General features: G+C 63.6%; 97 protein-coding genes and 1 pseudogene (1 of these 98 running past the window's edge). 52 read left to right on the top strand and 46 right to left on the bottom strand.

What is annotated here, in order from left to right; all coding sequences use genetic code 11:
• From ACP7BZ_RS15720 to ACP7BZ_RS15735, 4 genes are all read left to right on the top strand, one after another.
• The coding region (locus ACP7BZ_RS15720) for a hypothetical protein (protein WP_426114786.1) at positions 1-207 on the top strand (207 nt) is incomplete at its 5' end.
• Between the two features lie 95 nt (positions 208-302).
• Entirely contained in the window at positions 303-692 is a 390-nt protein-coding gene (locus ACP7BZ_RS15725) for a hypothetical protein (protein ID WP_426114787.1), read from the top strand.
• A 2-nt stretch (positions 693-694) separates the two neighbouring features.
• A complete protein-coding gene (locus tag ACP7BZ_RS15730; RefSeq protein WP_426114789.1) occupies positions 695-1186 on the top strand; it encodes a hypothetical protein in 492 nt (163 codons plus the stop codon).
• A 2116-nt stretch (positions 1187-3302) separates the two neighbouring features.
• A complete protein-coding gene (locus ACP7BZ_RS15735) occupies positions 3303-4631 on the top strand; it encodes a tyrosine-type recombinase/integrase (protein ID WP_426114791.1) in 1329 nt (442 codons plus the stop codon).
• A gap of 57 nt (positions 4632-4688) precedes the next feature.
• Here ACP7BZ_RS15735 and ACP7BZ_RS15740 read toward each other — a convergent pair whose 3' ends face one another.
• The 5 genes and pseudogenes from ACP7BZ_RS15740 to ACP7BZ_RS15760 form a co-directional block, all read right to left on the bottom strand.
• Positions 4689-5087 (bottom strand): VOC family protein, encoded by a 399-nt coding sequence (locus tag ACP7BZ_RS15740; RefSeq protein ID WP_426114793.1) that lies wholly within the window; start codon positions 5085-5087, stop codon positions 4689-4691.
• A 92-nt stretch (positions 5088-5179) separates the two neighbouring features.
• Positions 5180-5755 carry a DNA-primase RepB domain-containing protein gene (locus tag ACP7BZ_RS15745; RefSeq protein ID WP_426115277.1) on the bottom strand — a complete coding sequence of 192 codons (576 nt, stop codon included), beginning with the start codon at positions 5753-5755 and terminating at the stop codon, positions 5180-5182.
• Between the two features lie 5 nt (positions 5756-5760).
• Positions 5761-6258 (bottom strand): IncQ-type mobilization protein MobB, encoded by a 498-nt coding sequence (locus tag ACP7BZ_RS15750; protein ID WP_426115279.1) that lies wholly within the window; start codon positions 6256-6258, stop codon positions 5761-5763.
• A 328-nt stretch (positions 6259-6586) separates the two neighbouring features.
• Positions 6587-7000 (bottom strand): annotated as a pseudogene (locus tag ACP7BZ_RS15755) (relaxase/mobilization nuclease domain-containing protein); the annotation flags it as partial.
• Positions 6990-7382, bottom strand: a complete 393-nt coding sequence (locus tag ACP7BZ_RS15760) for a plasmid mobilization protein (protein ID WP_426114795.1) — start codon at positions 7380-7382, stop codon at positions 6990-6992. The pseudogene ACP7BZ_RS15755 and the gene ACP7BZ_RS15760, both read right to left, overlap by 11 nt.
• 797 nt (positions 7383-8179) lie before the next feature.
• Here ACP7BZ_RS15760 and ACP7BZ_RS15765 point away from each other — a divergent pair.
• From ACP7BZ_RS15765 to ACP7BZ_RS15825, 13 genes are all read left to right on the top strand, one after another.
• Positions 8180-11506 carry a hypothetical protein gene (locus tag ACP7BZ_RS15765; protein ID WP_426114797.1) on the top strand — a complete coding sequence of 1109 codons (3327 nt, stop codon included), beginning with the start codon at positions 8180-8182 and terminating at the stop codon, positions 11504-11506.
• Positions 11496-11960 carry a response regulator gene (locus ACP7BZ_RS15770; RefSeq protein WP_426114799.1) on the top strand — a complete coding sequence of 155 codons (465 nt, stop codon included), beginning with the start codon at positions 11496-11498 and terminating at the stop codon, positions 11958-11960. Before ACP7BZ_RS15765 ends, ACP7BZ_RS15770 begins: the two co-directional genes overlap by 11 nt.
• On the top strand, positions 11951-13132 hold the full coding sequence (locus ACP7BZ_RS15775) for a hypothetical protein (RefSeq protein ID WP_426114801.1): 1182 nt from the start codon (positions 11951-11953) through the stop codon (positions 13130-13132). The genes ACP7BZ_RS15770 and ACP7BZ_RS15775 overlap by 10 nt, the downstream gene beginning before the upstream one ends.
• Positions 13133-13460: 328 nt before the next feature.
• Positions 13461-13607, top strand: a complete 147-nt coding sequence (locus ACP7BZ_RS15780) for an Arm DNA-binding domain-containing protein (RefSeq protein WP_426114803.1) — start codon at positions 13461-13463, stop codon at positions 13605-13607.
• Between the two features lie 264 nt (positions 13608-13871).
• A complete protein-coding gene (locus ACP7BZ_RS15785; protein ID WP_426114805.1) occupies positions 13872-14186 on the top strand; it encodes a hypothetical protein in 315 nt (104 codons plus the stop codon).
• A gap of 333 nt (positions 14187-14519) precedes the next feature.
• The gene (locus ACP7BZ_RS15790; protein WP_426114807.1) at positions 14520-14900 is read left to right on the top strand and encodes a DUF2946 domain-containing protein; all 381 of its coding nucleotides are present in this window, start codon (positions 14520-14522) and stop codon (positions 14898-14900) included.
• A gap of 282 nt (positions 14901-15182) precedes the next feature.
• Positions 15183-17480 carry a TonB-dependent receptor gene (locus ACP7BZ_RS15795; protein ID WP_426114809.1) on the top strand — a complete coding sequence of 766 codons (2298 nt, stop codon included), beginning with the start codon at positions 15183-15185 and terminating at the stop codon, positions 17478-17480.
• 11 nt (positions 17481-17491) lie between these two features.
• Positions 17492-18880 carry a PepSY-associated TM helix domain-containing protein gene (locus tag ACP7BZ_RS15800; protein ID WP_426114811.1) on the top strand — a complete coding sequence of 463 codons (1389 nt, stop codon included), beginning with the start codon at positions 17492-17494 and terminating at the stop codon, positions 18878-18880.
• Positions 18877-19485, top strand: coding sequence for an SCO family protein (locus ACP7BZ_RS15805; protein ID WP_426114813.1), 609 nt, complete (start codon positions 18877-18879; stop codon positions 19483-19485). The genes ACP7BZ_RS15800 and ACP7BZ_RS15805 overlap by 4 nt, the downstream gene beginning before the upstream one ends.
• A gap of 39 nt (positions 19486-19524) precedes the next feature.
• A complete protein-coding gene (locus ACP7BZ_RS15810; protein ID WP_426114815.1) occupies positions 19525-19998 on the top strand; it encodes a copper chaperone PCu(A)C in 474 nt (157 codons plus the stop codon).
• A gap of 74 nt (positions 19999-20072) precedes the next feature.
• Positions 20073-22196 carry a TonB-dependent siderophore receptor gene (locus ACP7BZ_RS15815; protein ID WP_426114816.1) on the top strand — a complete coding sequence of 708 codons (2124 nt, stop codon included), beginning with the start codon at positions 20073-20075 and terminating at the stop codon, positions 22194-22196.
• 118 nt (positions 22197-22314) lie between these two features.
• On the top strand, positions 22315-23712 hold the full coding sequence (locus ACP7BZ_RS15820; protein WP_426114818.1) for a PepSY-associated TM helix domain-containing protein: 1398 nt from the start codon (positions 22315-22317) through the stop codon (positions 23710-23712).
• A 200-nt stretch (positions 23713-23912) separates the two neighbouring features.
• Entirely contained in the window at positions 23913-25973 is a 2061-nt protein-coding gene (locus tag ACP7BZ_RS15825) for a TonB-dependent receptor (protein WP_426114820.1), read from the top strand.
• Here the strand turns inward: ACP7BZ_RS15825 and nhaA are convergent.
• Both nhaA and ACP7BZ_RS15835 read right to left on the bottom strand, forming a co-directional pair.
• Positions 25944-27143, bottom strand: coding sequence for a Na+/H+ antiporter NhaA (gene nhaA, locus ACP7BZ_RS15830; protein WP_426114822.1), 1200 nt, complete (start codon positions 27141-27143; stop codon positions 25944-25946). The two genes, ACP7BZ_RS15825 and nhaA, sit on opposite strands and share 30 nt — an antisense overlap.
• Before the next feature lie 179 nt (positions 27144-27322).
• Positions 27323-27892: a PEP-CTERM sorting domain-containing protein gene (locus ACP7BZ_RS15835; RefSeq protein WP_426114824.1), complete on the bottom strand. Its 570-nt coding sequence runs from the start codon at positions 27890-27892 to the stop codon at positions 27323-27325.
• 289 nt (positions 27893-28181) lie between these two features.
• Between ACP7BZ_RS15835 and ACP7BZ_RS15840 the strand changes: the two genes are divergently transcribed.
• Complete coding sequence (locus ACP7BZ_RS15840) at positions 28182-28718, top strand: SRPBCC family protein (protein WP_426114826.1); 537 nt, start codon at positions 28182-28184, stop codon at positions 28716-28718.
• A gap of 66 nt (positions 28719-28784) precedes the next feature.
• On the opposite strand, the gene ACP7BZ_RS15845 is transcribed toward ACP7BZ_RS15840, so the two are convergent.
• The 3 genes from ACP7BZ_RS15845 to ACP7BZ_RS15855 form a co-directional block, all read right to left on the bottom strand.
• Positions 28785-30902, bottom strand: a complete 2118-nt coding sequence (locus ACP7BZ_RS15845; protein WP_426114828.1) for an EAL domain-containing protein — start codon at positions 30900-30902, stop codon at positions 28785-28787.
• 197 nt (positions 30903-31099) lie between these two features.
• Positions 31100-31507 carry a c-type cytochrome gene (locus ACP7BZ_RS15850; RefSeq protein ID WP_426114830.1) on the bottom strand — a complete coding sequence of 136 codons (408 nt, stop codon included), beginning with the start codon at positions 31505-31507 and terminating at the stop codon, positions 31100-31102.
• The gene (locus ACP7BZ_RS15855) at positions 31504-33132 is read right to left on the bottom strand and encodes a flavin monoamine oxidase family protein (protein WP_426114832.1); all 1629 of its coding nucleotides are present in this window, start codon (positions 33130-33132) and stop codon (positions 31504-31506) included. The genes ACP7BZ_RS15850 and ACP7BZ_RS15855 overlap by 4 nt, the downstream gene beginning before the upstream one ends.
• Positions 33133-33569: 437 nt before the next feature.
• Between ACP7BZ_RS15855 and ACP7BZ_RS15860 the strand changes: the two genes are divergently transcribed.
• From ACP7BZ_RS15860 to ACP7BZ_RS15870, 3 genes are all read left to right on the top strand, one after another.
• On the top strand, positions 33570-34097 hold the full coding sequence (locus tag ACP7BZ_RS15860; RefSeq protein WP_426114834.1) for a RidA family protein: 528 nt from the start codon (positions 33570-33572) through the stop codon (positions 34095-34097).
• A 154-nt stretch (positions 34098-34251) separates the two neighbouring features.
• Positions 34252-36834 carry a TonB-dependent receptor plug domain-containing protein gene (locus ACP7BZ_RS15865; protein ID WP_426114836.1) on the top strand — a complete coding sequence of 861 codons (2583 nt, stop codon included), beginning with the start codon at positions 34252-34254 and terminating at the stop codon, positions 36832-36834.
• A 343-nt stretch (positions 36835-37177) separates the two neighbouring features.
• Positions 37178-39568 carry a TonB-dependent receptor plug domain-containing protein gene (locus ACP7BZ_RS15870; protein WP_426114838.1) on the top strand — a complete coding sequence of 797 codons (2391 nt, stop codon included), beginning with the start codon at positions 37178-37180 and terminating at the stop codon, positions 39566-39568.
• A gap of 78 nt (positions 39569-39646) precedes the next feature.
• Here ACP7BZ_RS15870 and ACP7BZ_RS15875 read toward each other — a convergent pair whose 3' ends face one another.
• The gene (locus ACP7BZ_RS15875) at positions 39647-40522 is read right to left on the bottom strand and encodes an EAL domain-containing protein (protein ID WP_426114840.1); all 876 of its coding nucleotides are present in this window, start codon (positions 40520-40522) and stop codon (positions 39647-39649) included.
• A gap of 143 nt (positions 40523-40665) precedes the next feature.
• Positions 40666-41115 carry a VOC family protein gene (locus tag ACP7BZ_RS15880; RefSeq protein WP_426114842.1) on the bottom strand — a complete coding sequence of 150 codons (450 nt, stop codon included), beginning with the start codon at positions 41113-41115 and terminating at the stop codon, positions 40666-40668.
• 148 nt (positions 41116-41263) lie between these two features.
• On the opposite strand from ACP7BZ_RS15880, the gene ACP7BZ_RS15885 reads away from it, so the two are divergent.
• From ACP7BZ_RS15885 to ACP7BZ_RS15910, 6 genes are all read left to right on the top strand, one after another.
• Complete coding sequence (locus tag ACP7BZ_RS15885) at positions 41264-42184, top strand: LysR family transcriptional regulator (RefSeq protein ID WP_426114844.1); 921 nt, start codon at positions 41264-41266, stop codon at positions 42182-42184.
• A gap of 246 nt (positions 42185-42430) precedes the next feature.
• Positions 42431-43576 (top strand): hypothetical protein, encoded by a 1146-nt coding sequence (locus tag ACP7BZ_RS15890; RefSeq protein WP_426114846.1) that lies wholly within the window; start codon positions 42431-42433, stop codon positions 43574-43576.
• 17 nt (positions 43577-43593) lie between these two features.
• The gene (locus tag ACP7BZ_RS15895) at positions 43594-44469 is read left to right on the top strand and encodes a GNAT family N-acetyltransferase (RefSeq protein ID WP_426114848.1); all 876 of its coding nucleotides are present in this window, start codon (positions 43594-43596) and stop codon (positions 44467-44469) included.
• Positions 44469-45650, top strand: a complete 1182-nt coding sequence (gene lplT, locus ACP7BZ_RS15900; RefSeq protein WP_426114850.1) for a lysophospholipid transporter LplT — start codon at positions 44469-44471, stop codon at positions 45648-45650. Before ACP7BZ_RS15895 ends, lplT begins: the two co-directional genes overlap by 1 nt.
• Positions 45651-45667: 17 nt before the next feature.
• Positions 45668-46648 (top strand): methyltransferase, encoded by a 981-nt coding sequence (locus tag ACP7BZ_RS15905; RefSeq protein ID WP_426114852.1) that lies wholly within the window; start codon positions 45668-45670, stop codon positions 46646-46648.
• On the top strand, positions 46645-47403 hold the full coding sequence (locus ACP7BZ_RS15910) for a lysophospholipid acyltransferase family protein (RefSeq protein WP_426114854.1): 759 nt from the start codon (positions 46645-46647) through the stop codon (positions 47401-47403). The genes ACP7BZ_RS15905 and ACP7BZ_RS15910 overlap by 4 nt, the downstream gene beginning before the upstream one ends.
• Here the strand turns inward: ACP7BZ_RS15910 and ACP7BZ_RS15915 are convergent.
• The 5 genes from ACP7BZ_RS15915 to ACP7BZ_RS15935 all read right to left on the bottom strand — a co-directional run bounded on the left by ACP7BZ_RS15915 (position 47393) and on the right by ACP7BZ_RS15935 (position 52713).
• A complete protein-coding gene (locus ACP7BZ_RS15915) occupies positions 47393-49666 on the bottom strand; it encodes a TonB-dependent receptor (protein WP_426114856.1) in 2274 nt (757 codons plus the stop codon). The genes ACP7BZ_RS15910 and ACP7BZ_RS15915 overlap by 11 nt on opposite strands.
• Positions 49667-49818: 152 nt before the next feature.
• Complete coding sequence (locus tag ACP7BZ_RS15920) at positions 49819-50592, bottom strand: adenylosuccinate synthetase (RefSeq protein ID WP_426114858.1); 774 nt, start codon at positions 50590-50592, stop codon at positions 49819-49821.
• Positions 50593-50712: 120 nt separating this feature from the next.
• Complete coding sequence (locus ACP7BZ_RS15925) at positions 50713-51189, bottom strand: adenylosuccinate synthetase (protein WP_426114859.1); 477 nt, start codon at positions 51187-51189, stop codon at positions 50713-50715.
• Positions 51190-51198: 9 nt separating this feature from the next.
• Complete coding sequence (locus ACP7BZ_RS15930) at positions 51199-52167, bottom strand: VWA domain-containing protein (protein ID WP_426114861.1); 969 nt, start codon at positions 52165-52167, stop codon at positions 51199-51201.
• Between the two features lie 36 nt (positions 52168-52203).
• Positions 52204-52713, bottom strand: coding sequence for a hypothetical protein (locus tag ACP7BZ_RS15935; RefSeq protein ID WP_426114863.1), 510 nt, complete (start codon positions 52711-52713; stop codon positions 52204-52206).
• Positions 52714-52961: 248 nt separating this feature from the next.
• Between ACP7BZ_RS15935 and ACP7BZ_RS15940 the strand changes: the two genes are divergently transcribed.
• On the top strand, positions 52962-53177 hold the full coding sequence (locus tag ACP7BZ_RS15940; RefSeq protein WP_426114865.1) for a hypothetical protein: 216 nt from the start codon (positions 52962-52964) through the stop codon (positions 53175-53177).
• A 95-nt stretch (positions 53178-53272) separates the two neighbouring features.
• Here the strand turns inward: ACP7BZ_RS15940 and ACP7BZ_RS15945 are convergent, their stop codons facing one another.
• Complete coding sequence (locus ACP7BZ_RS15945) at positions 53273-54316, bottom strand: SPFH domain-containing protein (protein WP_426114866.1); 1044 nt, start codon at positions 54314-54316, stop codon at positions 53273-53275.
• Between the two features lie 199 nt (positions 54317-54515).
• Between ACP7BZ_RS15945 and ACP7BZ_RS15950 the strand changes: the two genes are divergently transcribed.
• The 4 genes from ACP7BZ_RS15950 (at position 54516) to ACP7BZ_RS15965 (ending at position 59765) form a co-directional block, all read left to right on the top strand.
• Positions 54516-55664, top strand: a complete 1149-nt coding sequence (locus tag ACP7BZ_RS15950) for a branched-chain amino acid ABC transporter substrate-binding protein (protein ID WP_426114868.1) — start codon at positions 54516-54518, stop codon at positions 55662-55664.
• A gap of 56 nt (positions 55665-55720) precedes the next feature.
• The gene (locus ACP7BZ_RS15955) at positions 55721-57001 is read left to right on the top strand and encodes a glycerate kinase type-2 family protein (protein ID WP_426114870.1); all 1281 of its coding nucleotides are present in this window, start codon (positions 55721-55723) and stop codon (positions 56999-57001) included.
• Positions 57002-57084: 83 nt separating this feature from the next.
• Positions 57085-58092, top strand: coding sequence for a hypothetical protein (locus tag ACP7BZ_RS15960; protein ID WP_426114872.1), 1008 nt, complete (start codon positions 57085-57087; stop codon positions 58090-58092).
• 164 nt (positions 58093-58256) lie between these two features.
• Positions 58257-59765 (top strand): tetratricopeptide repeat protein, encoded by a 1509-nt coding sequence (locus ACP7BZ_RS15965; RefSeq protein ID WP_426114874.1) that lies wholly within the window; start codon positions 58257-58259, stop codon positions 59763-59765.
• Between the two features lie 21 nt (positions 59766-59786).
• Here the strand turns inward: ACP7BZ_RS15965 and ACP7BZ_RS15970 are convergent, their stop codons facing one another.
• The 6 genes from ACP7BZ_RS15970 to ACP7BZ_RS15995 all read right to left on the bottom strand — a co-directional run bounded on the left by ACP7BZ_RS15970 (position 59787) and on the right by ACP7BZ_RS15995 (position 67764).
• Positions 59787-60638: a PilZ domain-containing protein gene (locus ACP7BZ_RS15970; RefSeq protein ID WP_426114875.1), complete on the bottom strand. Its 852-nt coding sequence runs from the start codon at positions 60636-60638 to the stop codon at positions 59787-59789.
• A gap of 211 nt (positions 60639-60849) precedes the next feature.
• A complete protein-coding gene (locus ACP7BZ_RS15975; RefSeq protein ID WP_426115281.1) occupies positions 60850-62133 on the bottom strand; it encodes a DUF445 domain-containing protein in 1284 nt (427 codons plus the stop codon).
• 4 nt (positions 62134-62137) lie between these two features.
• The gene (locus ACP7BZ_RS15980; RefSeq protein WP_426114877.1) at positions 62138-62458 is read right to left on the bottom strand and encodes a hypothetical protein; all 321 of its coding nucleotides are present in this window, start codon (positions 62456-62458) and stop codon (positions 62138-62140) included.
• 77 nt (positions 62459-62535) lie between these two features.
• Entirely contained in the window at positions 62536-63756 is a 1221-nt protein-coding gene (locus tag ACP7BZ_RS15985) for a CaiB/BaiF CoA transferase family protein (protein ID WP_426114879.1), read from the bottom strand.
• Positions 63750-65717 carry an AAA family ATPase gene (locus tag ACP7BZ_RS15990; RefSeq protein ID WP_426114881.1) on the bottom strand — a complete coding sequence of 656 codons (1968 nt, stop codon included), beginning with the start codon at positions 65715-65717 and terminating at the stop codon, positions 63750-63752. Before ACP7BZ_RS15990 ends, ACP7BZ_RS15985 begins: the two co-directional genes overlap by 7 nt.
• A gap of 460 nt (positions 65718-66177) precedes the next feature.
• Positions 66178-67764: a sensor histidine kinase gene (locus tag ACP7BZ_RS15995; protein WP_426114883.1), complete on the bottom strand. Its 1587-nt coding sequence runs from the start codon at positions 67762-67764 to the stop codon at positions 66178-66180.
• Between the two features lie 189 nt (positions 67765-67953).
• Between ACP7BZ_RS15995 and ACP7BZ_RS16000 the strand changes: the two genes are divergently transcribed.
• Together ACP7BZ_RS16000 and ACP7BZ_RS16005 are read left to right on the top strand one after the other, a co-directional pair.
• The gene (locus ACP7BZ_RS16000) at positions 67954-68313 is read left to right on the top strand and encodes a hypothetical protein (protein ID WP_426114885.1); all 360 of its coding nucleotides are present in this window, start codon (positions 67954-67956) and stop codon (positions 68311-68313) included.
• Positions 68310-69158: an HDOD domain-containing protein gene (locus ACP7BZ_RS16005; RefSeq protein WP_426114887.1), complete on the top strand. Its 849-nt coding sequence runs from the start codon at positions 68310-68312 to the stop codon at positions 69156-69158. The genes ACP7BZ_RS16000 and ACP7BZ_RS16005 overlap by 4 nt, the downstream gene beginning before the upstream one ends.
• A gap of 87 nt (positions 69159-69245) precedes the next feature.
• On the opposite strand, the gene ACP7BZ_RS16010 is transcribed toward ACP7BZ_RS16005, so the two are convergent.
• Positions 69246-69587: a hypothetical protein gene (locus ACP7BZ_RS16010; protein ID WP_426114889.1), complete on the bottom strand. Its 342-nt coding sequence runs from the start codon at positions 69585-69587 to the stop codon at positions 69246-69248.
• A 646-nt stretch (positions 69588-70233) separates the two neighbouring features.
• Between ACP7BZ_RS16010 and miaB the strand changes: the two genes are divergently transcribed.
• The 4 genes from miaB to ACP7BZ_RS16030 all read left to right on the top strand — a co-directional run bounded on the left by miaB (position 70234) and on the right by ACP7BZ_RS16030 (position 73774).
• Entirely contained in the window at positions 70234-71610 is a 1377-nt protein-coding gene (gene miaB, locus ACP7BZ_RS16015) for a tRNA (N6-isopentenyl adenosine(37)-C2)-methylthiotransferase MiaB (RefSeq protein ID WP_426114891.1), read from the top strand.
• Positions 71607-72668: a PhoH family protein gene (locus ACP7BZ_RS16020; protein WP_426114893.1), complete on the top strand. Its 1062-nt coding sequence runs from the start codon at positions 71607-71609 to the stop codon at positions 72666-72668. Before miaB ends, ACP7BZ_RS16020 begins: the two co-directional genes overlap by 4 nt.
• Positions 72652-73125, top strand: a complete 474-nt coding sequence (gene ybeY, locus ACP7BZ_RS16025) for an rRNA maturation RNase YbeY (protein ID WP_426114894.1) — start codon at positions 72652-72654, stop codon at positions 73123-73125. The genes ACP7BZ_RS16020 and ybeY overlap by 17 nt, the downstream gene beginning before the upstream one ends.
• Positions 73126-73273: 148 nt before the next feature.
• Positions 73274-73774: a hypothetical protein gene (locus tag ACP7BZ_RS16030; RefSeq protein ID WP_426114896.1), complete on the top strand. Its 501-nt coding sequence runs from the start codon at positions 73274-73276 to the stop codon at positions 73772-73774.
• Positions 73775-73826: 52 nt separating this feature from the next.
• Here ACP7BZ_RS16030 and ACP7BZ_RS16035 read toward each other — a convergent pair whose 3' ends face one another.
• On the bottom strand, positions 73827-76043 hold the full coding sequence (locus ACP7BZ_RS16035) for a molybdopterin cofactor-binding domain-containing protein (RefSeq protein ID WP_426114898.1): 2217 nt from the start codon (positions 76041-76043) through the stop codon (positions 73827-73829).
• Positions 76040-76534, bottom strand: a complete 495-nt coding sequence (locus tag ACP7BZ_RS16040; RefSeq protein WP_426114900.1) for a (2Fe-2S)-binding protein — start codon at positions 76532-76534, stop codon at positions 76040-76042. The genes ACP7BZ_RS16035 and ACP7BZ_RS16040 overlap by 4 nt, the downstream gene beginning before the upstream one ends.
• Positions 76535-76688: 154 nt before the next feature.
• Between ACP7BZ_RS16040 and ACP7BZ_RS16045 the strand changes: the two genes are divergently transcribed.
• The 7 genes from ACP7BZ_RS16045 to ACP7BZ_RS16075 all read left to right on the top strand — a co-directional run bounded on the left by ACP7BZ_RS16045 (position 76689) and on the right by ACP7BZ_RS16075 (position 84620).
• Positions 76689-77567, top strand: a complete 879-nt coding sequence (locus tag ACP7BZ_RS16045; RefSeq protein ID WP_426114902.1) for an HlyC/CorC family transporter — start codon at positions 76689-76691, stop codon at positions 77565-77567.
• Positions 77567-79141 (top strand): apolipoprotein N-acyltransferase, encoded by a 1575-nt coding sequence (gene lnt / locus ACP7BZ_RS16050; RefSeq protein ID WP_426114903.1) that lies wholly within the window; start codon positions 77567-77569, stop codon positions 79139-79141. Before ACP7BZ_RS16045 ends, lnt begins: the two co-directional genes overlap by 1 nt.
• Before the next feature lie 157 nt (positions 79142-79298).
• Positions 79299-80240, top strand: coding sequence for a glycine--tRNA ligase subunit alpha (gene glyQ, locus ACP7BZ_RS16055; protein ID WP_426114905.1), 942 nt, complete (start codon positions 79299-79301; stop codon positions 80238-80240).
• A gap of 14 nt (positions 80241-80254) precedes the next feature.
• A complete protein-coding gene (gene glyS, locus ACP7BZ_RS16060) occupies positions 80255-82342 on the top strand; it encodes a glycine--tRNA ligase subunit beta (RefSeq protein ID WP_426114907.1) in 2088 nt (695 codons plus the stop codon).
• 23 nt (positions 82343-82365) lie between these two features.
• Positions 82366-82917 carry a D-glycero-beta-D-manno-heptose 1,7-bisphosphate 7-phosphatase gene (gene gmhB, locus ACP7BZ_RS16065; RefSeq protein WP_426114909.1) on the top strand — a complete coding sequence of 184 codons (552 nt, stop codon included), beginning with the start codon at positions 82366-82368 and terminating at the stop codon, positions 82915-82917.
• A gap of 21 nt (positions 82918-82938) precedes the next feature.
• Positions 82939-83679 carry a lysophospholipid acyltransferase family protein gene (locus tag ACP7BZ_RS16070; protein ID WP_426114911.1) on the top strand — a complete coding sequence of 247 codons (741 nt, stop codon included), beginning with the start codon at positions 82939-82941 and terminating at the stop codon, positions 83677-83679.
• Between the two features lie 14 nt (positions 83680-83693).
• Positions 83694-84620 carry a M48 family metallopeptidase gene (locus ACP7BZ_RS16075; RefSeq protein ID WP_426115283.1) on the top strand — a complete coding sequence of 309 codons (927 nt, stop codon included), beginning with the start codon at positions 83694-83696 and terminating at the stop codon, positions 84618-84620.
• A 114-nt stretch (positions 84621-84734) separates the two neighbouring features.
• On the opposite strand, the gene ACP7BZ_RS16080 is transcribed toward ACP7BZ_RS16075, so the two are convergent.
• The 7 genes from ACP7BZ_RS16080 to rfbC all read right to left on the bottom strand — a co-directional run bounded on the left by ACP7BZ_RS16080 (position 84735) and on the right by rfbC (position 91660).
• Complete coding sequence (locus ACP7BZ_RS16080; RefSeq protein ID WP_426114913.1) at positions 84735-85283, bottom strand: YcxB family protein; 549 nt, start codon at positions 85281-85283, stop codon at positions 84735-84737.
• Between the two features lie 53 nt (positions 85284-85336).
• Positions 85337-86647, bottom strand: coding sequence for a lipid IV(A) 3-deoxy-D-manno-octulosonic acid transferase (waaA, locus tag ACP7BZ_RS16085; protein ID WP_426114915.1), 1311 nt, complete (start codon positions 86645-86647; stop codon positions 85337-85339).
• Positions 86644-87630, bottom strand: a complete 987-nt coding sequence (gene waaC, locus ACP7BZ_RS16090; protein WP_426115285.1) for a lipopolysaccharide heptosyltransferase I — start codon at positions 87628-87630, stop codon at positions 86644-86646. The genes waaA and waaC overlap by 4 nt, the downstream gene beginning before the upstream one ends.
• Positions 87631-87647: 17 nt before the next feature.
• Positions 87648-89027 (bottom strand): phosphomannomutase/phosphoglucomutase, encoded by a 1380-nt coding sequence (locus ACP7BZ_RS16095; protein ID WP_426114917.1) that lies wholly within the window; start codon positions 89025-89027, stop codon positions 87648-87650.
• A gap of 359 nt (positions 89028-89386) precedes the next feature.
• Entirely contained in the window at positions 89387-89698 is a 312-nt protein-coding gene (locus ACP7BZ_RS16100; protein ID WP_426114919.1) for an H-NS family nucleoid-associated regulatory protein, read from the bottom strand.
• An 82-nt stretch (positions 89699-89780) separates the two neighbouring features.
• Positions 89781-90875 (bottom strand): MraY family glycosyltransferase, encoded by a 1095-nt coding sequence (locus ACP7BZ_RS16105; RefSeq protein ID WP_426114921.1) that lies wholly within the window; start codon positions 90873-90875, stop codon positions 89781-89783.
• A gap of 239 nt (positions 90876-91114) precedes the next feature.
• A complete protein-coding gene (rfbC, locus tag ACP7BZ_RS16110) occupies positions 91115-91660 on the bottom strand; it encodes a dTDP-4-dehydrorhamnose 3,5-epimerase (protein WP_426115287.1) in 546 nt (181 codons plus the stop codon).
• Between the two features lie 86 nt (positions 91661-91746).
• On the opposite strand from rfbC, the gene ACP7BZ_RS16115 reads away from it, so the two are divergent.
• A complete protein-coding gene (locus ACP7BZ_RS16115; protein WP_426114923.1) occupies positions 91747-92598 on the top strand; it encodes a symmetrical bis(5'-nucleosyl)-tetraphosphatase in 852 nt (283 codons plus the stop codon).
• Positions 92599-92613: 15 nt separating this feature from the next.
• On the opposite strand, the gene ACP7BZ_RS16120 is transcribed toward ACP7BZ_RS16115, so the two are convergent.
• Genes ACP7BZ_RS16120 through ACP7BZ_RS16145 form a run of 6 tightly spaced genes read right to left on the bottom strand, consistent with a single transcriptional unit; the run spans position 92614 to position 97221 of the window.
• Complete coding sequence (locus tag ACP7BZ_RS16120) at positions 92614-93360, bottom strand: lysophospholipid acyltransferase family protein (protein WP_426114925.1); 747 nt, start codon at positions 93358-93360, stop codon at positions 92614-92616.
• 52 nt (positions 93361-93412) lie between these two features.
• Positions 93413-94696, bottom strand: a complete 1284-nt coding sequence (locus ACP7BZ_RS16125) for a dihydroorotase (protein ID WP_426114927.1) — start codon at positions 94694-94696, stop codon at positions 93413-93415.
• Between the two features lie 43 nt (positions 94697-94739).
• Positions 94740-95705 (bottom strand): aspartate carbamoyltransferase catalytic subunit, encoded by a 966-nt coding sequence (locus ACP7BZ_RS16130; RefSeq protein ID WP_426114929.1) that lies wholly within the window; start codon positions 95703-95705, stop codon positions 94740-94742.
• A complete protein-coding gene (gene pyrR, locus ACP7BZ_RS16135; protein ID WP_426114931.1) occupies positions 95698-96216 on the bottom strand; it encodes a bifunctional pyr operon transcriptional regulator/uracil phosphoribosyltransferase PyrR in 519 nt (172 codons plus the stop codon). Before pyrR ends, ACP7BZ_RS16130 begins: the two co-directional genes overlap by 8 nt.
• Positions 96191-96595 carry a Holliday junction resolvase RuvX gene (gene ruvX, locus ACP7BZ_RS16140; RefSeq protein ID WP_426114933.1) on the bottom strand — a complete coding sequence of 135 codons (405 nt, stop codon included), beginning with the start codon at positions 96593-96595 and terminating at the stop codon, positions 96191-96193. The genes pyrR and ruvX overlap by 26 nt, the downstream gene beginning before the upstream one ends.
• A complete protein-coding gene (locus tag ACP7BZ_RS16145; protein ID WP_426115289.1) occupies positions 96595-97221 on the bottom strand; it encodes a YqgE/AlgH family protein in 627 nt (208 codons plus the stop codon). Before ACP7BZ_RS16145 ends, ruvX begins: the two co-directional genes overlap by 1 nt.
• A gap of 210 nt (positions 97222-97431) precedes the next feature.
• On the opposite strand from ACP7BZ_RS16145, the gene ACP7BZ_RS16150 reads away from it, so the two are divergent.
• On the top strand, positions 97432-98883 hold the full coding sequence (locus tag ACP7BZ_RS16150; protein ID WP_426114935.1) for a cryptochrome/photolyase family protein: 1452 nt from the start codon (positions 97432-97434) through the stop codon (positions 98881-98883).
• 49 nt (positions 98884-98932) lie between these two features.
• On the opposite strand, the gene ACP7BZ_RS16155 is transcribed toward ACP7BZ_RS16150, so the two are convergent.
• From ACP7BZ_RS16155 to ACP7BZ_RS16180, 6 genes are all read right to left on the bottom strand, one after another.
• Positions 98933-104665, bottom strand: a complete 5733-nt coding sequence (locus ACP7BZ_RS16155; RefSeq protein ID WP_426114937.1) for an Hpt domain-containing protein — start codon at positions 104663-104665, stop codon at positions 98933-98935.
• A gap of 37 nt (positions 104666-104702) precedes the next feature.
• Complete coding sequence (locus tag ACP7BZ_RS16160) at positions 104703-107015, bottom strand: methyl-accepting chemotaxis protein (protein WP_426114939.1); 2313 nt, start codon at positions 107013-107015, stop codon at positions 104703-104705.
• A gap of 123 nt (positions 107016-107138) precedes the next feature.
• Positions 107139-107675 (bottom strand): chemotaxis protein CheW, encoded by a 537-nt coding sequence (locus ACP7BZ_RS16165; RefSeq protein ID WP_426114941.1) that lies wholly within the window; start codon positions 107673-107675, stop codon positions 107139-107141.
• Position 107676: 1 nt separating this feature from the next.
• On the bottom strand, positions 107677-108048 hold the full coding sequence (locus tag ACP7BZ_RS16170; protein ID WP_426114943.1) for a response regulator transcription factor: 372 nt from the start codon (positions 108046-108048) through the stop codon (positions 107677-107679).
• Positions 108049-108073: 25 nt separating this feature from the next.
• The gene (locus ACP7BZ_RS16175) at positions 108074-108469 is read right to left on the bottom strand and encodes a response regulator (RefSeq protein WP_426114945.1); all 396 of its coding nucleotides are present in this window, start codon (positions 108467-108469) and stop codon (positions 108074-108076) included.
• A gap of 134 nt (positions 108470-108603) precedes the next feature.
• Positions 108604-108756, bottom strand: coding sequence for a rubredoxin (locus ACP7BZ_RS16180; protein WP_426115291.1), 153 nt, complete (start codon positions 108754-108756; stop codon positions 108604-108606).
• Between the two features lie 107 nt (positions 108757-108863).
• Here ACP7BZ_RS16180 and thiD point away from each other — a divergent pair, with 107 nt between their 5' ends.
• The 5 genes from thiD to ACP7BZ_RS16205 all read left to right on the top strand — a co-directional run.
• The gene (thiD, locus tag ACP7BZ_RS16185; protein ID WP_426114947.1) at positions 108864-109694 is read left to right on the top strand and encodes a bifunctional hydroxymethylpyrimidine kinase/phosphomethylpyrimidine kinase; all 831 of its coding nucleotides are present in this window, start codon (positions 108864-108866) and stop codon (positions 109692-109694) included.
• A gap of 62 nt (positions 109695-109756) precedes the next feature.
• Complete coding sequence (gene hemL, locus ACP7BZ_RS16190; RefSeq protein WP_426114949.1) at positions 109757-111100, top strand: glutamate-1-semialdehyde 2,1-aminomutase; 1344 nt, start codon at positions 109757-109759, stop codon at positions 111098-111100.
• Positions 111101-111259: 159 nt separating this feature from the next.
• The gene (locus ACP7BZ_RS16195) at positions 111260-112537 is read left to right on the top strand and encodes an NRAMP family divalent metal transporter (RefSeq protein WP_426114951.1); all 1278 of its coding nucleotides are present in this window, start codon (positions 111260-111262) and stop codon (positions 112535-112537) included.
• A 140-nt stretch (positions 112538-112677) separates the two neighbouring features.
• Positions 112678-112980, top strand: coding sequence for a hypothetical protein (locus tag ACP7BZ_RS16200; RefSeq protein ID WP_426114953.1), 303 nt, complete (start codon positions 112678-112680; stop codon positions 112978-112980).
• 125 nt (positions 112981-113105) lie between these two features.
• Positions 113106-115343, top strand: partial view of a hypothetical protein gene (locus tag ACP7BZ_RS16205; protein ID WP_426114955.1) — the 5' portion only. 45 nt of this gene lie beyond the right edge of the window; only the first 2238 of its 2283 coding nucleotides appear in the window; it begins with the start codon at positions 113106-113108; the stop codon falls past the right edge of the window.

The raw sequence follows: 115343 nt of genomic DNA on the forward strand, positions 1-115343 counted from the left end.
TACCTGAGTGCTGATTGCGTCAATGCCTTAGCGTCAACGCTGATGCACGAGCTGGACTTGCGTACCGATCTCGAACTGCCGATTCGAAACGCACTGATCCACACAGCGGCCGCGATCGCTCAGCACGGCCATGATTGCACGGTGGTCGAAGCGGTGACTGGCCAGCTGTTCCATCGAATCGGAAGCACAGGCGACACGCTCGACTGATGCTGACTAACCCCGCAGGGCGTGAGCGATCGCAGCCCCGTGCCCCGCCTGATGCCTCGCAGGGCCAGTGCCGATGGGGTAGGCCCTGAAATTCCTTGGGGCCTGACATCTCCAAGACCGCATGTGTCATCAAATTTTTATGTATCGAAGGATTTGCTTTGAAAAATAACGCACAGAAGCCGCCAGACGGGTTGTCTCCAGCAGCAAAGACCTGGTGGACGAAGCTCACGAACGAATACGGCATCGACGATCAGGCTGGCCTGTTGATCCTTGAAACCGCAATGCGCGCCATGGACCGCATGTCAATGGCGGCCGGCCTGGTCGACCAGCACGGCGCCGTCACGGTGGACAAGTTCGGCCAGCTGAAAGCCAATCCCGCCTGCGCTGTCGAGCGTGACAGCCGCGCCGCAATGATGGCCGCGCTCAAGAGCCTGAATCTCGATCTTGAGCCGCTGGGCAAGCCTGGCCGCCAGCCAGGGCGGTAACGATGCCGACGAATCGCAAGCGCACCACGCGCGGCCGTCGCGGCCCGCCGATCGCTGCTGACGATTGGGCCTTCCTGACCGACCAGCAGCCGGCGAACCCTTTCACCGAGTTCCTGCCCGACTCCCGCTGGCGCGCGCTCTGGGATGAGTACGGCGAGCGCATCACCAGCGAATGGGTCGACCAGCGCCCCGGTACCCGGCCTGTGCACTGGTGGAAGTTCTCGGCGCCGCGCCGCGCCGGCCCGTCCGGCTACGAGGGGCGGGAAGGATGGCTCTGGCTTGATCCCCGATTGCAGATAGGTGGTGAGCCCGTCGACGCTACCGACGGCGCCAGCGCGCGCAACAAGGCATTGCCGGACTGGGACGATGAGGCCCCGGCTTACCTGGCCAGCCCGCCCGTGTTCGAAAGCGAGCTGGCATACCTGGCGCGCCACGGCCTGCTGCTGCCGGGCGAGAGCAAGGCGGCGGGTCCAAGGAAGGCGGCAAGACGATGACGCGCAAGCGGTGGTGCTGGCGGCCAGTTTGAGGGTGCAAATTTTGAAGTAAGCCCTGCTGTTGATGGCAAAGGTGGTGGCCACCTGCCGGTGCGTAGAGGGTGGTGCTGGTGCCGCGGTTGCTGCTGCCCAGGGCCCCTAATTTCCTTGAAAGCGTTCGCGCTCAGGACCGACTGTGTTCCTTCGATGAATCGCTAACCCACAAAACGCCAGCGAAATTGTGCGCTGGCCTCCTCAAAATTGAGGCGGTTGAATCGTTGTGCGCGCACGCGCATGCGTGTACGCGCGCGAGGATGGCCAGGCCGTTATCTGTAATCCGATTACAGATGCGCCCAAAAGTGGACCGATCTCGCGGGTAAAGGAGGCGCCACGAGAACCCCGCAATGGGGGTCTCGCAGACTGTGGCGATACCGTCGGAACACCAGTTTGGCGGCCGGCCCAGACCGTCAGTTTGGGCCGGCCAGCACGCCGGGGAGTTGCGTCCAAATCTGCGCACATCTCACGGTGAAAGGAGGTGCCGTGAGATACGGCCATAACTGGTTCGATCTCGCGATGCACTGAAGATTCGCGAGAAGGGGCTGCGTACTGCGCAGCCCCTTTCCTTTGCGAGGGGCTTAAAGTCACACGCATATTTGCGAGGCGTTTAAAGCTACTGGCGGATTTGTGACTCGCTCTGAGCTAGTCGCAGCGCACCGGGCTTGTGCGTTACCAAAGTTCACTCGCCAATGCATTGAACATTCAAGGTATCTCGCGGCGAAAGGAGATGCCGCGAGAACCCCGAATTGGGGGTCTCGGCAATTTGTGGTGCCCGTCACTCCGATTTGAAATCCGACCAAGATCGGCTCCCCCGCTACTGCTACGTGCGCTACTGCTGCTACTTCTGGCCCGAATCAGTGCAACTGTAGCCAAAGTAGCAGTAGCAGACATGCCGATTCAAATTCTGACGCATGCAGAACTGGGCCGATCTGACTGCGCAATTTTGCGCCGTGAAAGATGCGCGCAGCTTTGCTCATACCTCCTCACCTATCCGCCGCTGGCGGCCGGCGCCGGTATCATCGGAACTTTCGAAGATAGCCTGAAAAGTCAGTACATCTCCTGGATGCCGCCAGCCACGACCGCCAGGTAATCTGGCCACGGCGGCTGGCGCAGCCATGCTGTTCTACGCGATCAGCTGAAAAATCAGCGCATCTTCGGCCCGTCCACAGATTGTGGCCGGCGCCGCCATCTCACAAATTTTGGTTCAGAGCTGAATATTTAGCCCAGCTGGCCAGCCCTATCCGATCTCGAATCGACATGGGCTGAACACTTAGCCCACGTCGCCGGTGCCGTCCACCGTTGGTGGTTGGAGGTTTTACGGGCAAGTCGTAAAAGTACTGGGACGATAAACCGCTGACCGGATAATTGCCGGTCAATGGCCGAGGCCATGACATCACACCGCCTAAATTTTTAGGTGACGCTCCTGAGAGTTTAGGAGCGCTGCTGCCGAGGTCTTCCCCCAGAGAGGGAACATGCTGAAAACTCAGCAGGTCGACGCCCCGAATATTTGGGCCGTCGTTCCAGACCGTCACTTTGGCGGCGCTCGAGACCCCCGGTTTGGGACAGCCTCAGTTGTGGAGGTCTTCCACACGCTGTGGAGTACCCCATCATCGTTTAAACGAAGATAGGGTCGTCCACCGCTGGTAGAGGTGTCGCCAGCTTTGGGCACATCCCGGGTGCGGGCCGTCGGCGCCGAAACCGACACGGCGTAGGCTTTGGGGTGTCATTGCCAAGAACGACCCCCCCCAGTGGTGGAAGTTGTTTTGTCTTTCGGTGCATGCTGACCTAAAAATAAAGGCGAGCTTGGCAAGCAAACTCTCTTGGGGGCATTTTTTGGGGCATATCTTCAATTCAAAAAACTGAGGATGAGCACGGCTGCGGCTTTCAAGACACAATTACAGTCCACCTATCAACCAAGAATTCATCTTCCAAGGTACCAGGAAGTCCAAGAAGCCGCAGTTCTCCCTCTGGAGACTGCGGTTTTTTTGCCTTTGGTCGTCCCGGGACGTCCCGCACCGTCCGAACTTTATGGAGCCACGTAGGGTCCAAACGGTTTTACGGAAAAGGAGGTGGCTCCATCATGCCCAGGAACGTCCAACCCCTCACCGATCTCAGGATCAAGACCGCCAAGCCGCGCGACAAAATCTACAAGCTCGCCGACGGCGGTGGCCTCTACCTCGAAGTGACCCCGCTTGGCCGGAAGTACTGGCGGATGAGCTACACGCAGACCAACCACAAGAAAACCCGCCTCTCCTTCGGTGCTTATCCCGTTGTCAGCCTGGCAGACGCGCGGGAAAAGCGGTTGAACGCCAGGAAGATGATCGCCAACGGTGTTGACCCTGCCGCGGCACGGCGCGCCGCCAAGCACAAGCGCAACGTGACCAACGCGAATACCTTCGAAGTCATCGCGCGCGAGTGGCACGCGCACATGAGATCCAGCTGGAAGGAAAGCACGTCGAAGAACGTCCTGCAACGGCTGGATAACGATATTTTCCCGGCCATTGGCAACTACCCTATCTCCGAGATCAAAGCGCCCGAGATGCTGACCGCCCTGCGCAGGATCGAACGGCGCGGTGCCCCGGAGATGGCGCGCCGGTGCGGCCAGTTCTGTGGCCAGGTCTTCCGGTATGCCATTGCAACCGGACGCGCTGAATACGATCCCATGCCCCACCTGCGCGGTGCGCTGAAACCCAGGAACAAGGGCCACCATCCGGCTATCACCCCGGACGAACTGCCCGAGTTTTTACAGGCGCTGAACAAGCATGAATTCACCATGTTCATGCAGACGCGGATCATGCTGCGCCTGATGATGATGGTATTCGTGCGCACCAGTGAGCTGACAGAGACGCCGTGGTCGGAGATCGATTTCGAGAACGAAGTCTGGATCATCAAGTGGCATCGCATGAAGATGGGCAAGAAGAAGATCAATCCGCGCAAGGTCGATCACCATGTGCACCTGCCGCGCCAGGGATGGGTGTTGCTGCGCGAACTGCACACGCTCACCGGTCGCGGCGAATATCTGTTCCCGAACCGGAATGACAGGCGCCGTCCGACCAGCAATTTCGGGATCCTTGCGGCGCTCAAGCGCATGGGGTATGCGGGCAGAATGACGGGGCACGGCTTCCGGTCGCTGGCGATGGGCGTGCTGAAGGAGCGGCTGGGATATCGCCATGAGGTGGTGGACCGGCAGCTGGCACACCTGTCGGGCGACACCTACGGCGAGGCGTATGACCGGGCGATGTTCCTGCAGGAGCGGAAAGTCATGATGCAGGAATATGCGGACTACCTGGACGTCGTGGCGGGCAGCCCGGTCGTCGTGGCCAGCCCGGTTGTCGCAGCCTTCCCGGTTGTCGCAAAAGAGCCGGCGCCACCGGCCAGCCCAGAGGTGATTAGTCTGGACTGGATTTAATGGGTCTAAACAGTTGACCGGCGGCTTCCTGCAAAACTGTCGGTCACCGGAACGCTCTCAGGCTTCCGGCGCCGTCCACACCAGATTCCACAGGTGGCCATCGATATCCTCGAAGCCCTGGTCGTACATGAAGCCATGATCTTCGGGGGGATGCGGCGTGCGGCCACCAGCGGCAACGGCCTTGGCGATGAGGCTGTCCACCTCTTCCCGGCTTTCGCAGCTCAGGCAAATGACGAGTTCATTCGCCTGCTTCGCATCCGCGAGGGGCTTGTCAATCAGCGACTGGAAAAAGGATTCGGTCGTCAGCATGGCCTGGATGGTGCCCTCGACGATATGCATGAACGCCGCGTTTTCTCCGCTGAAACGGTCGTCGAAAGTAAAACCGAGCGCGGAAAAGAAGGCCTTGGATTTGTCCAGATCCTTTACGGGCAGGTTGAGGATGATCTGCTTCTTCATGGCGTCTCCTTGCGGTAGGTGGATGGGCGTCTCTGACCGCGGCTGTCAGCGCGGGTAAGCTACTAAACCGCAAACGATGCGATTTGTCCAGACTACCGCGAACGTCCCCGGCCACCTGGTCGCGCCTTGGCGGCATCAACGAGCCGCTGTTGTTTAGGCAGGGCATCGGGCGTATTTCGTTGAAACGCGGCAAGCTGTTGCACTGCCACCAGCGCAACCTGTCCAGTGGCGTTATGCAGTAACGAAAACGGATGCCGGCCTGCAGTGTCAACGTCGGCTTGCTGGTTGGTGAAGCCTGCGAGGCGGCCATGCGACCCGCCGTCGCCAAATCCGCTTGTCAGGCGCGCCAGAAGCGCGTCTCGCAACGATGGCGGCAAGGGGTGATCGGACAGCTTCACCCAGGCTTCAAATCGTCCTGGGCGCGTTTCGACAGTGGCCGCTGGCGCCAGGCCTGCACTGCGCAACTTGTCGACACCGTCAGCATCGAGCGATGCAATCAGGCGCAGTTCCGGGCCGCCAAGCGGGCGGACAAGGATGTCGCCGCCGCGCGCGTTCAGCCGTTTCAACCACTGCACGCCAGCCATCAATTCGGCGGCACTCCATTCCCGCTTCGTTTGCTGGCCCGTCTTCGCATGGGTGATGACGACTTCGTAGCGTTCCGCGCCCATCGCCGCTATTTGCCTCTGGACGGCTTCGCGGGTGCGATCTCGGGGCGCAGCAGATCCGCCACCGCCTTGGCGTCCAGGTGGTTCTGTACCGTGGGCGGCGCCAGCCAGAGCCAGAATGCGCTCACGAGCAGCGCTGTCATCAACCCTGTCGTTACCGCTAACGTGTACTGGCGCCCTTCCGCTTGTCGGGCCGCTGCGTCCAGGTTCTGCGCCACGTGCTGCGCCTCTGACGAAGCCTTGCTCCAGGCGCTCGATGCAGTTTCCATCTGCGTCTTTAGCTGGTCGCCCTGCTCCCGGCCTTGCTGCGCGATCGCCGCCATCGTCTCGCGTGTTTCGTCCGTCAGCGCCGCCATCGCCTGCGCCAGTGGTTCCAGCATCGATGCCAACTGGTCCGCGCTGGCTATTTTCGCCGTCCGTAAGGTTTCTATCCCCTGCCCCAACTCGGTCAAGCGCGCTGTGTTCGAGGCAGCGGCCAACCGCTTCATAGTCTCGGTCTTTGACATAGCTCACTCCATGTTTGGCTAATCCGGCCGGGCTGTATCGCTTGCCCAGGTCACTTCCCTTCATCATCACGCCGTCGAGGCGGTAGGACAGACCAGACATCTTCGTGCCGTCAAGCTGCGTCACCGGCACCAGGTCCACGCCCGCCGCCGCCAATCGCTCGGCGTACAGCGTGAAGGTGTCGCAGTCACTTGCCGCCGCATCGCAAAGCTGCTGCAGTTGCTGGCGGGTCGATGGCTTTCCAGTGCGAAGCCCTTCTTCGATCTCGCCTTTTGTCGCGGCGCGGCGCTCGGTTTTCGTCGAGCTTTCAATCTGGCGTAATCCGAGGTCGCGTTCAAGTGCGCGCATTAAAAATTCCTGGCGGCGGTAGTCGTGGCTGTCGCTGGTGACTTTGCCGTCGAACTGGATGCGGTTGACGACCATGTGAATGTGTTCGTGTTCGGTGTCGGTGTGGCGGGACATGACGTACTGGTTTTGGTTCAGGCCCATACCGTTTATATAGTATTGGCCAATTTTTACCCATTGAGCGTCGGTCAGGTGTTCGCCTGGGGATGCTGCCAGTGACACGTGCAATACGGCTTTGCCGAGGTTGGGGCGCAGCTTGCGGATTTCGCCGAATTCGGCTGCGAGCTCGCGCGGTCCGCGGCCGTCCATATTGGTGTCGATGATGCGGCCCTGTTCTTTTTTAAGGTCGTATTCGAGGGCGCCGCGGAAGCCTTTTCCTTTGATGGCTTTAGCGATCATTGTCGTGTCCTTCGATGCCAAGGAGTGCGAGACGCAGGCGGCGGGTTTCGCTTGCCACGCGTTTTAATAGGCCTTCGTCGACCGTTACGCGCTCACCTTCATTGGCCAGGCGCGCGAGCTGATTCAGGTTGGCCGAGAGGCGGGCCAGTTCGGCGTATTGCTCGCGGTTGATGGGGGCGACCGGCGGTGGCGGCAAGTTGCGCGTCAGGGCGGCTTCGCGCAGCCATTGGGCGGGGGGCATGTGCATCATTGCTGCCTTCGTTCGCAGAGCGGCGTATTCGGTGGCGGAGACGCGGACGCCGATGGTTTCGTTACGGCGTAACGCGGGGTCGCCTTTGGGGCGGCCGCCGGTCGATCTGCGTTTTAGCTTGTCGGTAGGCATGCGCTGGCTGCAGGCTGTGCTGGGTTGGTGACGAGCGGAGCGAGATGGCCCCGCAGGGCAAGCCGTTTGAGCGAAGCGAAAACATGGCTCGCTCCGAATCGGCGACTATCTGTTTACCAATTTATGCACCTTGCACTAGTTCACGCTGCGCAGCATCAAGCGTCTGATTCGATTGCGACTAAGCACAGGACCAGCAACTGCAGAGCCTGGCAAATGGCCTGAATCCGCTGACACCCAGCGACGTCCCAGCTCATCAAAAGTTAGTCTTGGGACGCACTCGAATTACCCACACTGGAACAAATTTCGTTTATCGTGCTGGATACATGTGAACTTAGCTGAACAGTATCGCGTAGCTAGACCCGTAAGTAGAAGATGTCAGTTATCTCGAGCTACATTGGGATAGAAAAGAGCGAATCTGAGGCCTGACAAACTTCTTAAAAAACACACCTAAAGTTTGGGGTTGTCGCCTCCGAAGATGGACGCCGCGTATGGCCAAGAAAAACGAAAAAGTCTGCTAAAAAACTTGTCAATAGCGACTCACAGCAGCATATAATAATATCAACCTAGCTTTCACATCTTAAAGCTAGCTAACAAAAGGATTTAAGTATCGTCTGAGTATACGTCGTGGCAGGCGAATCCGGTTATTAACCAAAGAAGGCGAGTTAAAAAATAAGATCGGGCGCACGTAAAATTAGCTAGCACATCTAATCATTTGTTGAGAAATAAAGAAATGTACGCCAGGAATAGAATAGAACTAAATTTCAGAGACCGCATTTAACTACACTATCGGAACTATTTTGCGAAAAAAACGCCCTGTAAGCCCATATCTTCTCTTGACTAATCCAGTAAGTGCAAATTTCTTACCCGATGAAAAATATATGATGACTGTGTTTTCGTTTATTGGAAACGCTCGAGACGAAAATTATGAAAATGAATTATTAAAATTGCTTGAAAGAAAGCGATTTAGCAACGTATTCAATGCTGACGCCACTGCGCTAGAGCAATTTGGACAGAAGAAATATTTTCGAACGAGAGCTTCTACTGAGAGAATTTGGATATTATATACTTCAATTATAAATCAATACCGTACTATATTAAATGAATTTGTGGGTTTGCGCGACGTCGTTGAAAAGGCATTGTTGATTGGTGACTATCCGCGCGCAGAAGCTTCGTTGCGACTTGTGAAGGAAAAATTTGGGGAAAGCCTTTGGTACATAAGGAACCTAATCTTGGTTTTGTCATATCAGGGTCGGAGCGAAGAGCTTCACAGTTTATGCGGCGAATGGAAAGATCGGTCACCAGACAAGCTGTTTCGTTACATCATCAACTGTTTCCAGCTAATAAGTGATTCGGATAATGCTTCGCTTCGTCTGAAAAACTTGGTCCAAACTTATGTTGACGAATTTAGTGAAGGAAATCAGACGGGCGCTGCTAGTTTATTAAGTCTCGTTTTTATACCCAGCCCACTTAAGGGTGACGCTGCATATCTTGAATCCCTGGAAATTATACAGATTTTTCCAATCGTCGATCAATATATAATTTTACTACAATGGCTGCAATATGCGATTGTGGACACGTTGGTTAACGGGCAGGCAGTTTTTTCTACGTTAAATGAAGTAGTCGGGAAAATGCTCAAGAGTGTAAATGATCCAATCCTGCGAAACATGTATTCATCCCTTAATGGGAATGCTTCAGGAAAAATTTCTGAACAAGGACTTTCGCTTCTAAAATCATACACCGACGGTGCTTATAATGACGTAATCGAAAATTTTAACAGTTGGATAAACGATCTTGAAAATCCAGTTGCGTACTTGAATTTAGTGGCAAAAGCCCACGCATACTCAAATAAAAGCATAGACACTTCTGCAAAAAGTGTGCTGCAAAGAATGATTTCGGATTTGACGGTGACGTATAAACTTGCGCCTGGACGAAAGCAATCTGAAGACTCTGTAATTTCGACAATAATCAAGCATCGTGGATCAATATACTTTCCACATTTGCAGATGTGTCTTTATGCAGCAGCCCCACTCCATTTCGACGCTGGCGAACTTAATAGAGCCGGAAAATTTGCTCTTATCTGCAGCGCAGAAACAACACCTCTTGTATATTCTCTTAGCCGTTGTGACCACGAAGGCGGAGGACGGCGATACAGCGATGCGAACGACATCTCTCCAACTTATCGAAAATTAAAGCACGAGATAACAATAGCTCTTGATCGCGGAGTGTTTAGCGATAATTTAGCTTCAAAACTTGCGACGTTAGCGCAAACGGCGAGGTTAAAGAAAGATTTTCTAGAGTTGCACTCCGAGTATTGTCTTGCGTTTAACCGTATCTCTGATCTTTTATCGACCGGCGCCTCTGCTTTATCGGCTGATCCTAACTCCTATATTTGCTTCCCAATGGAGTACATGTTAAATGAAATAGAGAATAGCCGTATTGCATCGGTTGAGGCAGTTATAGTCGCCTACTATTACGTGAGGAATATCTCGACCAAACGGGAGTATGTGCTCAATGAGGCGTTTGAGGAATATATACTTTCGCAAAACGTCACGAGACCCAGTGAAATTTTAATACGGATTTCCGAGCCAAACGCGTTGCAAGCATTTTTCTTCAGAGAGATATGCTCGCCAGAGATTATGGACTTTTTAAGTTGTTTTGACAATAGCAACGAATTACGTGCGGAGAGAGTTCGTCTTCTAGATCTACTTTTAGAGCGAAATCTGGTCTCTTCAGGTGAGCGAATGCGCGAGGTGGAAAAGATTGTCGGACAGGTAATTATCGATGCCGGAACGAGCGAATTTAACAGAGCGAAAATATTCGTGGATGAATTGTCTATTTGGAAGCATAACGCCGATGAACTTGGCGCAATTTTCTCAATATATCAACAGGCCAAAGACGAGGGCGACGATCGAATCACTCTTTTAAATGATATTAGCAATTCGGACGCATTAACTACTTACGTTTCTGGCGGAAAAAATTCCTTGGTAACTAAAGTTTTTAATATTCTGCAAAATGGTTTTCTTTATGACGAAATGCACGGCTTCGATAAGAACTTGAGTACGGAAATCAGGCATGGTTTCTTCTCGAACTTAATGCGTGCGCGCTTGCAAGAGAGAAATTTGATAACGGAAATCGATGAGTCTGGAGAGTACAAATCGAATGAATTTTGGGAAAACGCTAATTCCTTCATTCCAAGCCGGCTATGGGAGCTCATAGATGGCCATCTACGTCTATTTTCGGCCTCCTTTAATGCTTTAGTAGCCGAGGCAGAGGAATGGATGAAAATAGGGGACGGTCAGGATAGCGGCGGAATGTTTGTCTATCACCTATCTTTAACTGATTTCCTCATTATAAAGCAGTCGATGGAACGGTCGTCAGATATGTTAACAGTCGCATCGCTAATTCTGAGCATGTTATGGACCCAGACAGAATTAGGGCTCATAAAGATACGAGAGCGTATCAACGTGGATTTCCGCGACCGTATTGACGGCCTATTTGACGCGCTTGCTCAATCAGTCATCGAAACTAAGGGGACGATAGCAGCCGTCGGCTTGATGAATTCTATTGCGCATGCGCGAGATGAAATCAAAGAAGATATTACTACAGTTGCAGAGTGGTTTCAACGTGACAAGAGCCCGGGTATGGAAGGGCGATTGTTGAACTACGTTGTGGAAATTGCTATAAGTTCGTTCGAAGAAGTCAAAGCATCAGGGATCGCGATTGAAAAGAACATTTCCGAAGATCTACGGCAATTAAAGATATCGAGTAAAGCGGTTCGCTCTTTTATCATTGCAATCACGAATTTATTAGATAACTGCTACAGGCGAAGCGGTCTGGGTCAGCTTACAAGGGTTCAGATTGACGCGGTATTGTTGAAAAACGGGGCTCAGATAACGATTAAGAATGACGTTAGCACGGACCAGGCAAGCGTCCTGACAGTCGACGTGATCACTGAGATAGATAAAAAGATACGGTCGCCGGAATCGTTAGATTTCATGCGAACTGAAGGGGGGTCTGGGATTAGCAAAGCTTACAATGAGATTGCTTCGCTGAGTGAACACTCAGATCTCCGGCTCGATTTTTCGGAAAACTGTTTTCTGGCGATAATTACTTATGAAATCTAAAATTTTGTTTGTGGAAGATAACCCGCATAAGCGAACAAGGGTTACTGAGTATATTCGTACCATTTCAAGCGAATGTGTTATAACGGAGGCGTATTCTTTTTCATCTGGCTGTCAGGCAATAGAGCGGGATGTCTATGATTTTATTCTACTGGATATAAGCTTGCCGACATACGATCGTGTTGGAAATGAATCTGGCGGGAAGTTTCGCCCCTTTGCTGGAAAAGAAATTGCGAGGAAGCTTACTCGCGCTGGCGGAAAATCCAAAATCGTATTTATCACGCAATATAATTCTTTTAGCGATAAAGGCACATCACACTCGTTGGACGGTTTGGTTTCGGTATTAATGCAGGATTCCCCATCGAATTTTGCCGGGCTTGTTTTTTATGATAGTTCTCGGTCGTCCTGGAAGACTGAGATTTCAAGAATTTTTCGTGACCTAGGCTTATGCGCATAATACTTGTAGATGACAGCGAAGGAAGGCGTAAGAGTTTAGCTAATTTCCTGGTTGAAAATAGGATTGTGAGTGAGGAAGAGATAGCGCATGCGGATTGTATAGATGCGGCAAAGAAGTTAATGCGTTTCCAGTATTTTGATGTGCTTATCTTAGACGTAGTTCTTCCTAAACGTCGTTCGGAGTCTGCAGACCCGAAAAATGGGCTAGATATGTTAGGACAGCTATCACGCTCTACCACGTACCAAAAGCCAGAGAAAATAATCGGCATTACTGCTCATGTTAACGATATCGGAAGATTTAGGATCGAGTTCGATAAGTACTGCGTCGCTGTAGTGGAAGCGAATGACGTTACCGTAGGCTGGAAAACTGCGGTGATGAATTCTATTATGTATACATCGGCGTCAAAAGCATCTAGAGCAGTTGCTAGTAACAATATCGAAGTTTTAACGATTCATGGGATTTGTACGTTTGGGGATTGGCAGATTCGTTTAGAGCAACTGACCCGTGAAAGAATAGGCAAGATTTATTTTCATTCGTATCGGTATGGTTACTTCCCTGTACTTGACTTCCTTATTCCTCAGGTTCGAGCATATGAGGCACGGCGTCTCTCTCATCACATGTTGGAACTATTCGAATCGTCTCCTGGGAAAAGATTTTTAGTTTTCTCGCACAGTTTCGGTACTTACCTATTGGCGCAGGCGTTACTAAAGCTTGTGGGAGAAGGGCGCGAGATCCCAATTGATTCAATCGTACTCAGTGGTAGCGTGCTAAACGAAGATTGGGATTGGGGCTTTATTCGCAGGAAAGGAGTGCGTATTGTAAATGATTGTGCAGACAAAGATTATATATTGTATCTGAGCAAGATTTTTGTTCTTGGCACTGGCATGGCGGGTAAAACAGGATTTTACGGATTTCAGGATGGGATGACTCTTAATAGGTTTTTTAATGGTGGACATAGCTCGTATTTCGAAGGTGATGAGTTTATGGCTAAATATTGGCTACCGCTATTTGAAATCGGCAGCCCGCCCGGAGTAGTAGATTTACGTAGTCCATCGACTCTTCGACATGGCATTTTTGAGCATGTCATTAAATTGTTGAGTAAGGTAAAACCGTATGCATACCTTGCGTTATTCTTAACCGCCGGTGCAAAGATATTATCTTTTTGGATATAGTTGATCTCAGATAATGAGCAAAGGCGCGCGTGCTAAATTTGTGTTTACGATGCATAAGCCCCTAGGTGCAGTATCAATGGTAGAGCCAACTTCCGTTAACTGAGCAGCTGGGAGCCGCCACCCATGCGGCTTTCAGCGATTCGGAACTGTTCACCTATCCCACCAAGATTAATTCTTCCAAGGTACCAGGAAGTACAAGAAACCGCAGTTCTCCCCAGGAGACTGCGGTTTTTTTGTCCGTGGACGTTTGACGGCGTCCGTTGACGTCCGGGTTTTTGGGGCGATCGTATCTCCGTATGGTTCCACACAAAAACCGGATGGCTCCAAAATGCCCAAGCTCGTACTCCCCCTCACCGACCTCCGCGTCAAAAGCGCCAAGCCGCGCGAGAAGTTGTACAAGCTCTCCGACGGTGGCGGCCTCTTCCTCGAAGTGACTCCGCTCGGCGCCAAGCTCCGGCGCTTCGGCTACACCTAGCCCAACGGCAAAAAGACCCGGCTGTCACTGGGCGCCTAGACGGTCGTCAACCTGGCCGGCGCGCGCGAAAAGCGCTTGAAGCTCAAACAGCAGATCGACGCCAGCCAGGCGCGTCGCAAAACGGCAGCGCAACATCGGCGCCGCCAACACCGTCGAGGTGATCGCCGTTATCCAATTGCCTATCAGCAGCGCTCATGTTGCTAAAAATCATTAGCCTTGCCACCGATATGACTAGGATTGAGATTTTTCCCTAGGGGCCGTCTCATGTACTCAGCCGATGAAGTGAAGCGTTTATCCACCGAGGGCGCTCATGGCCGCGCCAGTTTCGTCGTTTGGCATCAGATTGCAGTCCTGTGCGGTGCTCTGCCTGCATGGATCTCGTTGAACCAATGGACCTACCCTTTGCCTCTGATCGTCGTGTTTTTGCCCATCCTGATGATTTTGCATCCCTCAATTCGAGCGCAGTCAGGTCGACTTGACACCTGCTTCCTCAGTATTGCGATCGGTTTATTTCCAGGTGGCGCTTTATCGGGAGTTTTGTGGTTCGTCTATTCCATGGGAACGGCCGATTGGCGTTAATAGCTTGGGGCGGCGGAGCGGCGAAGCGGCACAAGCGAGCCTGCTGCTTCGACAGGCTTGGCGAGACGATGGTGCGTCAACGTAAGATCGATTTGTTGTGCGTGACAGCGCGCAGTTTAGTGGCAGGCTGAGTGGCCGAAAATCCGTTGGGTTAAGCGCGCTGCAAAAACAGGGATAAACGGTCAGGCCGAACAACGGAATGCGTCAAGCTTGTGTCTGCTTGCCTGACTTAACCATCGCGCCTTCAACGATGCAACCTGCCGCCACTTCCAGAACATGGCCAGGACCGCCACAAATTTTGCCGAACGCTCCCAGCCTGTATATAATTTGATCATGGGAATGAAAAAAATCCACCGCCACCTCGCTGCCTGGATCGCCTGCATGGCGATGCTGTTTGCTGCGCTGGCGCCGACCATTTCCCAGGCTGCAGCGGCGGCGCACGACGATGTGTGGTCGCAAATTTGCAGCGCCAGCGGAACCCGGATGGTCAAAATGCGCATGGCAGACGAAGCCGGCGGCCAGCTGGCCGGTCACATTGACCACTGCCCGTTCTGCGCCACCCATGCCGGTTCGTTCGCCCTGCCGCCCAGCGCCGGTGTCGCCCTGCCGCCGGTCGTGCCGCTGCCCTCGTTCCCCTTCCTGTTTTTCCAGGCGCCCCAGCCGCTCGCGATCTGGACCGTAGCGCAATCGCGCGCCCCGCCCTATTCCAACTGATCGGCCGCCGTTGACTTGACCCGCTGGTGAGCGTGCATCGTCACTCGCATCCATGCCCGCTCAAGTCGTCGCGCTGCGTCGGGCATCTGTCGCCGCACACCGTCGAAGCCGCACGCTTGACGGTGATGCCGGGCACTGCCCCTTCCCCATCCTGCTCTGACAGCACGCCGCCGGCTTCGCCAGCGTCGACGTCAGCGACGCCTGGAGTACCCCACGCATTTGGCAATGATGCACAGCGCCATCGCCATCGCCGTCGTGAAAGCGGCGCACCGAAAGCACCCCATGAAATTTCGCCTTACCTGTCTCGCCGCCGCCCTGCCGCTGGCCTTCCCAGCCCATGCCGACGCGCAAGATGTCGCCAGTCTGTCTGACAAAACCATCGGCACCGTCATCATCACGGGCGGCCGGCCGACCTCGCTGCCCACGCAAATCCCCACCACCATCGAAGGCATCAGCGCGCGCCAGATCGAGCAAACCATCAATGCCAGCGACAGCGAAGATGCGCTGAAATATCTGCCCAGCCTGCTGGTGCGCAAGCGCTATATCGGCGACTACAACCACGCCGTGCTGTCCACCCGCGCCTCCGGCACCGGCAACAGCGCGCGCTCGATGGTGTATGCCGATGGCATCCTGCTGTCGAATTACCTGGGCAACGGTGCCGGCTTCACGCCGCGCTGGGGCATGGTCACGCCCGAAGAAATCGAGCGCGTCGATGTGCTCTACGGTCCGTTCTCGGCAGCGTATGCCGGCAACTCGGTGGGCGCGGTGGTCGATTACATCACCCGCATGCCGGCCACCTTCGAAGCGCATGCGAAGATCGGCTACGCCACCCAAAAATTCGATTTGTACGGCAGCAGCGAGCGCGATGCCGGCAAGCAGGCCAGTGCCTCGGTGGGCAGCCGCAGCGGCAAGTTCGCCTGGTGGATCAATGTCAATCGTCTCGACAGCAGCGGCCAGCCACTGGTGCTGGCCACCCGCGCGCACAGCGACGGCACCACGCCCACCGCCGGCACGCCGGTGGTGACGGGCGCCATCGCCAGCCGCAACAACAAGGACCAGGACTGGTGGCTGCTCGGCACCACCACCAGTTATCACACCGTGCAAGACCATGCCAAGGCCAAGCTGGCCTACGATCTCACTCCCACCATGCGCCTGAGCTACACGCTGGGATGGTGGAACAACGATACCGACGGCGGCGTGCAAAGCTACTTGCGCGACAGCGCCGGCCAGCCTGTATATGCCGGCAATGTCGTCATCGGCAACCGCCAGTACAACCTCAATGCGCCAAGCCTGGCGTTCGCGCCCAGTCTGAACACGCTCGAACACCTGATGCAGGGCGTGTCGATGAAAACCAATACGAAGGGGGTGTTCGACTGGGAACTCGCTGTCAGCACCTACGACTACCACCGCGATATCCTGCGCGCCCCCACCGCCATTCTGCCCGCTGCCGCCAGCGGTGGCGCCGGCCGCATTACCGACATGAACGGCAGCGGCTGGCATAACCTGAACCTGCGCGGCACCTGGCGTCCCGCCGGCATCGACCGCGGGGTCGGTGCCCAAGTGATCGACTTCGGCTACCAGCAAGACGCCTACCGCCTGCGCACCCTGGTGAGCACGACAGCGGACTGGATCCACGGCAGCGCCGGCGCCCGCTTTTCTGCCTTCAATGGCAATACCGCCATGAAAAGCCTGTTCGCCCAGGACACCTGGACCATCTCGCCAGACTGGAAAACCACCATCGGCGGGCGGTACGAGCGCTGGCGTGCCTACGGCGGCGAACTGGGCAACGCGACTGCCATCGTGCCGTTCGGCCCCGAGCGCGACGAAGCGCATTTCTCGCCGAAGGCGGCGCTGGCGTACCAGCTCCATCCCGACTGGGTCATCAAGGGCTCGACGGGACGCGCAGTACGCATGCCGACGGTGGGCGAACTGTATCAAGGCGCGATCAACGGCAACGCCATCGTCAACACCGATCCCAATCTGAAACCGGAAACCTCGTGGACGAGCGAACTGAGCGCCGAGCACAACACGGATACCGGTTCGCTGCGCACCACCCTGTTTTTTGAACGGACCGGCGATGCCCTCTATTCGCAAGCCTTGACCGCCACCGTGTCGACGGTGCAAAACGTCGACGCCATCCACACGCGCGGCGTCGAAGTGGCGTGGCAGGCCGCCGATCTGGGCGTCAAAGGTCTCGAACTCAATAGCAGCGCCACCTTCACCGATTCGATCATCACCGCCAACCGCAGCTTTCCCGCCAGCGTCGGCAAGCAGCAGCCACGGGTGCCGCGCTGGCGCGCCACCAGCGTGGCCAGCTACCAGCAAAATGACCAGCTCTCCTATACGCTGGCGGCCCGCTACAGCGGCGTGCAGTACGGCCAGCTCGACAACAGCGACAGCAATGGTTTTAGCTATCTCGGCTTTTCAAAGTTCTTCGTGGTCGACGCCCGCGTTCGCTTCAAGCTCGACAGGCCGTGGAGCGCCGCGCTCGGTATCGACAATCTGAACAATTACAAGTACTGGGCATTCCACCCGTACACCCAGCGCACCGTCGTCGCTGAACTCAAGTTTGACCTGTGAGCCGGGCGCCGATGAACAAGGCACAAGCGATACCGTCTGACCGCGCCCCGGGCGCTGCCAGCGCCCGCCTGGCGTGGCGCGCGCTGGTCTGGCGCCTCCATTTCTGGGCCGCCCTGATTGCCACACCCTTGACCGTGGTGGCGGTGCTGACGGGCATTCTGTATATTTTTACGCCGCAAATCGAGGCCTTTCGTTACGGCGCCCTCGAGCACGTCGCCGCCGCTGGCAGCAGCCGGCCCCTCGATGAAGCGGTCGCGGCCGCGCGCGCCGCGGCGCCGGCCGGATGGCAGCTGCAGTCGGTGTTGCCGCCGTTTGCGACGGTCGATACGGTCAAGGTGGTGTTCGAGAAAGCAGTAGCGCCAGCGCCCGCGCACGCGAACGGGAACCACAGCGACCATGCGCCCGCCCCTGCCGCAACGACTGGCCGGCGCCCGCCGCAGCAAGCGCTCACCGTCTACGTCAACCCTTACACCAGCGAGGTGCTGGGCAGCCTGCGCAGCGACGCGCGCTTTGGCAACTGGGCCAAAACGCTGCACTCGCGCCTGTTGCAGGGCGACGGCTGGCGCTGGATGATCGAGCTGGCCGCCAGCGCCATGATGATCATGCTCGTCAGTGGTCTGCTGTTGTGGTGGCCCGCGTCGCTGCGCCAGGCCTTGCCGAACCGGGCTGTTCGCGGCCGCCTCGCCTGGAAACAGTGGCATGGCGTGCTGGGGGCGGCGCTGGCGCTGCTCACCTTCGTCATCCTGAGCACCGGACTGACCTGGAGCAAATATGCCGGCGCGCAAATCCGCACAGCGCGCGATCTGGCCGGTCAGGCGCCACCACGCGTGCCCGCCACCATCAGCTCGGCCATCCCCCATCAGCAGACCCTGCTGACATGGCAGCAAGTATGGCAGGTGACGCGCCAGCGCGCGCCGGCAGTGGCCGTCCAGCTGACGCCACCGCGCGGGCTCTCCGGGGTCTGGCGCATCAATGGCGCTGATCCGGCCAGCCCGACCCGGCGCTTTGACATGTTGCTCGACGCCTTCAGCGGCCAGCCGCTGTATTTTTCCGGCTGGGACCAGCAAACCGCCTTCGGCAAGGCGACGGCGCTCGGCATCCCTTTTCACCGGGGCGAGTTTGGCTGGTGGAACCAGGCGCTGTTGCTGCTGTTTGGTCTCGGCGTGCTGTTCTCGCTGGTGTCCGGCTGGGTGATGTGCTTCCAGCGCTGGCAGCGCGGCGGCGCCATCCTGCCAGCGGCGCCGGCCAGCTGGCGCAATGCCATGCCCATCGCCGTGGGCACGGCTTTGATGAGCCTGTTGATCCCGCTGGCTGGCGCCATCGGCGCGGCGATCGTGGCGCTAGAGCTGTCTATCGATCGTCGCCAGCGCTCGCCATCCTGTTCAGAAAGGTCCCGATGAGGCCAGTGTCCCCTTCGCGGCGGCGCGCCCTGCTGCTCGCTGCCGCCCTGCCCCTGAGCTCGCTCGTGCTGACCGGCTGCCGCAAGCCGGCGCTGCACTTTAACGGCCTCGACATCAGCGGCGCTGATGATGGCCGCCAGTTGCGCTTGCGCGACGCCAATGGCCAGCAGCGCAGCCTGGCTGATTTCAAGGGCAAGCTGGTGCTGCTGTTCTTTGGCTTTACGCAGTGTCCCGATGTGTGCCCGACCGCCCTGACGCGCGCCACCGACATCAAGCGCCTGCTGGGCGCCGATGGCGCCAGCCTGCAAGTGCTGTTCGTCACCGTCGACCCCGAGCGCGATACCCCCGCCGTGCTAAAGGCTTACACGGCGGCGTTCGACCCCGGCTTTCTCGGCTTGTATGGCGACGCCGCGCAGACGGCCGCGGCCGCCAAAGAATTCAATATCTATTTTAAAAAAGTGCCGACCGGCGACTCTTACACGATGGACCACACGGCCATCAGTTATGTGTTCGATCGATCCGGCGCGCTGCGACTGGCCTGGCGCCACGCGCAAAGCGCGCCAGCCTGTGCGGACGACCTGCGCCAGCGCCTCCACGCGGCCTGAACCGGCGCCATTGATCCCTCACCATCAAGGAATATCATCATGAAATTTCTGTTTCGCCTGAGCGCCCTGTCAGCCGCACTGCTCGCTTCTGCCGTTCACGCCCAGGTGGTCATCACCGCCCCATGGGTGCGCGCCACGGTGCCGCAACAGAAAGCCACCAGCGCCTTCATGCAATTGCATTCGCCCACCAACAGCCGGCTGGTCGGCGCCACTTCTGCCGTTGCCGCCATCGTTGAAATCCACGAAATGGCCATCGATCACGATGTGATGCGAATGCGCCAGGTGAGTGGTGTCGACCTGCCCGCCGGCAAAGCCGTCGCGCTCCAACCCGGGGGCTATCACGTCATGCTGATCGACTTGAAGCAGCAAGTCAAATCGGGCGAGACGGTGCCGCTAACGCTGGTGTTCCAGGATGGCGCCGGCAAGCGCAGCACGGTCGAGGTCAAGGCAGCGGTGCGTGCGCTGAACGCGGCGCTGACAGCGGCCGCGCACGCACCACATATGCAGCAGTGAGTCCGACTGCACGCAAAGCCTATCGCGCGCCGCTGGGGCGGCGCCTTCACCACCACTGTAATGGAAAAAATTTTATGCAACGCTCGATCAATCACCTGCCGCTCACCCCGCTCGTCCTCGCCCTCGGCATCGCCTTTGGCCCCACGTTCCCCGCTTTCGCTGCCGGCCAAAGCAGCCGCACCGACCTGCCCAGCGTCACCGTCACCGGCACTGCCCCTGCCGATTACCAGGCTGACAGCGCCAGCAGCAGCCGCACGCCCACGCTGCTCAAGGACCTGGCCGCCTCGATCCAGGTGGTGCCGCGCGAGTTGCTGCGCGACCGTGGCGTTGGCCGCACCGACCAGTTGCTCGATACCGTCAGCGGCGTGCTGGCCGAATCGAATTACGGCGGCAACGGCGCCACTTTTTTTAATATTCGCGGCTTTAGCGAAAACAATGGCTTGCGCGACGGCTTTCGCAACTACGGCTATATCGCCTTCCGCGACGTGCAAAACATCGAACAGGTCGAAGTCTTCAAGGGGCCGGCCGGCGCCCTGTATGGCGGCGTCGGTGCGGTAGGCGGTTACGTCAACACCGTGTCAAAACGGCCGCAGCGCGACAATGCGGGGGAATTGGCTGTGACGCTCGGCAACGACGGGCTGGGGCGCAGCACGCTCGATATCAATCGGGCCCTCGATAACGGGGTCAGCATCCGCCTCAACGGCGCCGTTGAACAGAACAGCACCTTCCGCGACAATGCCGGCTACGACGCCTGGTCGATCGCGCCGGCCATCAGCTGGGTCGACGGCCGCGGCACCTCGCTCACGCTGCTCACGGAACTCAATCACCTGCGCCGCGACGGCTTCGATTTTGGCGTGCCCAACCTGCCCGGCTACCAGGTGTTCTCGCGCACCCGCTATTACGGCTTGCGCAACGGCGTCGATGCGGGCGTGGCCGGTGACTTTGGCAACAACGACACGCAAGCGGCCAGCCTGCTGTTCGAGACCGTGCTCAACGAGCGCTGGAGCGCGCGCGTGGCGGCCCACTACAGCCACGCGCACCAGCGTTCGCAGCAATCGTTCCCGAACAATTTTTCTTACGCCGGCGGCGCACTGCTCGACTATTCCATCTATAGCGGCGCCAATGAATCGTCGCGCCAGTACGACCTGCAAGCCGAGCTGCTGGGCAGTTTCAGCGCCGCCGGCATGCGCCACGCGCTGCTGGCGGGGATCGACTACGGTTACCTCGAACAGGGCGGCGCCGGCTCGGCCGTGTCGACACTGACGCTCGACCTGTTCAATCCCAACTATATCTCGCCACTCACACCGCTCGCGCCAGCCGGCCCCTACCACCAGGCGCAGGGCAAGGATCTGGGCATCTACGTGCAGGATCTGATCGATGTGGCGCCGCGCTGGAAACTGCAACTGGGCCTGCGCGCCGACCGCTTCGAGAACCGCGAAGTGCTGGGCGGCGCCGTTGCTGCCAGCGGTGGCCAGACGGCCGTATCGCCGCGCGTCGGCGTGGTGTGGCAGGCCAGCGCGCACACGTCGGTGTTTGCCGACTGGAGCCGCAGCCACGCGCCGAACGTCGCCCACAGCATCAGCAACAGCACCTATGACGCCGAAGTGGGCCAGCAAAGCGAAGCGGGCGTGCGCCAGGAACTGATTCAAAACCGCCTGAACGCCAGCCTGGCGGTATTCGACCTCAAGCGCACCAACATCCTCACCAGTGACCCGCTCGACCCCACCTTGCAGGTGCTGACCGGCAAACAGGCCAGCCGCGGGCTCGAGGTCGACGTCGCCGGTACCGTCATGCCCGGCTGGAAGCTCACAGCCGCCTACACTTACCTCGACGCCGTCATCAAGAGCGACACCAGTTTGCCGGTGGGCGACCGTTTGTCGAACGTGCCGCGCCATCATGCGAGCGCCTGGAGCAGCTACGAGTTTCAGGCGCCGGCACTGAAAGGGCTGGGCGTGGGCGCCGGCGTGTTTTATGTCGGCGAGCGCGACGCCAATCTGCCCAACACGTACCGGCTGGGCAGTTACGTGCGCACCGACGCTGCGCTGTTTTATCGCCGCGGCGCCTGGCGCACCCAGCTCACTATCGCCAACCTGTTCGACCGCCGCTATTACACGGGCGGCGCGGCCAGCACGTTTAATTACGCGCTCGACCCCAGCCGTCCGCTGTCGGCGCAGCTCACTGTCAGCTACCGTTTTTAAACGGCAAGCGCGCACTCGACGAAGTGCCTGTCCCGGAAGGCTGGAGGAAGCGGATGCCGCGGCTCCAGCCTATTGGGATAGGCACTAAGATACAAAGATTTCCGCACCAGGACCAGCCATGCACGTTTCCGATCCGCTCCCCGGCAGCCCCGCCACCGCCAGCGCGGCCCTGTACCGGCGCATCTGGCGCTGGCATTTTTTCGCCGCCCTGGTGTGCATGCCAGTGATCCTGCTGCTGGCGGTCACCGGCGCGCTGTACCTGTTTCATCAGCAGATCGATGATCTGGTGTACGGCTCCACCATGCTGCGCGCGCCATCAAAGCCTGCGCCGGCGGCGCCGCCGTCGGTGCTGGTCGCCAGCGCGCTGCGCACCTTTACCGGCCGCGCAAGCGCCTTCAACACGCCGGCCGACGCTCGCCACAATGCCCAGGTCGATGTGCTCGGGCTCGATGGCGTCACCCTGCAAGTGTTTGTCGACCCGGCCAGCGGCCACGTCGCCGGGGCAATTGCTGCATCGTCGCGCCTGATGACCACCGTCAAACACATCCATTCGCTGACGGTCGCTGGCACCGCCGGCAATGTGGTGATCGAAATCGTCGCCGGCTGGGTGATGGTGCTCATTTGTACGGGCGCGTATCTGTGGTGGCCGCGCGGGCGCCAGGTCGGGGTGCTGGCGATCCGCGCGGGCGCCCGCGGCAGAATTTGGTGGCGCGATCTGCATGCGCTGACGGGGGCGTTTGGCGGCAGCATCATCCTGTTTCTGGCGCTGACCGGCATGCCGTGGTCGGTGTTCTGGGGACAGAACGTCAATGCGTGGATGACCGCGCACGGCCTGGGTGTGCCGACCGGCATGTGGAGCGCGTTGCCGCAGTCGAAGGTGCTGGCCGGCTCATTGGGCGCGGTGCCATGGAGCCAGCAGCAGCTGCCGCTGCCGGCGTCCGATCCGCATGCGGCGCACCGGGCCATGGGGCATGCTTTCCAGCCTGCTCAGGCGCCAGATCACACCGTCAGCATCGACCAGATCGCCGCCCGCCTGCCATTGCTGGGCATGACGGGCGCCTGGCAGCTGGCCCTGCCCACCGACGCGGGCGGCGTCTACAGCGCCATCCAGACGCCGGGGCCGGTGGCGCAGCAGCGCGTGATCCACTTCGATCAGTACAGCGGCAAGGTGCTGCTCGATCTGGGCGGCGCCGACATCGGGACGCTCGGCCGCATCACCGAATGGGGCATCAGCGTGCACCAGGGGCAGCAATACGGCTGGCCGAATCTGCTGCTGATGCTGGCGGGCTGCCTGGCGCTGATCGGCCTGTGTGTCAGCGGCGTCGTCATGTGGTGGTCGCGGCGCCCGCGTGGCCAGCTGGCGGCACCCGCCCGCCCGGCCGACGATGCGCTGGCGCCAGGCGTGTTGCTGATCGCAGTGGTGCTCGGTTGCGTATTTCCCTTGCTGGGCGCCTCCATGCTGGCGGTGCTTGCGGTTGACGCACTGCTGGGGATATTTCGTGCACGCCGGCGCTAACGGCGTGGCGCGCTATCGTGCGCATACGAGCGCCAGCGCCAGCTACAATTGCCTATCCTAAATTTATCGGCCGCCTGTTGGTGATTGGTGATTGTTGCTGCCGTTCGGTGACGCAGAAATGGGACAGGCGACTGCGCCAGTCCCCCCTGGCGCTTCACTGCACGGCATCAGCGCCCCTGCCATCGTTTGCCGAACTGTCCATGCCAAAACTTCGCCCCATCCCCAAAGCGCTGTGCCTGCTGTTTCCGCTGTTGCTGGGGGCGAGCGGCGCCCACGCCGACGACCCCGTCATCGCCCGCGTGCTGGTCGAGGGTTCCCGCGGCAGCCAGCTGGGACTGGCCGATTCGGCCAGTCAGGGCAGCGTCAGCGGGCGCGAACTGGAGTTGCGCACCGTCTATCGGCCCGGCGAAATCCTCGAGGCGACGCCGGGCCTGGTGGTCAGCCAGCACAGCGGTGAAGGCAAGGCCAACCAGTTTTATTTGCGCGGCTTTAATCTCGATCACGGCACCGACCTTGCCACCTTCATCGACGACATGCCGGTCAACCAGCGCAGCCACGCGCACGGCCAGGGCTGGACCGACCTGAATTTCCTGATGCCCGAACTGGTGGGGCGGCTCGATTATGGCAAGGGGCCGTATTCGGCGCGCGTCGGCGATTTCGCCTCGGCCGGCAGCGCGGCGATTACTTACGTCAACCGCTTGCCACAAAACATCGCCACCCTCAGCGCCGGCCAGAATGGCTACGGCCGCGCCGCCATTGCCGCCTCCACCGAGCTCGGCGGCGCCAGCCTGCTGTATGCGCTCGAGGGCTTGCACAACAACGGCCCATTCACCAACGGCGACAACTACCGCAAATACAACGGCGTGCTGCGTTTGAGCCAGGGCTATGCGAATAATGGCTGGAACGTCACCGCCATGGCCTACCAGGGGCGCTGGAATTCGACCGACCAGATTCCGCTGCGCGCGGTCGACAATGGCAGCCTCGGCAGATTCGACGCCATCGACCCCACCGACGGCGGCCGCGCCGAGCGCCTGAGCCTGTCGGGTACGTGGCGCCAGACGGGCGCCGACACCTCGTCAAAAGTGAGCGCGTATGTGATCCGCAATCGCCTCGACCTGTATTCCAACTTTAGCTACTTCATGAACGACCCCGTCAACGGCGACCAGTTTGCCCAGCCCGACCGCCGCGTCACCAGCGGCTTGACGGCGTCGCACACCTTTCACTTGCACCAGGGGCCGTGGCAGGTTTCCGACTGGACGGTGGGCGCGATCGGCCAGAACGACAATATTTTCAATGGCTTGCAGCACACCCGCGCCCAGCAGGTGCTCAGCAGCGTGCGCGCCGATCACATCGTCGAGAGTAGTGCCGCCGTGTATGTGGAAAACGCCACCCGCTGGACCGATGTGTTTCGCACCGTCGCCGGCGTGCGCGCCGACCGTTACCGCTACGACGTCAAGAGCGACCTGGCGGCCAACAGCGGCAGCGCCAGCGCCGGCATCGCCAATCCATCGCTGAACCTGATTTTCGGACCGTGGGCGGCGACCGAGTTTTACGTCAACATGGGCAATGGCTTTCACAGCAACGATGCGCGCGGCACGCAAACCCGGGTCGACCCGGCCACTGGTGCGCCGTTGACCCCGGTGCCGGGCCTGGTCCGCTCGAAAGGACTGGAACTGGGCATGCGCACCGAAGCGATCCCCAAGATGCAAACGGCGCTGTCGCTGTACCGCCTCGACTTCGCCTCCGAACTGACGTATGTGGGCGACGAGGGCACCACCGAAGCGGGACGCCCCAGCCGGCGCTACGGCATCGAACTGTCGAATTACTACAAGCCCGTCAAATGGCTGTCGATTGATTTCGATGCTGCCTACGCACGCGCGCGCTCACGGGACAGCGACCCGCTGGCCGGCAATTACATCGAGGGCGCCGTCGAAGGGGTCAGCCAGCTGGCGCTGACCGTCGACAAGCTGGGCCCCTGGTCGGGCGCGGTGCGCCTGCGCTATTTCGGTCCGCGCCCGCTGGTCGATGACAATAGCGTGCGCTCGCATTCGAGCACCACCCTCAACGGCCGCATCGGCTACAAGATCAATGGGCAGACGCGGCTGGAACTGGAAGGCTTTAATTTGACCAACCGCCGCACCTCGGCGATCGACTATTACTATGCCTCGCAACTGGCCAGCGAAGCGGTGCCACGCGCCGACCTCCACTTCCATCCGATCGAATCGCGCTCGCTACGCGCCACCCTGATTCGCAACTGGTAACGACGCCGCCGCGGCAGGCGACGCGCCGACCCATTTGAGCCAGGTAAAACCCAGCAAGCCCGCCACCAGCGAGGCCAGCAGGATCGCCATCTTCGACGCCGTGATGAGCTCGGCCTGACCGGCATACGCCAGGTTGGTGATGAACATCGACATGGTAAAGCCGATGCCGCCCAGCAGGCCGGCGCCCAGCACATGCTGCCAGTGCAAACCAGCCGGCAGGCGGCAGATGCCCAGCGTGACGGCGACCGCACTGGCCGCCAGGATACCGACCGGCTTGCCAATGACCAGCCCCAGCACGATACCGAGGCTGTTGGCAGATAACAGTTCTGCGGTCCAGCCGGCGCCGATGGCGATGCCCGTGTTGGCCAGCGCGAAGACCGGCAGAATGAGGAAGGCGACCGGCGTGAGCAGCGCATGTTCGAGACGGTGCGAGGGCGACTGCGCATCATCGCGTGTGGCCGAATAGGGAATGGCAAAGGCCAGCAGCACACCGGCAATGGTCGCATGGACCCCTGACTTGAGCATCAGGAACCACATCAGCGCACCGCCGATCAGGTAAGGCAGCAGGGCCATCACGCGCAGCACGCGGTTCATCAGGATCAGCGCGGCAAACACCACGAGCGCCGCCAGCAGGTACACAAACGACAGTTTGGCGGTGTAGAACACGGCGATCACCAGGATCGCACCGAGGTCATCCATGACGGCGAAAGCAGCCAGGAAGATTTTCAGCGAGGCGGGCACGCCCTTGCCGAGCAGGCTGAGCACACCGAGCGCGAAGGCGATGTCGGTGGCCATCGGGATGCCGATGCCCGCCTGGGTGGCAGTGCCGTTATTGAACAGAAAATGGATCAGCGCGGGCATGACGATGCCGCCGGCAGCGGCCACCATCGGCAGCATGGCGCTTTTGATGTCGGACAGTTCGCCGTTATACAGTTCGCGCTCGAGCTCGAGGCCAATGAGCAGGAAAAAGATCGCCATCAGGGCGTCGTTGACCCACAGCTCGATGCTCAAGCCCATCACCGCTTGCTGCCAGAATCCCACATAGCCATCTGCCCAGGCGGCGTTGGCCAGCGCCAGCGAAGCGAGTGTGCACACGATGAGCAGCAAGGCGCCCGCCTTGCCCGACTCGGTAAACTGTGTGAAGGTGGCTGACAGCCGTTCGATGTACATGTATGCTCCGGCAAACCCTGGTGCAAGCGGTCACGATGGGGGGGGGCCAGGAGATGCAGCCGGTCGGCGCCGCCACTAGCGGCGGCGAACAGGGTGCGTCATGCCTGTCGGCACGCGCACGCTGCGTTGATTGTAACTGAGGACCGCTGTATCCATCACACGGGTGATGGCGGCCTCCTTCAGGCGCGGCGGCGTGCCAGTGCCAGGCCGGCCAGGCCAAAGCCCAACAGCGCCAGCGAAGCCGGCTCTGGCACGCTGATGGAATCGACCGTGAAGGTGGCGTTGGTAGCGTGCAGCTGCCAGCCGCCGTAACCGAGCGGGGCGGCGAACATTTGCAGGGTCACCGACGGCGCCGTGGCCCAGTCGATGGCCTGCAGCGTGGTGTTGAAATTGGCCAGTGCGGCCGGGTCGCTGGCGATGTTGTAGCTTTGCGTGGTCCAGTTGTGCAAGCCGCCTGCCACATGCACATTGATCAGATCAGTGCCGTTCGAAAACAGGCCGATCAGCACCTGGTTCGAATTGGGATCTTGCCCGCCCCAGCCCTGATCGACGATATTCATCGAGCTGGTCAGGCCGACGATCTGGCTGGTACCACTGGCCAGCGTCACGCTCGCCATCTGCACCCAGCTCCAGCCACCCCACGAATCCATCGCTACTGGCGCGGTTGTCTGGATGACGTCAGCAGAGGCGGCCGAAACGAGCGACAGCGACAGGGCGAAGGACAGTGTCAATTTTTTCAGCAGGTTCATGTGTTATCCAGTGTTAGATTGTTGAGGTGAATTTATAATTAGGTATTAGCAATTTACATGCCATAAAACAATTATCGTTACAAATCAGAAACTTAACAGGTGCCCCGCCAAATCAGCGACTTCAAGTGTAAGAAAATTCGACAGTTTTTATTGTAAAAAGAGACAGTTTTTCTTGCAAAATGTTATTTTTATTAAACCACCTTGATCGTTTGAATGGCGGCCGTCAGCATGCTACGTACCTGGGCAAGCCCTGATCAGCGGTGTTCACCGAATAAAAGGAATTGACGCCATGAATGACCAATTGTCCGCACCGTTCATCCTCGAGCGCCGCTTCGCCGCGCCGCGCGAGCTGGTCTATGCGGCGCTCACGGAAGCGAAACACCTGGCCAGATGGATGGCACCGCCGGGCATGGCGTTGTCGCACTGCACAGTCGAGGCGACCGTGGGTGGCGCATTTCACTACGCCATGCGGCCGCTCGGCATGGCCGACGTCCCCGCCATGTGGGGCAAGTGGACCTTTCGCGAACTGACTGCGCCGGCGCGCGTGGTGGTGGTGGTCCAGTTCAGCGACCGCGATGGCGGGGTGAGCCGGCACCCGATGGCGGCCAGCTGGCCGCTCACCACTTTGTCGACCACGACATTGAGCGCCAGCACTGACGCGCCGGCCGGCACCGTCATGCGCATCGAGTGGTGCGCCATGAATGCCAGCGCCGCCGAGCGGGCCTGCTTCGATGCTGCCCACGCTGGCATGGCACAAGGCTGGGGCGGCACCATGGATGGCCTCGACCGCTATCTGGCAGAAGTGCTCGCCCGGTCACCTCAATGAGCACAATGAGACCGATGCGCCCAACCAGTCCGCCCCTCCGCGCCAGGCTGCCAGGGTCGGGCTGACCTACACCGTGCAGGCATATTGCGCGCGCGCCAGTGCTTCAAACTGCGCAGCAGGCATCGGTCGGCCCAACAGATAGCCCTGAAAGCCTGTGCATCCCAGACTTTTCAGAAAGGCCAGCTGCTCTGGCGTTTCGACCCCTTCGGCGACATGTCCCAGCCCCAGTTTGTTGGCCAGCGCAATGACGATCTCGACGATGGCGGCGGCATTCGGGTCGGCATTGCAGGCGGCCACGAAAGACTGATCGATCTTCAAGTGCTTGAGGGGGAAGCGGTGGATGTAGCGCAGCGATGAAAAGCCGGTGCCAAAATCATCGATGGAAAAATTGACGCCGCACTCGCGCAACTGGCGCATCTTGGCGATGGTTTCTTCGGCGTCCGTGGCCAGCAGGCTTTCCGTCAATTCCATCGCCAGCCGGTGCGGATCGGCGCCCGCCTGGCGCAGGATGGCCAGCGTACGGGCGACGAAATCGTCTTCGTGCAGATGGCGCGCGCTGACGTTGACGCTGAGCGTCAAGCCGCTCAAGGCAGGGTCGCGCGCCCACGTGGCCAGGCGCGCGCTGGCGTCGCGCAAGACCCAGTCGCCGATGCGAATGATCAGATCACTCATTTCGGCAACTGCAATGAAGGCGCCCGGCGTGACCACCCCACGCACCGTGTGGTTCCAGCGCAGCAGCGCCTCGGCGCCGATCAGGCGCTCCATCACATCGAACTGCGGCTGGTAATAAATTTCCAGCTCGGCGCGGGCAATCGCATCGTGCAATTCGCCCTGCAGGCGGGCGCGGGCGTCGATCGCGTGCTGCATGGCGGGATCGAAAAAGCGCACGGTGTTGCGGCCGGCCCCCTTGGCCGCGTACAAGGCGATGTCGGCTTGCTTGAACACCAGATCGGCGGCAGCGGTACTGGCATCGAACAAGGCGCAGCCGATGCTGGGGGTGACGGTGTGCTCGCTACCGGCCAGGCGGTAGGGCCGGCACAGGGCCAGCCGCAGCTGCTGGCAATGGCGCTCGGCCTCGGCGCTGCACTGGGCCAGCGTGCTGGCAGTCGGTGCCAGGATGACGACAAACTCATCGCCGCCGAGGCGGCCGACAAAGTCGACTGCGCCCATGCTGGCGCGCAGGCGCGCCGCCACTTCCTGCAGCAGCAGGTCACCGAACGAGTGGCCTTCGGTATCGTTGATCAGCTTGAAATCATCGAGATCGAGCAACAGCACGGCGCCGTGGGTGGCAGCGGCGCGCGCCGCCGCCAGCCGCGTTGCCAGTTCGCGCGACAGGTAGCGCCGGTTCGGCAAACCGGTCAGGTGATCATGCTCGGCGGTCGTCAACAACTGGCGTTCGAACTGCTTGCGTTCGGTGATATCGGTGTTGGTACCGGCCACGCGGATCGCCGTGCCACCGGGTCCGCGCTGGATGAAGCCACGGCTTTGCACGGGGACGTAATGGCCCTCGCGGTGCAGCAGGGAAAATTCGATGGCGTAATCGTCGACCGCGCCGGCCAATGCAGCGCCCAGAAAATGCTGGACGCGCTGGCGATCGTCGGCGTGCAACAGCTGTTCCCACAAGGCCGGCCCGCTGGTCAGCTCACCCGGCTCATAGCCCAGCATCGCCCACCAGCGCGGCGAATAGTAGATGCGCTGGTTGGCCAGGTCCCAGTCCCAGCAACCGTCGTTCGAACCGCGCAGCACCAGCTGCAGGCGCTGCTCCGAATCGCTGAGCGCCTTCTGTGCTCGGATCAGGTCGCTGCAATCGGTAAAACACACCACCACCGAGGTCAGCACGGCGGCGCCGTTAAATACCGGGTAGGCACTGCAGAGCAGCCAGCGGATGCCGCCGAGTCCGGCCGTGTCGACCCCGAGCACCAGGTCCGAGATCTTGCAACTGCCGTGCAGCGCGCGCGCAGCGGGAAAGTCGGCCGGCGCCATCGGGCTGCCGTCCGGCTGGACGAACTGCCACGTCACATCGTCCACCTTCAAGCCCATCATGTGCTGGGCGCTCAAACCGAGCAGGCGCTCGGCCATGACGTTGGCGGTTAACACGGCGGAATTGGCATCGTGCACCACCACGCCCGCCGGAAAGTTGTCGAGGAGTAACTCGTCAACAATAAAACTGTTCGCTGTGCTCACGGGTCCCTTGATAGGCAGATAAGGCATAAACAGCTGCCGCTGCTTATTTTGCACTTTCTCCGCCAGCGAAGCTACCGCTGCAGCCCATCAATTTGTGAAATGTCACACGAATTAACTTTTTTATGGTTTTTATTTGACAAGTGCCGGGCTCAGTGGCCGCTGGTGGGGTTGAGACATGCATCCTCAACCAAAGGCCGTCAATGCACGTTGGTAGGCTGCTCCTGCTTGACCGCCTCACCCGCCCTGCTGCTGTCACGCACGGCCTTGACTTCGGCCGCGCTGATGGGGGCGCCATGGTTGCCCCACGCCGTGCGCACATAGCTGAGCACCGCGGCCAGCTTGTCGTCATCGAGCGCGGTGGCGAAGGTCGGCATGCCGGCTCGCCCCTTGAGCACGGTGGCGATGACAGCCTCGGCTTCGGCCTGCACGAACGCGTTACCCTTGAGCGCAGGAAAAGCGCCGGCGATGCCGGTGCCGCCGGCCTGGTGGCAAGCCGCGCAATTTTTGGCGAACACGGTTTTGCCATCGACCGTTTGCGCGCTGGCGCCAGCGAGCACAAACAGTGCAGAGAGCAGCCCCAGCAGCATCGAGACGGCCGCTTTCATGCTGCCACCTTCGGCGTCGACAGGCGCTGGTGAATGCGCGCAATCTGCTGCCACGACGACTCGATCGACCCGGCCATCCAGCCCGTCAGGTAGCTCATGTGCTCACCCGCCAGCAGGGTGCGGCCTTCGCCTTCCCACAGGGTTGGATAGGCCGTGACGCGGCCGTCGGCATCCCAGTGCGAGGTGGCGCCCAGGCTGTACTTGACCAGGTGCCAGCAAATCGAAAAGCCCGCTTCGAAGGCCTTGGTGTATTCGCCCGGAAAAATTTTCTCGCCAGCCGACAGCGCGTAATCGATGCGCTCGCGCGGCGTGCGCGCGCTCATCTCGGCGCCGTCGGCGCCGTAGCTGAAGTAACCGAGCAGCGTGCCCTTCTTGCCCTGCCAGTTCGACGACGGCAGCGAAATCAGGTTGATGCCCTTGATGTCGGTAAACACATGGCCGCCGTAAATGCCGTGCTTCGTTTCCCAGAAGCGCTCTTTCATCTGCAGCCCCATCTTGCACAGGGGCGAATAGGTGACGCTCTGCATGGCCGTCTTGAAGGCAGCGGAGAAATCGGTGTCGATGCCGCGCAGCACAGAGACGGGAATGGTGCACAGGCAAAAGTCGCCCTTGACGATGGCGCGCTTGCCGCTGACGGTGTTGAGGACGTGCACCGCGACGCCATCGGCCAGATTGACCAGTTTGGTCACTTCGGTGTGGTAGCTGATCGTCTTGCCGACCCGCTTTTCAAATGCGCGGGCGATCATGTCCATGCCGCCAACCGGCTCGAACATGGTCTTTTGCTGGACGAAGGTGCTGACCGATTTGTACATCAAGCCCAGCTTCGATTGCAGCAGGTCGGAAAAGCCCAGCGGGTCGGAAGGCACACCAGCACCGGGCTCAATGCCGGCGCCCGGATTGACCTTGAAGCCGCGCCCTTCGGTGCCCTTGTAGTCGAGTTCCTTTTTCGACAGATAGCCTTCATTGACCAGGTAATCGATCAGCAGCACCTTGTCGGCCGCCGTCACCTGCTGGTCGAGCATGCCGCGCTTGAGCGACTTGGCCAGCAGTTCGTCGACATAGCCGCGCAAGTCGGCCTTCACTTCGAACATGCGCAGGCGCTTCTGGTTCAGCGGTCCCTGTACCCGCTCGTTGTAGACGTAGGCGGCATCGTTGTCGTTGTTAAACAGCTCGAGCTTGACGTCGAACTCGCTGGTGTAGTGCAGCGTCGAGTAATGATTGAACGGGATGCGCCATGGTCCCAGGTTGATGTACTCGCCGGGGGCGAAGTCGCATACCTGCTTTTCGGCACCGAGTTCTTGCAGCACCTTGCCGCGCCGCGCCGTCTGGATGCGGCCACCGGCAACATCGCGCGCTTCGATCAGTTTAATGGTGTAACCGAGCTTGCCCAGCTCATAGGCGGCGGTCATGCCGGCGATGCCGGCGCCGAGGATGACGACGGTCTTGCCCTTGCCACTGCCCACCAGCGGCGGCGGTGCGCTGGCAGTCGAGGCGCTGTCCATGCCCCACGCTTTCATTGTCGCCAGCAACATGCCGGTGCCGCCCAGCGCAAGCGCCTTGACCAGGAAATCACGGCGGGTCGGCGCGCTGGCCGCGTCGGTGGAAGGTAAAGCAGTGTTTGGCATGGTGTTCCGAGCATGAGGTTGAAGGAAAAAGCCGGTGCGTCGCAAGGGCGCGTCCCAGTTCTGTTCAGCAAGATCCATGCCCAGTTTTTGATGCCGCCGTACGCCCTCTGACAGGCAGCACACGCCCGGCGCGGGGGCACCGCCCGCTGTGCTGTGCTTTAAGCGTGCGTCACGAAATTGGATTTTGTGTATTTTGGTGCAACGCATCATCAAGGGGCGTTCTGCGCACAGCCAGCTGCCACGGGCGCGATGGCGGCCAGGCTGACGCTTTGGCCCGATGCGCAGGGGGTGATCACCGCAGGCGCCACTGTGGAAACGGGCAGCAGGCATGCCCTGTCACGCCTGGCATACATTTTGCTGCAGTCCTTACAACATGGCGCCACCCAGGTGGCCGATGTAACCTTACCGCCGCTGTCACTTTGAAAGAGGATTGAACGATGCACGCTTCCCCCCTGTTTGCCCGCATCAAGCTTGCCGCCCTGCTCGCCGTGCTGCCACTGGCCGTCACGGCGCATGGCGAAGACATCAAGCGCGTCAGTTCGGCCACCTCGCAAGCGCCGATTTCCACCACCGTCGTGGTGCCCAGCGGCAGCCGCCTGGTGTTCTTGAGCGGCAACCTGGCGGACCTCGCCAATCCCGCCGCCGCCAAAGGCAGCATCGAAGCCTACGGCAACACCACCACCCAGGTTATCTCCATCCTCAAAAAATGCGAAAAACTGCTCGCTGCCGAAGGCTTGACGCTCGCTGACGTGGTCAAGGTCAATGTCTTCATGGCAGGCGACCCTGAACTGGGCGGCAAGATGGATTTTGCCGGCCTGAATGCGGCTTACAGCCAGTTTTTCGGTAGCAGCACGCAACCGAACAAGCCGGTGCGCACGGCGCTGCAAGTGGCGGCGCTGCCGATGCCCGGTGGCCTCGTCGAAATTGAAATGACTGCAGCGAAGGCGCCCGCGCCCGCCAAATAAGACCTGGCAAGACCATGGCGTCCGGGCCGCGACAACGGAGGCACCCCCGACGCAACACCCTGTGAACCGCACAACACCCGCATCCGAGGTGGCGGCAGCGCTCGTCCTGACATTTACCTTGCTGTTCACCACCGCCACCGAAGGAGCCGTATCCATGTTGCCTCTGTCCCGTCCCGCCGCCCGCCGTCGCGCCGTTCCTGTGCCTACCCTGCTGGCAAGCCACATCGCCAGCCTCTTTGGTAAACAAGGTAACCAGTCCACCCAGGGCTGGACCCGTGGCAAACACATTCTGCGCGGCTCGGCTGCCCTCGTCATGCTCTTGCAAGCGGGCCTGACGCTGGCGACGCCGGTGGAGGACGCCGTGGCCGCCGCCGCCGTGGCCCCCGCCACTGCCGCCGCCCCGGCGATGGAAGCGGTGATCGTCACCGGCACCCGGCGCGGTGGCCTGAAAGCGGTCGACAGCGCCTCGCCCATCCAGGTGCTCGACTCCGGCTCGCTCGAACGCACCGGCCAACCCGACCTGATCCAGGCGATGGCGCAAAACCTGCCCTCGTTCACCGCCCAGGCCTTCGGCGGCGACGCTGCCAACCTGACCCTGTCGGCGCGCTTGCGCGGGCTGTCGCCGAACGACACCCTGGTATTGATCAACGGTAAGCGCCGCCACACCACCGCCAACCTGGCGGTGCTGGGCGGACCGTTCCAGGGAGGCGCCGCGACCGACCTGAACTTCATTCCCGTGGCTGCCATCGACCACATCGAAGTGCTGCAAGATGGCGCCGCCGCCCAGTACGGCACCGATGCCATCGCCGGCGTCGTCAACATCATCCTCAAGAAAGACAGCAAGGGCGGCAGCCTGACCGCCACCGGCGGACGTTATTTTGACGAAGGCGGCAAGACCGGCGACGTCTCGGTCAACCTGGGCCTCGAGCCCAGCGAGCGCAGCTTCATCAACCTGAGCGCCGAGAGCAAGTACCACGGTCACAGCGACCGCAGTTCGATCGACCCGCGCGTGGCCTCGGCCGCCAACCAGGCGTCGATGCCGAACCTGCTGCTGGCGCCGGGCTTTCCGTATCTGAACCATATCGCCGGCGATGCCGCTTACCACATCGGGCTGTTGTCGCTCAACAGCGGCGTCGACCTCGGTAACGGCACCGAGCTGTATGCGAATGCCACCTACGGCAAAAAAACCGCCAACGCCTTCGAGAATTACCGCACGCCGAACCGCCTGCCAAAAATCTATCCGCTGGGCTTTTCGCCGCAGATGAAAATGGAGGAGACCGACTACGGTGTCTCGACCGGCATCAAGGGCACCGCCGGCGAGTGGAACTGGGATTTGTCGACCACCTACGGCAAGGACAAGGCCGAGATGGGCGTGGTCAACTCCGGCAATATCTCGCTGTTCAACGATACCGGTTCGACGCCCTTCGATTTTCATGCCGGTGATTTCACCGCCACCCAGTGGACCAGCAATCTGGACGTCAACCGCGAATTTGCGGTCGGCTGGAGCTCGCCGCTGAGCCTGGCACTGGGACTCGAGTATCGCAAGGACGGCTACCAGATCGGTGCTGGCGATGCCGCCTCGCGCTACAAGGAAGGCTCGCAATCGTATCCCGGCTTTAGCCTGACCGACGCCAGCGACCACAGCCGCAACGACAAGGCCATCTACATCGACGTCGCCGGCTCGCCGATCGCCCACCTCAAACTCGACGCCGCCGCGCGCTACGAAAAATTCAGCGACTTTGGCAGCGCCCGCGTGGCCAAACTGACCGGCCGCTACGATTTCACCCCGGAAGTGGCGGTGCGCAGCACCGTCAGCAATGGCTTTCGGGCGCCGACCATGGCCGAACAGTATTACTCGGCCACCAACGTCTCGCCCACTTCCGCGTTTGTGCAGCTGGCGCCCAATTCGGCCGGCGCCGGGCTGGTTGGCATCAATGGCCTGAAACCGGAGCGTTCACAGAATTACAGCGTCGGCCTGGTGCTGCACCCGATGCCCAAGCTGACGATCACGGCGGACGCCTACATCATCAACATCCACGACCGCATCGTTGGCAGCAGCTCGCTGTATGGCTCCGGCGCAGCGGTCAATTCGCCCGCCGTGGTGGCGGCCATCAAGGCCAACGGCAATGTGCTTGACCCGACAGTGACGCAAACCGGCATCAACATCTTCACCAATGCCGCCAACACGCGCAACAAGGGTGCCGAACTGGTGCTGACATACTCAAGCAACCTGGGCGACATGGGCCGGGTCGACTGGTCCGCTGCCGGCAATTACAACAAGGTGGAAGTTACCAAGATCAACCAGGCACCGGCGCAACTGCTGCCGCAAATCCTGCTCAATCTGGGCGCCATCGCCTCGCTCGAAGATTCGTCGCCAAAAACCCGCGTCAACCTGGGCGCGCTGTGGAAACGCGATGGCTGGACCGTCAACCTGCGCGAGTCGGTGTACGGCCCGTCGGCTGGCTACACCACCGTCAACGGCACGCTGTACTTCAAGAACGAGATCGGCACCAAGGCCACCACCGACCTCGAAGTGTCGAAAGCGCTGACCAAGTCGCTCACGCTGGCCGTCGGCGCCAACAACCTGTTCAACCAGTATCCTGACCGTAACAATGCGGCGCTGATCGCGGCGCAAAATGCGGCCTTGAACACGGGCGCGGTCAACCAGTATCCGAGCTTTTCGCCGTTCGGCATCAATGGCGGGTATTACTATGCGCGCATGAACTACGCGTTCTGAGGGACGTGATGGTGGCCGGCCTGCGGGCTGGCCTGTGTTGCGGTGATTGAAAAAATCGGCGCTGGCGGGGTGACCCGCCAGCGCCAATTTTTTGCGCTGAAAGACAACATGGGACAGGCACCCTTCGGTGCCAGTCGCCCTGCTGCACCACGCCTTTTGACGCTTTTGCACCGCCAGCCCAGCCCTGCCATGTGTTGTTTGCATATAGATAGTTAAAACAAATCGTTTCCATCTCGCTGTCGAACTGTTAATTTGTGGCAAGTTCTGGACGGCCCGTTGCGACAGCGGCCCCGCATGATTTGTTTTTTCTGATTTTTTCCTTACCCAATAAGGCGCACCTTCAATGTCTACTACTTCCCATCTGCCCCCCAAATTACTGCTGGCCGGACTGCTGTCCGCCCTGTTCCTGCCGGCTGTTGCCCAGCAGGCTGCAGCCCCCGCCCCCATCGCTGACGCCCAGGTGCAGTCGGTGGTCGTCACTGGCACCTATGCCAAGAACCGCCGCAGCATCGATTCGGAGTCGCCGGTCGACATCATCGGCGCCCGCGAACTGCAGGGCACCGGCTCGACCGAGCTGGCCACCGTGCTGGGCCGCTTGCTGCCCTCGCTCAATTTCCCCCGTCCGTCCGGCGCCGATGCCAGCGACGCCGTGCGTCCAGCGCAACTGCGCGGGCTCTCGCCTGACCAGACCCTGGTGCTGGTCAACGGCAAGCGCCGTCACACGTCCGCCGTCGTCAACGTCAACGGCACCCAGGGCCGCGGTTCGGCCCCGGTCGATCTGAATGCCATTCCGCTGTCGGCCATCGACCATATCGAAGTGCTGCGTGACGGCGCTGCGGCGCAATACGGTTCCGACGCCATCGCCGGCGTCATCAACATCATCCTCAAACGCGGTGCCGAAGGCGGCAGCGCCGAAGTGGGCGTGGGTGAATACCAGAAGCGCGACGGCAAACAGCGCAGCCTGTCGGGCTCGACCGGCTTTGCCCTCGGCCAGGATGGCTGGGCGCGGGTGGCGATCGACCTGGCCGAGCGTGACCCCACGAACCGCGCCGGCGCCGACCTGCGCAATCCCGCCGAACCGCGCTTCGGCCAGGTCAACCAGCGCTATGGCGATCCCCTCACGCGGCCCCGTTCGGTGCTGCTGAACGCCCAGTACCGGGTCAATGAGAACATCGACTGGTATGCCTTCGTCAACTACGCCGAGCGCGACACCTCGGCCGCCGCCACCTGGCGCACCGCCTATAACGGCGCCAGCCTGCGTTCGCCGACCATCTTCCCGCAAGGCTTTCTGCCGCTGGAAAACAGCCGCAGCACCGACCAGTCGGTGGTGACCGGTCTGCGCGGCGAAGCGGCTGGCTGGCGCTGGGACGCCAGCCTCAATTACGGCAGCAATGAATTCAAGCTCGACCTCGACAACACCATCAACCAGGACCTTGGTGCTGCCAGTCCCACCCATTTCTATGCGGGTAAACTGAGCAACGTGCAAACGGTGGCCAACCTCGACATCGCGCGCGAATTCAAGCTCGATGCCCTGCACGGTCCGCTGACGGTGGCCATCGGCGCCGAAGAGCGCCAGGAGCGTTACGTGATCGGCGCGGGCGATGCCAACTCCTACTACCTGGGCGGCTCGCAGGGGTTTAGTGGTTTCCGCCCGGTCAATGCCGGCTCGCACAGCCGCCACAATGAATCGCTGTACCTGAACCTGGAAGCGCAACTGACCGAGAAACTGTCGGGCGCAGTGGCCGCACGCCACGAGCGCTACAGCGATTTCGGCAACACCACCTCGGCCAAGGCCTCGGCACGCTACGCTTTTAACGATGCCATCGCCGTGCGCGCCACCGGCTCGTCGGGCTTCCGCGCACCATCGCTGGCGCAGCAGTTCTACACCATCACCACCACCAATTTCTCGGTGATCAATGGCGTCAACACGCCGATCGAAACGGGCACCTTTGCCGTCGGCAGCCCCGCCGCCGCCGCGCTGGGCGCCGTACCGCTCAAAGCGGAAAAAGCGCGCAACCTGAGCCTGGGCCTGCAACTGCAACCGACCCGCAACCTTACCGCTTCGGTCGATGTCTACCGCATCGATATCGACAACCGCATCCTGTTCTCGTCGAACCTGGTGCTGTCGGACGCCCTCAAGCAAACCCTGGCAGCCCAGGGCGCGCTGGTGGGCGCCGCGCGTTACTTCACCAATGCCATCGATACGCGCACCAGCGGCATCGACCTGCTTGGCACTTACCGCGTCGACCTGGCCAACAAGGACCGCCTCGACTTCACGCTGGGCTACAACCACAACAAGACCGACGTGCAGCGGATCGCCGCCAATCCTGACCTGCTGACGGCCAACAAGCTGTTGCTGGTCGATCGCCAGACCATCAACCGCAGCACGGTCGGCTCGCCGCGCGACAAGTTCAGTCTGGCCAGTGACTACGCCACCGGCGCCTGGGGCGGCCACGCCGTGGTCACCCGCTACGGCAGTTTTACGGTACCGCAGAACAACGCCACGCTGGACCAGGTGTATGCGCCGCAATGGGTGCTGGACCTGTCGGCCAGCTACAAGCTGTCGCCGAACTGGAAACTGACGGCAGGGCTCGATAACGCCACCAACCGCTATCCCGACCAAGTCACCAGTGCAGGCAACCTGAACAACAACGGCATCAACCCGTACAGCGGTTTCGCACCGAACGGTTTTAATGGCCGCTACTATTACGCCAAGGCCAACTACGCCTGGTAACAGCAAAAAGCGCTGCCGCATGGCAGTGCGCCCGATTGCATGCAACAGCGCCGGCACAGAATCTGTGCCGGCGCTTTTTCATGGCCGGCCCGCTAGCGCCGTAGCGCCAGCATCAGCGCGGCCATCAGGTGCCGGCCAGAGCCTCTCCCCGTGCAGGCGCGCTTGCACCGTGTCGAGCGCGCGCCCCTGGCCATAGAGCCGGACGCCGGCCGTGCTGCTGGCCTGTTCCAGCACATCGCGCATTGCGCTGCTGTGCAATTTCTTGAAGATCAGCACGGTCTCGTGTTGCTTCGCCAGTGCCAGCCACTGTGGCAGAGCGGCATCGTCTGCCACGGCGGCGTCGATCTTGACGGCATACGGGCGCAGCTCGCTGATGACGGCGCCGGCGTCGGCCACGGTAGGGGTATTGAAGGCCAGCCGGAAGCCATTGCGGCGGTAATTGTCGGCGACGTAATTGGCCAGCCAGCGCCGGCCCGGTCCGACCGCCGGCATTTGCAGCACGATGCGCGCGCCTGGCAAGCCTAACGCGCCGAGAATGCGGCGGAAGGCGTAGCCGTGATTGCTGCTGACGGCACTGAGGAGGCGGTCGTGCACGCTGAGGTAGCGATCGCACTGCGGGTCGCCCTGCGCGGCCTGCGGCTGGCGAAAAAAATTGATCGAATGGAGCATACGGCACAGGCGGTCAAGTTCGATCGATTCGTCGTCGCCGCAGGAATGGTCGAGCAGGCGCCACAGCGACAGGCCGGCGTCTTCATCAGCGACACCACGGGCGACGCCCTCGAAGCCCAGCAGCGTCCCCTGGCCCAGCGCGCGGATCGGCTGGAACGCGCTGGTGAGTACGCAATTGAGGAACTGGCCATGGGCCTGGCCATCGGGGCTGGACCACAGCGATGCAGCGCCGCCGGCGCTGGCCGGCAGGCGCCGCAGATAATCGTCCAAAGCGGGAAAAGACATATAGGCATCGCCGTTGTAAGCAAGACAGGTGAGCAAGACGGTAGGGAGGACAGCGAGTGTAGTGGGCCGCGCGGCCCGTGCCAACGAAGGCTTCCACATAGGGATACTCGGAAAGTTCGCAGGGCGCCGCGGCCGCGGCAGACTTACGCCAGCGGCTGCATCAACTCGAGCAAATTACCCCACGGATCGGCAATGAAGGCGAACTTCACGCCCAGCGCGGCGACCTCGCGCGGTGCACTGACGATGCGCACGTCGCGGCAGCGCAAGGCGGCAACGGCGACGTCGACATCGTCCACCCGAAAACACAGGTGGTGCCAGCCGCCCTGCGCATGGGTGTCCGGCAATTGTTCGAAGGGGGGACGGGGGCTGCAGCCGGGACCGGCGATCAGTTCGATGCGGAAGGACTCGTCGGCCGCTGGCGCCAGAAACGCCAGCGTTTTCTCGCCCAGCGGCAGGCTCGCCAGCAGGCGAAAATCGAGGGTGCCGCAGTACCAGGCGACGGCGGCGGCAAAATCGGGCACGCGCAAGCCGGCGTGGTCAGCGCGCCAGCAGGCGAACGGGCTGGCAGCGCCAGCAGCAATGGGAGTCGACATGGGTTTCCTTATCAAAGTGAACAGGCATCCGGGGCACTGCACTGCGGTGACTACACTGTTCCCGCCGCCGATCAGTGCCCCGAAACAACCATGCTACGGCAGGGGCCATTCGTTGATAAGCGGGCCATCTTCGAATAGACTGATCGCTATGAAGAACAATGCTGCGCCGTCGCTCGATGATCTTGCTGTCTTTCTGGAAGTGTTCAAGGCGGCCGGCTTTCGCGCTGCCGCCACCCGGCTGGGGATGTCGCCATCGAACGTCAGCGACACCGTCAGTCGCCTCGAGAAACAGCTGGGCCTGCCCCTGTTCAGCCGTACTACCCGCAGCGTCATGCCGACCGAAGCGGGGCGCGCGCTGGCTGCCCGGCTGGCGCCGCTACTGGCGCAAACCGATGCCGTGCTGCGCTCGCTGGCCGGCAGCGGCGGCGGTGCCCGGCTCACCGGCCTGCTCAGGCTGAATGTGACGGGGGCGGTGATGGTCGATATTCTGCCCCCCCTGATCGACCGCTTTCTGTTGCGGCACCCGGCGGTGCGGCTGGAAATCATGGTCGATGACCGCTTCGTCGACACCATCGCCGCCGGCTGCGACGCCGGCATCCGCTATGGCGAGCGGGTGGCGCAAGACATGATTGCCGTGCCGATCGGCCCGCGCCGGCAACAACTGGCGCTGGCGGCGGCACCGTCCTATCTGGCGGCGCACGGCACCCCCGCTCATCCGCACGAGCTGCTGCAGCACCAGTGCGTGCGCCTGCGCTTTTCCAGTGGCGCCCTGACGGCGTGGGAGTTCGAGCACGCCGGCGAGCAGCTCACGATCGACCCGCCGGCACGCTTGATCATCGGCGTGAACGCGGCGCCGGCGGCGATCGAACTGGCGTGCGCAGGGCACGGACTGATCTGCACCTTCAGGAACTGGCTGCAACCCCATCTGGCCAGCGGCGCGCTCGCGCCGGTGCTGACGCACTGGTGGCAAGAGTTCGATGGACCGCGCCTGTATTTTCCCAGCCGCATGATGCCGCCCACCCTGCGCGCCTTCATCGACCTGCTTGCTGACGACGCCGACGGCGCGTAACAACGCGTAATCGACCGGTAATAATTGCTCCCTACAATCGCTAGCAGCAATTGCCGGCAACGTCGGTGCAACGCAGATCAATCAACCGCTGCGCCTTGACTTGACGGCCCGCTTGACTGTCGCGCGTTGATGTTACCGTTAATGTCACAGTCGATGTCACAGTTGTGGTCACAGTGTTAGTGAGGTAACCGAGCTGCCGCAGACCCTCTGTTAGGCTGGTCCATCAAACAACAGAAGATCGAGTCCATGGATGACAAGCCTTACCGCGCCGCTGCTTTCCTGAGCCTGCCTCCGGTGCTCGCTGCCAGCGTCGCCAGCGTCACTACCGTCAATCACGTCGGCGCGCCCGCACTGGGGGCGCTCGAACGCCTGCCCAAGTGGCTCATCATCGTGCCGCTGGTGGTGCAATGGCTGTATCTGTCGCTGCGTTTCGGCGGTCCCACCACGCCCAGCGCGGCCAATCCGGCCATCACCGCCGGTGGCCTGGTTGGTGAAGGCAAACTCGAATACTTGGCGCAGATGGGGGCGCTGGCGCGCGCTGCCACCGCCACCAGCATCGGCGTGCGCATCGACCACGCGCAGGATTACCGCGCGGCGCTGCAGGCTGCCATGCAGGCTGCCGGTCTGGATTTTCCCGTCATCGTCAAGCCCGACCTCGGCATGTGCGGCTACGGCGTGCGCCGCATCGAGACCGCCGCCGCGCTGCACGCCTATGCAGTCGCCTTCCCCGATGGCCAGCAAGTGGTGCTGCAGCGCTACCTGCCGGAGGACGGCGAAGCCGGTATTTTTTATGCGCGCGATCCGTACAGCGGCGCCGGCCGCATCATCGGGCTGGCGCTGCGCCGCTATCCGCAGGTGACCGGCGACGGCGTGCGCAGTATCGGCCAGCTGATCGAGGCCGACCCGCGCGCCCGGCGCCTGCTCGGCCGCGCTGCCCACCAGCTGGCCGCCGATCTGGCAGCGGTACCAAAGGCCGGACGCCAGGTGCGCCTGTCGACCATCGGCTCGACCCGCGTCGGCGGCCTGTATCTCGATGGCGGCGCCCTCATCACACCGGCGCTGACCGCAGCCATCGACGCCATCGCCGGTGACATGGGCGAATTCCACTTCGGCCGCTTCGACGTGCGCTTTACCAGCGCCCAGGCGCTGCAGCAGGGGCACGGTTTTACCATCATGGAAGTCAATGGTGCCGGCGCGGAAGCGATCGAAGCGTGGGACCCGGCCACCGGCCTGCTGGCCGGCCTGCGCACCATCTTTGCCAAACAACGCCTGCTGTTCGAGATCGGCGCTGCCAACCGCCGTCGCGGCGCCGCCGCCATTGGCCTGCTGGCACTGGCGCGCCTGAACGCAGCACAGAACCGCCTGCTCGACGCCTACCCCCCTTCGAACTAACCGCCCTGGACCACGCCATGACGCCACCGATCGCCGCCGCTTTCCCCAGCACCAGCACCAGCACCAGCACCAGCACCAGCACCAGCACAAAAGCCAGCGCCAGCGCCAGCCTGTATGCTGGCGCCCCCGCAGAGCAGGCCGTGCCCTGGCGCCTGCAGGCCACCTGGGCCGACAGTCAAGCGCAGGTGCGCGCCGCGCAGCGCCTGCGCTTTGAGGTGTTCAGCGCCGAGATGGGCGCGCAGCTGCCAGCCGAGGCGCTCGCCAGCCGCCTCGATGTCGACCGTTTCGACGCCAGCTGCGAGCACTTGCTGGTGTGGGCGGAAGATGACGAAGGGCGCCAGCCCAGCCAGCTGGTCGGCACCTACCGCGTGCTGCAGCCGGCCGCTGCGCGCCGCCTCGGCGGCCTGTATGCGGAGCAGGAATTCGACCTGGCGCCGTTGGCATCGCTGCGCCCGCGCATGATCGAACTGGGGCGCGCCTGCGTGCATGCCGACTGGCGCTCGGGCGGCGTCATCATGTGCCTGTGGACGGCGCTGGGGCGCTTCATGGTGCAGCGCCAGTTCGACACCATGGTCGGCTGCGCCAGCGTCGGCCTGGCCGATGGTGGCGACTTCGCCTCGGCCCTGTGGCGCAGCGTGCGCGAGAGCCACCTGGCGGCGCCCGAATGGCGCGTCACGCCGCACTCGCCGCTGGTCCTGGGCGACGGCGCTGCCGCCCATGCGCCCGTGACGCTGCGGACCATGCCGCCACTGATCAAGGGGTATCTGCGCGGCGGCGCCTGCGTGCTCGGTGCGCCCGCCTACGATCCCAGTTTTCACACGGCCGACCTGCCCGTCATGATGCGCCTCGGTGATCTGACGCCGCGCTACCGCGCGCAGTTTCTGCTGCCTTGATGGCGGCACCCGAGGGGCGCTGGCACGCGCCCGCGCTGTTGCGGGTGCTGGCCGCCCAGCTGCTCACCGCGCTGGCCGACAATGCCCTGCTGATCGTGGCGATTGCCCTGCTCGAAGCACGCGCGGCGCCGGCCTGGATCACCCCCGGCCTGCGGCTGGGTTTTTATGCGTCCTACGTGGTGCTGGCGCCGTGCGCCGGGCGCTGGGCCGACAGTGTCCCCAAGGGCCGCCTGATGGCTGCGGTCAATGCCATCAAGCTGACCGGCGCCATCGCGCTGGCAGGCGGCGCCCACCCGCTACTGGTGTTTGCCGCCATCGGCTGCGCCGCCGCTGCCTATGCGCCGGCGCGCTACGGCATGCTGCCCGAACTGTGTAGCGGACGCCAGCTGGTGCAGGCGAATGCGGCGATGGAGATCGTCACCATCGTCGCCATCATCGGCGGCTATGCGCTGGGCAGCGCGCTGGTGGGCGGCAGCAGCGCCGCTGCCTGCGCCTTGCTGGCCCTGTTGTATGGGGCGGCGGCGGCCTGCACGCTGGGCCCGGGCCCGGCGCCTGCCGATGCCAGGGTCGCCACACCGCTGCGCTTTGCCGATGGTGCCCGCGCGCTGCTGGGCGACGCCGTCGCCCGCCAGGCGCTGGCCGTCACCAGCATTTTCTGGGCAGCGGCGGCCGTGCTGCAGTTTGCCATGATCGATTGGGCCCGCCGCACGCTGGGCCTGGCGCTGGCGCAGGCGGCCCTGCTGCCAGCGGTGTTCGCGCTGGCCATGGTCGGCGGCGCCGTTCTGGCCGGCGCCTGGACCATGGGCAGCGGGCGCTGGCGGGCGCTGCTCTGCGGCGCCGCGCTGGGCCTGGCCATCATCCTGATGCCGCAGGCAGCCACCCTGCTGGCGGCCGGCGTGCTGCTGGCCGTGGCGGGCCTGCTGGCCGGACTGCTGCTGGTGCCGATGAACGCCAGCCTGCAGGCGCGCGGCGCCGATCTCACTTCGCCCGGCCTGTCGGTGGCGGTGCAGAATTTTTTTGAAAACGGCTGCTCGCTCGCCTTCCTGGCGGCATATGGCATCGCGCTCGCCTGCGGCGCATCGATCGATACTGTTTTGCGTGCGCTGGGCGCCAGCGTGGTGCTGCTGGTAAGCTTGAGCGCCTGCAGCGCCGCCGCCCGCGCCCGCAGCCCCACTCCCTGAAACATAAAGGACACCTGGTGTCAGCATTGATTGTTCCATCGGCGCCGCCGGCGCCCTCCTTCGAGCACGCCCTGCACGAGCTGGCGGCGCTGCTGCGCGCCGCCGGCTACCGTTTTCATACCGTCACCCCGGCCACCCACCGGCGCGTGCTGGCGCGTGGCGTGCACCTGGCGCGCGACCTGGCCGACGCCTTCGGCTGGAACCTGCCGTTCGCCACCGCCTTGCTGGGAGAAGCGCGCTGCGCCGCACTGGCGGCAGCGGCCATCATCGTACGCCACGGCGACGGCTGGAAAGCGCTGCTGCGGGCGGCATCGCTGGGCGAGCGGATCATCTTTCACTCGGCCTATCCCACCGAACAGCACGATGCCGTGTTTTTCGGTCCCGACAGCTACCGCTTCGTCGGCGCCATCGCGCGCACGCTCCCCACGCTGGCTGCGCCGCCGCGGCGGGTGGTGGAAATCGGCTGCGGCGCCGGCCCGGCCGCCATCGTTATCGGCACCGCCCTGCAGGATGCCGAGGTCATCGCCGCCGACATCAACCCGCGCGCGCTGGCGTTCACCGCCGCCAATGCCAGCCTCGCTGGCCTTAAAAATGTGCGCACGCTGCACAGCGACCTGCTCAGCGCTGTCACTGACGACGCCGGCCGCCCCATCGATTTGGTGCTCGCCAACCCGCCCTACATGCTCGACGCCGGCGCACGCGCTTACCGCCACGGCGGCGGCGGCCACGGTGAAGGGCTGGCGCTGGCGATCGTGCGCAGCGCGCTGGCGCGGCTGGCGCCTGGCGGCACGCTGATGCTCTACACCGGCGCGCCGTTCGTGCGCCAGCGCGACCAGTTTTTGGAGGGTGCCGCACCGCTGCTCGATGGCGCCGGCTGCCGCTGGCATTACGAAGAACTCGACCCGGACGTGTTCGGCGAAGAACTCGAACAGCCCGGCTACGCCGACGTCGAACGGATTGCCGCAGTGTGGCTGGTGGCGCAGGTGCCGCCCGCATGACTGCCCCCATCAAACAACGGCTGCTGCTGGGCTGGCGCCTGGCGCGGGTCGGCCTGCAGCTGGCCTCGGGACTGCTGCAGTGTGCGCTGCTGTTTCCCGCACTGCCGCTGGCGCGCCGCAACGCGCTGGTGGGGCACTGGTCACGCCAGTTGATCGGCATTTTCGGCATTCGCGTCGACGTCATCGGTGACCCCCGGCACGGCGCCGGCGCGGTGGTGGCCAACCATGTTTCGTGGATCGATGTGTTCGTGCTCAATGCGGTGGCGCCATGCCGCTTCGTGGCGAAGTCGGAAGTGCGGCGCTGGCCGATCATCGGCTGGCTGTCGGCGCGCGCCGGCACCGTCTACATTGCACGCCAGCGGCGCGCCGACCTGCTCGGCGCCAATGCCAGCATCGCCCGCCACCTGGCCGACGGCGAGCGTCTCGCCCTCTTTCCCGAAGGCACCTCGGGGCCACAGGGCAGCCTGCTGCCCTTCCACGCCAACCTGTTTCAATCGATTGTGCTGGCGCAGGCAGCGGTGCTGCCGGTGGCGATCGTGTATTTTGACGAGGGGGGCGCCTTGAGTAGCGCAGTTGAATATATCGGCGAGATGACGCTGTGGCAGAGCATCGTCAGCCTGCTCGGCAGCGGGCCGCTGACGGCCAGCGTGACGTTTGCCACGCCGATCGCAGCGGCCGAACTGGACCGCCGCGCGCTGGCGGCGGCCAGTCACGCCGCCGTGGCGGCGGCGCTGAAGGGGACGCTTAGAAGTTGATCTTGAATTGCGCACCAATCGTGCGCGGCTCGTTCAAGATACCGGTCAGGTTGTCGAAGTCGATTGCCCCCACCACCTGCACACGGTCGGTCAGATTGCGGGCAAACGCCGCCACCTCATACTTCGAATCGGCCCACTTGTAACCGACCCGCAGACCGCCTTCGAGCATCGACTTGGCCTTGTATTCCTTCGCTTCGTACAAGAACATATTGTAGGTGCTGCGATAGGCCCAGTCGGTCAGTGCGTAGAACTCGCCATTGGCCAGCGGCACGCTGTAACGGAGCGTAAAGTTGCCCTGCCATTTAGGCGCACGCGGCAATGGGTTGCCGTTGATCAGCACGGTACCGGGGAAGGGACCGGCGGCATTCGTCACCGTGCAGCCAGCGACGCCGCCGGTGTTGGCGAAGTTGCCGCACTGTTGCACGAACAGCTTGCTGTCCTTGATCTCGGTCTCGTTGTAGCTGCCGCCCAGGGTCATGCGCAGCGAATCGGAGAGGATGGCCTGGAAGTCCAGCTCGGCACCCTGACCGGTCACCTTGTCGGCGTTGATCAGCTGGTTCATATTGATCACGCCGCTGCCGGCGGTCAATTGCTTGTCTTTTACACGGTACTGGTAGACGCTGGCCGACAGGCGCGCGCGCTTGTCGAACAGGTCTTGCTTGACGCCCGCTTCGTAGGACAGCGCTTTTTCGGCGTTGGCCACCGATGGACGATCCGCCAGACCGTTCAAGCGGCCCTGGATACTGGGGGCGCGGTAACCGGTGGCGACGCGGGCGAACAGGTTGGTGTCGGCGGCCAGCGCGTAGGTGCCGCTGGCATCCCAGCTGACGTTGTTCGAGTCCTTGTTGACCAGGAACGGGCCGGCGGTGGTCGCTTCGACGCGCTTGGCGGAAAAGTCCTTGGTGTCCTTGGTGTAGCGCACGCCGCCGCGCAGCTTGAGCTGCTCGCTGACCGTGTAGTTGAGCGAACCGAAGGCGGCCCACGACTTGGCGTTCTGGGTCTGGGTGGCATAAAACGGGCTTTGCGGATTGCCGGGCGCGAGCGAATCGAAGGAAATACTGTCGATCTGGATGTCTTCCTTGAAGTAGAACAGGCCACCGATCCACTGCAGCGGACCGGCAATGTTCGACTCGGCGCGGAACTCCTGGGTGATTTGCTTGTGGTTCGGCAGCAAGTCAGCCGTTTCGACGACGAATGGAATAAATCCCGGGCCCATCGGCTGCGCGTAGACGGCGCCGTAGCCGCCATCGACGTCGGCGCGGCTGTAGAACTCGGCCTTTTCGTAGCCGGTGATCGAGTGCAGGGTCAGGCCGTCGAGGTTCCAGCGCAGGCGCATGCTGCCGCCCTTGGTTTTCAGGGTTTGCTTGTTGATGCCATCGGTCGGATAGCTGCCATAGTCAAAACCGTCGACCAGTTCATTGGTGCCCTTCTTGATGATATTGGCGCGGAACAGCGTGGCGTTGTTATCAAGGTCGCGTGCATGCAGGTTGAACAGGGCGCTGAACTGCTTGTTTGGCTGCACCAGCAGCTGGATGCGGCCGGCGTTGTCCTTGTAGCCTTCGAAGTCGTGGGTGCCGGTCGGCCGCGCATTGTGCACGCGGTCGTCACGGTTTTGCGATTGCAGCGACACGCGCAGGGCGACGGTATCGCTCAACGGCACGTTGTAGGCGCCTTCGGCATTCTTGGCGCCGTAGTTACCAACGCCGACGGTGGCATAGCCTTCGGTTTTAAATTGCGGCTTGACCGAATCGAACTTGATCACGCCAGCTGGCGAGTTGCGGCCGAACAGCGTGCCCTGGGGACCGCGCAGCACTTCGACCTGATCGACGTCGAACACGGGAAAGCCCTTCAGCATGGGGCTTTCCTGGACGATGTCATCGACCACCAGGCCGACCGGCTGCGAGGCGTTCAAATCGAAATCGGTATTGCCCTGGCCGCGGATATAAAAGCGCGGGAACGAGCGGCCATAGTCGGACTCGACCGACAGGCTGGGCGCGCGGCTCGACAGGAAGCGGATGTCCTGGCCACCGGCGACCAGGGTGTCGAGCTTCTCACCCTTGAGCGTGGTGATCGACATCGGCACATCCTTGATGTTTTCCGCGCGGCGCTGGGCGGTGACGATCACGGTTTCGAGCTGGCCGGGGGCTGCTTTGGCTTCTGCCTGGGCAGCTTCCTGGGCGGCGGCGTGCAAGGGAAAGGCGGCGGCGATGGCCAGACACAGCAAAGTCGGGCTGGCCAGATGGCGTCCGTGCGGTTTTTTCATTGTTGATTCCTGTCAGAGGGGGTGTGATTGCGCAAAAAATGCTATACCGTTATGCAGGATATCAACTTCAACATTGCCGGGAAAGCAGGTGTTGTTATTTTGAGTAGCGTTCGGTTGGACTTGACTTGTGCGTCGCGGCCCTCGTTACGCTGCTACCACGGGGCGCCCAGCCTGGCGACATCTGCGTGGGTCGGCCCGCGCGCAGCAAAACGCACGGGCAGTGCGGCCCGCGTTTCGAGATCGTCGATACAGCGGGCGGCGCTGCCGATGGCGCGGGCGGCGTAGCGCGGGCGGGCGGCGGCGAGCAGTTGCGTCAGCCGCGCCTGGTGGTCAAGGTCGCCGGCGGCGCCGGCCACGAGGGCGCCGATCACACCGGCAGCGACGCCGCCATCGGCACCGGATCGGCCGCCACTTTCCACTTCATACGCCTCGCACCAGCGCAGTGCGCGCTCGCGCTGGAACACATCGAGATGACTGAGCAGCAAGCCACTGAACGGCCCCGCCACCGTCAGCGCATAGCGCAGCAGCAGCGCATCGGGGTGACCACGGCGAAACACGCCCTGCCAGCCATCGGCGCCGTTGTGCGGCTCGGTGAGCAGGTCGAGCCGCACAACGTCGGTGGGCAGCGGGCCGGCGCCGTGGCGCGTCAGGTAAGTGCGCAGCACGCCCAGGTGTTCCATGGCCGCGCTCTGCCCGGCCTCGCGCGCCACCGCTTCGGCCGCCGCCGGGGTGGTGCTGCTCCAGGTGGTGTGCGGATGAAAGCCGCGCCATTCGTCGAGCAGCACGCCCTGGGCGCCTTCAAACAGCACGCACCCCGGGCGGCGCAGGCGCGCGCCGATGGCGCCATCGGCGGCGGCCGGCAGGCGCCGCACCAGCGGGGCGATCTGCGCCAGCCAGCGCTGCGCCAGCGCAGCATCGGTGAGCACGCGCCGCTCGGCGTCGTAGGCGCGCTGGCGCGCCGGCGCGGCGCACTGTTCGCTGAACTGCGCCAGCAGGGTGCGGCGGATCGCTTCGGCCTTCGCCAGTGCCAGCTCGCCGTGCGCCAGCTAGCCGTAGCGCAGGATCTGCGCCGCATGCTGCAGGCCATGGCGGACGGTCTCGCCGACGCCGACCCCGCAACTGCCGTGGGCAGCATCGCCGCGCGCCAGTTCGCGCAGGCGGCCGGCAGCCTGGTGAAACGGCGTGGTGACGCGGCAGCGGGCATCGATGAGCAGCCGTGCGAGGGCGTCGTCAACGCCGCAGCGGCGCAGATATTCGTGTTCGACCAGCAGGGCGCCGGGGTGGACGATGACCGGATAGGCCAGCACGCTGCAGGTGCCGGCGACAAAGGCGCCGGCACCGAACTGCGAGAACGTATGGCGGCGGCCATCGGGCAGCACGACGTTATGGCCGGCCTGGCCGCCGCCGTTAAAGCGCACCACCGTGTGGGCGTGCCACAGGCGACACAGGTAATCGACGAACAGGCCCTTGCCGCAGTCACCAAAGGCCAGACCGATCACCGACACCAGGCGCGTCGCGTCCACCGGCGCCGCTTACGCAAACATGCGCCGGAACCAGCCAGGCGCTTTATGGCTGGCGCTCGCCGGCGCGTGATCGACCGTGCTGGCCGGATCGAGCAGGGCGGCGTACGGCCCGATGGCGCGCACCACCGCCGACACCCGCTCTGCTGGCAGGGCGCCGTCGCGCAGGGTGGCGGCGACGGCGCCCAGGTCAGCGCAGGCGCCTTCGGTGAGCGCGACGATGGCGGCCGCCACGGCGCAGGCGTCGGCGGCGGCTTCCATGCAGATCACATGGTCGCCCAGCCGCCGGCGCCAGGCGCGCTCGCAGCCGGCGCGACGCTTGAGGTCGGGGATCAGGAAGAACAGGTGATAGCTTTCGGCGGCGGCGGCGATCGCCTCGGCGATGGGAATGTCGGCGTCGAGCCTCTCGCCCACCAGCGCGGCGACCTGCTGGCGCGAGACGGCCGGATACGGCAGTTCATCGCCGGTGATGAACAGGTAGCCCTTCTTGCCGCGCTTGACCAGGCAATCGAGGTCGGTATGGCGCGCCACCATGTAAAAGGCCAGCTCGTAGCTTTCAGCGCCGCTGCCGCCACCGCCCCCTTCCAGATAGCTCCAGGTCAGCCACTGGTCCATCAGTTCGGCGGTCGACTCGAACTGGCCCAGCTGGAGCGGCGCCTGGTCGGCGGTGGCGTCGCCAATGGCCATGAACAGCAGCTGCGGATCGGCGACGCCGCAGCTGCCCAGCAGCGCCATGAAGGTGGGCAGTTCGCGCGTGGCCAGGGTGTGCGGGATGTCGCCCATCGAGCCGGTGACGTCGAGGGCAAACACGATGGCCAGCGATGCCGGGTGAGCGGCGCTGTCGCGCGCTTCGCGCATGGCCAGTCCGTGCGGATGCATCAAGGGATGGCAGCGGCGCTGGCTGAATACCTCGGCACCACTGGTGGCGCGGTCGGCGATGATGGCTGCGTGCGCAGCGTGCGAGTAAGTACCATGTCCCATGACGATCCTTGTGTGGTTGCAGGTGGTGGTGAAAAATCAGCGTAAAAGAGCGGCCGTAAAATGCGGCGGCGCTGTTGCCAGCACGATAAAACGGGCGGCGCCGAACGAGGCGCGCGACGCTTCCAGCAAACGCGCGGCGCTGTCGCTGGCGTCGCCGTCATCGTGTTCGCTGGCGCGCTGCAGCAGCGCCGCCAGTGGCGCCGGCAGCGTCGACGGCAGTGCCGGCGCACGGGCGCTGGCGTGCTGGTCGGCCCCCAGCAGGGAACGCATCGACCATGCCGCCTGGCGCAGGTCGCGCGCACAGGCGGCGTCACTGGCCTGGCAGGCGCGCGCCCAGCCGGTGAGGACGATGCCGTGATCGGCCGGCTGCACCAGCAGGTGTCCCGGCTCGATGGCGCCGTGGGCCAGGCCGGCGCCGTGCACATAAGCCAGCAGGTCGAGCGTGCGGCGCCACATCCACACCACGTGACGGGGGGCGAGGCCATCCGGGTAGTGGGCCCGCAGCGCGGCCAGACTGCCCCACAGGCCAGGCGGATGGCGCAGCACCAGGGAGGCGCGCGCGCTGTCGTCACTGTCACCGCCCGGCCCTGTGTTCGGCCCCGTGTTCGGTCCTGTGTTCGGCCCTGTGCCGGCCCTGTGTTCGGCCCTGTGCCGGCCCCTGTACCGGCCCCTGTACCCACCGCCAGCGCCAGCGGCAGCCGCTGCGTAAAATAGGCAGCGCCGGCCGGGCCATGGTCCTGCAGGCGGGTTAGCACCGCGTACTCGCGTTCGAGGTGACCGGCCGGGCAATCGGCATGCGCCACTTTGAGCAGCACGCGCTCGCGCAGCGCGCCGCAGGTTTCGGCCAGCAGGATGCGCGCATGCGCGCCGGCAGCCAGCGGCGCCAGCACGCGGTATGGCTGGCCGGCGCACGCCAACGGCGGCGCCGTGGCGGCGGCGCGCTCGTAAGCTTGACGAAATACGCCGCCTCGACCACCCGGGCGCTGCCACTGACCTGCGCCGCGCAATAGCCGCCGGTGACGCTTCTCCAGCGCGCCTGGCGCGGTAACGGTGCGCCGCACTGCCGGCAGATGGGGGGTGAGTGGTCCACGGCACCAGCGATGCGTCAGGCGCCCAGCAGGCGGCGCTTTTCCGCTTCGAATTCGGCCTCGGTGAGGACCTGGTCGTGGCGCAGCTGGCCCAGTTGCTGCAGCAGTTGCAGGCGATCGGCGCTGGCAGACAGCGCCGGCGCCGGCAGCAGCTTGTCGAAGGTGCGGCCGATGGCAGCGCCCGCCGCCACACCGACGCCGGCACCGACGCCGACGCCGACCAGTGCGCCAGCGCCGTGGTTGGCGGCAGCCGTCTGCAGCACGTCGAAGCCGCGCGCCTGCTGGTAGTCGTAGCCGACGATCTGCATCTCGGCACGCCGCGCCAGCGCCGCCTTGAGCTGGCGCACCGCGCTGTCGTCTTCCGGCACATTGATCGATTCGATGCAAAAGCGCGTGAGCGCCACACCGTAATCGTCAACGATATCGGTCAGGCTGTCCTGCAGGTGCGCTGACAGCGGCGCCAGCTGGGTCGCCACCTCGAGCACCGACAGGCCGCTGTCGATGATGGCGCTGGCGATGGCGCTCTTGATGCGGGTGGTGAGCATGCCGCGAAAGTAGGCTGCCAGCACGCCAGCATCGAAGCTCGACAGGGTGCCGACGAGCTTCATCAAAAACTGGCGCGGTTCGACCACTTCAATGCCGTACTGGCCGAAGGCGCGCACCGGCACCATCACGCCAAACTTCGGGTCTTGCAGGGTGATGGGGTCGGGCGTGCCCCAGCGCACGTCAAGCTTGACAAGGCGGTTGACGAACCACACTTCGGCGGTGAACGGCGACTTGCCGCCGAACGGCAGGCCGATCAGCTGGCGCAGCATCGGTATATTGTTGCTCGACAGGGTGTGGCGGCCAGCCTCGAACGGGCCATCGTAGACCCCCTCGCGCACCACGAAGGCGACCTGGGTGTCGTTGACGATCAGCTGGGTAAAGGTGGACAGCTCTTGCGATGGATATTTCCACGCCAGTTGCTCCGCGCTGCCGTCCCATTTCACTCTGTCGATGAAGGCCATGTGGACCGTCCCCGTCGTCAAATTGTTGGTGAGCAATTTTGCGGGGCGCAGCATGCTGCGGTCATGAGGAAGATCAAACTGCTCACCAGTTAATGCGCAAGATGAGGGGGAATTTCGTTCAGGTATGCATGCGGGGACAGGCGACTGCGCCTGACCCTATATACCCCCTGCGCATGTTCATATAGCCACTCGATCGTTCACATCTAGCCTATGAGCAACTACAGTGCGAGGTTCCCTGTTTGCCGGAGTTACCATGCTGATTCGTCCATCCCGCCTGCTTGGCGTTGCCGCCCTGTCCGTCCCCCTGCTGAGCGCAGCCGCGCCGGCCGTGGAGGTGGTCAAAATCGGTCACGTCGCCGCCACGTCCGGCGCCGTCGCCTATTTCGGCAAGGACAATGAAAACGGTGCCCGCATGGCCGTCGAAGCGCTTAACGCGCGCGCTGTCAACATTGGCGGCAAGCCGGTGCGCTTCGAGCTGCTGGCCGAAGACGACGCCGGCGACCCCAAGCAGGCGACTTCGGCGGCGCAAAAACTGGTCGATGCGAAAGTCAACGCGGTGATCGGCCACCAAACTTCAGGCACCAGCATTCCCGCCTCAAAAATTTATTTTGACAATGGCATCCCGCAGATTTCGCCATCGGCCACCAGCCCGCAGTACACGGCGCAGGGGTTCAATACCGCCTTCCGCGTGGTCAGCAACGACAAGCAGCTCGGCCGCGTGCTGGGCCGCTATGCGGTCACCAGCCTGGCCGGCAAAAAAGTGGCGGTCATCGATGACCGCACCGCTTACGGCCAGGGAGTCGCCGCCGAGTTCGTCAAAGGCGTCAAGGAAGCGGGCGGCACCATCGTCGGCAAGGAATTTACCACCGACAAATCCACCGAATTTAGCGCCATCCTCACCCGCATCCGCGCCACCAAACCGGACCTGGTATTTTTTGGCGGCATGAGCGCGGTGGCTGGCCCCATGCTGCACCAGATGCGCCAGCTGGGATTCGGCAGCACCAAATTTGTCGGCGGTGATGGCATTTGCTCGGACGAAATCGTCAAGCTGGCGCAGGGCGCGGTGGCCGATGGCCAGGTGGTGTGCGCCGAAGCGGGCGGCGTCGAAGCGAAGGGCAAGGCGGCCATCGAGCAGTTCCACGCGGCCTATAAAAAGCGCTTTGGCATCGAGGTGCAAATCTATTCGCCCTACACCTACGATGCCGTGATGACGCTGGCCGAGGCGATGGTAAAAGCCGGCTCGAGCGCGCCGGCGTGCTACCTGCCGGCGCTGGCGGCGATCCGCTACCAGGGCATTACCGGCACCATCGCCTTCGATAAAGCCGGCGACATCCGCGACGGCACCCTCACCTTGTACACCTTCAAGGATGGCCACCGCAGCCTGGTGGCAGTCACGCGCTGACTGGAGCGGCGCGAAATAGGGCAGAATAGCCGTCCGACCCTTGTCCTGGAGATGGCATGCTAGACCCCCGCACCCTGTTGCGCCAGATGTTCGATGCGGCCGTCGCCGCCGCGCAGCCGAGTCACTGCCTGCCAGCGCACCTGCCGGCGCCGCCGCGCGGGCGCACCCTGGTGATCGGCGCCGGCAAGGCCTCGGCCGAAATGGCGCGCGTGTTTGAAACGCACTGGCCAGGGCCGCTCGCCGGGCTGGTGGTGACGCGCTACGGCTACGCGGTGCCGTGCCAGCGCATCGAGATCGTCGAAGCGGCCCACCCCGTGCCCGACCAAGCCGGCATGACGGCGGCGCAGCGCATGCTGGCGCTGGTGGCCGGCCTGACTGCCGACGACCTGGTGGTGTGCCTCATTTCCGGCGGCGGCTCATCGCTGCTGCCGCTGCCGCTCGATGGCGTGACCCTGGCGGACAAGCAGGACATCAACCGCGCGCTGCTCAACAGCGGCGCCACCATCGGCGAAATGAACTGCGTGCGGCGCCACCTGTCGGCCATCAAGGGTGGCCGCCTGGCTGCCGCCTGCCATCCGGCGCAGGTACTGACCCTGCTCATTTCCGACGTCCCCGGCGACGATCCGGCCGACATCGCCAGCGGTCCCACCAGCGCCGATCCAAGTACCTGTGCCGACGCCCTCGACATCGTGCGCCGCTACGCCATTACCCTGCCGGCGCCGCTGCAGCGCCTGCTCGAATCGGGCGCCGCTGAATCGGTCAAGCCGGGCGACGCCCGCCTGGCCGGCAACCGCAGCGTGATGATCACCACGCCGCAGATGGCGCTGGAAGCGGCAGCCGCCGTCGCCACTGGCGCCGGTGTCGCCGTCCACATCCTCGGCGACAGCATCGAGGGCGAAGCGCGCGAAGTTGGCATCGTCATGGCCGGTATCGCCCGCCAGGTGGCCAGCCGCGGCCAGCCCTTTAGCGCACCGTGCATTTTGCTCTCGGGCGGCGAGACCACCGTCACCGTGCGCGGCGACGGGCGCGGCGGGCGCAATGTCGAATTTTTGCTCTCGCTGGGGATCGCCCTCAATGCCCTGCCGGGTGTGTACGCGATCGCCTGCGACACCGACGGCGTCGACGGCCAGGAAGACATCGCCGGCGCCCTGCTCACCCCCGACACCCTGGCACGCGCCTGGCAGCACGGCGTGAAACCGCGCGACAGCCTGGCCAATAACGACGGCCACGGCTTCTTCCAGGCGCTGGGCGATTCGGTGATCTGCGGGCCGACCCTTACCAATGTGAACGATTTCCGCGCCATTTATATCGGCGCCGGCAGCAGCGCCGGCGCCTGAAAAAAACTGCCGTCCTGTGACAATTGGAGAGTCTTGGAGGGGGCCCGGCGCGCTAGACTGGGGGGCCACTAATTGAGACTGCCATGTTCCCAGCCACCGCCTCGCGCCTGTTTTTTTCTGCCTCACTGGTGATCGGCGCCGCCCTCGGCGGCGTCGCCCACCCTGCCGCCGCCCAGGCCACGCTGGCGCCCTCGCCAGCACTGTCCTGCCTCACCCGCATCGACGGCGCCGCCGCGCAGCTCGACTATCCGCCGGCGGCGCTGGCGGGCAAATGGGGCGGCACCGTGCGCGTGCAGCTGACGTTTACGGGTCCCGCCGTGGCGCCGACTGTGACGGTGCTGGCGCGCCCACCGCACGGCCAGTTCGACAGCGCCGTCATCGCCCACGTGCAGCAATACCGGGTGCCGTGCATGCAGGCCGGCGCCGACGCCATCATCCTGACCCAGCAATACCTGTTCGACGCCGAGCAGCAGTCGCGCGTGATGGCGTCGCGACCGCGCGACAGCGCCGATGGCGCCCGCGCAGCGCAGCTGGCGTGCATGGTCCACGTCGATGGCGCCGAGCGGCCAACGTGGCCGAAGGCGGCGCTGCAACGGGGTGACAAGGGTACCGTGCTTACGCGATTGCGCTTTGACAGCGCCAGCGCCGCGCCCACCGTCGAAGTGGTGCAGGCACCGCTGACGCCCTTGCTGCGGCGCGCGGTGGCGCAGTACGCCGCCGGCCTGCGCCTGCCCTGCCTGAACGGTGCGCCGCTAGCGACCCTGGTGGCCTACAAGTTCGTCTATGACAACGACGGCCGCGTGCGGCTGCGCGACAGTTCGCTGCTCGAAGCGCTGGCGGCGGCGCGTGATCTGCAGACACCGGTGCAGTTTGATTTTCACAGCATGGGCTGCCCGTTCGAGCTGCGCATTGGCTATTACCGGCCGTTTGGCGACAATCGCGTCGACCAGCTCGACGACGTGGTGGCCGCGCGTGAACCCTTGATGGACTGGCTGCGCGGGCTCACCTTGAACATGAGCGACAGTGACAGCGCCCGCGTATTCGGCGAAAAATTCGTCATCCGCGTGCCGTGCTCGAAGCTCGAGCTGTAGGGACTACCGAAAAATAGCGCGCCCCCCTGCTGCTGCCGCAGGGGACACTGGCGCGCGCCTGTCCCAGTTCCCCTGAAGCGAGCGGTATTGACGCTGCAGAGAAACGCCATTTGCCGATTCACCCGATCTGTGGCAGCGTAGTGCTTTGATCCTGCAGGAATACCGTGTCCCCTTCCCCCGTCACCACCAGCGTCCTGCTGCAACAAGCCGTCGCCCTGCACCAGCAAGGCAGCCTGGCGGCGGCGCTGTCGCTGTACCAGCAGGTGCTGGCGCGCGAACCGCGGCAGTTCGACGCCCTGCACCTGGCCGGCGTGATCGCCCGCCAGCAGGGCGACGCGCACGGGGCCATCACCCTCATCGCGCAGGCGCTGGCCATCGATCCGGCGCAGGCGCGCGCGCACTGCAACCTCGGCGCGGCGTATGCCGACCTCGGACAAAGCGCATGCGCGCTGGCCAGCTACGACGCTGCCATCGCCCTCGACGGCCGCTACGCACTGGCCCACAGCAACCGCGGTAACGCCCTGCGCCAGCTGGGGCGCCTGCATGAGGCCATCGCCAGCTACGATCAGGCGCTGCGCCTGCATCCCGCTTCGTTCGACGCCGCCTGTCAGCGCGCCATCGTCCTCAACGACCAGGGCCGCCACCAGCAGGCGCTCGACGGCGCCGAGCACGCCTTGCGACTGCGACCGGCGCTGGTCGATGGCTGGGCCGCGCGCGGCAATGCCTTATACGCGCTGGGCCGCTACAACGACGCCCTCGACAGCTTTGCGCGCGCGCTCGCCCTCGGTGGCGAACGGGCCGAGCTGGCGGCCTGGCGCGGTGGCGCCGAGTGGCGCCTGGGCCGCGCCGGCGACGCCCTGGCCAGTTTCGAGCGCTCGCTGGCGCTGCGCCCGGCGCACGCCGGCACCGCACTGCGGCGCGCCCATGCGCTCGAGGCGCTCGGCCGCAGCGACGCTGCGGCGGCAGCGTTCCGCCACGCGCAAGCGCTCGGCGCCGACGCCGGCGAAGTGCAGTTCGCGCTGGCGGCACTGGGCCAGGCGCCGGTGCCGGCGGCCGCGCCAGCGGCGTACGTGGCGACCTTGTTCGACCAGTACGCCGGCCATTTCGACCAGCATCTGGTGGAACAGCTCGGTTACCGCACGCCGCAGCTGATTGGCGCGGCGCTGGCGGCGGGCGCTGGTGCAAACGAAGGCGCCGCCGCCCTCGCCAGCGTCGACCTCGGCTGCGGTACCGGCCTGTGTGGCGCCGTGCTGCGGCCACTGTCGGCATCGCTGATCGGGGTCGACCTGTCGGCAGCCATGCTGGCGCGGGCGCGCGCACGCGGCGTGTACGACGCCCTGGTGTGCGCCGACATTGGCCACTATCTGGCCACGCGCACGGGCGCGGTCGATCTGATTGTCGCCGCCGATGTCTTTGTCTATATCGGTGATCTCGATCCGCTGTTCGCGCTGGCGCGGCAGGCGCTGCGGCCTGCGGGGCGGTTCTGCTTTTCGGTGGAGCTGGCGACGGCGGGCGACTTCGTCCTGCAAGTTTCGCGCCGCTATGCCCACAGCCACGCCTACGTAGCGCGGCTGGCCGCCCGCCATGGCATGCAGATCATCGAGGCCAGCGCCGCCACCCTGCGCCACGATGGCGGCACCGCCATCCACGGCGGCGTGTATGTGCTGCGCTGAGCACGCGCAACAGCGTACCGCCTAGCGTTCGGCCAAATGCTCGTAGACGAAAGACTTTAAGGTCAGCAGCACCGCCTCATCGACCTGCTCGTCGAACTCGATACCGTAGCGCATCTGCTGCGACAGCTTGCCCTTGATACTGCGAATGACGCACGGCACGCTGACCACGCGCGCCTTGTCCGACATCTTGAGGCGGAACGACACTTTCAGGCGCGTGCCCGGCTGACCGAGGATAAATCCGGTGGCGACGGCGCAGCCGCTGCCCGACAAATTGGTGATCACGGCCGGTACCGTGTAATTGTCCTGCATGGTGATCGAGGCGGGAATCTGCGCATCGACCCGCAGCGCCTGGCGGAATGACTTGGTGACGGCGTCGACCGGGTAACGCAGGAACAGGTGACCACTGGGCAGCGGTGCGTAGCGCATCACGGTGGTCTTGAACATGCACAGGCTGCGGCCGAAAATCACCTGCACGGTGAGCGGCATGCCCTCAAAGGTTTGCCAGGTTTGCGAGGTGCCCAGGCCGAGCGCCGGCGCCGAGACGATCACCGACTGCAGCGGGATGCGGCCATAAAACTCGACCGGGACATTGCGCGGCTCGAAATCGCTGGGCAACTTGAAGGTGAGAATCACCCCCTCGGCATTGTGCTTGAGATATTTGAGGGGGTCGTTGGTGTGAGCCGGCCCCTTGTCGTCGCTGCTGGACGATTCGACATCGATCACGCTGCGTTCGGGATCGGCGGCGGTGGCAGCGCGCACCGGCATCGCCGACATCAAGCGCTCATGGACCAGGGCGTCCGCCACCAGGAAACCGGCCGGTGCCAGCAACTCGCCGGAACGCAGGTAGATGGACCAGGGCAGAGGATATCCCACTGGAAAATCATGACCCGACAAATGAACGAACCGTTGCTTAGACATCTGCACCATCGAGAAATTGTTAGACGAACCAAGGGCGAACAATACGTGCTTGTCCTATAGATAACGCCCCATCATAACGATTTATGGTCCATAAATATACGACCGATTGGCAAAGAATTTCCTATGACCATTAAAAAGTGGGTCAGCGGCGTCACATTTGGCCACTTTAGCGGGGACCGATCCAGCCCAGCCATCCCGGAATTTGCCCCAATACGAACAACACCAGCCCGATCATGCCGCCCACCAGTGTGCCATTGATACGGATAAATTGCAGGTCCTTGCCGATATTGAGTTCGACCTGGTGCGACATGTCGGCGCTATCCCAGCGTTTGACGGTGTCGGCAATATGGCCGGTGAGGAACTGGGCAAATTCCGGCGCCGCCGCACGCAGCGCCGTTTCCAGGTGAGCGTTGAGCGAAGCGCGCAGGCGCGCATCGTCGGCCAGGGTGCGGCCAACCCACAGGCCGGCCGCCACCACGCGCCGGTGCAGGCGCGAATCGGCCTGCTGCAGGTCGCGTTTGAGCCATCCCTTGAGGTCATCCCACAGGGTTTTGAGGTAATCGTTTAAAGCGGCGTCTTCCAGCAGGTAGCGCTTGATTTCCTCGCCCTTGGCGTGAAACGCTGGATCGGCCTTCAGGCGGACGATGAAGTCGGCGGTGAACTGGTCGAAATTGCGCCGCAGCGGGTGGTCGGCGTCATCGTTGACACCTGCCAGGATGCGCGCCGCCATGCGCACGGCAACGTCGGCGCCCTTGCGGCCGATCGACTCGGTGGGCAGCACTTTTTCAAACACCGCGTATTCTTCCTTGAGCCAGTCGACGATGCCCTGGGCAATGAAGGCCTGGGTTTCTTCGCTGTGCAGCAGGGTGGCCAGCTGGTCGATACCGGCGTCGAGCAGTTGCTGGTGGCGGCCGTTTTGCGTCATGGCGTCAACAATGGCGCCGGCCGCGCGCGACAGGTCGATGCTGGCAACCATCTGGCGGACGGCGCGGCTGATGAAGCGCTGCACGGCGGCGTCTTCGATGACATCGAGCGCGCCGACGCCCAGCTTGACCAGGTAGGCGCCCAGCTGGCGCGCATGCGCTTCGTCGCCCAGCCAGGCGGCCACCATGGCGGCCGGGTCATGGCGGCGCACCAGGGCAAGCACCGACTCGGTGTCGAGAAATTTGTCGCGCACGAACAGCGCCAGGTTATCGGCGATCTTGTCCTTGTTCTTCGGGATGATGGCGGTGTGGCGGGCGATGAAGGGAATCGGCACCGGCTTGAACAGGGCCACCACGGCGAACCAGTCGGCCAGCGCCCCCACCATGGCCGCTTCGGCAAACGCCCGCACCATGCGCGCCCACCACAGCGGGGGCAGGAACAGGCTGATGGCGAACAGCAGCGCGGCGGCGCCGAAAAACAGCAGGGCGATGCATTGGGTGGCGCGCAGTTCGGCCAGCTTGTCGATGGCGCTAGCCAAGCTGTTCGCCCACGTCAGCGTCGTCATCGAGGGCGAATTCGCCCCGTTCGAAGGCGGCAATGAGCGCTGCTGCCTGTGCAAGATAACTGAACGGCGCCAGGATGCGCACACCGCCCAGTGCGGGCGCCATCAGAAGGTCGGCCTGCACGTGATTGGCGTCGGCCACCACCGCCGGCACGCCGCCGGCGACCAGCACGCCGCGCAGCAGCCAGGCGTCGGTCGGCACCATACATTTGGCGACGACGAACAGGTCGCGCCCTTCCAGCGTGATTGCCTGCAGCGGCGCAGCGCCGGCGGCCAGTTCCTGATGCATTGCCCTTCTCCCCGGTGTCCGCGCAGGTGCGCGCGTGATCGGGGCCATCTTACTACCGCCCTGCCGGGTGCTGCATTCTAGATCACGCCAGCGGTGCGCAGGTCGGCGACGGCGGCGGCATCGAAGCCCCAGTCGGTGAGGATGGCGGCGCTGTCGGCGCCGGCGGCGCGCGGCGCCGTGCTGGCGGCCGGCACGCTGCGCGAAAAGCGCGGCGCCGGCGCCGGTTGCGTCACCCCGGCGAGCTCAATGAAGCTGGCGCGCGCCACGTTGTGCGGATGCAGGGGCGCCTCGTCCATGTCGAGCACCGGCGCGAAGCACACATCGGTCCCCTCGAGCAGCGCGCACCACTGGGCGCGTGAGCGGCTGGCGAACAGCCTGGTAAAGTGCGCGCGCATGACCGGCCAGCCGATGGCGCCATGCGGCGGTTCGCGCCACTGCTGGCACTGGTCCTCGAAGGCGCTGTCGGCGGCGCCGGTCAGCGCCAGCAGCTCGGCATAAAACTGCGGTTCGAGCGCAGCGATGGTGATGTATTTGCCGTCGGCGCAGGCGTAGCTGTCGTAGAACGGCGCGCCGCCATCGAGCAGGTTGGCGCCCCGCTCGAGGCGCCAGTTGCCGAATGCGCGCATGCCATACACCATGGCGCCGAGCAGCGCGCTGCCCTCGGTCATGGCGGCGTCGACCACCTGGCCGTGACCTGAGCTTTTCGCTTCCAGTACGGCGCACAGCACGCCGAAGGCGAGCAGCATGCCGCCGCCGCCAAAGTCGCCCACCAGGTTCAGCGGCGGCGGCGGCGCTGCATCGGCGCGGCCGATCGCCGCCAGCATGCCCGACAGCGCGATGTAATTGAGATCGTGGCCAGCCGCCTGCGCCAGCGGACCGCTCTGGCCCCAGCCGGTGACGCGGCCATACACCAGCCGCGCATTGCGCGCCAGGCACGGCGCGGGGCCAACGCCAAGGCGCTCCATCACCCCCGGCCGGAAGCCCTCGACGACGACGTCGGCCTGCTCGAGCAGCTGGCGCAGCACCTGCTGGCCGGCCGGCACCTTCAGGTCAAGCGCCAGCGAACGGCGGCTGCGCGCCAGCACGTCGAAGGCGCTGCCCAGCATGGGATAGGTGGCGGTGGTGGTGGCGCTGGTGCTGGCCAGGCGGTCGATGCGGATCACTTCGGCGCCCATATCGGCCAGCAGCATGGCGGCGAACGGGCACGGTCCCAGGCCGACCATTTCGATGACCCGCAAGCCGGCCAGCGGCCCGCGGGTCGGCCCGGGGGGTGGCTGGCGGCCGGCCGCGATTACCACGCCGGCGCCGCCGCCGCCGCCGACGACGACACGGCGCTGCGCGGCGCCGCCAGCTGCGCCATCAACAGTTCGCAGCGCTCTTCGAGCAGGGCGAACACGGCATCTTTCGACAGTACGTACTGGTCGAGCAGGGTGTCCTTGATCGATTCGATCACCGCCTTGTAGTCGCCGATGGCGCCCAGCGTGTAGCTATAGAGTTCATCGGATTTCGCTTGCAGCTGGCGCATCGACTGTTCGCCCGCGTGCTCGGCACCGAGCTGGCTGTAATCAATTTTCGCGCGCGAGTACATCGACAGCCGGTTGACCATCAAGTTGAGCATCCTGGTGGCCTTTTCGATGTCGTTCTGGCTGCCCACCGAAATGCCGCGGGCGCCATAAAACAGTTCTTCGGCCGCCACCCCGCCGTACAGCTGGATAACGTCCTGCTCGAGTTCTTCCAGCGTGCGCAGGGAAACGTCGTCACCGGCCTGCAGCACGTAGCCGAGGGCACCGATCTTCGACACCGATTCGGTACTGATCTTGAGCAGCGGCGACTTTTCCTTGACCTGGGCGAGCGACATGCCCTGGCGCAGATAGGGGTCGATCTGCATGAAGAAATGGCCCAGTTCGTGCAGCGCCACCCGCTCGCGCTGCTTGTGTTTTTCGGCGGTGGTGGCGCGGTCGGTCAAGCCCAGGGTGGCGCGCTCGAAGGCGCGGAACATCAGGTCGGTATTGATGATGGTTTTTTCCTGGATCGAAATCATCGATGCGCGCTCGACCACGGTCTCCAGCAGGGCCGGACTGAGATTGGCCGTCATGTCAGCCACCTGGCCCAGGTCGAGGTCGTTCCAGTCGACCAGCCCCTTCTTTTTGCGCGACAAAAAACTGTGCAGCAGGGCGCTGCGCTCGCCCTTGTTGGGCAAGCGGAAATTGATCTTGACAGAAAAGCGGCGCAGCATCGCTTCGTCCATCGCCGACGAGGCGTCGTCGAAATTCGAGGCGACCACCCAGATCACGCCGGCGCCGTGGTCGCTCTTGACGCCGTCGAGCAGGCCGAGCAGGGTGTTGGCGGTATCGTCTTCCCATTTCTTGTCGCCGCGGCCGCGCGGCATGAACAGGGTCTGCGCTTCATCGAGGAAAATCATGCAGTGACCGTGCGAGCAAGCTTTTCGATACAGGGCGTTCAAGGCTTTCGAGCCGCCGCCGACGAAGCCCGATTCGAGCGCCGAGCCGGATGCCTGGATCAGCGGCACATTGAGTTTTTTCGCCAGGTAGCCGACCAGCTTGGTCTTACCGGTACCGGCCGGGCCCGTCAGCATGACATTGAAAGGCTTGTCGATATTGTGCGACTTGTATTCGGCGCGATTGCGGATCATGTCTTCCAGGTGCAGCACTTCCTGCTTGATGTCTTCCATGCCGATCAGATCGTCCATGCTGCCCTTGAGCTTGTCAGGCGTGATCACCGAAGCATTCATGCCCATGCCGGGGATGCCGAATTTGAGGGCGTAGATGATCAAGCCGATCAGCAAGATGTCGAGCAGATGGCGGCGCAGGAAGGCGGCGGCCTGCGCCGTCGTACTGTTTTCGCCTTCATCGAGCAGCACCGCCTTGTGGCTGGCGAGAAAATCGTCGCGTGCAATCGAATACGGAATGGCATTTTTCAGCAGCACTTCACGCTCGAGCGACAGGTGCGAAGTGCTCGGCACCTTGACCACGTGCAGCGCCGTTTCGTTCTTGAATTTAAAGACGTAACGGGGCGACTCGGACAGTGGCCTGGCCACCAGCAAATAGTCGAGCTGGTCCTTGCGCGTGGCCAGGGCCGTGATTTCCGCAATGTTTTGCGAGTACAACAGGGGGCTGCTGTCCTGCACGGCATCGCTGCGCACCAGGCATACCCAGATCAACACGGCAGCGAGCAGGCCTGCCGCGAGACGCACATACAGATTCCGGAAAGCGATTTGAAGTTTGGCAAGGTTGGGCATATGAACTCGTTGATGAATGGGCGTGGTGCGTGCAGCAAACAATCGTGGAGCCGGCGACGTGGGGCGCGGCGCAGGCGAGCCGGCCAAGCCGTCGCCTTTAATAACCATTTGCCATCAAATTAATGCCTTGAGGCAATAACCATGTGCTGACTATACCGGCAAAAAAAACCTCTATGCAAATAAATTTATGTAAAAGAACGTGTATCACAACAATTGCTGCAATAGGTCAACATTTGGCTTATTCGCCTGCCACTATTGGTGATTGATTTACTACAGCGGCGCCGGCGAGCGCTAGGCACATGTCATTTTCGACATACTTAAAATGTTAAAACATGGCCATAAACACAATGTCAAATAAATGCCAAAAACCAGTGTGCGAGGCGGACAGCGCCAGCCCAGGTCTGACCGGCGGCACCGATGAGCGACCCGGCGCGCGCATGTGCGCCCATGCAGTGAGCACTTATTTGGCAGCCGCCACGGTCGGCGCGGCCGCGGCCGCCTGCGGCGTCACCCTCGGCAGGCGCAACAGGAAGCGCGTGCCCTGGCCCACCGTGCTGCGCGCGCTGATACTGCCATTAAATTGTTTGATGACCAGGTTATAAACGATATTCAAACCCAGGCCGGTGCCGCCCTGGCCGCGGCGGGTGGTAAAAAACGGATCGAAGATGCGATCGATGATCTCGGCCGGAATGCCGCGGCCATTGTCGGCCACTTCCATCTCGACCATCTCGCCGCGCAGGCTGGCGCGTACCTCGATGCGGCCGCCCTGCTCCGGTTCGAACGCGTGTTCGACGCAATTGAGCAGCAGGTTGGTGAGCACCTGGGCAAAGGCGCCGGGATAGGAATCGAGCATCAAATCATTGCCCGCGTCAGCGTCGGCGCTCAGCACAATGTCGACCCCCTTGAGTTTGGGCCGCAGGCTGCTGACGATTTCTTCAACATAGGCCATGACGGCAAACGGCCGCCGCGCTTCACTGGTCTGATCGACGGCAATCTGCTTGAAACTATGGATCAGCTGGGCCGCGCGCCAGGCGTTGTTCATGATCAAGCGCGAGCTTTCGGCGGCCGTTTCCAGGTAGCGCAGCACCGTCGATTTTTTTAAGCCATCGGCGGCGACGGCGGCCTGCAAGTCGTCAGTGGCACTCTTGAGTACCGAGGCGCTGGTCAGGGCGATGCCGACCGGGGTATTGATTTCATGGGCGACGCCGGCCACCAGGCTGCCCAGCGAGGCCAGCCGTTCCGACTGCAACAGTGATTCCTGGGTCAGGCGCAAGTCGCTCAGCGCGGCGGCCGTTTCGCGCGCCGACTGACGTGCCGCCTCTTCGGCGGTACGGGTGCGCTCGATGGTTGAGGTCAGGCGGCGCTGAATCTGGTTAAAGCCGTGGATCACTTCGCCCAGCTCATCGTTGCGCCGTTCGGGCAGCGCTTCGACCTCGGCGCCGCGGGTGGCCAGGTCGAGCAATCCGTCGCGCAACTGCCGCAAGGGCTGAAACACCACCCGCAGCGAATACGACAGCGCCAGCAACAAGCTGACGTCGAGCAGCAAGACCTCGGCCACCCGGCGCGCGAGCTCGGACGCCAGGGCGGCGTCGATGGTGGCGCGACTAAAATACACCACCACCTTGCCCACCGAGACCGGGCGCATCGCGTTGCCGCTGGCGCTGGCGCTGGCATCGCGAAACACCAGTTCAGCCTCGACCCCGGCGCCGGCCGGCAGCGGCGCTTTGGCAGTGCCGCTGACGATGCCGTTGGCGCTGCGGGTCTTGGCAGAAAACAGGCCAATGGCGCTATCGTAGACACGGATTGCCGCCACTTCCGGCGGCAACATTTCGGCGTCGACAATGGTGTCGACCTTGGCCTTGTCGAGATCCCACAGCGCCGCCGGCAAACTGATCTGCAAGCGCGTGAGCACCCCTTGGCACAGGCGCCGGTAACTGCTTTCCAAATCGTTTGCCAGCGAATATTGGGCATAGCTGCCGGAAATGGCCAGCACCGTCGTGACGATGACGACGAACAGCAGTTTCAGGCGGCTTTGAATACTGAACATTGCTTGGATCCACTCTCGCCTGACGACGCCCCGGCGCAGCACTGACTGGCGGGACCCTGCCGATGCAGGTCGGCGTCCGCCCAGCGCGCCATTCAATGTACGGGATGCACTGTTGCTTTGCAAGCCGCCAAGGCTTTCCCCAACACGGCAAGCAGTGGTAAGCTCGCAGATAATTACACAGAGGAAATGATGAATTCACCTTTTCACCACCTTGCGCTGGCCGACGTGCTACCCGGCATGGTGCTGTCAGATGTCTTGCTAGACCGTCAGGGCCAGGTGCTGCTGCCCGAGGGCGCCGTGCTGACGGCGGCCATCATTGCCCTGCTGCCCCGCCATGGCATCGACCGCCTGGCGGTGCTGAAGACCGAGCAGGAATTGCCGCCGGCGGTGGTGATCGACGAAGCGGCCGTCACGGCGCGCCTGCGGCACCTGTTCCGCCACTGCGGCCCGGGCACCGCCGGCGACAGCGCCGACGAGCAGCACAGCGCCAGCGCCGCCCTGCATGCCTACCTGCTGGACTACCGCCTCAACCGCGAGCTTGCCGTATGAACGACCATACCGTGCACCTCGACGACATCGTGCGCCGGCTCGATGACCTGCCCTCGCTGCCGGTGGTGGTGATGGAGTTACTTACCAGCATAGACCAGGAAGATGTCGATATTTCAGTGCTGGCAAAAAAGGTGTCGCACGACCAGGCGCTGACGGCCAAGACGCTGCGCCTGGCCAATTGCTCGACCTATGGCCTGCAAGTGAAGGTGACGACCATCCAGCAAGCCATCACCTTTCTCGGCTTTCAAACCACGCGCAACCTGATCACTGCCGCCGCCATTACCGGCTGCTTCGCCCAGGGCACATGCAAGGGCTTCGACCACAAGGCGTTCTGGCGCCATTCGATCGCCACCGCCGTCTGCGCACGGGTGCTGGCGCGGCGCATGCGGTTTAATCAGGATTACGCCTTCACCGCTGGCCTGCTGCACGACATCGGCCGGCTGGTACTGGTGACGGTCGACGCCGACGCTTATGCACGGGTGATCGCCAAGGCAAGTGAGGACGATATCGAACTGCTGGCAGCCGAGCGCGCGGTGATGGGCGTCGACCATGTGGCAGCCAGCGTGATCCTCGCCGAGCACTGGAAATTTTCCGACACCATCCGGCTGGCGCTGGCCCATCACCATGATCCGGCCACTGCGGGCGCCGGCTTTTTGGCCACCATCATCCACGTCGCCAATGCCATCGTGCACGCGCTCGACATCGTCGGCGACGCCAACGAAGCAGTGCCGCCGCTGTCACCGGTGGCGTGGAAGGCGATGGGGTTGAGTGAAGAAGCCTATGTGCACGTGTTCCGCGAAACGGAAGTGCAGTTCGACGAAATTGCCGCCTCCCTGATGGCGTGAGCGCCAGCGGAACTAAAAACAATGGCCGCAACGCGAACGTTGCGGCCATCAAGTCGAAGCGGCGGCGCGCCAGCGCAGCCGGCTTTTTTAATGGGCGTAATTGCCGCCGGTGCCAGTCTGCTCGGCTGGCGCCGCCTTGTCGTCCACCTTCGGGCGGCCCTGGGCATCGGACAGCCGGTACTTGGTACGGCGGTCACCCATCAGATCGCGCAAGTCGCGAATGCTCATGCCGGTCACTTCGTGCATGCGGATGAGCAGCGAGGCGCCCACCGGCAAGCGATGATGGCGGATCTTGCTGATCACCGGCGGCGCCACTTCAAGCATGCGCGAGAGAGCGGCGTCGTTCTTCAGCTGCATTTTGCCCAGCAGAATATCGAGCAGGTGGTTGGGATTGTAACTTTCTTGGGATGCCAGAGCATGGTGTGCCATGATTTACCTCGTCTGAGTGAAATGAATAGTTCGTAAAAGAACTTTATGAAAGACTATCTTTCAACTAAATTAGTTCCCGGAAAATCGTCGTCGTTCGTGGATGATCCCTTATCCCGGCACGGCGCCGTTCCGGTGCCATTGCGCGAAGCGCTACGCACTGTCCCGCGCGCTTGCCAATCAAACAAATTATCGGACCATAACGCCATCAGTACATCCGACCTTCACAGCCCTGCCCTTGTTTGAAATCAAGCTAACGCAAGGAAAGCTTGTCACATCGTCATTTCAACACATGGGGACAATGTGTGGCGCACGCAAGAGATTTTTTTATTCACCTGTCGCGCCAGATGTCGCTCGGAACTCATTGTTTTTCCTAGGAAAATATTTAAACAATGCGGGCGCGGGGCCTTAATATTGACGGCTGGAAATTATTAATTTCGATCACGCCTGTTAATACCGAAAATAAATTTTGCTTTAATTCATTTTGGCTTTTAATTAAATCGGCGCCAATATTGTTTCAAAACGTTACAATCTACCCCCTCTCGCCCGCCGCCACAGCAGGCGCACCGGCGGCGGCGATTTACGGTAAACTTGCCGGCCGTGCCAAGCGGTGGTGTTCACCCAGGCAGCTCCTCCCTTAAGCGATTTCATGCAGAAAAAAGTCTTCATCAAAACCTTCGGCTGCCAGATGAACGAGTACGACTCGGACAAGATGGCCGACGTGCTGGGCGCCTCCGATGGCCTGGTGCGCACCGACACGCCCGAGGACGCCGACGTCATCCTGCTCAACACCTGCTCGGTGCGCGAAAAGGCGCAGGAAAAAGTGTTTTCCGACCTGGGCCGGCTGCGCGAGCTGAAACTGGCGCGGCCCGACCTGATCATCGGCGTCGGCGGCTGCGTGGCGTCGCAGGAAGGGGCGGCGATCGTCAAGCGCGCGCCGTATGTCGACCTGGTGTTCGGCCCGCAGACCCTGCACCGCCTGCCGCAGATGGTGCGCGCACGGCGCGCCAGCGGCGAAGCGCAGGTCGACATCAGCTTTCCCGAGATCGAAAAATTCGATCACCTGCCAGCGGCCACGGTGAACGGCCCGTGCGCGTTTGTCTCCATCATGGAAGGCTGCAGCAAATACTGCAGTTACTGCGTGGTGCCGTACACGCGCGGCGAAGAAGTCTCGCGCCGCTTCGACGATGTGCTCGCCGAAGTGGCCGGCCTGGCGGCCCAGGGCGTCCACGAAATCACCCTGCTGGGGCAAAACGTCAACGCCTTTCGCGGCGAGATGGAAGGCGGCGACATCGCCGACTTTGCGCTGCTGCTCGAGTACGTCGCCGCCATCCCCGGCATCGAACGGATCCGCTTCGTCACCAGCCACCCGAAAGAATTCACCCAGCGCCTGATCGACGCCTATGCACGCATTCCGCAACTGGTCGACCACCTGTATCTGCCGGCGCAACATGGCTCCGACAAGGTGCTCGGCGCGATGAAACGCGGCTACACCGCACTTGAATACAAATCGATCGTGCGGCGCATCCGCGCGGTGCGGCCGAACATGTCGGTGTCGTCCGATTTCATCGTCGGTTTTCCCGGCGAGAGCGAGGCCGATTTCGAAGCGATGATGAAGCTGATCGACGATGTCGGTTTCGACACCAGCTACAGTTTTATTTTCAGCAAACGGCCGGGCACCCCGGCCGCCTCGCTGGCCGACGACACCGCCCACGAGGTCAAGCTGGCGCGCCTGCAGCGCCTGCAGGCGGCGATCGACGCCAACACCCGCAAGTTCAGCGCCGCCATGGTCGGCACGCAGCAGCGCATCCTGGTCGAAGGGCCGTCAAAAAAGGACGCCAGCGAGCTACAGGGCCGCACTGAAAACAACCGGGTCGTCAATTTCGCTGTCACCGACGGCGTCGATGCGGCCACCCTGGTGGGCAGCATGGTCGAGGTGCGCATCACCGAGAGTTTTAATTACACCCTGCGCGGCGAACTGGTCGCCGCGCTCAGCGCCAGCACCATGATCGGCCATCCCGTTTGAAGAATCGCACCCCCACCCAGCCGTCGTACTTCGTCCCCGAGCCGCTCGACAATACCCGCCTGGCGCACCTGTGCGGGCCGCTCGACGAAAACCTGCGGCAGATTTCGGCGGCGCTCGACGTGACGATTTTCCGCCGCGGCGAAAAATTCATCGTCACCGGCAGCAATGCCGGACAGGCGGTGGCGATCCTCGAGCGCTTCTATGCGATCGCCAATAAAATCATCCCGCTTGAAGAAGTGCAGCTGGCGCTGGTCGAACAGCGCACCGGCTTGGCCACTGCGGCCGCGGCAGCCGACGGCGACGCTGCAGTGCCGCAGCTGGCCGCGATCGACATCGCCACGCCCATCCTGAAAACCCGCCGCCACGACCTGCGCGGGCGCACCCCCCACCAGATCGCCTACCTGCGCAATATCCTCGAACACGATATCGCCTTCGGCGTCGGCCCCGCCGGTACCGGCAAAACCTACCTGGCGGTCGCCTGCGCCGTCGACGCCCTCGAGCGCGACGCCGTCAAGCGCATCGTGCTGACCCGCCCGGCCGTCGAAGCGGGCGAGCGGCTCGGTTTTCTGCCCGGCGACATGGCCTCGAAAGTCGATCCCTATCTGCGCCCCCTGTACGATGCGCTATACGATTTACTCGGTTTCGACCGCACCCAGAAGATGTTCGAAAAACAGGTGATCGAGATCGCCCCGCTGGCCTACATGCGCGGGCGCACCCTCAATCACGCTTTCGTCATTCTCGATGAAGCGCAAAACACCACCGTCGAACAGATGAAAATGTTCCTGACCCGGATCGGCTTTGGCAGCAAGGCCGTGGTGACGGGCGACGTCACCCAGGTCGACCTGCACAAGACGCAGACTAGCGGCCTGCTCGATGCCGTCCATGTGCTCAAGGACGTGCGCGGCATCGCATTTACCCAGTTCACCAGTGCCGACGTGGTGCGCCATCCGCTGGTCGGGCGCATCGTCGACGCCTACGAGTCGGCCGCCGCCGACGCCGCCGCTGCTGCGTTAGTAGCGCTCACCCCATCGACTGCCCGGCATGCGCGCAAAAAATAAACTGTCTCTCTCGGTCCAGTACCCGGATGCCCGCCTGCAGAACGAACTGACCCGGCCGACCATCCGCCGCTGGGTCAAGGCAGCCCTGCTGGGCCCCGCCGAACTGACCGTGCGCTTCGTCGACGCCGCCGAAGGCCAGGCCCTCAACCGCGACTACCGCGAGAAGGACTACGCCACCAACGTCCTCACCTTTGCCTACAACGAGGGGGAAGAACTGGCCGACGATGAGCCGGTGCGCGCCGACATCATCCTGTGCACCGACGTCCTGCAGCGCGAGGCGCTCGAGCAGGGCAAGACGGTGGCCGAACATGCCGCCCACCTGATCGTCCATGGCGTGCTGCACGCGCAGGGCTACGACCATATCGACGACAATGAAGCGACCGAGATGGAACTGTTCGAGACCGATATTCTCGAGACGCTGGGCTTTGCCGATCCGTACAAGGCCAACCCCGCCTGAGCACGGCCGCGGCCTGGTGCCCACAACATTGGCAATTTTAACAATTGTTGCAATTACTTACCGGTGCTTGGTTCGCTACCTCACTCTGCCCGCGCGGGTCTTCCAGTCTAATGGAAGCCTGATTGCGTGTTCATGAGGAGCCCTGCGAATGCCAACAACCAACACCAACGCTGCCGGTTTGAGTGCCAGCGGTCCGTTCCCCAGGGATGCCATGCCGCCGCTGGGCGGCGACACCGGTGCCGACGTCTGCGTGGTGGGCGCGTCTTTTATCGGCCTGCGCACGGCCTTTGACCTGCTACAGAATGGCAAGTCAGTGGTGGTGATCGAAGGCGACGCCGGCTTGCCGGCCGCAGCCACCTCGAGCCCGCTGGCCTATGCCATCGTCGGCCTCGGCGGACGCATCCACGGCGCCACCCGCGCGCTCGACATCCGCGCTGACCACCACATGCAAGTGGTCACCACCGGCCAGGGCGCCATCGTCGCCCGCGTGGTGGTGGTGGCGACCGATCAGCGAAGACAGGCCAGGGGCAATGGTGACGCCGCCGCGCCGCTGGCGCCGGGCGAGACGCCGGCGCTGCGCATTTTGACCACGCCGGCGCCCGACAGCGCCGCGCTGTTCAAGCCACCCGGCGGGCGCCGCGCCGCCTGACGCGACGACGCCGTGACCGCCGCTACCGCCGCTACCGCCGCCAGGTTGCCGCCTACGCTTTTTTCAGCGCCGCCTGGTCGAGCGGCAGCTTGCGCAGGCGCTTGCCGGTGGCATTGAAGACGGCGTTGGCCAGCGCCGGCGCGCTCGCCGCCGTACCCGGTTCGCCGATCCCGCCCGGCTCGTCGGTGCTGGCGACGATGTGCACTTCCACCTTCGGCGCCTCGCTCATACGCATCATGCGGTAGTCGCCAAAATTCGACTGCATCACGCGGCCCTTCTCAAACGTGATCTGGTCATACAGCGCGGCAGTCAGGCCAAACACGATGCCCCCTTCCATCTGCGCCACCACGGTATCGGGATTGATCACCTGGCCGCAATCGAGCGCGCACACGACCCGGTGCACCTTGATGTCGCCATCCGGTCCCACCGACACTTCGGCCACCTGCGCCATGTAGCTGCCAAAGGCGAACTGCATCGACACGCCACGGCCGACGCGCCGTCCGGCCACCGCTTTCAGGGGCTGGCGCCAGCCGGCCTTGTCGGCCACCAGGTCGAGCACCCGCAGCATGCGCGGCGCCTTGCTCAGCAGCGCGCGACGGTAACCCATCGGATCGAGTTTGGCGGCCGCCGCCAGTTCATCCATGAAGCTCTCGACCACGAACACATTGTGGGTAGGACCGACGCCGCGCCAGAATGCGGTGGGCACGGGCGGCTCGTGGCGGACGTATTCGACGCGCATGTCGGCGATGTTGTACTGCAGTTCGCGGGCGCCTTCGACGGCATCCGGATCGACGCCATCCTTGACGGCGCCGGGAGCGAAGCGGGCCATGATGGACGAGCCGGTGACGCGGTGAAACCAGGCCGCCGGCATGCCGCGCGCATCGAGCCGCGCCGACAGCCGGTCAACGTAGTAGGGCCGGAACATGTCGTGCTGGATGTCTTCCTCGCGCGTCCAGATGAACTTGACGGGGCCTTTCATCAGCTTGGCGAACGACACGGCCTGCACCACGTAATCGACTTCCAGGCGACGGCCAAAGCCACCGCCCAGATAAAAATTGTGCACCTTGATTTTTTCCAGCGGCAGGCCGGTCAGCTTGGCCGCTGCCGCCTGCGCCATGGTCGGCACCTGGGTGCCCACCCACAGGTCGCAGCCATCGGCGCGCAGGTCGACGGTGCAGTTGATCGGCTCCATGGTGGCGTGGGCGAGGAAGGGCAGCTCGTAGAGGGCATCGATGCGGCGGCCCTTTTCGCCCAGCGAGCGGGGAGCGTCGCCGCGGTTTTCCGCCACCGCGCCCGCCTTGTCAGACGCTGTCATCATGTCGGCCAGGATGGTGGCGCTGCTCATGGCCGCATTCGGGCCATCGTCCCAGATCGGCGCCAGCGCTGCCAGGCCCTGCTTGGCAGCCCACATGTGATCGGCCACCACCGCCACCGCGTTGTCGAGCTTGAGCACCTGGCGCACGCCCTTGACGGCCAGCGCCTTGGCGTCGTCTGCGCTTTTCAGTTTGCCGCCCACCACCGGGCAGGCCGCCACGGTGGCCACTGCCATCGCCGGCAGGCGCGCATCGATGCCAAACAGGGCGCTGCCGTTGGTCTTGTCGGCGCTGTCGAGGCGGGCGTGCGATTTGCCGATCAGATTGTAGGTGCCGGCCGCTTTGAGAGTAATCGTTTTCGGCACCGGCAGTTTGGCGGCGGCGTCGACCAGCTGGCCAAAGCCCAGGCTGCGCTTGCCGGCCAGGTCGAGCACGGCGCCATCGGCCACTTGCAGGGTGGCGCCGTCGACGCCCCATTGCTGCGCCGCGGCCGCCACCAGCACGCTGCGCGCGGTAGCGCCCGCTTCGCGCAGGGGCCGCCAGGCGGCCCGTACCGAAGTCGAGCCGCCGGTGACCTGGCCGCCCAGCATCGGGTCGCTGTACAGGGTGTTGTCGGCGGGCGCCTGTTCGAGCTTCACCTGACTCAGATTGATGCCCAGTTCTTCGGCGATCAGCATCGGCATCGAGGTAAACGTGCCCTGCCCCATCTCGACCTTGTGCATGACCAGGGTGACCACACCGTCGCGGTCGATACGAATGAAGGCGTTGGGTGCCAGGCCGGCGCCACGGTTGGCACTGGCGGTGGCGGCCGCGCCCACCGCTTTTTCGGCGGGCGGGTCCTTGCGGTCGCCATTTTTATTCGGCTCGCAGCCGCTCAGGTGAAAGCCGATCAGCAGGCCGCCGCCGGCGGCGGCACTGACCTGTAAAAAGCGGCGGCGCTGGAACACGGCGCTCATGCTGTGACTCCCGGCTTGACTGCGGCCGGTGCAGCGGCAGGCGCAGCGGCCGCGATCTTGATCGCCGCCTTGATGCGGCCATAGGTGCCGCAGCGGCAGATATTGCCCGACATGGCGTTATCGATATCGGCATCGCTCGGTTTCGGCGTCGCCGTCAGCAGCGCGGTGGCAGACATGATCTGGCCGGACTGGCAATAGCCGCACTGGACGACATCGATCTGGCGCCAGGCGCTTTGCACGCGGGCGCCCACCGGGTCGTTGCCGACCGCTTCGATGGTAACGATTTTTTTACCGATCGCCGCCGACACCGGCGTCACGCACGAGCGCACCGCCTGGCCATCGAGGTGAATGGTGCAGGCCCCACACAGCGACACGCCGCAGCCAAACTTGGTACCGGTCAGGCCGGCGACGTCGCGCAGCACCCACAACAGGGGCATATCGTCGGGGACATCGAATTGGGTGGCAGTACCGTTGATGGTCAGCGAAGTCATGGACTACTCCTGGAAGTGGCAAAAAACCCAATATACGACAATCGCCCGCGCACCGCATCGAGCACGCCTGCGTGGCGCCCCATTCTGCTTAAAAAGCAGGCAAATGTGGTTTTGCTGTATGCTACGCCCATCGTAACAACGGCTCACGCCAACTATGCCAGAGCACCCTACGGACGTCCGCCTGGACGCCAAACCTCAGCGGTCGCTGTTTGAACGCCTGACCGCCCTGATTTCTCCCGAACCTGAAAATCGCGCAGAACTGCTCGAAGTGCTGCACGACGCCCAAAGCCGCAACCTCATCGATGCCGACGCGCTGTCGATGATCGAGGGGGTGTTTCAGGTGTCCGACCTGTCCGCCCGCGACATCATGGTGCCGCGCTCGCAGATGGACGTCATCGACATCAGCAAACCGATCGAAGAGTGGATGCCGTCGGTGCTGTCGACCGCCCACTCGCGCTTTCCCGCCATCGAGGGCGAGCGCGACAAGGTGATCGGCATCCTGCTGGCGAAAGACCTGCTGCGCTACTACGCCGAAGAATCGTTCGACGTGCGCGACATGCTGCGCCCCGCCATCTTCATCCCCGAATCGAAACGCCTGAACGTGCTGCTGCGCGACTTCCGCGCCAACCACAACCACATGGCCATCGTCGTCGATGAGTACAGCGGCGTGGCCGGCCTGATCACCATCGAAGACGTGCTCGAACAGATCGTCGGCGACATCGAAGACGAATACGATTTCGATGAAGAAGAAGACAACGTCCTGTCGATCAAGGAAGGCCACCACGGTCCGCGCTGGCGCGTCAAGGCACTCACCGAACTGACCCAGTTCAACGACGAAGTCGGCGCCAGCCTGGTCGACGATGACGTCGACACCATCGGCGGCCTGGTCGCCAACCACCTCGGTCGCATGCCGCACAAGGGCGATGTGTTCGACATCGACGGCCTGCGCTTCGAAGTGCTGCGCGCCGACGCCCGCCAGATCCACGTACTGCTGGTCGAGCGCATGCCGCTGGCCGAGGACGAACACGACTGATGCTGGGCCGGGTCCGCGCCGCGCCAGCAGGCGCCAGCAACGCGCGTGCGCCGACGCCGCGCGGCACCGCCTGGCCGATGCTGTTTGCCGCCATCGCCGGCGGCCTGTCGCTGTTGTCGTTCGCGCCGTTCGGCGCCTGGCCGCTGCAGTTCGTCCTGCTCGCTTTCGTGTTTTACCAGGTCGGCATGGACACCGCGGTGCGCCGCGCCAGCCTGATTGGCTGGGCCTTCGGCCTCGGCTGGTCGGTCGCCGGCATGCACTGGCTGTATATTGCCATCACCCGCTTCGGCGGCTTGCCGGCGCCGCTGGCGGCACTGGCGATCGTGCTGCTGGGCGCCTACATGGGACTGTTCTCCAGCCTGGCCATGGGCACTGCCGCCTGGCTGCGGCGGCGCTGGTCGCTGCCGGTGGCGGCGTTTTTGCTGCTGGTGCTGCCCGCCTGCTGGGGCTTGTCCGAATGGCTGCGCGGCTGGGTGTTGACCGGTTTTCCGTGGGCGGCGTCGGGTTATGCCCACAACGCCAGCCCGCTGGCCGGCTACGCCCCGCTGCTCGGCGTGTATGGCCTGGGCGTGCTGGTGGCGCTGGGCGGCGCCGCTCTCACCATGCTGACCCAGCGCGCGCGCTGGCCCGCCATCGCCCTGCTGGCGCTGCTGCTGGCCGCCGGCGCCGGTCTGCGCCACATCGACTGGACCACCGCGCACGGCCAGCCGCTCAGCGTGCGCCTGTTGCAGGGCAATGTGGCGCAGGATGAAAAATTCGATCCGGCCCACATCCGCGACGCCCTCGCCCTGTACCACCAGCTGATCACCGCCGCCCCCGCCGACCTGATCGCCACGCCGGAAACGGCCATCGTGCTCTACCCCTATCAGCTGCCGGACGACTACCTGCCAACGCTGGCCAGTTTTGCCCGCAGCAGCGGCAGCGCGCTGTTGATCGGCATGCCGCTGGCGGCGAACCACGACGACGCCCTGCGCAATGCCGCCAACAGCGTCGCCGGCATGGGCGCCGACGGCAGCGTCTACCGCTTCGACAAGCACCACCTGGTGCCGTTCGGCGAATTCGTGCCGCCGGGCTTCCACTGGTTCGTCGAGATGATGGCGATCCCGCTGGGCGACTTCCGCCGCGGCGGCGCGGTGCAGGCGCCATTCGCCGTCAAGGACCAGCTGGTGCTGCCGAATATTTGCTACGAAGACGCGTTTGGCGAAGAAATCGCCCTGCAGCTGCGCGCCGCCGCCACCCCCGCCACCATCCTGGTCAACGCGTCGAACCTGGCCTGGTATGGCGAGTCGGTGGCGATCGCCCAGCATTTGCAGATCTCGCGCATGCGCGCCATCGAGACGGGCCGGCCGATGCTGCGCGCCACCAATACCGGCGCCACCGCCGTCATCGACCCGCACGGCGTGGTGCTGGCGGCGCTGCCGTCGGCGCAGCGCGGCGTACTGAGCGCGCGCGTGCAGGGCATGCGCGGCAACACGCCATACATCCGCTATGGCAACCTGGGCTTTCTGGCGCTGTGCGCAGCCGCCCTGGCCCTGGCCTGGTGGCGTGGCCGCGTGGCCCGCGCCGCGGCCTGAAACAAGCCAGGAGCAAGCCCGGAACAAGCCAGGAACAAGCCAGGAATAAGCAAGAATAAAAGCCATCATCGGTTCCCAGCAGCCCCTTAAAACCCGCTAAAATTACTTATTTAGCACATTCAACTATTGCTCGCGTCTAATAACGCAGCGTCATGCCATGCTCACATTCCAACAAATCATTCTGACCTTGCAATCCTACTGGGACAAGCAAGGCTGCGCCCTGCTCCAGCCATACGACCTGGAAGTCGGTGCCGGCACCTTTCACACCGGCACCTTCCTGCGCGCGATCGGTCCGGAGCCATGGCGCGCCGCCTACGTGCAACCGTCGCGCCGGCCGAAAGATGGCCGCTATGGCGAAAACCCGAACCGCCTGCAGCATTACTACCAATACCAGGTGGTCTTGAAACCGGCGCCGGAAAACATCCTCGACCTCTACCTCGGTTCGCTCGAAGCACTTGGCCTGGACCTCCAGCAAAACGATGTGCGCTTCGTCGAAGACGACTGGGAAAGCCCGACCCTGGGCGCCTGGGGCCTGGGCTGGGAAGTCTGGCTGAACGGCATGGAAGTGACGCAGTTCACCTATTTCCAGCAAGTCGGTGGCCTCGACTGCAAACCGGTACTCGGTGAAATCACCTATGGAATCGAGCGCCTGGCCATGTACCTGCAGGGCGTGGAAAACGTCTACGACCTGGTGTGGACCACCTGGGAAGAAAACGGCGTGAGCAAATCGCTGTCGTACGGCGACGTCTTCCACCAGAACGAAGTCGAACAGTCGACCTACAATTTTGAACACGCCAACACCGAGCTGCTGTTTACCCAGTTCGCCAACCACGAATCGGAAGCCAAGCGCCTGATCGCCCTCGAACTGACCTTGCCGGCGTATGAACAGATCATGCGCGCCTCGCACAGTTTCAATATGCTCGACGCCCGCGGCGCCATTTCGGTGACCGAGCGCGCCGCCTACATCGGCCGCGTGCGCACCCTGTCGCGCCTGGTCGCCCAGGCCTACTACGATTCGCGCGAAAAGCTCGGCTTCCCGATGGCGCCCCGTCCAGCCGTCGCCACCACTGCCGCCGACCTTGACGTTACCGCCGCCTGAACAAAGAACTCGCCATGAACCAAACCTTACTTATTGAGCTGCGCACCGAAGAACTGCCACCGAAGGCACTCGTCAAACTGGGCGCCGCTTTCGCCAGCGGCATCGAACAGGGCTTGAAGGCGCGCGACTTTCTCGATGCCGACAGCGTCGTCACGCCGTTCGCCACCCCGCGCCGGCTGGCCGTGCTGATCACCGGCGTGCGCGCCACCTCGCCCGACAAGGCGATCCGCGAAAAAGTGCTGCCAGTGTCGGTGGCGCTCGACGCCGCCGGCAATCCGACCGCACCGCTGGCGAAAAAACTCGCTGCCATGGGCCGCGCCGACGTCACCGTCGAGCAGCTCGAACGGGCTGTCGACGGCAAGGCCGAGAGCTTTTATTACAGCTACACGGCCGCCGGCAGCCCTTTGGTCAGCGGCTTGCAGGCGGCGCTTGATGAAACCCTGGGCAAGCTGCCCATCCCCAAGCTGATGAGCTATCAGCGCCCCGATGGCAGCACCGTGCAGTTCGTGCGCCCGGCCCACTCGCTGATCGCCCTGCATGGCGAAGAGATCGTCAATTTGACCGCGCTCGGTCTCGATGCAGGCCGCACCACCCTCGGCCACCGCTTCTTAACCGATGGCCAGCCGCTGTCGATTTCGCACCCGGTCAATTACGCCGGCATGCTGGAAAACGAGGGCAAGGTGATCGCTTCGACCACCCAGCGCAAGGACATTATCCGCGCCGCCCTGCTGGAACAAGCCGGCGCTGACCTGGTGTTGATGCCCGAGTCGCTGCTCGACGAAGTCGCCGCCCTGGTCGAATGGCCAGTGGTCTATGAATGCCACTTCGAAGAACAGTTCTTGAGCGTGCCGCAGGAATGCCTGATTCTGACCATGCAGACCAATCAAAAATACTTTGCCTTGACCGACAGCGCCGGCAAGCTGCGCTCGCGCTTTTTGATCGTCTCGAACATCGCCACCAGCACCCCCGATCACATCATCGGCGGCAATGAGCGGGTGGTCCGTCCGCGCCTGTCGGACGCCAAGTTCTTCTTCGAGCAGGACAAGAAAAAAACCCTGGCCTCGCGCCTGCCGCAGCTGGCCAATGTGGTCTACCACAACAAGCTCGGCACGCAAGCTGCGCGCACCACCCGCGTGACCCGCCTGGCCGGGGCGATTGCCGCCCGCCTCGGCTACGATGTGGCGCTGGCCGAACGCGGCGCGGCGCTGGCCAAGGCCGACCTGCTCACCGACATGGTCGGCGAATTCCCCGAGCTGCAAGGCATCATGGGCACCTATTACGCCCGCCATGACGGCGAAGCCGAACAAGTGGCGCTGGCCGCCTCCGAGCATTACCAGCCGCGCTTTGCCGGCGACAGCCTGCCCGCCACGCCCACCGGCACCGCCGTCGCCCTGGCCGACAAGCTCGAAACCCTGGTCGGCATCTGGTCGATTGGCCTGGCGCCGACCGGCGACAAGGACCCGTTTGCGCTGCGCCGCCATGCACTGGGCGTACTGCGCATGCTGCTGGAAAAACGCCTGCCGGTGTCGCTGTCGGCGCTGCTGATGGATGCCGCCGCCGTGTTCGACGGCCACGCCGGTTTCAAGGACCCGGCGCCGGAAGTGGCCAGTTTTATCATCGACCGCCTGCGCGGCGTGCTGCGCGAACGCGGCTTTACGGCCAATGAAGTTGAAGCGGTACTGGCGCAGCAGCCGGACCGTCTGGACGACATCGTCCAGCGTTTGGACGCCGTCAAGGCCTTTGCGGCGATGCCGGAAGCGGCCTCGCTGGCCGCCGCCAACAAGCGCATCACCAACATCCTCAAGAAGGCCGATGGCGCTGCCGGCAGCGTCGACGCCAGCCTGCTGCACGAAGCGGCTGAACAAACGCTGGCCGCCAGCGTGGCGCGCGTGCAGCCGCTGGTGGCGGCGGCGTTTGCCGCTGGCGACTTTGCCGGCACCCTGAAAACGCTGTCGCAGCTGCGTGATGATGTCGACGGCTTTTTCAACGACGTCATGGTCAACGCCGAAGATGCAGCCCTGCGCAACAACCGCCTGGCCCTGCTGGCGCAGTTGCATGGCATGATGAACCGGGTGGCCGACATTTCGAAACTGGCCGCGTGAGTCACCAGAACCCTGGAGTCGCCATGAAAATGATCATTCTCGACCGCGACGGCGTCATCAACCACGACTCGCCCGACTTCATCAAGTCGCCGGCCGAGTGGGTGCCGATCGCCGGTTCCCTGGAGGCGATCGCGCGCCTGAACCAGGCCGGCTACCGCGTAGTGGTGGCGTCGAACCAGTCGGGCATCGCGCGCGAACTGTTTGACATGAACATTCTCAACGCCATCCACCAGAAACTGCACGCGCACGCGCAGCTGGCCGGCGCGCAGATCGATGCCATCTTCTTTTGCCCGCACGCGGCGATCGACAACTGCGACTGCCGCAAACCGAAGGCCGGCATGTTCGAAGAAATCGGCAAGCGCTTCAAGGTCGGTTTGCGCGGCGTGCCGGCGGTCGGCGACTCGCTGCGCGACCTGCAGGCAGGCTTCAAGTGCGGCTGCGCGCCCTACCTGGTATTGACTGGCAAGGGACAAAAAACGCTCGAGACGGGCGGCCTGCCGCCCGGTACCGAGGTGTTTGCCGACCTTGCCGCCATGGTCAATCACCTGCTCAAATCCCCCCCGCCTTCCAACTGACTGCTGTTTCGGAGACCTCCTTTGCGTAATCTCGGCTTGTTTCTGCGTTCCCTCCTGTTTACCGTCGTGATGGTGCTGGCCACCGTGATCTGGGTCTGCGTCTGCCTGCTGGCCGCGCCCATGTCGTACAACAAGCGCTACTGGGTGACTTCGCGCTGGAATGTGTTTGTCATCTGGTGCGCCAAGGTCATTTGCGGCATCCATTATCAATTCAAGGGCTACGACAATCTGCCGGACGCGCCGGCCATCGTGCTGTCGAAACACCAGTCGGCCTGGGAAACGATTTTTCTGCTGCCCTCGCTGACCCGCCCGCTGGTCTACGTCTTCAAAAAAGAAATACTGTATATCCCGTTTTTTGGCTGGGGCATGGCCTTGCTGCGCATGATTCCGATCGACCGCAAGCAGGGCAAGAACGCCTTCCGCCAGGTGGTCGAGCAGGGCAAGCGGCGGCTGGCCGACGGCCAGTGGATTATCATGTTCCCGGAAGGGACCCGGATCGCGGTCGGCCAGGCTGGCAAGTACAAGAGCGGCGGCACCCGGCTGGCGATTGAAACGCAGTCGGTGGTGGTGCCGATCGCCCATAATTCGGGAGAATACTGGCCAAAGAATTCCTTCCTGAAGCGGCCAGGCACCATCACCGTTTCAATCGGCAAGCCCATCTCTCCGGCTGGCCACACGCCCGACAGCATGATGCAAGAGGTAGAAAATTGGATAGAGTCAGAAATGCGCGTCATTTCGCCGCACGCCTACAACGCTGGCTGAGCGGTGCCCCCGAGCTGAGCGGCCAGCCGGCGACGACGCCTGCGCCCGGCAAGCGCGATAGCCTGCAGCTCGAACTGTTCGCCCAGGAGTACTTCGCCGCCCTCGAACCGAGCAGGGCGCCCGCGCCGTCGCCGCCGCAGGCGCTGTTCAAGGCGCCGCCGCCGCCCCGGGTGGCGCTGCCCACCCCGCCGGTGCTACCGGGTGCAGCGCCCTTGCGCCGCATCGTGCTGGGCAACCACGCCATCGACTACGTGCTGCGCCGCTCGGCACGCCGCTCGATCGGCTTCATGATCGATGACGATGGTCTGCGCGTGACCGCGCCCAAACGCCTGAACCTGAGCGAGATCGACAATGCGATCCGCGCCAAGCAGCGCTGGATCGTCAGCAAGCTCGAAGAACGGGGCGAACGGCGCCTGCTGCGCCAGAAAAAACCGCCCCTGCAATGGGTCGACGGCGCCCGGCTGCCCTACCTCGGTGGCAGCGTCACGCTGCGCCTGCAGGCGGCCACGCGCAGCCACTGCCGCCACGACCCGCTCAGCGGCGAGTTGCACGTCGGCGTCGTCGATGGCTTGCAGGAGTGGCAGTTGCGCGAGCGCGTGCGGCTGTGGTTGCAGGCCGAGGCACGCGCGCTGTTTGCTGCCCGCATGGCGCTGTACGCACCGCGGCTGGGGGTCAGCTACCGTTCACTGAGCCTGTCGTCAGCGGGCACCCGCTGGGGTTCGTGCACGGTGGGCGGCAGCATCCGCCTGAACTGGCGGCTGATTCATTTTCCGCTGTCGCTGATCGATTACGTCGTCGCCCACGAACTGGCCCATCTGCGCGAAATGAATCACAGCGCGCGCTTTTGGGAGACGGTGGCGTCGGTGTATCCCGATTACGAGGGGGCGAAGGCGGCCTTGCGTACGCAGTCGCAAGAGCTGCCACTGATGTTTCCTGATTGATGGAGCGAGGGGCACCGCAGGTGCCTGTCCGGGTGCTCCGCAACGGCGCAATTTGCTTCAAAGCGAACCTTGGGACAGGCGCCGATCCGCCCCGCAAACCGCGCCAATTGCCCCTCAATGCCCGCTTGGCTGCGCCTTGATCCAGGTCGCATAGCCCGCCAGGCTGGCCGACTGCGCTGCATTGAGGCAGCGTGCCGGCAGCGGCAGCGTGCCCCGCTTTAATAGCAGCATGCGCCCGCGCGAATAGCTGCGCATGCCTGTCACATCAGCCCAGACAATCAGGGTGACGCCGCTCGGCCCGGTGCGCACGATGCCATGGCGGTCGATGGTGAACTGATAGGTAATGCGCGAACGCCCCTGCATGATGAAATGAAAGGCGGCCGACCAAGTGCTCTTGCATTGCATATACCAGCTGGCGGGCGCGGCGATGCGCCGGCGGCGGATCAGGTAGCCGGCATGCTGCCACATGAACGCCACGTACTCGCCCAGCCCATAGCACACTGAAAATTCAATCGGCGCCAAGCTGGCAGCGTCTTGCTCCTGCAGAAACGGGGTCTGGTGATCGGGCGTGGCCAGCACGGGCGCAGGAGGGTCGCTGTGCTGCTGCACCATGGTCGCCACCGGCTTACGGCTGCCTACCGGCTTCGGATGGTAAAACCACATGCGCGTCCCCGTTCGCCCTGTTGACCGGGCCTGAAATGCTTATGGTAGCAAATTTAATAAATCAGCCCCTGCAATAATTCAACCGTGCGCGTGGTGGCGCCGCGGTGGGCGGCGGCGAAGCCGAATGCGGCCGCGCCCATGCTGTTGCGCGTCATCGTATCGAGCAGTAGCTGGCGCGCCTGCGCCAGCATGGCGGCGGCATCGACAACCCGCACGGCGGCACCGGCGGCGACCGCCTCGTCGCTGGCGACCGCGAAATTGAAGGTGTGCGCACCGATCAGCACCGGTTTGCCAACAGCGCAAGCCTCGATCAGATTCTGCCCGCCCAGCGGCAGCAGGCTGCCACCGATGAAGGCGCAATCGCAGGCGGCGTAATAGGCCACCATCTCGCCCATGGTGTCGCCCACCAGCACCTCGACAGCGCTGTCGAGATCGGCGCCGTCCTGACCCAGCGTCGAGCGCCGCGCCACCCGCAGGCCGCGCAGGCCCGCCAGGTTGGCCACCTCATCGAAGCGCTGCGGATGACGGGGCACGAGCAGCAGCAGCATGCCGGGCGGACGCTCCGGCATGGCCTTGAAGGCATCGAGAATCAGCGCCTCCTCGCCTTCGCGGGTGCTGGCGCACAGCAGCACCGGCCGCCCTGCGCCACCGCTGTCGCCATCGGCATCGGCATTGATGCGCTGGCGCAAAAAGCGGCCCCTGGCCAGCGCCGCCGCCGGCACGGCGACGTCGAACTTGATGTTGCCAGTGATGACCACACGGGGTGCGCCCAGCGAACTGATGCGGCTGGCATCGCGCTCGGTCTGCGCCGCCACCAGCGACAGTTGCGCCGCTGCCTGCGTCATCAAGCGGCCAAACCGCCCGGCGCGACGCAGCGAGCGCTCCGACAGGCGGGCATTGACCAGCGCCACCGTGATGCCACGCGTCTTGCACACCGCGATCAGGTTGGGCCACACTTCGGTCTCCATCAGGATGCAGATGCGCGGGGTGAAATGGCGCATGAAACGGGTCAGCTTGGACACCGTGTCATACGGCAGATACGACTGCACGAAACGGTCGCCATGGCGGGCGAACAGTTCGTGGCCGGCGGCGCGGCCGGTCGGCGTCATGTGCGTCATCAGGATACGGCTGTTCGGATACAGCGCCATCAGCGCGTCGACCAGCGGCTCGGCGGCGCGCGTCTCGCCCACCGATACCGCGTGGATCCACAGCGTATGCCAGCCGGCGCCACGCGCGCCGTAGTGGCCGCGCCGCTCATTCCAGTGCTTGCGATAGCCAGATTCGCGCAAGCCGCGCCACCACAGGCGCGCCAGTACCAGCGGCATGGCCAGCCGCCACAGCAAGTTGTAGGTGGGGCGATTCATGCGCGCCCCAGCAGTGCCAGGGCAGCGGCGGCCACCTGATCGACCGACGGCGGGTCGCCCTGATCGCCCAGGTTGACGATCAGCGGCGACCAGTTGCCCTCGGTTTTCCAGCGCGGCGAATCGGCATAGATCTCGACGGTGGGGCGCACAAACGCGGCGGCGATATGGGTCAGGCCGGTGTCGACACCGACCGCCAGCGCGGCGTTTCTGGCCAGCCGCACGGCCTCTTCCATCGACAGTTGCGGCAGCACCTGCGCCTGCGGCAGGCCGGCGGCAATCGCCTCGGCCTCGATTTTTTCAGCCGCCGAGCCCCACGCCAGCAGAACCGGCATGGGAGCGAGCTGGCGACCGAGCGCGATCCAGTGCGCGCTTGGCCATTTTTTGGCGGCGCGCGCGGTACCGTGAAAGAACACGACATACGGCGCCGCCGGCATCCAGGCGGGCGGCGGCGCCCCGTCCACTGCCGGCAAGCCAAATTCGGCGGCGCTATCGACGCTGTAACCGAGCGCGCGCGCCGCCACCAGGCGCGCGCGCGCCACCGCGTGGGTGCGCGGGTCGAGGCGGATGCTATCGGTATGAAAGATGCGCGACAGCGCTTCATAGCCGGAGCCTTCGCTGCGATTGCCCAGGCCGATTTTACGACCGCCCGGCGCCAGCCGCGCCGCGCCCATGATGACGCCGGTCTTGAGCAAGCCCTGGGTATCGAACACCAGGTCGTAGCGCTCGGCGCGCAAGCTGCGCCAGAAGGCGCCGATCTCGGCGCGGGTAGCGGCGCTGCCCAGGCTCTTGCGCCAGCGGCGCAGGGCAAACGGCACGATGCGGCGCACGCCCGGGTGCAGCCGCACCAGGCTGACGTAGGCTTCCTCGACCACCCAATCGATGGCGGCATCGGGAAAGTGGCGGCGCAGGTCAGCCACCATCGGCAGGTTGTGCAGCACGTCGCCCAGCGACGACACGCGCACCAGCAGGATCTTCAGGCGCATCGTCAAACAGCGCTCCGTCAGAACGGCAGCGTGGCGTCAGGGCGCGCCGTGCTGATGGCGCGCTTGAATTCGGCCTGGATGCGCGCCAGCGCCGCTGGCGTCTCCGCCTCGAAGCGCATCACCACCACCGGGGTGGTGTTCGACGAGCGCGCCAGGCCGAAGCCGTCGGCGTATTCAACCCGCAAACCGTCGATGGTGATGATGCGTTGATGGCCGGGAAAGGCGTCGCTGCGCAGCTGCTCGATGAGGGCGACGTTTTCACCCTCCGGCAGTTCCAGGTGCAGTTCGGGGGTGCTGTCCGATTGCGGCAGCGCGTTGAGCAGGGCCGATGGATCGGCCACGCGAGTGAGCAGTTCGAGCAGGCGCGCGCCCGCATACAGGCCATCGTCAAAACCGTACCAGCGGTCGGAAAAGAAGATGTGACCGCTCATCTCGCCGCCCAGCGGCGCGCCGGTTTCCTTCAGCTTGGCCTTGACCAGCGAGTGGCCGGTTTTCCACATCAGCGGCACGCCGCCATGACTGGCGATGTAGGGCGCCAGGTGACGCGTGCATTTGACGTCATACAGGATTTGCGCGCCCGGATGGCGCGTGAGCACGTCGGCGGCGAACAGCATCATCTGGCGGTCGGGATAGATGATCTGGCCATCCTTGGTAACCACGCCCAGGCGATCGCCGTCGCCGTCGAAAGCGATGCCGATTTCGGCGTCGGTTTGGCGCAGGCAGGCGATCAGGTCCTGCAGGTTTTCCGGATGGGCCGGGTCCGGGTGGTGGTTGGGAAAGTGGCCGTCGACCTCGCAAAACAGTTCGATCACTTCGCAGCCCATGCCGCGAAACAGGTCGCCGGCAAAGGCGCCGGCGACGCCATTGCCGCAATCGACGGCGATCTTGATGGGACGGGCCAGCTTGACGTCGCCGATGATGCGCGCGAGGTAAGCGGCGCCGATGTCATGGGTGGCGTAACTGCCAGGGCTGGCGGCGCTGCTGCCGTCATGGGCGACGATGCTGTCGTAGAGGGCGGTAATCGTGCTGCCATGGATGGCTTCACCGGCGAGCACCATTTTGAAACCGTTGTAGTCGGGCGGATTGTGACTGCCAGTGACCATGATGCCGGAGCTCGCGCCCAGCACCTTGGTGCCGTAATAGACCATCGGCGTGGCCACCACGCCGAGGTCGATGACGTCGACCCCGGCCGCCTGCAGGCCGGCCGCCAGCGCGCTGGCCAGCTCGGGACCGGACAGGCGGCCATCGCGACCGATCACCACGCTGCGCTCCCCCTTGGCCAGCACCGCCCTGCCGAAGGCCTGGCCGATCTGATGCGCCACCGCGGCGTCGAGGGACCTGCCAATCACGCCGCGGATGTCGTAGGCTTTAAAGATCGATGGGGAAAGCGCAACCATATGTTTTACCTGTCTGATGTGATAGCCGATAGAGCCAATAGTCGGGGTGGTCAAAAAGCGGCGCTCGGCGGCAGGCGCGGCAATGCAACGACGGCGAATGAAACCGGGGGTATTGTAGCGGCTGGCGGGAGTAATGGGAATGATGACGGGCGGCGCATGGACTGGGCGCGCTCGTGTCAGGCTGGCGGAGAAACTACGGCGCCACCGCAGAGATAAAACGATTACAGCAAAAATGGGGACAAACCCGGTACCCAAACCCGGTATGCAAACCCGGTGTGCGAACCCGGTATGCACACCAATACCGCGGACCAGCTGGGGCATGCGGCTATGCGCCGGCGCCGCCTGGTCCGGGGTGGCGCTTATACGCGCAGCTTGTCGATCGATTTACCGCCTTCGACCCATTCCTTGACCCATTTCGGCTGACGGCCACGGCCGGTCCATTGCTGCGAAGCGTTATCGGGATTGCGGAAGCGCACGGCGACGGTACCGGTTTTACCACCACGGCCAGTCGTTGCCAGCAAGTCTTTCAATGGCACGCCAACACTTTGCGCGATTGCCAGAATTTGCTCACGCGCCTTCGCCAGGTCCGATTGCTCGCGCTTCTTCATTTCCTGCTTGATTTGATCCTGCAGATTGCGCATATCGCCAACTGACATATTTGACAGGTCCATTGTCTTTTCCTTGGTAGTGGGTTGAGGCCGATTAAGTGAAAACTCACCAATTGTCGCAATATACTACAACTGCAATGAAATGCTAGTCCCTTTTACGCCATATCAGCCAGCGCGGCGACCGGAATCGGACAATGCGCGCATACAGCCAAGTATAAATCAGCATAAACAACAAAGCACAGCTAATCAAGAGACCCGTGTGGCGCCAAAACAGCGATGCGGGAATCACCGCCATCAGCGATAGTGCCCACAGATAAGGTGAAGTCAGCGCATTACGGCGCATCAGCGCGCGTCCTTCCTTGCGCCCCACCGCCCATTGCACCACCCGCCGAAAAATCAAACTGTGCAAATGAATTCCATCTGGCATTGCCGGCGATTGCCCCCGCAAGAACATTCTGCGATAGGCGGAAAATACCGTTTCAAACGCCGGATAAATCAGCAGCAACACCGGGTACCAGGTCGACACCTGTGGATTGCGGATGACCAGCAATAATGCCAATTCAGCCAGCATGAACCCAATAAAATAGGCACCGCCATCGCCCAGGAAAATCAGGCCGACTGGATAATTCCAGATCAGAAAACCGGCAGTCGCACCGGCCATGATCAGTGCTGCCACCACGATAAATACATCATTGACCTGCACCGCCACATAAGCGAGCGACACCATCATGCAAATGCTGACAACGCTGGCCAGGCCATTGAAACCATCGATGATATTGACAGCGTTGGCAATGCCGGCCACTGCCAGCACCGTCAGCGGTAGCATCAGCCAGGCGTAATGGAGCGACAGCACGCCGAACGGCATGTCGATGCGGTTCAGGCGCGCGCCAATGAGCCACCATGCCAGCGCCGCCGCCGTCATGGTCAGCAGCAGGCGCCGCGACGGACTGACAGCGCCGGTGTAATCCTCGACGATGCCGCCGGCAAACGCCACCGATGCACACAGCAACAAGGACAACATGGTGGTTGTCATTTCCGGCACCCGCCAAATAGAAATGCCCGCACTAATCAATACGGCCATAAAGATCGGCAAGCCGCCAATCCGCGCCACCGCATGCACATGGACTTTCTGAACACCGTGAAAATCGGCGTCCAGCGCCGGCCCGTGCAGGCGCGATTGTTTAATCACCAGCAGGGTCAGTAGTGCAGATGAAAAGAAGCTGATGAGAAAGGAAAACATTTGATTACTCTGGTAATTCTCGTTAATCGCCAGTGCGCCGATCGGTGCGGCGGCGGCGACAGCAGCTCAAAGAAATGGTTTGAAGGGTAAAGCCTTGGCGGCAGTGCAATGCATGGCCGCCAGTGCGCCTGTATTGACGGCGCCGGCCAAACCAGCGTCACCCGGCGCTGGCTTGATAAGCGGCCTGCAATGATCGGCCCACAGTTGCTCGAAGGGAATTCGGCGATTGCGTGGCCGTGTCAACGAAATACTTCCGCTGCTGCCAGCGCAGTACCCTGATTATCCCTGGCTGACACCATTGCGGCACCGCGCAATGGCCACTCGATCGCCAGCGCCGGATCATTCCATAAAATGGTACGTTCGCTTTGCGGTGTCCAGTAATCGCTCGACTTCACCAGGGACTCGGCAAATTCGCTCGTCACCAGCGAGCCATAAGCGAAACCGGCTGGCACCCATAACTGCCGGCAATTCTCGGCCGACAGCGTCATCGACACCCAGCGCCCGAAGAATGGCGATTGCGCGCGCAGGTCCAGCACCACTGCAAACACCGACCCCACGATCGTCCGCACCAGTTTAGCCTGTGGTAAGCCGACCTGATAATGCAGGCCCCTGAGCACATCGCGCGCCGAGCGCACATGGTCGTCCTGCACGAACACCACCTGCTGACCGGTGGCTTCGGCAAACTGGCGCGCATTGAAGCTTTCGTAGAAAAAACCGCGCGCATCGCCATAGACTTTTGGCTCGACGATCAGCACTTCCGGAATCGCCGTTGGCGTCACTTTCATTCGATATCCTTGTACGTGCATTAAAAAAGTGCCAACCACAGCGCAATTCTATGTGAAACTCGGTCCCCCACCCCAACAAAAATGTAATGAAAACTTACGCAATCGGCGACCTTCAGGGTTGCATGCATGAAGCGAACCTGCTGCTCGACAAAATTGCGCAACAGGCCGATGGCGCCTATGCCGTCATCTTCGTTGGCGACCTGGTCAACCGCGGCCCGGATTCGCTGGGCGCGCTGCGCCGTGTCCGCGCGCTATGCGAAGCGCCAGGCAGCAACGTCGAGGCGCTGCTGGGCAACCATGATCTGCACCTGCTGGCGGTTGCCGCCGGCGTCCAGCCAGCCTCGCGCGGCGACACCTTCGACGCCATCCTCGCCGCCCCCGACCGCGCCGAGCTGATGGACTGGCTGCGCGCGCGCCCGCTGGCGCTGCGGCGCGGCGCCCACCTGCTGCTGCACGCCGGCGTGCTGCCAGAGTGGAGCGCCGAGCAAACCGTGGCGCTCGCTGGCGAAGTGGCAGCAGCGCTGCAGGGACCGCACTGGCGCACGCTGCTGGCAACCATGTACGGCAACACGCCGGACCGCTGGGATGACCAGCTGCGCGGCGACGAGCGCTTGTGCTGCATCGTCAACGCCCTCACCCGCATGCGCTTTTGTACGGCCGATGGCCGCATGGCGTTCGGCCACAAGGAAAGCGCACAGGCGCCGGCAGCATCGGGGCTGCTGCCCTGGTTCGAGCTGGCGCAGCGGCGCAGCGGCGACGTCACCGTGGTGTTCGGCCACTGGTCGGCGCTGGGCCTGCTGCTGCGCGATGACGTCATCGGCCTCGACAGCGGCTGCGTGTGGGGCGGCAAACTCAGTGCCGTCTGCCTGGAAGAGCGCAGCCTGCTGCAAGTGGACTGCCCTGAATACCGCCACAGCAAAGCGAAAAAGGCGCGCTAGCGCTGCAGCTTGCCTTCAGGCGGCGCGGGCGCTACCGGCACTGCCGATGACCTGCGCAATCACGCCATCGATGGCGACGCGGGTGGCCGCGCTCAGGTCGCGCCGGTGGGCATCGCGTCCCGCGATCGGCGCCAGCCAGTGCAGGCGCGCCTGCACCGGTGGCCCGCCAAGAATGGTCAAAAGGCTGGCGCCGAAGGTCACCGCACCGGTGAAATCGACGCCCGCATGCGGCGCGCCGCTCGCATCGAGGTAGACCAGCGCCAGCGGCTGCACTGGCACGCCGGCGTCGATCGCCGCTTCGAACAGGTTGGCGTGAAAGGCCAGCAAGCGGCCCTGGGCGGCGGTGGTCCCTTCAGGGAAGAACGCCACCCGCCCGCCCTGCGCGAGCTGGTCGACGATGCCCTTGAAGGTGTGGCGCAGCGCGCGCCGGCTGCCGCGTGCGATGAACACGGTACCGGCCTGCGCCGTCAGCCAGCCCAGTAAGGGCCAGGCGCGGATTTCCGCCTTGGCGACAAAGTGCGACGGCGCCACCGCATTGATGACGAAGATATCGAGCCAGGAGACGTGATTGGCCGCCAGCAGCGCGTGCTCCAGCGGCGCACCATGCGGCGCCAGTGCAACGCGGCAGATCGCCAGCAGGCGGCGCGACCACCGCGCCACCAGGCGCTCGCGCCGCGCGCCAGAAACAAACGGGAATAGCAGCGCGCAGGTGAGCAGCCCTTCGCCAACATGGACCAGCACGCGCAACAGGCGAAGCGCCACAGCGAACGTCACATCAGGCAGCCGGCAACAACACGGACCGTCGACAGCAACATCAAGCCGTGCGCTCCCACGCCAACTGGCCGGCGACGATGGTGGCCATCACCCGCCCGGCCAGCTCGTAGCCGAGGAACGGCGTGTGCTTGCCCTGGCTGGCCAGCGCGGCGGGCGCCACTGTCCAGCGCGCGGCCGCATCGAACAGCACCACGTCGGCCACCGCGCCCACCGCCAACTGGCCAGCAGCCAGACCGGCCACCCGCGCCGGGTCGCAGGTGACCTTGGCCAGCGCCGCCGCCAGCGAGGCGCCCGCATGGTCGTCGGCCCATTTCAGGGCCAGCGACAGCAGCAGCTCCAGGCCGGTGGCGCCCGGTGAGGCTTCGCCGAACGGCAGCAGCTTTTCATCGTCGTCGACCGGCGTGTGATCGGAGCAGATGGCATCGATCAGGCCATCGGCCAGACCGGCGCGGATGGCGTCGCGGTCGCGCTGGCTGCGAAACGGTGGCGTCACGCGGGCATTCGAATCGAAAAAGCCGATGTCGGCGTCGGTCATGTGGATGTGGTGGACGCCGACGTCGCAGGTGACGGGCAAGCCCTCGCGCTTGGCCGCGCGCACCAGTTCGAGCCCGGCGGCGGACGACATGCGGCACAGGTGCACGCGGGCGCCGGTGGCGCGCACCAGTTCGAAGATGGTGTGCAGGGCGATGGTTTCGCTCATCACCGGCACCCCCGACAGGCCCAGGCGCGAGGCCAGCGCGCCGCTATGGGCGATGCCGCCGCGGCCGATGTGGGCATCCTGCGGGCGCAGCCAGACGGTGTAATCGAAGGTGCGCGCGTACTGCAGCGCGCGCAGCAGCACATTGGTGTCTTCGATGGGCTCCTCGGCCTGGGCGAAGCCGATGCAGCCGGCTTCGGTCAATTCCGCCATTTCGGTGAGCGCCTTGCCCTTCAAGCCCATGGTGAGGGCGCCGAGCGGATGGACGTGGGCCTGGTGCAGGCCGCGCGCGCGGTGCTTGAGCATCTCCACCAGGCCCGGTTCGTCGAGCACGGGGTCGGTGTCGGGCGGGCACACCAGGCTGGTCACCCCGCCCTGCATGGCCGCCTGCATTTCCGATTCGAGGGTGGCCTTGTATTCGTAACCCGGCTCGCGCAGGCGCGCCGACAGGTCGACCAGGCCGGGGGCCACGACCAGCCCGGCGGCGTCGATCACGCGGGTGGCGACAAAGCCGGCCGGGGCGGCGCCGATGGCGACCACGCGGCCGTTGTCGATGTACAGGTCGCGGCCGGCGTCGATGCCGTTGGCGGGGTCGATCAGGCGACCGTTCTTGATATGCAGTTTCATCAGTTTGTCTTGTCAGGTGTGCGCTGTGGGCTGAGCGATGCGTTTAGCCATGGGTGCCGGCGACGATGCTCATCACCGCCATGCGCACGGCGATACCGAAGGTCACTTGCGGCAGAATCACGGCCTGGGCGCCGTCGGCCACCGCCGAGTCGATCTCGACGCCGCGGTTCATCGGTCCCGGGTGCATGACGATGGCGTCCGGCTTGGCCAGTGCCAGCCGCTCGGGGGTCAGGCCGTAGCTTTTAAAATATTCCTGCGCCGACGGCAGCAGCGCGCCGCTCATGCGCTCGCTCTGCAGGCGCAGCATGATGATGACGTCGACGCCCTTGAGGCCTTCATCCATATTGGTAAATACCCGCACGCCCATCTGTTCGAGGCCGCCCGGCAGCAGCGTGTGCGGGCCGATCGCGCGCACTTCCGGTACCCCCAGCGTGGTCAAGGCGTGAATATCGGAACGCGCCACCCGGCTGTGCAGGATGTCGCCGACGATCGCCACGGTCAGATTGGTGAAGTCTTTTTTGTAGTGGCGGATGGTGTACATGTCCAGCAAACCCTGGGTCGGGTGGGCATGGCGGCCGTCACCCGCATTGACCACGTGGACATGGCTTTGCTTGGTGTCGATCAGGTGCTTGGCGATCAGGTAAGGCGCGCCCGATTGCGCGTGGCGCACCACGAACATGTCGGCGTGCATGGCCGCCAGGTTGTCGATGGTGTCGAGCAGCGACTCGCCCTTGCTGGCCGACGACGCCGAAATATTCAGGTTGATGACGTCGGCCGACAAACGCTTCGAGGCGATCTCGAAGGTGGTGCGGGTGCGCGTGGAGTTTTCAAAAAACAGGTTGAACACGCTTTTGCCGCGCATCAGCGGCACTTTTTTCACTTCGCGGTCGGACAGGCCGACGAACGACGACGCCGTGTCGAGGATGTGATTGACGATGGATTTGGGCAGGCCTTCAATACTCAGCAGGTGCTGCAGCTCGCCGTGTTTGTTCAGTTGCGGATTAAGCATGGTCGTCTTCGATGGTCAGCGAAAGGAGGCCGTCGTCGCCGCGCTGCAGCGACAGCGACTGGGCAGGCAGAAGGGCGACATGGGCGGCGACGAAATCGGCCGCCACCGGCAACTCGCGGCCGGCGCGGTCGGCCAGCGCCGCCAGCATGATGCGCGCCGGCCGGCCGTAGTCGAACAGCACGTTGATGGCGGCGCGCGTGGTGCGGCCCGTGTAGAGCACATCGTCGACCAGCACGATGGCGGCGCCGTCGACGTTAAAGCCGATATGGGTGGGCTTGACGTCCGGATGCAGACCTTTTCTGGCATAGTCGTCGCGGTAGAACGAGACGTCAATCGAGCCCAGGCGGGCAGTCAGGCCAAGGTCGGCGGCCAGGCGCTGCGCCAGCCAGGCGCCGCCCGAGTGAATGCCGACGATGGCGACGTCGTCGACGCCGTGCAGGCCGGCACGCACCTGCGCGAGCAGGTCGCGGTACAGGGCCTCGGCGTCAAATTGCGGATGGGTTGTGGGCATGGTCGTCAAAGTATTGTTGCAAAATGATGGCGGCGGCCTTGTCGTCGATGACCTCGCCCCGTTTGGCCTGGATCACGGCCGACGAGTAGCGCTCGTCGACCAGTTCCACAGGCAGATTGTAGCGCCCATGGAGCTGGTTGGCGAAGCGGCGGCAGCGCAGCGTCATCTCGTGTTCGGCGCCGTCGGGGTGGCGCGGCTCGCCAACGATCAGGCGGGCCGGCCGCCATTGCTCGATGAGCGCGCCAATGCGGGCGAAGCGGGCGGCGTTGTCGATCGCCGCGATCACTTCGAGGGGATGCGCTTGCGCGGTCAGGGTGTTGCCGATGGCGATGCCGATGCGTTTGATGCCGAAATCAAAACCGAAGACCGTATCGACCATCAGGCGTGGCCAGCCTCGAGGGCCAGCATGGCCGGATCGATGCCCAGCAGCTTGATGGCGGCATGGTAGCGCTGCTCCACCGGCAGGTCGAACAGCACGTGGGCATCGGCGCCCACCGTCAACCAGCCGTTGCGGCCGATCTCGTCTTCGAGCTGGCCCGGGCTCCAGCCGGCGTAGCCGATCGATACCAGCATGCGCTGCGGGCCGTCGCCGGCAGCGACCGCTTCGAGCACATCGATGGAGGTGGTAAACGCCACTTCATCGGTCACCGTCAGCGACGACGAATAGCGCTCGCCGGGCGTGTGCAGCACGAAACCGCGGTCGTCCTGGACCGGGCCGCCAAACATGATGGGCTCGTTGACCACGCCCGGGGCGAGGCGGTCCGACAGTTTGAGATCGATGCGGTCGAACAGCACTTCCATCGTCATGTCGGTGGGCTTGTTGATGACCACACCGAGCACGCCGTTGTCATTGTGCTCGCAGATATAGACAACGGTACCGCCAAATACCGGGTCTTGCATCGCCGGCATGGCAATGAGGAAGTGGTTGGCCAGGTTGAAGGTGGCCAGGACCGCTGCCGCACCGGCATCGTGCGGGCCCTTGCTGTCCTGCGGCACGCCAGGCATGGTCAGCATTTTGTCGATTTTGCTCTTCATACGCGTCACGCTTTCTTGTCACACACTTGTAGTCTGAAGCCAGTGTTCAAAAATACAATGCTGGACTTTTCAATAGTTTACACTGAATTGGGAGCCTGCCACGCCGTGCCGCCAAAGCGCGCAACGGGTTTTCATCCTAGCCAGTAAAATCCCCCATCCTGTTGACCTTGCACACGAGAAATGACATTCGAAAAATCCCTGGTATGGTTCCGCCGCGACCTGCGCGCGTTCGATCATGCGGCACTGCATCATGCGCTCACCGCGTCCAAGACAGTCTATTGCGCTTTCGTGTATGACGACGCCATCTTGTCGAAACTGCCACGGCGCGACCGCCGTGTTGCCTTCATTCACGCCAGTATCGCCGAGCTCGACGCCGAGTTGCGCGCGCTCGGCGGCCACCTGATCGTGCGCCATGCCGATGCCGAAACCGGCATGGTGCGCCTGGCCGCCGAGCTCGGCGTGCAGGCGGTGTACGCCAGCGAAGATTATGAGCCGCAGGCAATTGCGCGTGACGTCGCCGTCGCCGACGCCCTCGAACTGGCGGGCCGCCAGCTGCTGGTGGTCAAGGACCAGCTAATCTTTGCGAAGGATGACATCAAGACCCTGGCGGGCGGCCGTTTTTCCGTCTTCACGCCGTATAAAAACGCCTGGCTCAAGCAGATGCACGCAGCGCCTGGCTGCCTGGCAGCAAAGGCGGTCGAGCCGCATGCAGCGCGGCTGGCCGCGCCGGTGGGCGCTGCCACACGACCATCGTTGCCCTCGCTGGCCGAGCTTGGTTTCGACGCGGTCGACCTGGGCGCCGTCGGCATCAGCGCCGGCATGAGCGGCGGCGCTGCCACCTTCGAGGCATTCATTGCCCGCATGGCAGCCTACGACACGGCGCGCGATTTTCCCGCCATCGATGGGACGTCGACGCTGTCGATCCACCTGCGCTTTGGCACGGTATCGATTCGCCACCTGGTGCGCACGGTCAACCAGCTGATTGCCAGCGGCGGCGGCGGCGGCGGCGCGCCGATCTGGCTGTCGGAGCTGATCTGGCGCGAGTTTTATGCACAGATCCTGTATCACCATCCGCACGTCGCCGGCCAGGCCTTCAAGCGCGCCTACGACGCCGTGGAATGGGAACAGGGAACGGCAGCCGAAGCGGCGTTCGCGGCCTGGTGCGAAGGGCGCACCGGCTATCCGCTGGTCGACGCTGCCATGGCGCAGATCAACCAGACCGGTTTCATGCACAACCGTCTGCGCATGGTGACGGCCTCGTTCCTGGTCAAGGACCTGGGCATCGACTGGCGTTGGGGCGAACAGTATTTTGCCCTGCACCTGAACGACTTCGAGCTGGCGTCAAACAATGGCGGCTGGCAGTGGGCGGCGTCGTCGGGCTGCGACGCCCAGCCGTATTTCCGCATTTTCAATCCCGTCACGCAGTCGCAAAAATTCGACAAACAGGGGCACTTCATCCGCCACTGGCTGCCACAACTGCGCCAGCTCGATGACAAGGCGATTCATGCACCGTGGGAGTCGGCAGCGGCGTCACGGCTGGCGTATCCGGCGCCGATCGTTGATCATGGCGAGGCGCGTGCGACCACGCTGGCGCGTTATGCGGTGGTCAAGGCCACTGCGGCGCAGGACTGACAGGGGACTGGCACCGTGCGCTGCCAGTCGCCCTGCTGCAACCTGCGCGTCACGCCGGCACTGGCCGCCCCAGCAGCCCGGCAATCGCCGCCAGCAGCATATCTTCCTGAAACGGCTTGCCAAAATACGCGTTCACGCCCAGCCCCAGCGCCACATTGCGGTGCTTGTCGGCGGTGCGCGAGGTGATCATGATGATCGGCACCCGCGCGGTGCTGTCGTTGCCGCGGATATTGCGGGTCAAGTCAAAGCCATCCATGCGCGGCATCTCGATATCGACCAGCATCAGGTCGGGGATGGTGGCCTGCAGATGTTCGAGGGCGTCGACGCCGTCCTTGGCCAGGATCACCCGGTAGCCTTCGCGTTCGAGCAGGCGCTGGGTGACCTTGCGCACGGTGAGCGAATCGTCGACCACCATGATGACCGCCTCGCGCGGTGCCGCCAGCGGCTCGACCAATTCGATGGTGCTGTGGCTGCGGCCAGCGCCGTGCAGCGACAGCGCCACCGGATTGAGAATCAACACGATGTCACCCGAACCGAGCACGGTGGCGCCGGCGATGCCGATCATGCGCGAGAGCTGGGGACCGATGTTCTTGATGACCACCTCGCGGTTGCCCAGCACCTCGTCGACCTGTACCGCCAGCCGATCGTGGCCGCTCTTTAAAATCATCACGGGAGACGAGCGCTGCGCCAGTGGACGGGCGCTGCCGTCGCCGAGCAGGGTGGGTAAATAATGCAAGGTCAGCGGCTGGCCCTGGTGCATCACCACACCCGCTTCCTGCGCCGCCAGCAGCGCGCTCTCTTTCATTTGCAGCACCTGCTCGACCAGCACCGATGGCAGCGCATAGGTCTTGCCGGCGCTGGCGGTGAGCACCACTTGCGTTACCGCCAGCGTCAATGGCAGGTGGATGGTGAAACGGGCACCTTTACCGGCTTCCGATTCGATCGCCACGCGACCACCGAGCGCCTGCGCTTCCGAGCGCACCACATCCATGCCGACGCCGCGGCCGGCCAGTTCGGAGAGGGTGTCGGCGGTACTAAAGCCCGGCTCGAAAATCAGGGCGGCGGCGTCGACGTCGGAGAGCACGGTGCCATCGGCGACCAGGCCGACGCGCGCCGCCTTGGCGCGGATTTTTTGCAGATCGAGACCGGCGCCATCGTCGCTGATCTGGATCACCACTTCATTACCCTGCTGGCTTACCTGCATCAGCAGTTCGCCCGTTTCAGCCTTGCCAGCGGCGCCCCGACGCTCGCGCGACTCGATGCCGTGCACGATGGCGTTCCTTAACAGGTGCTCGAACGGTGCCGCCATCTGTTCGAGCACGCTGCGGTCGATCTCGACGGCGCTACCGCGGATGTCCAGGTTGACCCGTTTGTCGAGTTCTTTGGCGCTCTGGCGGGCGACCCGGAACAGGCGCTCGGACAGGCTGGCAAACGGCACCATCCGCACCCGCATGAGGTCGCGCTGCAGATCGCGCGTCAGACGGCCCTGCTGCACCAGGTCGGCGCTGGCAGCATCGACCGTGCGGCTCAAGCTGTCGTGGAAGGAGGCGACGTCATTGACGCTTTCGGCCATCATCCGCGTCAGTTCCTGCAGGCGGGTGAAGCGGTCGAATTCGAGCGGGTCGAATTCGCGTTCGCTCGACACCGACATGCGCGACGCGATCTGCGACTCGGCCTGCATTTCCACTTCGCGCAGCTGGCGCGACAGGCGAGCGAGATTGTCGGAAAAATCGTTCAGCGAGGTTTTCAGGCTGCCGACCTGGTTCTCCAGCTTCGAGCGGGTGATCGATACTTCGCCGGCCTGGTTGACCAGGCGGTCGAGAATGTCGGCACGCACCCGCACCAGCGCGGCGCGCGCCGGGCCCTGTTCGGCAGTGGCGGCAGCGGCGACAGGCGCGGCACTGGCGACGGCGCTGGCGGCGGCAGCAACCGGCAACGGCGCCAGCGCGCTGGCGGCGGTGGGGTTTTGCAGCTGCTCGAACAGCAGCACGGCGTGATCGTAGTTGGCCAGTACCTCGTCGAAGGCGGCCGGCGTGCTGGTGCCGGCGTGGACCATGTTTTCGATCTGGCTTTCGATCTCGTGCGAGTGCTGCCCCAGGCGCATGGCGCCGGCCATGCGGGCGCTGCCCTTGACCGTGTGCAGCATGCGCAGCAACTGCTGGGCCGGCGCCACATCGGCGGGGTTGGCTTGCCACTGACGCAGGGCCGCGCCGATCGACGGCAGCATGTCGGCAGCTTCTTCCAGGAAGACCGGCAGCAGGTCGGGGTCGAGCTCGTCCTGGATGGTCGTTTCCAGCGTCGCCACGGCGCTGTCGACGGCGCGCTCGGCGAGCGCCGCCACGGCGGCTGGTTCGGCCAGTGCGATCGGCTCGATCAATTCGATCGGCTCGATCAATTTGGTCGGCTCGATCAGTGCGATCGGCTCGATCGGCTCGATCAGTTCGATCGGCTCGATCAATTCGGTCGGCTCGATCAGTTCGATCGGCTCTGCCAGTACGAGCGGCTGCTCCGGTGCGTTCGGCTGTTCCGGTACAATCGGTTCAGCCAGTTCGACCAGTTCGACCGGCGCGATCTGCGCGGCAAGCGCGCTTGATGCGTCCGCTTCGCCATCGGCGTCCGGGTCGTAGTGATCAATCTCGCGGTCGCCCTCGGCGCCGCTGCTGACGCCATGCTCGGTCGCCAGCTCGTCGTCAGCGTGGTGTTCCAGATAATGCTCTTCGGCGCTGCGGGCAACGCCGCGGCCAATTTGTGCCGACAGCGTGTCGCGCAAGTGCTGCAGGCGGGCGACCATGTCGGTATCGGGCGCTGCCAGCTCGCCCTGGGCGAACTGGCGCAGCATGTCAGCCGAGACGGCCAGGGCGTCGTCGAGCAGATCGCGTTGATTGCCTTGCAGCAGCGGCGCCGGCTCCACCAGCGCCAGCAGCACCGCTTCGAGTCCCTGGGCGACGCCACGCAGCGCCTCGAAGCCCAGCGTGGCCGAGGTGCCACCGAGCGTATGGGCGGCCTTCAATGCCGCCGCTGTCACCGCGCGCAGCGGCTCGTGGCGCCATTCGCCAAAGTCCTGGGTCAGCACGCGCATCAACTCGTCCGTCTCGGCCAGGTAGATGTTGTACAGCGGCAGGGCGATTTCGAGGTCGCCAATCCGGCGAATATTGTCCACCGCCGGCGTTTGCGGCACGGCGCTCGGAAAATCGATCACAGTGGCGCCGGCCGGACGCCCCGTCGTGTCGGCCACGGCATCGGGCTCGACCAGCTGCAGCGCGACCAGTTCTTCGGGCTGCTCGGGCGCTGCCGGCTCATTTGCCGGCTCATTTGCGGGCTCATTTGCCGGCTCAGTTGCCTGCTCGCTTGCTTGCGCTGCTGCTTGCCCAGCTGCCTGCTCAGCTGCCTGCTCAGCTGCCAGCTCAGTTGCCAGTTCAGTTGCCAGTTCAGTTGCCAGCTCAGTTGCCAGCGCTGCTGCGTGTTGTGCTTTTAGATCGTCGGCCACCGCCTGCAGCGGCGCGGCGCCAGCCACAAACTCGCCACCCTCCTGCACCGCCGCAGCGGCCGCGACCAGGGCGGCGCTGCTGCGGCCGGAGGCGCCGGTCGCGGCCAGTTCGCCGACCCAGGCCGCCATCTCGCCATGGGCGTACGCCAGCAGCGCCAGGACCGCCGGCGTGGCTGCTCTGGCGTCGCCCAGCCACGCGTTCATGACTTTTTCGACGGCGGCGGCGCCTTCGGCAAAATTGTTCAGGCCGACCATGCGGCCGCTGCCCTTGAGGGTGTGGAAAGAGCGCCGCAGTACCGTCAGGGTCTGTTGATTGGACGGCTCGCTGCGGGCGGCGGGCAGGGTGGCCGCCACCAGTTCGAGCACTTCCTGCGCCTCGCCAATGAAAATCTCCAGCAGCTCGGCCTCGATGGCGTCGTCGCTGGCCGCCGGCGCCGCCGGCGCCGGCACCGCCGGCGCTGCCAGCACCATCTCGAGCGCTGCGGGCGCCACTGGGGCGGCCGGCTCGACGTCGAACGGCGTATCGCCCGCCACCTGCTTTTCGAACGGCACTTCCTCGAACCGTCCGGCCGCTTGGTCGAAGCGGAAACGGCGCTGGGCGGCATCGAAATCGCTGCCCAGCATATCGATATAAAAGCCCATCGCACCGACGTTGCGGGCGATGTTTTGCAGTGCCTCGGCATCGCCTTCGGCCGGGCCTGCAGCGTTCACCAGTGCCTTGACGGCCTGGCGCACGTGGCGCGCCGCCTGCACCGCCTGCTCCTGGTCGAGGATGGCCAGGGCGCCCTCGAGCTGGTGCAGCAGCGGATCGATGACGGCCAGCGTGGGCCGACGGCTGGCGTCGGCGTAATAATCGTCGAGCACCTTTTCGACCTGGCGCAGCGCGCTTTTCATTTCGCCGGCCAGCACCGTGACGGTCTGGCCCTGGGCGATCTGGCGCGACAGGTCGCCCTGCCACTGGGGCGGTGCTGGCGGCGTATCGCCGGCGGCCAGCGCCAGCAGGCGCGCACCGACCACTTCGGCGTGTTCGGCAAAATTCTCGGGCAGCTGGCGCACCTGGTCGAGTCCCTGCTCGACAAACAGCATAGCGGTGGCCATCTCCATGCTGAACTGATCACTGCGCCCGCTGGCGATCGAAGCGCTGGCGGCGCGCCCCAGTTCGCGCAGCAGTTGCGCCAGCGCCGGTGCGCCCAGCTTGTCGCTGGCGCCGGCCAGGGTGGCAAGGGCGCGGTTAAACTCTTCTTCCAGACGCACGCTCGGTTCGGCGGCGACCCGGTCCCAGTCACTCTTGGTCTGCACCAGCGCATCCTTGGCCGCTTTCAGGGCCAGCGGATCGATGCGGCCATAACGGCGGTTATCGTAATCGCTCGGTACCACCCCGGCCAGGCCATAGGCGCGGCGCAGCAGCTGGGCGTCGCTCGATGGCGCGCTGGCGGCGGCGATAAAAAACAGGGCGTCGCGCAGCATCGCTTCGGGCAGGCTGCCCTGCCCTTGCGACAGCCGGCGGATTTGCAGATTGATCAGGCCAAACAGCTGCTTGACGTACAAATCGCCGTTCACCTGGCCGCAGGCGACCAGTTCGGCGAAACAGCGCATGGCCATCCAGAAGGTGCGCGCCGGCGCCTCCGACTGGCCCTGCTCGATCAGCGCGATGGTCTCGCGCAGCGCTTGTGCATTGCCGCGCTGGGCCGCGCTGTCGGGGTTTTTCAGAAATGGCAGCAGGGCTTTTTCAAACGCCGCGCGGCAGGCCTTGTAGTCAGGCACCGTGGCAACCGCCGCGGCCACATGGGGCGCCAGCGGCACCTGCACCGACAGATCGACGAACAGCAGGTCGGACGGGTGAATCCGTTCGGCGCCCAGCGCCTGCTGCAGCGCGCGATGGTAGGGAAACAGGCGGGCCGGCTGCGGCGGCGCGCCGCCCATCAGCTCATCGAGGTACTCGGCGATGGCCTGGTAGGCGTCGGCAATGGCAACGGTGGCGGCGGCAAAGCCGGCGCTATCCAACGCCAGTGCACCCTCGCGCATGCGCTCGATGGCCGCTTCGGCGGCGGCCGTCAGCAGCGCCACCCCTTCGACATCGACCATCTGCAACGCGCCGTGGGCCTGGTGCAGGTGGGTGCGGGCGTGCTGCAGGCTGGTGACGCGGGCATCGCCGTCACGCGCGGACGCTTCGGTCAGGGCGACGCGCGAGCGCTCAAGCGCCTCGCGGATTTCGCCGATGACCCATGACAGCGGACCGGTATCGAAATAGGCGGCCGTCGTCGGCAGTGCGGGTGTAGGCGAATGGTCAGTCATTGGGGTGATCCGTTGGGGTAAGCCGTAGCACGGTCCGTCAGGCGGTGACGCGGAAGCGCGAGACCGAGTTTTTCAGTTCCTGCGCCAGCATCGACAGCTGGCGAATCGATTGGGCCGTCTGCATGGTGCCGTCCTGGGTGTGTTCAGTCACTGACAGGATGTGCTGGATGTTGTGGGCGACGCCGTTGGCCGAGGTGGCCTGCAGGCCGGTGGCGAACGAGATGCCCTGAATCAGTTCGGCGAGCCGGTTCGACACGCCAGAGATGTCGTTCAGCGCAGCGCCAGCGGCGTCTGACAGGCGGGCCCCCTCGACCACACCCTGGGTCGATTTTTCCATTGCCGCCACGGCGTCGTGGGTGTCGGTCTGAATGGTGCGCACCAGCGCGCCGATCTGCTTGGCCGCCATCGCCGAGCGTTCTGCCAGGCGCTGCACCTCTTCGGCCACCACCGAGAAGCCGCGTCCCGCTTCACCGGCCGATGCCGCCTGGATGGCGGCGTTCAGCGCCAGCACGTTGGTTTGCTCGGTAATGTCGGAAATCAGTTCGGTGATCTCGCCAATTTCTTGCGACGATTCGCCCAGCCGCTTGATGCGCTTGGAGGTTTCCTGAATCTGCTCGCGAATTTCGTGCATGCCCTTGATGGCGTTTTCCACCGCCGTCGAGCCCTGCAGGGCCGCTGCCACCGATTGCCGCGCCACTTCGGCCGATTCGTTGGCCGACATCGACACATCGGTAATTTCGCTGGCCATTTTCAGCACGGTGGCCGAGGCATCTTCGATTTCACGCGACTGCTGCTGGGTTGCCGTCAGCAGGCTCGATGAGATATTTTGCGCATTGGTCGACGCCGTCGTCACCTGCTCGGCGGTGTTGGTGACCCGTTCGACCAGGCCGCGCAATTCTTCCACCGTGTAGTTGACCGAGTCGGCAATCGCCCCGGTGATGTCTTCCGACACCGTCGCGTGCACCGTCAAGTCACCGTCGGCCACTTCCTGCAGTTCGTTCATCAGGCGCAAAATGGCGGCCTGGTTCTGGTCGTTGGTGGCCTTGGCTTCTTCTTCCTTCGCCTGCGACAACAGGCGCAGCGCTTCCGCTTCGGCGCGCCGGCTGTCGGCGCCGCGGGTACGGTTACGCGAATCTTGCAGCATCACATGGCTGATCGAACCGGCCACGGTGAGGGTGAACACGGAAGTGGCCACCATCATCCAGAACCAGACGTCGGTCGAATCCTGGTTGGTACGGTAGGTCGCCTGCAGCGTCGAGAGCTGGCGGCGCATTTCCTCGTTCTCAAAGAAGATCGATTGCTCGGCGCCCTTGGCAGCGGTGAACCGTGGCAGCTTTTCCAGGATCGAGCCAATCAGCTTCTGGTAGGCGTCGAAACGGCTGCGCATGACGAGCAGCTTGGCGCGCAGGTCGCTGTCAGTGACGGCATTGATGCCGAGGTCTTCGCTGCCATTGAGGAAACCGTCAAGGGTGGCGCGCACGGCGCCGGTGTCGCGGCCGAGCTGGAAGGCGGTGTCGGGACGGATACCGCCGGAGGTCAAAAATTCGCTGGCGCTACGCGAGAGGCGCTGCGTCACCATCATCATGCGGCCGATCGCCGCCAGTTCGCGTGCACCGCCCGACTTGGCGGTCTTCTGGGTCAGAAATTCATCGGCCAGCGTCACCAGTTGCGGCGACAGCGTGTCGAGCTGTTTGAGGATGTCCTTGAAGCCCGTCAGATCGTTCTTCATGGCGGAAATCGTGTTGGCGGCATTGTCGGAGGGGATCCACTTGGCGCGTGCCTTGGCCAGCATAATCGACATGGTCGACGACGGCGTCGGCACATTGTGGCCGGCGAACACGCCGCCACGCGCGAGGATGTTGAGGTCATTGGTCAATTCCTGGCGGCTGTCGGCCAGCTGGACGAACGCTTCGGCATTGCCCTGAATGGCGTTGGGCGCCGCCTTGCCGACCCGCTGCGAGTGCATCAGCGCGTCACTGGCAATCTGTGTTTGCGCCGAGGCGATCACGCTGGAAGCGGAGTTTTGCCACAGCGCGATGATGGTCAGCAAAATGCCGATAGCGAAGGCCAGCAGCAGGATGCGCAGCTGGCGCGCCAGCGAGAAGTGACCGATCAGGGGCAGCTGCATGTCGAGCACCGGCTCGGCGCCCGCGCTGCGGCGCAGCAGGCCGGCCAGGCTGAGCGGGGTGGCGACATCGGCCGCTGGCGCGCTGTCCGGGGCGTCGGGCGCCGCCGTGCCGGGCGGCGCCGTTTTCGATCCGAACTGGGTATCCGGCGAGCTTAGCGCCACGTCATGGGCCGATTGTTCTTTCGGCGTGAATCCCATCGTCAGTTTCGTCGCGAATCCCATTGCTTTCCCCAGCCTCTAAAGTGAAAACCATCGATGACCAAATGGTCTGGTTCGTTTGTGCGTCATTAATACGGACATGCCGGTGCGCCGGCCCTTGTTTTATCGCCGCTGCTCGCTGCGGCACTACAGCCCGACGTGGAGGAAGCGCTCGTCGGCTACCAGCACGGTCAGGTCGAGCGCATTCCAGTCGTTACCGTCGGCGTCGCGCAACTGCTCGCCGTTCGGCGCCATTTTTTCGGCTTGCCGCAAGCCGTGTACCCGCGCCACCAGCAGGCCGCAATTGAAGCCCAGGCCACTGGCGAAGGTGACGATGCGGGCGTCGCCACCGACCGCTGCGGCGCCGCCCTCGACGCCCAGAAAGCGCGCCAGGTCGATCACGCCGACCAGGTTGCCGCGAATATTGGCCAGCCCCAGGTACCACGACTGCGTCAGTGGCACCACCGTCAGCGCCGGCACCGGCGCGATCTCGCCGGCCTGGGTCAGGTCCAGCAGATAGCGCTCGGCGCCGATCTGCACGCCCAGCTGGTTGACACTGGCGCCGCTGTTGGCTCGCGCCGCCTGCATGCGCTCGAGCAGCTGCTCCTGGTACTGGCGCAGGCGGGTACGGCGCCCGGCAGCATCGACCCGGGCAGGAACGGCAACAGGATCAGGCCGGCTCATGTCACGACGCGCTCAGCGCGGCGATTTTTTCCAGTAGCGTCTCGGCATCGACCGGCTTGACCAGGTAGCCGCGCGCGCCCTGGCGCAAGCCCCAGATACGGTCGGTTTCCTGGTTCTTGCTGGTGCAGATGATGATGGGCACATTGGCCAGCTCGGGATCGCGGGCGATCGAGCGGGTCACCTGGAAGCCATTGGCGCCAGGCATGACGACGTCCATCAAGATCAGCTCCGGCTTTTGCACCTTGATCTGTGCCAGCGCCGCTTCGCCGTTTTCGGCGGTGGTGACGGTAAAGCCGTTCTTGATGAGGATATCGCTGAGGTAATAACGCTCGGTGGGAGAGTCGTCGACGATAAGGATGTTTTGAATAGCCACGGGTGCGCTCCTGCAGTAAATGGGGTTATGCCAGGCCGGCAGTGTGTTCGCGTACGGCCGCCAGCAGGCTGTCCTTGCTGAACGGTTTGGTGAGGTAGGCGGACGAGCCGACCATGGCGCCGCGCGCACGGTCGAACAGGCCATCCTTGGAGGACAGCATCAAAACCGGCGTGGCGCGAAAGCGGGCGCTCTTTTTGATCAAAGCGCAGGTTTGGTAACCATCGAGGCGCGGCATTAGAATGTCGCAAAATACCAACGCCGGATGGTGGTCGTTGATCTTGGCGAGGGCATCGAAGCCGTCTTCTGCCAACACCACCTGGTAGCCAGCCTGGGTCAGAAATATCTCGGCCGAACGACGAATCGTACTGCTATCGTCGATCACCATGATCTTCAGGCCGGGGGGTGCGGGGGGATTGGTCATTATCTTCAGTTCAACATGATTCAACATGATTCAACACGATACCATAGGGCAAGAAATCTATACGGCAAGTGTTGCAGCGAATCAATTAGGACGTCAACCGGTATTTATATAAATGTGGCTTTTGGTTGTTTTTGTCACACGGGAGTCATGTCAAAGTCATCTTTTCGGGCGCCGCACTCGGGACAGGTCCAGTTCATCGGCACATCGGCCCAGCGCGTGCCGGCGGCGATACCGTCGTCGGGGGCGCCGCTCGCTTCATCGTAGACCCAGCCGCAAATGAGACACATCCAGCTTTGAAAGGGTGCCGTGCTGGCCTGGGTTGTTTCGTTGCTACTCACGTTGATCGTCCTTGTATCAAGTAAAATGGTGGATCAAGTATCTTAATCCTTCCGTCGTGCAAATCCAAACAACTCCCCTGATATTAAGCTTCGGTGTGGCCGATCCGGTCGGCGCCACCGGCATCCAGGCTGATCTGGCCACCTTCGCCGCGTTTGGCTGCCATGGCCTGTCGGTGATCACCGGGATGCTGATCGGCGACACCACCCGGGTCGAAGACTGGGATGAGATCGACGCCGACACCGTCGTCGACCAGGCCCGCGTGCTGCTCGAAGACATGCCGGTGGCGGCGTTCAAGGTGGGCGCCCTGACCTCGATCGAGCAAGCCTCGGCGATCGCCGAAGTCATTTCCGACTATCCCGATGTGCCGCTGGTGCTCGACCCGTTTTTGTCGAACATGCCCGATTCCGGCCTGCTCGATGACGACATGCTGGCGGCGATCCGCCAGATCCTGGCACCGCAGGCGACCGTGATGCTGCTCTCGCAGGTGGAACTGGCGCGCATGGCCGAGACCTGGCGCGACGGCGGCAGCGGCGACATGCTGGTGCAGGACGCCGCCGAACTGACCGGCATGGGCTGCCTGTACGTGCTGGCCACCGGCACCGGCAGCGCCGGTGGTGGCGACGGCGCGGCCATGGCCAACACCCTGTTCGGCGCCGACGGCGTCATCGACACTTACCAGTACCCGCACCTGGCCGGCCGGTTTGTCGGCGCCGGCAGCACCATGTCGGCGGCGATTGCCGCCCTGCTGGCGCAAGGCTTGCCACCGCTGGAAGCAGTGCGCGCGGCGCAGGACTTCACCCACGGCGCGCTTAGTCACGCCCAGCGCTTCGGCATGGGCAAGCTGGTACCCAACAAACTGTTTCGCGCGGCGCCGTTCACACGCTGAGATGATGGCGGCCTGCCGCGCGCTTTTCCACTGACACCGACACCGACTTTAGATTGCCCGCCATGACCCAAGAAGCCTCTTCCCAGAACGACATGCTGTTTGCCCGCGCCCAGGAAACCACCCCCGGCGGCGTCAATTCGCCGGTGCGCGCGTTCCGTTCCGTCGGCGGCACGCCGCGTTTCATCACGCGCGCCGAAGGCCCGTATTTCTGGGACGCCGACGGCAAGCGCTACATCGATTACATCGGCTCCTGGGGCCCGGCCATCGTCGGCCACGCCCATCCACTGGTGGTGCAGGCGGTGCAGGACGCCGCCGCGCGCGGGCTGTCGTTCGGCGCCCCCACCCTCGGTGAAATCGAAATGGCCGAAGAAGTGTGCAAGCTGGTGCCGTCGATCGAGCAGCTGCGGCTGGTGTCGTCGGGCACCGAGGCGACCATGAGCGCGTTGCGGCTGGCGCGCGGCGCCACCGGGCGCGACAAGATCGTCAAGTTCGAAGGCTGCTACCACGGCCATGCCGACTCGCTGCTGGTCAAGGCCGGCAGCGGCCTGCTCACTTTCGGCAACCCCACCTCGGCCGGCGTACCGGAAGACTTCGTCAAGCACACCCTGGTGCTCGACTACAACAACGTGACCCAGCTCGAAGCAGCGTTCGCCTCGATGGGCGAGACCATCGCCTGCGTGATCGTCGAGCCGGTGGCCGGCAACATGAACCTGATCCGCGCCACCCCCGCGTTCCTGCAGGCGATGCGCACGCTGTGCAGCAAGCATGGCGCCCTGCTTATTTTTGATGAAGTCATGTCAGGCTTCCGGGTGGCGCTCGGAGGTGCCCAGCAACTGTACGGCATCAAGCCCGACATCACCGCGCTGGGCAAGGTCATCGGCGGCGGTCTGCCGGTGGCGGCCTTCGGTGGCAGCGCTGCGCTGATGGCGCATATGGCGCCACTGGGCGCGGTCTACCAGGCTGGCACACTGTCGGGCAACCCGGTGGCCGTGGCGGCCGGCATGACCACCCTGCAGCTGATCCAGCAGCCCGGCTTTTATGAGCGTCTCGGCGCCCAGACCAGCAAACTGGTGGCCGGCCTGACCGATGCCGCGCGCGAAGCCGGGGTGAGCTTTTGCGCCGATTCGGTGGGTGGCATGTTCGGCATGTATTTTTGCGCCGAAGTACCGAACACCTATGCCCAGATGATGGCGGCCGACAAGGCGCAGTTCAACGCCTTTTTCCACGGCATGCTCGACGAAGGCGTGTACTTCGCCCCGGCGGCGTTCGAGGCCGGCTTCGTCTCGGCGCAGCACGATGACGCCGTCATCGCCGCCACCGTGGCGGCAGCGCGCCGCGTGTTCGCCCGCCTGCTGGCCACGCGGCGCGCCAGCGACCATGGCCAGGGCGAGCGCGACGCCGACTGAAGCGGGGCTGAACCGGACGCGCGCGGCGCCGCTGGCGCCACGGTTGACTGTGGCGGCCATGCTACACTCTGGCCGCAATGAAACACCCCGACCCCGTCCTCAACACCGCGGTGCGCTAGCCCCTGTCGGGCAGCTCGCGCCGCACGCGCGCGAGCATCCATGCATTTCATCCGCCGACTGACCGACAACGCCACTCTCAAAGCCCTTGGCCCCGGCCTGATCACCGGCGCCGCCGACGACGACCCGTCGGGCATCGCCACCTATTCGCAGGCCGGCGCCCAGTTCGGCTTCAATACCTTGTGGACGCTGGTGCTGACCTACCCGTTCATGGTCGGCATCCAGCTGGTCTCGGCGCGCATCGGCCGCGTCACCGGCCACGGCCTGGCCACCAATATCCGCCGCGCCTATTCGCCGTGGCTGCTCTATTCGATCGTCCTGCTGCTGCTCATTGCCAACGTCATCAATATCGCCGCCGACATCGCCGCCATGGGCGAGGCGGCGCGGCTCGTTGCCGGGGTCGGCTCGGCGCACCTGTATTCGCTGGGCTTCGGCGTGCTATGCCTGGCGCTGCAAGTGTGGCTGCCGTATGCGACCTATGTGCGCTACCTGAAATGGCTGACCCTGGGACTGCTGGCCTATGTCGGCACGGTGTTCGCCGTCAAGCTGCCGTGGGTCGAGGTGCTGCGCAAGACGGTGTGGCCGGACTTCACCTTCACCAAGGATTCGGTGGCGCTGATCGTGGCCATTTTTGGTACCACCATCAGCCCCTACCTGTTCTTTTGGCAAGCCTCGCAGGAAGTCGAAGAACTGCGCGCCGACGGCTCGACCATGGCGCTGCGCAAAAAGCCGGCCGACGCCATCAAGCAGCTGCGTCGCATCAAGGTCGACACCTTTGTCGGCATGGGCTTTTCCAACCTGGTGGCGTATTTCATTATTTTGACCACCGCCGTCACCCTCGGCGCCCATGGCGTGACAAATATCCAGACCTCGGCGCAGGCCGCCGAAGCGCTGCGGCCGGTGGCCGGTGAATTCGCCTTTCTGCTGTTCGCGCTGGGCATTATCGGCACCGGCATGCTGGCCGTGCCGGTGCTGGCCGGTTCGGCCGCCTACGCCGTCACCGAGAGCTTTAAATGGAACAACGGCCTCGATTTGAAAGCCATGGAAGCGCAAGAGTTTTACGGCATCATCGGACTGGCCACGGTGGGCGGCATGCTGCTCAACTTCGCGCCGATCGACCCCATCAAGGCGCTGGTGCTGTCGGCGCAGATCAACGGTGTCATCGCGGTGCCCATCATGGCGGTCATGATGATGCTGGCGCATAACAAGAAGCTGATGGGCGAATTTACCCTGTCGCGCCGTCACACGGTGATCGGCTGGGTGGGCGTGCTGGTGATGCTGGTGGCGGTGGTGGCGATGTTTGTGACGGGCCTGAGTTAGTACCGATTGCTGCGTCAGTGCGGCGGCGCCCGCTAAAAATATAGCTGGAATATCACGAGCAGAGCCGGGAACCAAGCGCCCCGGCGCCCGTCCAACCTTGGTACATGCGCGGCGCGGCCGTGATCGGGAAAGGGCGAACAATGCACCAGCTTGGCATCGAACTTCAGGAAGGTTTCGACGACGACACCGTCATCGTGCTGGTCAACGGCGCCGAAGTATTCCACGAAGAACACGTCAAAACCCGCATGCAAATTGGGCGGGCGGCCAGCACCTCGGTCACGCTGGCCGAAGGCGTGGCACAGCTCGAGGTGCGGCTGCCGCGCACTGGTAGCAGCGCCTCGTTCAAGGTGCCGCTCAAGGGGCCGGCGTGGCTGGGCGTGCGCCTCGATGCGGCGCGGGTGCCGCAGTTCCAGCTGTCCCTGACACCGTTCGGTTACGCATAACGTTGAACGTTTGCTTGAGCGTTTGCTTGCACGTTTATTTATCCGTTTATTTATACGTTTGCAATTCGCGCATCGGTGCGCCGGCCTGCTTTGCGGCGCGTTCATGACGACGCAAGGAGAACGACATGTTTGAGCAGGAAACTCGATCTGCACAGGGCGCCAGGGCGCGCGCCGAACCGCTCGACCGCCTCGAAGAAAACCTCGACAGCACCATGGCCGCCATCGAGCCGCAGCTACGGGTCACCGTCAGCGGCCTGTACCGGTGGGTGCAACTGACCCGGGTACCCAAGCCGCTGGGCCGCCCCGGACCGGTCGAGCCCGATATCCAGACCGAGGGCCAGGTCGGGCTCTTTCCGTTCATGGGTGAGGAGCTCAGTCTGGATGTCGACGGCCGCTATCCGCTGATGGTTGCCAGCGGCACCATTACCCGATTCCTCGCCGCGCGCGTGCACTGGATCGCCAATCTGGTGGCGGTGGCACCCAATCACTGGCAGGGGGCGATCTGGTACAAGGAAGGTGACGCCGCGTCCTTCCCCTATACGAATGTCGACATCCAAGCGGTCGCCAGCCTGTTTCCCGGCCAGCGCAGCGCCACCGTGATCTTTTCTGGCGGTGGCACACCGCAGCGCCAGCGCGCCCTGCGCTTCGCCGCCAGCGGCCACCATCCGGTCGAATTTGAATTCGACGCCACCGCCGACGCCACGCCCGTCACTGCCATCCAGACCCATGCGCATCCGAACCGGCCTGCCAGCCTGCCCAACGAACTGTTGACGATGCAAAAGGTATACACGCGGGCCGGCTTTGACGTCAAGACTTCACCCAACGTCAGCGTGATACCGGCGGCGCTGACCGGCGGCGACGGCCTGTGGAGCGACACTGAAATGCACGACGCCATGCAAGTGTACTGGTCACGCTTTGCCAATGTCAGCCAGTGGGCGCTGTGGACCTTGTTCGCGCGCCAGCACGAAATGGGCAATAGCCTGGGCGGCATCATGTTCGATGACATTGGACCGAACCAGCGTCAGGGAACGGCCATTTTTACGGGCTCGTTCATTTCGCAGGCACCCGCTGGCGATGTGGCGCCGCAGGCCTGGGTCGAGCGCATGATCTTCTGGACCGCGTGTCACGAAATGGGTCACTGCTTCAACCTGGCCCATTCGTGGCAAAAGTCACTGGGCACACCGTGGATCGCCCTGGCCAACGAGCCTGAAGCGCGCAGCGCCATGAACTATCCGTACCGGGTGGCCGGTGGCCAGACGGCGTTTTTTGCCGATTTCGAGTACCGTTTCAGCGATGCCGAATTGCTGTTCATGCGCCATGCGCCGGCCACCTATGTCCAGCCGGGCAACGCCGACTGGTTCGACCATCACGGCTTCGAGCAGGCCAATGCCTCGCCCGAGCCCAGCCTGAAGCTGGAGCTGCGGGTCAACCGCGCCAGGGCCGAATTCGAGTTTCTTGAATCGGTCGTGCTCGACCTCAAGCTGAGCAATCCCACTGAGCAACCGCAACTGGTCGACCAGCAGGTGCTTAACATGCTCGATCACATGACCGTTGTGATCAAGCAGGAGGGCAAGCCGGCGCGCACCTTCCATCCCTACGAACGGCGCTGCTGGCAGTCGCTCAATACGGTGTTGCAGCCAGCCCAGGCAATGTATGAGTCGCTGTTTGTGTCGGCGGGCCGGAATGGCTGGGACATCGCCGCACCGGGCATGTACACGATCCAGATTGCCCTGCACCAAGAGCACGAAGACATCATCTCGAACGCCTTGCGCCTGCGGGTGGCACCGCCGCGCAGCTATGACGAGGAATACATCGCCCAGGATTATTTTTCCGACGACGTGGGCCGCATCCTGCAATTTGACGGTAGCAGGTTCCTGCAGGGCGGTCTCGACACCCTGCGCGAAGCCTGCGCAAGGCTGCCCGAACGGCGCGTGGCGGTGCATTCGCAAATTGCGCTGGGCAGCGCACAGCTGCGTGATTTCCGCGTTCTCACGCCACCTGCGCCGTCGACCACCCTGCGCTCGGCGCAGGAAGCCGGCGCCGCGATCCATCTGGCGCACGCAGATTTTACCGACGCCAAACAGCTGATGATGACGGCGTTGACCGTGGCGCCGGCGGTGGCCGCCGAAACGCTGGCACACATCGACTATCACACCTATTGCGACCGCTTCAGTGCGGCGCTGGCGCACCACGACATGCGGGCCGAAGCGGCTGAAGTACAGGCGACGCTGTACAAAACGCTGGCCGGGCGCAAGGTTGCCGATCACGCGCTGCAAGACATCAAGGCGAACGAAGCGCGCTACAGGACGGACGAGGCGGCACCGGCCAAGGGCAAATCCGCCACTGCCCGCCATGCGCCGCGT

Origin of the sequence: Massilia sp. PWRC2, from assembly GCF_049896725.1 — a bacterium.
Taxonomy (GTDB): domain Bacteria; phylum Pseudomonadota; class Gammaproteobacteria; order Burkholderiales; family Burkholderiaceae_D; genus JAFCUW01.

Excerpts from the sequence above, each read along its gene's own strand:
- miaB (WP_426114891.1), top strand. The coding sequence starts at position 70,234 with ATGCAGAAAAAAGTCTTCATCAAAACCTTCGGCTGCCAGATGAACGAG.
- ACP7BZ_RS16155 (WP_426114937.1), bottom strand. The coding sequence starts at position 104,665 with ATGACTGACCATTCGCCTACACCCGCACTGCCGACGACGGCCGCCTAT.
- ACP7BZ_RS15980 (WP_426114877.1), bottom strand. The coding sequence starts at position 62,458 with ATGCATCAGGAACTGGCCGCCGGCGCTGCGCCGCTGCAGGCAATCACG.
- ACP7BZ_RS15750 (WP_426115279.1), bottom strand. The coding sequence starts at position 6,258 with ATGTCAAAGACCGAGACTATGAAGCGGTTGGCCGCTGCCTCGAACACA.
- ACP7BZ_RS15990 (WP_426114881.1), bottom strand. The coding sequence starts at position 65,717 with ATGCCCAACCTTGCCAAACTTCAAATCGCTTTCCGGAATCTGTATGTG.
- ACP7BZ_RS15760 (WP_426114795.1), bottom strand. The coding sequence starts at position 7,382 with ATGCCTACCGACAAGCTAAAACGCAGATCGACCGGCGGCCGCCCCAAA.
- ACP7BZ_RS15780 (WP_426114803.1), top strand. The coding sequence starts at position 13,461 with ATGCCCAAGCTCGTACTCCCCCTCACCGACCTCCGCGTCAAAAGCGCC.
- glyQ (WP_426114905.1), top strand. The coding sequence starts at position 79,299 with ATGCTCACATTCCAACAAATCATTCTGACCTTGCAATCCTACTGGGAC.
- ACP7BZ_RS15840 (WP_426114826.1), top strand. The coding sequence starts at position 28,182 with ATGAATGACCAATTGTCCGCACCGTTCATCCTCGAGCGCCGCTTCGCC.
- ACP7BZ_RS16195 (WP_426114951.1), top strand. The coding sequence starts at position 111,260 with ATGCATTTCATCCGCCGACTGACCGACAACGCCACTCTCAAAGCCCTT.
- ACP7BZ_RS16115 (WP_426114923.1), top strand. The coding sequence starts at position 91,747 with ATGAAAACTTACGCAATCGGCGACCTTCAGGGTTGCATGCATGAAGCG.
- ACP7BZ_RS15890 (WP_426114846.1), top strand. The coding sequence starts at position 42,431 with ATGGATGACAAGCCTTACCGCGCCGCTGCTTTCCTGAGCCTGCCTCCG.
- ACP7BZ_RS16035 (WP_426114898.1), bottom strand. The coding sequence starts at position 76,043 with ATGAGCGCCGTGTTCCAGCGCCGCCGCTTTTTACAGGTCAGTGCCGCC.
- ACP7BZ_RS15785 (WP_426114805.1), top strand. The coding sequence starts at position 13,872 with ATGTACTCAGCCGATGAAGTGAAGCGTTTATCCACCGAGGGCGCTCAT.
- ruvX (WP_426114933.1), bottom strand. The coding sequence starts at position 96,595 with ATGGTCGATACGGTCTTCGGTTTTGATTTCGGCATCAAACGCATCGGC.
- waaC (WP_426115285.1), bottom strand. The coding sequence starts at position 87,630 with ATGCGCCTGAAGATCCTGCTGGTGCGCGTGTCGTCGCTGGGCGACGTG.
- pyrR (WP_426114931.1), bottom strand. The coding sequence starts at position 96,216 with ATGCCCACAACCCATCCGCAATTTGACGCCGAGGCCCTGTACCGCGAC.
- ACP7BZ_RS15960 (WP_426114872.1), top strand. The coding sequence starts at position 57,085 with ATGTTCCCAGCCACCGCCTCGCGCCTGTTTTTTTCTGCCTCACTGGTG.
- lplT (WP_426114850.1), top strand. The coding sequence starts at position 44,469 with ATGGCGGCACCCGAGGGGCGCTGGCACGCGCCCGCGCTGTTGCGGGTG.
- ACP7BZ_RS15870 (WP_426114838.1), top strand. The coding sequence starts at position 37,178 with ATGTCTACTACTTCCCATCTGCCCCCCAAATTACTGCTGGCCGGACTG.
- ACP7BZ_RS16125 (WP_426114927.1), bottom strand. The coding sequence starts at position 94,696 with ATGAAACTGCATATCAAGAACGGTCGCCTGATCGACCCCGCCAACGGC.
- lnt (WP_426114903.1), top strand. The coding sequence starts at position 77,567 with ATGCTGGGCCGGGTCCGCGCCGCGCCAGCAGGCGCCAGCAACGCGCGT.
- ACP7BZ_RS15805 (WP_426114813.1), top strand. The coding sequence starts at position 18,877 with ATGAGGCCAGTGTCCCCTTCGCGGCGGCGCGCCCTGCTGCTCGCTGCC.
- ACP7BZ_RS16175 (WP_426114945.1), bottom strand. The coding sequence starts at position 108,469 with ATGACCAATCCCCCCGCACCCCCCGGCCTGAAGATCATGGTGATCGAC.
- ACP7BZ_RS15735 (WP_426114791.1), top strand. The coding sequence starts at position 3,303 with ATGCCCAGGAACGTCCAACCCCTCACCGATCTCAGGATCAAGACCGCC.
- ACP7BZ_RS16150 (WP_426114935.1), top strand. The coding sequence starts at position 97,432 with ATGACATTCGAAAAATCCCTGGTATGGTTCCGCCGCGACCTGCGCGCG.
- ACP7BZ_RS15930 (WP_426114861.1), bottom strand. The coding sequence starts at position 52,167 with ATGGGACATGGTACTTACTCGCACGCTGCGCACGCAGCCATCATCGCC.
- ACP7BZ_RS15820 (WP_426114818.1), top strand. The coding sequence starts at position 22,315 with ATGCACGTTTCCGATCCGCTCCCCGGCAGCCCCGCCACCGCCAGCGCG.
- ACP7BZ_RS15880 (WP_426114842.1), bottom strand. The coding sequence starts at position 41,115 with ATGTCGACTCCCATTGCTGCTGGCGCTGCCAGCCCGTTCGCCTGCTGG.
- ACP7BZ_RS16095 (WP_426114917.1), bottom strand. The coding sequence starts at position 89,027 with ATGGTTGCGCTTTCCCCATCGATCTTTAAAGCCTACGACATCCGCGGC.
- ACP7BZ_RS16000 (WP_426114885.1), top strand. The coding sequence starts at position 67,954 with ATGAATTCACCTTTTCACCACCTTGCGCTGGCCGACGTGCTACCCGGC.
- ACP7BZ_RS16005 (WP_426114887.1), top strand. The coding sequence starts at position 68,310 with ATGAACGACCATACCGTGCACCTCGACGACATCGTGCGCCGGCTCGAT.
- ACP7BZ_RS15790 (WP_426114807.1), top strand. The coding sequence starts at position 14,520 with ATGGGAATGAAAAAAATCCACCGCCACCTCGCTGCCTGGATCGCCTGC.
- hemL (WP_426114949.1), top strand. The coding sequence starts at position 109,757 with ATGACCCAAGAAGCCTCTTCCCAGAACGACATGCTGTTTGCCCGCGCC.
- ACP7BZ_RS15875 (WP_426114840.1), bottom strand. The coding sequence starts at position 40,522 with ATGTCTTTTCCCGCTTTGGACGATTATCTGCGGCGCCTGCCGGCCAGC.
- nhaA (WP_426114822.1), bottom strand. The coding sequence starts at position 27,143 with ATGTACATCGAACGGCTGTCAGCCACCTTCACACAGTTTACCGAGTCG.
- ACP7BZ_RS16180 (WP_426115291.1), bottom strand. The coding sequence starts at position 108,756 with ATGTGTCTCATTTGCGGCTGGGTCTACGATGAAGCGAGCGGCGCCCCC.
- ACP7BZ_RS16105 (WP_426114921.1), bottom strand. The coding sequence starts at position 90,875 with ATGTTTTCCTTTCTCATCAGCTTCTTTTCATCTGCACTACTGACCCTG.
- ACP7BZ_RS16145 (WP_426115289.1), bottom strand. The coding sequence starts at position 97,221 with ATGCCTGGCGTGCCGCAGGACAGCAAGGGCCCGCACGATGCCGGTGCG.
- ACP7BZ_RS15910 (WP_426114854.1), top strand. The coding sequence starts at position 46,645 with ATGACTGCCCCCATCAAACAACGGCTGCTGCTGGGCTGGCGCCTGGCG.
- ybeY (WP_426114894.1), top strand. The coding sequence starts at position 72,652 with ATGCGCGCAAAAAATAAACTGTCTCTCTCGGTCCAGTACCCGGATGCC.
- ACP7BZ_RS16010 (WP_426114889.1), bottom strand. The coding sequence starts at position 69,587 with ATGGCACACCATGCTCTGGCATCCCAAGAAAGTTACAATCCCAACCAC.
- gmhB (WP_426114909.1), top strand. The coding sequence starts at position 82,366 with ATGAAAATGATCATTCTCGACCGCGACGGCGTCATCAACCACGACTCG.
- ACP7BZ_RS15895 (WP_426114848.1), top strand. The coding sequence starts at position 43,594 with ATGACGCCACCGATCGCCGCCGCTTTCCCCAGCACCAGCACCAGCACC.
- ACP7BZ_RS15815 (WP_426114816.1), top strand. The coding sequence starts at position 20,073 with ATGCAACGCTCGATCAATCACCTGCCGCTCACCCCGCTCGTCCTCGCC.
- ACP7BZ_RS15740 (WP_426114793.1), bottom strand. The coding sequence starts at position 5,087 with ATGAAGAAGCAGATCATCCTCAACCTGCCCGTAAAGGATCTGGACAAA.
- rfbC (WP_426115287.1), bottom strand. The coding sequence starts at position 91,660 with ATGAAAGTGACGCCAACGGCGATTCCGGAAGTGCTGATCGTCGAGCCA.
- ACP7BZ_RS16040 (WP_426114900.1), bottom strand. The coding sequence starts at position 76,534 with ATGACTTCGCTGACCATCAACGGTACTGCCACCCAATTCGATGTCCCC.
- waaA (WP_426114915.1), bottom strand. The coding sequence starts at position 86,647 with ATGAATCGCCCCACCTACAACTTGCTGTGGCGGCTGGCCATGCCGCTG.
- ACP7BZ_RS16160 (WP_426114939.1), bottom strand. The coding sequence starts at position 107,015 with ATGGGATTCGCGACGAAACTGACGATGGGATTCACGCCGAAAGAACAA.
- ACP7BZ_RS15745 (WP_426115277.1), bottom strand. The coding sequence starts at position 5,755 with ATGGGCGCGGAACGCTACGAAGTCGTCATCACCCATGCGAAGACGGGC.
- ACP7BZ_RS16130 (WP_426114929.1), bottom strand. The coding sequence starts at position 95,705 with ATGCTTAATCCGCAACTGAACAAACACGGCGAGCTGCAGCACCTGCTG.
- ACP7BZ_RS15950 (WP_426114868.1), top strand. The coding sequence starts at position 54,516 with ATGCTGATTCGTCCATCCCGCCTGCTTGGCGTTGCCGCCCTGTCCGTC.
- ACP7BZ_RS15835 (WP_426114824.1), bottom strand. The coding sequence starts at position 27,892 with ATGAACCTGCTGAAAAAATTGACACTGTCCTTCGCCCTGTCGCTGTCG.
- ACP7BZ_RS15865 (WP_426114836.1), top strand. The coding sequence starts at position 34,252 with ATGTTGCCTCTGTCCCGTCCCGCCGCCCGCCGTCGCGCCGTTCCTGTG.
- ACP7BZ_RS16200 (WP_426114953.1), top strand. The coding sequence starts at position 112,678 with ATGCACCAGCTTGGCATCGAACTTCAGGAAGGTTTCGACGACGACACC.
- ACP7BZ_RS15955 (WP_426114870.1), top strand. The coding sequence starts at position 55,721 with ATGCTAGACCCCCGCACCCTGTTGCGCCAGATGTTCGATGCGGCCGTC.
- glyS (WP_426114907.1), top strand. The coding sequence starts at position 80,255 with ATGAACCAAACCTTACTTATTGAGCTGCGCACCGAAGAACTGCCACCG.
- ACP7BZ_RS15825 (WP_426114820.1), top strand. The coding sequence starts at position 23,913 with ATGCCAAAACTTCGCCCCATCCCCAAAGCGCTGTGCCTGCTGTTTCCG.
- ACP7BZ_RS15940 (WP_426114865.1), top strand. The coding sequence starts at position 52,962 with ATGCGCCACTTTGAGCAGCACGCGCTCGCGCAGCGCGCCGCAGGTTTC.
- ACP7BZ_RS16100 (WP_426114919.1), bottom strand. The coding sequence starts at position 89,698 with ATGGACCTGTCAAATATGTCAGTTGGCGATATGCGCAATCTGCAGGAT.
- ACP7BZ_RS15800 (WP_426114811.1), top strand. The coding sequence starts at position 17,492 with ATGAACAAGGCACAAGCGATACCGTCTGACCGCGCCCCGGGCGCTGCC.
- ACP7BZ_RS15885 (WP_426114844.1), top strand. The coding sequence starts at position 41,264 with ATGAAGAACAATGCTGCGCCGTCGCTCGATGATCTTGCTGTCTTTCTG.
- ACP7BZ_RS15850 (WP_426114830.1), bottom strand. The coding sequence starts at position 31,507 with ATGAAAGCGGCCGTCTCGATGCTGCTGGGGCTGCTCTCTGCACTGTTT.
- ACP7BZ_RS15860 (WP_426114834.1), top strand. The coding sequence starts at position 33,570 with ATGCACGCTTCCCCCCTGTTTGCCCGCATCAAGCTTGCCGCCCTGCTC.
- ACP7BZ_RS15730 (WP_426114789.1), top strand. The coding sequence starts at position 695 with ATGCCGACGAATCGCAAGCGCACCACGCGCGGCCGTCGCGGCCCGCCG.
- ACP7BZ_RS15915 (WP_426114856.1), bottom strand. The coding sequence starts at position 49,666 with ATGAAAAAACCGCACGGACGCCATCTGGCCAGCCCGACTTTGCTGTGT.
- ACP7BZ_RS16045 (WP_426114902.1), top strand. The coding sequence starts at position 76,689 with ATGCCAGAGCACCCTACGGACGTCCGCCTGGACGCCAAACCTCAGCGG.
- ACP7BZ_RS15810 (WP_426114815.1), top strand. The coding sequence starts at position 19,525 with ATGAAATTTCTGTTTCGCCTGAGCGCCCTGTCAGCCGCACTGCTCGCT.
- ACP7BZ_RS16030 (WP_426114896.1), top strand. The coding sequence starts at position 73,274 with ATGCCAACAACCAACACCAACGCTGCCGGTTTGAGTGCCAGCGGTCCG.
- ACP7BZ_RS16080 (WP_426114913.1), bottom strand. The coding sequence starts at position 85,283 with ATGTGGTTTTACCATCCGAAGCCGGTAGGCAGCCGTAAGCCGGTGGCG.
- ACP7BZ_RS15775 (WP_426114801.1), top strand. The coding sequence starts at position 11,951 with ATGCGCATAATACTTGTAGATGACAGCGAAGGAAGGCGTAAGAGTTTA.
- ACP7BZ_RS15945 (WP_426114866.1), bottom strand. The coding sequence starts at position 54,316 with ATGCTGCGCCCCGCAAAATTGCTCACCAACAATTTGACGACGGGGACG.
- ACP7BZ_RS15795 (WP_426114809.1), top strand. The coding sequence starts at position 15,183 with ATGAAATTTCGCCTTACCTGTCTCGCCGCCGCCCTGCCGCTGGCCTTC.
- ACP7BZ_RS15770 (WP_426114799.1), top strand. The coding sequence starts at position 11,496 with ATGAAATCTAAAATTTTGTTTGTGGAAGATAACCCGCATAAGCGAACA.
- ACP7BZ_RS16165 (WP_426114941.1), bottom strand. The coding sequence starts at position 107,675 with ATGAGCCGGCCTGATCCTGTTGCCGTTCCTGCCCGGGTCGATGCTGCC.
- ACP7BZ_RS15995 (WP_426114883.1), bottom strand. The coding sequence starts at position 67,764 with ATGTTCAGTATTCAAAGCCGCCTGAAACTGCTGTTCGTCGTCATCGTC.
- ACP7BZ_RS15855 (WP_426114832.1), bottom strand. The coding sequence starts at position 33,132 with ATGCCAAACACTGCTTTACCTTCCACCGACGCGGCCAGCGCGCCGACC.